This is a genomic window from Aeromicrobium panaciterrae (genome assembly GCF_039537165.1).
GTDB classification, from domain to species: Bacteria; Actinomycetota; Actinomycetes; order Propionibacteriales; family Nocardioidaceae; genus Aeromicrobium; species Aeromicrobium panaciterrae.
In genome coordinates, this window is record NZ_BAAAZZ010000002.1 from 2261778 (window position 1) to 2373081 (window position 111304).

Sequence of the window (111304 nt, forward strand, 5' to 3'; positions counted from 1 at the left end):
GCCGATTCGCGTCGTCAGCCGGCATCCGCAAGACGCATGCGCCGCGGACCGTGATGGGCATTGAGTTCCCCCATGCGTTCGGCCTGGCGGCTGGTTTCGACAAGAACGCGAAGGCCGTGCCCGGTCTCCTGGCGCTGGGCTTCGGTCACGTCGAGATCGGCACGGTGACCGCCCGCGCCCAACCCGGCAACCCCAGGCCGCGGCTCTTCCGGCTCGTCGACGACCGAGCGATCGTCAACCGCATGGGCTTCAACAACGACGGGGCCGCAGCCGTTGCCGCACGACTGCACCGGCTGCGCCGCAGGAAGGCCGGCCGGGGCGCCGTGATCGGCGTCAACATCGGCAAGACCAAGGCCACCGAGCCAGCCGACGCGATCGCCGACTACGTCGAGAGCGCTCGGCTGCTCGCCCCGTACGCCAGCTATCTCGTGGTCAACGTGTCATCGCCCAACACCCCGGGACTTCGTGACCTGCAGGCCACAGACGAGCTCCGGCCGCTCCTCGCCGCGGTCAAGGAGGTGAGCGATCGCGCCCACGGGGGCCGCGTACCCCTCGTGGTCAAGATCGCGCCCGACCTCGCCGACGCCGACATCGATGCCGTGGCCGACCTGGCGCTCGAGCTCGGGCTCGACGGCATCAGTGCGACCAACACGACGATCAGCCGCCCCGACTCCCTCAAGACATCGCGCCGGACGATCGAGGCCGCAGGGGCCGGTGGGCTCTCGGGTCCGGTGCTCAACGACCGCGCGACCGAGGTCCTCGTACGTCTGCGGCGACGAGTCGGTGACCGGCTCGCGATCATCTCGGTCGGCGGCGTGACGACGCCCGACGACGTACGTGCACGCCTCGATGCGGGGGCCGATCTGGTGCAGGGATACACCGGTTTCATCTACGAAGGACCGCTCTGGGCATCCCGTCTCGCAGCGGCGTCCAAACCCGCCTGAGGCAGGCGTGGACCCGATTTCGAAATAGGGCACCTCACCGTGTATCTTGGGACGTCGGCTTGCCCCTTTAGCTCAGTCGGTAGAGCGTTTCCATGGTAAGGAAAAGGTCTACGGTTCGATTCCGTAAAGGGGCTCTGGGACTCTGGCACCACGGAGTCCTGTGGACACGGGGCAACTCGTGCCCGCGGCTGGGTAGCTCAGTCGGTCAGAGCACACGACTCATAATCGTGGGGTCGCGGGTTCGAGTCCCGCCCCAGCTACCGCACGACACGCAAGACCCGCAGCATCATCGATCAAGAAGAGGCACCCTCGTGGCCAGCAAGAGCTCAGACGTTCGTCCCAAGATCACCTTGGCCTGCACCGAGTGCAAGGAACGCAACTACATCACCAAGAAGAACCGTCGCAACGATCCCGATCGTCTCGACCTCAACAAGTTCTGCCCGCGTTGCAAGACGCACCGGCTGCACCGCGAGACGCGCTGATCCTCCGCGCACGTACGCAGGCTCCCACGGCTCCGGCCGGAGGGAGCCTTCGTCGTTCTCGGGGCACTCGTGGCTGCTAGCGTCGCGCCCATGGACCTGGCCGACCTGACGACTCTGCGTCTCGGCGGGCCCGCCAAGGCGGTCCTCGACGCGACGACCGAGGCCGAGCTGATCGACGTCGTACGCATCACCGACGAGGCCGCCGATCCACTTCTCCTCGTCGCCGGAGGCTCCAACCTCGTGGTCGCCGACGAGGGGTTCAACGGCACGGTCGTACGTGTCCTCACCCGTGGCATCACGGTCGATGCCGATGCGTGCAGCGGCGCCATGGTCACGATCGCGGCGGGCGAGCCCTGGGACGGCGTCGTCTCGCGTGCCGTCGACGAGGGGTGGGTCGGCGTCGAGGCGCTGTCCGGAATCCCCGGCTCGACCGGTGCCACCCCGATCCAGAACGTCGGCGCCTACGGCCAAGAGGTCTCGCAGACCATCGCGTCGGTGCGCGCCTACGACAGGTTCGACCGAGCCGTGCGTACCTTCGCCGCGGCCGACTGTGGGTTCACCTACCGGTCGTCCCGGTTCAAGCGCGAGCCGCAGCGCCACGTCGTCCTCTCGGTCTCCTTCCAGCTCGCACTCGGCGACCTGAGTGAGCCCATCGCGTACGCCGAGCTGGCCCGATCTCTCGGCGTGGAGATCGGCCGACGCGCGCCGGCGAGGGACGTACGTGAAGCCGTGCTGGAGCTGCGGCGCGCCAAGGGCATGGTGCTCGACGAGGCCGATCACGACACGTGGAGCGCGGGGTCGTTCTTCACCAACCCGGTCCTGACCGCATCGGAGGCCGCGTCGTTGCCCGACGGTGCTCCGCAGTTCGCGCAGCCCGATGGCACGGTCAAGACCAGCGCGGCGTGGCTGATCGACCGCGCCGGCTTCGCCAAGGGCTACGGCACCGGCAACGCGACGCTGTCGACCAAGCACGCGCTGGCGCTCACCAACCGCGGCGGGGCCACGACGCAAGAGCTGCTCGCGCTGGCGCGCGAGATCCGCGATGGCGTGCGCGACACCTACGGCGTCACCCTGGTCAACGAGCCCGTGCTCGTCGGCTGCGAGCTCTAGAAGGCCCCGAGGATGCTGTAGTCGTCATAACCCTCGTCGAAGCCCTCGCGGAAGTCCGACGACGCGATGAAAAGGGTCACGAATCCGGCGATGACGATGATCCCGAGGATCAGCAGGACCGTCCCGATGATGCCCATGATCTTGCCGGCCTGTGCCTCGCCGCGTCCGTCGTACTGGCCCGGGTTGGCGTCGATCTCTTTCTGCGCCTTGGCACCGATCCACCAGGCGAACGGCGCGACGACCGCGGTGATGTAACACATCAGGCTCGTCAGGCCGATGATGCCGAGCACCATCGCGAGGGTCGCTTGTGGGTGCTTCGGGGCGGCGTAGACGGGCTGGTAGCCGTACTGGCCGGGCGGGTACTGGCCGGCGGGCTGGTAGCCGGGCGGCGGGTACTGGCCCGGCGGGTACTGCGGCGGAGGCGGCGGGGTGGCGCCGGGCGGCGGATAGGCGCCGGGAACCTGTCCGTAGTTGGGCTGCTCACCCTGCGGCGGTGTCTCCTGCGACTCGTCACTCATGGCGCACACACTCCCACAATCGGGGTCACTTGGAATAGCCACCCTCGAAGCCGAGCAGCAGCGCCATCGAGCCGAGCGCGAAGGCGCCGACGATCACGATGACCCCGAGCAGGGCGGAGCCGACGATCCCGCACACCATCCCGGTCGTCGCGTCGTTGCGGCCGTCCCACCGTCCCGGAGCGCGGTCGATCTCGCGGCGGGCCACGGCTCCGTAGTACCAGGCGAACGGGCACAGCAGCACGGGGACGACCAGGCAGAAGAGCCCCACCAGCCCGATCAGGCCAAGCGTCATCGACCTCTTGGCCAGTGGGTGCCGGGTCATGGGGGTTCCGTCGCGAGCCAGGTGTCGATCGCGGCGAGCGCCGGCTCGGCGATCTCGGGCGGCGCGTACGAGGCACGGATCGACATCCGCGCCAGCTCGGCGAGCTCCGCGTCGTCAAAGTCCTGGGCCGCGCGCAGCACGGCGTACTGACCCGCCAGGCGTGAGCCGAACAGCAAGGGGTCGTCGGCGCCGAGGGCGACGTCGATCCCCGCCGCGACGAGCCTGCGTACGGGCACCTCCTCCAGCGTGCTGAACACGCCGAGTGACACGTTGGACGTCGGGCACACCTCGAGGGCGACCCCGGACTCGGCGAGCCGACCGAGCAGCGCGTCGTCCTCGGCTGCGCGAACGCCATGACCGAGGCGGTTGGGGTGCAGGTGGTCGAGGCACTCGATGACGTGCTGGGGTCCGCGCAGCTCACCCGCGTGGGGGAGCAGGGCGAGTCCCGCGCGTTCTGCGATCGCGAACGCTCGGGCGAAGTCCGCGGTGTTGCCGCGGCGCTCGTCGTTGGACAGGCCGAATCCGAGCACGCCCCGGCCGGCGTACTGCGCTGAGAGTCGGGCGAGCGTACGCGCGTCGAGCGGGTGGCGGGTACGGTTGGCCGCCACGACGAGCCCCATGCCGATGCCGGCCTGCTGTGAGGCGTCCCGCACCGCGTCGATCACCAGATCGGTGAAGGCGGTGACGCCGCCGAACTTCGCGCCGTAGCCCGACGGATCGACCTGGATCTCGGTCCACACCGAGCCGTCGGCGGCATCGTCGAGAGCAGCCTCGAGGAGCAGTCGGCGTACGTCGTTCTCCGTGCGCAGCACCGAGCGGGCGAGGTCGTAGAGGCGCTGGAAGCGGAACCATCCCTTTTCGTCGGTCGCGACGAGCTCTGGTGGCCACTCCTCGACCAGCGACGCCGGCAGCCGTATGCCGTCGCGCTCGGCGAGCTCGAGCAGCGTCGAGTGCCGCATCGACCCGGTGAAGTGGAGGTGGAGATGGGCCTTGGGCAACGACGAGACAGCGCGAAAGCCCATATCCGCATGATGCCAGCATGCGCGGCCGACTCAGTTCGACTAGTGCCCGGACCACCCCGTACACTTGACCCACCGGTGAAATTTCACGCTAGATCGTCATGCCCTCAACTCGGTGTGGCCGACGCGTGAGATCGACCTAGGGCACTAGCTCAACTGGCAGAGCATCGGTCTCCAAAACCGAAGGTTGGGGGTTCAAGTCCCTCGTGCCCTGCAAGAAGCAACACCAACGAATGACGAAGGAGAACCGTGAGCGAACGGCATGAGGTGACCGGCAAGTCAGGCCGTACGTCGCCGACCACGTTCTACCGGCAGGTCATTGCCGAGCTCAAGAAGGTGGTGTGGCCGACCCGTCCGCAGGTCGTCAACTACTTCTGGGTCGTGCTCGTGTTCGTGCTCATCATGATGGCGATCGTTGCCGGACTCGACTTCGGGTTCGGCAAGGCCATGTTCTGGATTTTCGCGTAAAGGACTTTTTGTGACTCAAGGCACCAACCCGCAGACCAGCTCAGAGACCGACGAGGTCTCCGAGCTGGACTCCGTGACCCCCGAGGTCGAGGACGTCGTCGAGGACGCCCCGGTCGAGGACGCTCCCGCAGACGACATCGCCCCGTCAGAGGATGCCGTCGCCGAGGTCGACGGTGCTTCCGCCGAGGACGTCGTCGCTGAGGACGCTTCCACCGAGGACGCTGCTGACGCGACCGACGAGGCTCCGGCCGAGGGCTCCACCGACGAGGCAGCCGAGGTCGTCGAGGGAGACGAGCCGGTAGCCGACGCTCTCGCCGAGTTCCGCGAGCGCCTCCACAACCAGATCGGCGACTGGTACGTCGTGCACACCTACTCCGGCATGGAGAAGCGTGTGAAGGCCAACCTCGAGAACCGCACCACGTCGCTCAACGCCGAGGACTTCATCTTCGAGGTCGTCGTGCCGACCGAAGAGGTCGCCGAGATCAAGAACGGCCAGCGCAAGCTCGTCAAGCGCACCGTCCTCCCCGGCTACGTCCTGGTCCGCATGGACCTCACCGATGAGTCGTGGGGCGTCGTGCGCCACACGCCGTCCGTCACCGGATTCGTGGGCAACTCCCACCAGCCGGTGCCCCTCAGTCTTGCCGAGGTCGAGAGCATGCTCGCCCCGGCAGTGGAGGCAGAGGTTGCCACGGCAGCCGACGCCCCCGAGAAGCAGCAGGCCAAGGCCTCCAAGGTCGAGTTCACCGACTTCGTCGTCGGCGACTCGGTCATGGTCGTCGATGGACCGTTCGCCACGCTGCACGCGACCATCACCGAGATCAACATCGACGCACAGCGGGTCAAGGCCCTGGTCGAGATCTTCGGTCGCGAGACTCCGGTCGAGCTCAGCTTCACCCAGATCCAGAAGGTCTGAGCCAACCGGCACCCACCACGCAACAACCATTCACACAAGGACCCAAGAAATGCCTCCCAAGAAAAAAGTTGCAGCCATCGTCAAGGTGCAGCTGCAGGCCGGTATGGCCAACCCGGCGCCGCCCGTCGGCACCGCGCTCGGCCCCCACGGCGTCAACATCATGGAATTCTGCAAGGCCTACAACTCGGCCACGGAGTCCATGCGCGGCAACGTCGTACCGGTCGAGATCACGATCTACGAGGACCGCACCTTCAGCTTCATCACCAAGACGCCTCCGGCGGCTGAGCTGATCAAGAAGGCCGCCGGCCTGCAGAAGGGCTCGTCCGTCCCGCACAAGGACAAGGTCGGCAAGATCTCCAAGGACCAGATCCGCGAGATCGCCACGACCAAGATGCCTGACCTCAATGCCACCGACATCGACGCCGCCATGAAGATCGTCGAGGGCACTGCGCGCTCGATGGGCGTCACGACGGACTAGCAACAACCAACCCCAGAAGTAGTGGCAGGGCCGGCTGGGCCCGTTCAGACCACGACTGGTCAACACAAGAAGGAAGTACCAGAAGATGGCACAGCACTCCAAGGCATACCGCGCGGTTGCCGACAAGATCGACAAGAACAAGCTCCACACACCCCTCGAGGCCACCACGCTGGCCAAGGAGTCGGGCAGCAAGAAGTACGACTCGACCGTCGACGTGGCGATCGGCCTCGGCGTCGATCCCCGCAAGGCCGACCAGATGGTGCGCGGCACCGTCAACCTCCCGCACGGCACCGGCAAGACCTCCAGGGTCCTGGTCTTTGCCACCGGCGCGAACGCCGACGCTGCCCGTGAGGCCGGAGCCGACCACGTCGGAGCCGACGAGCTGGTCGACAAGGTCAACGAAGGATGGCTCGACTTCGACGCCGTCGTCGCGACACCCGACATGATGGGCAAGGTCGGTCGTCTCGGCCGCGTCCTCGGTCCGCGCAACCTGATGCCCAACCCCAAGACCGGCACCGTCACGACGGATGTCGCGAAGGCCGTTGGTGACATCAAGGGCGGCAAGATCGAGTTCCGCGTCGATCGTCACGCCAACCTGCAGTTCGTGATCGGCAAGGCGTCGTTCAGCGCCGAGCAGCTCGCCGAGAACTATGGCGCAGCGCTCGACGAGGTGTTGCGTCTCAAGCCGGCCAGCTCCAAGGGTCGCTACGTCAAGAAGATCACCGTCTCGACCACCAACGGTCCTGGCATCCCGGTCGACCCGGCGCGCACCAAGAACTACTCGGTCGACGAAGAGGCCTGAGCCTCAGTCGACATCGAGCTGGCCCCACATCGACATCGATGTGGGGCCAGTCTCGTCCGGGAAAGCCTGCGTACTCTCGTGCCTGCGTAGCGGGCGCCTGGCTGGTGTGGCGGTGCGCTCGGCCGCGTATTCTGCAGGCATGGCGATCACGCGCAAGCTCTTCTCCGTCGTTTCCGTCGTCCTGCTGGCCGTGCTGTCCCTGTCGGCGTGTGGCGACAAGGACTCTGCCGGCGACGCGCCCAGCTCGGCCGTGGGCGGTGCCACCACCCTCACCGCTGCCAACTTCGCCCAGGCGCTGACCGACTCGCAGGCCAAGGCCAGGTCCGCACACGTCACGATGGCGATCGGGGTGGCCGGACAGTCCATCAAGGCGACTGGTGATGTCGCGGTGGGTGAGACTCCCGCCGACAGCTCGTTGACGATGACGATGGACATGGGCTCGTCGATCAAGCTCGACATGCGGCTGGTGGACAAGGTGCTCTACATGAACATGGGCCAGATGACACAGGGCAAGTACCTCAAGATCGACCTGACCGATGCGGACAACCCGTTCGCCAAGCAGTACGGGCAGATCCTCGACCAGATGGATCCGGCCAAGCAGATGGCTGACCTCAAGGATGCGGTGACATCGTTCGAGAAGAAGGGCGCCCCGCAGACGATCGACGGCGTCGAGGCGCAGCCCTACGAGGTGAAGGTCGACACCAGCAAGATCAAGGCCTTCAGCGACCTGCCTGCCGAGGCGACCGCACAGTTTCCCAAGACCTTGGTCTACACGCTGTATGTCGGATCCGACAAGCTGATGCGCCGCATGGAGTTCGAGATCGCCGGGTCCACGTCGACGATCGACTACTCCAAGTGGGGGGAGCCGGTTGACATCAAGGCACCGTCCGCCGACGAGGTCTCCGACAAGGACCTCGGCGCTCTCATGGGGTCCGTGCCCTCAGTCTGACCGACGTGCCCGACTCCCGGCCGCTGGCGGCCTCTGATCTCGGCGGATTTTGCCGGACGGGGGGAGTGCCCTATCCTTGACGTACCGAAGACCGCAGGTTGGTGGCTCGAGAGAGTCGCCCGAAGTGCCCGAACGGGCGGCCCGCGCAGGTTGCGAATCGCAGTTAACTCAGCGTCCCGTGCCCTGCGCCGGGACGTTTTTTCGTGTCGGTTCCATGTCAGTCATGGGGTCGCAGTCCTCGTACGACCACTGGTGCTGGAAGGAGACACATGGCCAACGCGGAGAAGACAGCTGCGGTTGCCGAGCTTGCGACAAGTTTTCGCGAGTCCAACGGCGCCGTCCTGACCGAGTACCGCGGTCTCACCGTGAAGCAGCTGCAGGAACTGCGGCGCACACTCGGTGAGAACGTGAGCTATGCCGTCGCCAAGAACACGCTGACCAAGATTGCCGCCAAGGACGCGGGAGTTGACCTCGACACGAGTCTGCTCACCGGCCCCACGGCGATCGCCTTCATCACCGGTGATCCGGTGCTGGCGGCCAAGGGTCTGCGCGACTTTGCGAAGGACAACAAGCCCCTCATCATCAAGGGTGGCTTCCTTGACGGGAAGTCCATCACTGCTGCTGAGATCAACAAGCTGGCCGACCTCGAGTCGCGCGAGGTCCTCCTCGCCAAGCTCGCAGGTGGCATGAAGGCCAGCCTGTCGAACGCCGCATCGCTGTTCAACGCCCCGCTGTCGCAGGCCGCCCGAGTTCTCGGCGCCCTGCAGGCGAAGGCCGCCAGCGATCCGTCGATCCTGGCTGCGGGCCCCGAGCCTGTTGCCGCCCCCGCTGCCGAGGCCCCTGTGGCCGAGGAAGCACCTGCCGTCGAGGCCCCCGTGGCCGACGCGGCACCCGAAGCCGAGGCACCCGCTGAGGCCGCAGTCGAGGCGTCTGCCGACGCCGAGGCAACCGAGGGCTGAAAGCCCGATTCACATCGGGACCCCCTCGGGGTCTCCAACGAAAGGACGCCACCATGGCGAAGCTCAGCACCGGCGACCTGCTGGATGCATTCAAGGAAATGACCCTCATCGAGCTCTCTGAGTTCGTGAAGGAATTCGAAGACACCTTCGACGTCACCGCGGCCGCTCCGGCTGCCGTGGCTGCTGCACCGGCTGCTGCCGGTGGCGCTGCCGCCGGTGGCGACGCTGCGGGCGACCAGGATGAGTTCGATGTCATCCTCGAAGCCGCTGGTGACAAGAAGATCCAGGTCATCAAGGAAGTTCGTACGATCACCGGCCTGGGTCTCAAGGAGGCCAAGGACCTCGTCGAGGGCGCACCGAAGCCTGTCGTCGAGAAGGCCAACAAGGAAGCGGCTGACAAGGCCAAGGAGGCCCTCGAGGCCGCCGGCGCCACCGTCACGGTCAAGTGACGCTCAGCTGAACCCTGTCACAAGGCGTCCCCTCTTCGGAGGGGGCGCCTTGTGCCATGTCTGGGCGACCGGGACCCAAGATGATCGTCGCTATCTGTTGGTCTCGCTGTCACTCTGAGTTACCTTGGACCGGTTGCCCTGACTACTGGGCAGTAACGAGACGTTCATCTGGGGTCGCCCGCACGTAACCTCGGCTGCAATATCTCGTTAGGCAGTGTGTCTCAGATCACCGATCTAAGATGAATCAGTTTTCGCCGGAACATCCCGGCGAACCACGGGAACGAGGAGGGCCGTCCGTGGGCGTTGAAGTCGTCGTCGAAGGCTTGACCAAGAAGTTCGGCAGCCAGACCATCTGGGCAGATGTCTCACTGACCCTCCCAGCAGGTGAGATCTCCGTGATGCTCGGCCCGTCCGGAACCGGCAAGTCGGTCTTCCTCAAGACCCTGATCGGGCTGCTCAAGCCCAATTCGGGTCACGTGTTCATCGAGGGCACCGACATCGCCAACTGCTCCGAGAAGGATCTCTACGAGATCCGCAAGCTGTTCGGCGTGCTGTTCCAGGACGGCGCGATGTTCGGCTCGATGGACCTCTACGACAACGTCGCCTTCCCGCTGCGCGAGCACACCCGCAAGTCCGAGTCCGAGATCCGCACCATCGTGATGGACAAGATGGAGCTCACGGGTCTGGTCGGCGCGGAGAACAAGCTGCCCGGTGAGATCTCCGGCGGTATGCGCAAGCGCGCCGGTCTGGCCCGTGCCCTGGTCCTCGACCCTGAGATCCTGCTGATCGACGAGCCCGACTCGGGCCTCGACCCGGTCCGTACGTCCTACATCAACCAGCTCTTCATCGACCTCAACGCGCAGATCGACGCGACGTTCCTGATCGTGACCCACGACGTCAACACGGCTCGTACGGTGCCCGACAACATCGGCCTGCTCTACCACCGTCACCTGGCGATGTTCGGACCGCGCGAGATGCTGCTGACGTCCGACGAGCCGGTCGTCGCCCAGTTCCTCAACGCCCAGACGGTTGGTCCCATCGGGATGTCGGAGGAGAAGGACGCCGACGAGCTGGCTTCCGAGGTTGGCATCGAGATGCCCCCGCTCCCGCCAGTGCCGCTGCAGCTCGAGCCGTCGGACGGTCGTCCGCGACGCGCCCAGCGCGAGGCAGGCGCGTGGTGCCGCGAGAACGGTGTCATCGCCCCCGCTGGCTCCTTCGGTGAGAAGATGCCGATGGCGGCCGGCGGTGCTGCGTGACAGCAAGCCCGCGATCGAAAGCTGAGGTGACGGCATGAGTACCGCCGTCATCGCCGGACCTGCGAGAGTCGCCGGCAACCTTTTCGCCTTCATGCTCGACGTGATCGTCGCGTTGTTCCGACGGCCGTTCCAGCTGAAGGAGTTCCTCCTCCAGGCGTGGTTCATCGTCAAGGTCACGATCATCCCCACGGCGTTCGTGTCGATCCCGTTCGGTGCCGTCATCGCGCTGCAGGTCGGCGGACTGATCAAGCAGTTCGGCGCGCAGTCCTTCACCGGCTCCGCCGCGGTCCTCGCGGTCGTGCGCGAGGCCGGCCCCATCGCGTGTGCCCTGCTCATCGCAGGTGCCGCCGGCTCCGCCATCGCCGCAGACTTCGGAGCCCGCCGCATCCGTGAAGAGCTCGACGCCATGATGGTGCTCGGCATCGACCCGATCCAGCGCCTCGTCGTCCCGCGCGTCCTCGCCTGCATGCTGGTTGCGGTGTTCCTCAACGGCCTGGTCACGGTGGTCGGCGTCGCCGGCGGATATGTCTTCAACGTCGTCCTGCAGGACGGCACGCCGGGCGCCTATCTGGCGTCCTTCACGGCGCTCGCACAGCTGCCCGACATGTATCAAGGCATGGTCAAGGCCCTCATCTTCGGCTTCATCGCCGCGATCGTCGCGTCCTACAAGGGCATGAACGCCAAAGGCGGCCCGAAGGGTGTCGGCGACGCGGTCAACGAGGCCGTCGTCATCACGTTCACCCTGCTGTTCATCGTCAACTTCTTCATCTCGGCGATCTACATCCAGCTCGTCCCACCGAAGGGGATGTAGCCGATGTCTGACAGGACAACTCTGTCCGCAATCGCGGCAGTCCCGGGCAAGCTCAACGGAGCCATCGACGACCTCGGTCGCCAGATGCTCTTCTACATCCGCGTCGTCAAGTCGGTGCCTCGTACGATCGCCAACTACGGCAAGGAGATCATCCGACTCCTCGCCGAGGTCGCGCTCGGATCCGGGTCGCTCGCCGTCATCGGCGGCACGGTCGGCGTCATCGCAGCGATGTGCTTCTTCACCGGAACCGAGGTCGGCATCCAGGGCTATGCCGCGCTCGACCAGCTCGGTACGGCTGCGCTCACCGGATTCGTCTCCGCCTACTTCAACACCCGCGAGATCGCCCCCATCGTCGCCGGCATCGCACTCGCCGCAACCGTCGGCTGCGGCTTCACCGCGCAGCTCGGCGCCATGCGCATCAGCGAGGAGGTCGATGCCCTTGAGGTCATGGCGATCCCGTCGCTGCCGTTCCTGGTGACGACGCGCGTCATCGCCGGTCTCATCGCCGTCGTGCCCCTCTACATCGTCGGCCTGCTCTCGTCTTATTTCGCGACGAGGCTGACGATCACCAAGATCAACGGGCAAAGTGCGGGCACCTATGACCACTACTTCACGACGTTCTTGCCACCGCAAGACGTGCTGTGGTCATTCGCCAAGGTCCTGATCTTCGCGATCGTCGTGATCATGATCCACTGCTACTACGGCTACTACGCCAGCGGCGGGCCGGCCGGCGTGGGTGTGGCCGTGGGCCTTGCCGTACGTACCTCGATCGTGGCGATCAACGTCGTCGACCTCCTCGCCTCCATGGCGATCTGGGGCACCAACGTGACCGTCAGATTGGCGGGCTGACCCATGGCTCGCACACCCGTTCTCGAACGCTCGCTGTCGCTCAAGGTGCTCGGCGCCGCGTTCATCGCGATGCTCGTGTTCTTCCTGTGGATCACCTACGCGTTCTTCACCAAGGCGTTCGTCGACTACGACACCGTGACGCTCAAGACCGACACCACCGGAGTCAACCTGCCGCAGAACGCCGACATCAAGCTGCGTGGCGTGATCGTCGGCGAGGTGCGCAAGGTTGAGTCCGACGGTGGTGGGGTCAAGCTCGAGCTCGGTCTGAACCCCAAGCTGATCAAGGACATCCCCAAGGAAGTCTCGGCCCAGCTGATCCCCAAGACGTTGTTCGGTGAGAAGTACGTCGCGCTGATCCCCGACGCCAAGCTCAGCGGTCAGTCGCTCAAGGCCGGTGACACGATCACGAAGGCCGACGTGCCGATCGAGGTCGAGACGCTGCTCAACGACCTCTACCCGCTGCTCGACGCGGTCGACCCGGCCAACCTCTCCTACACGCTGTCGGCGGTCTCGTCGGCGCTCCAGGGGAGGGGCACCCAGCTCGGCGACACGCTCGTACAGGCCAACAGCCTCCTGCAGAAGACCAATCCCGACGTGCCGCAGCTGGTCGACGACCTGGTCAAGCTCGGCAGCGTCTCCGACGTCTACGCCGAGGCGATCCCCGAGCTCGGCGAGTTCCTCAAGAACACCGTCACGACCGGCAACACGATCGTCGCCAAGAAGTCGCAGCTGACGGCGTTCTTCGACGAGGGCACCAAGCTCTCCAACAGCCTGACGACCTTCACCAAGGCCAATGGCGAAAACCTCGCCACGCTGGCCAAGGAGGGTCGACCGATCCTTGAGACCGTTGGCACCTACTCCACGACGTTCCCCTGCTTCCTGAAGGGTATGAGCAAGCTGATCCCGCGCCTTGACAGCGCCTACCGCGAAGGCATGCTGCACATCAACGTCGAAGTCATCGCCCAGCCCGATGCCTACAAGCCGGGCGAAGAGCTGGTTGGTTCCAAGGAGAAGTTCGACGCCGCGTCGACCGGTAGCGCAGCCAAGAACGGCAAGGACGTGCGAGCCGACAACGCGGCCGTACCGACCTGCCTCGACCTCAACGAGATCAACGCGGGCAACGAGAAGCCGTTCTCCTCGCAAGAACACCCGTTCCAGGTTCCGGCGTCGGTCTACAAGCTGGTCGGCGTGAAGTCGGCACACGCCAAGTTCGGTGCTCCATCGGAGTTCAACCGTCCCGCACCGATGTCACTGCAGGAGCTCGTGCAGCCCAGCGTCGTCGGCATCGACTCGGCCAGTGAGCGGTCCGAGCTCAACGTCCTGCTCGGCGCGACCCTTGGCATGGACCCCTCCGACGTTCCCGACATCGGTTCCCTCCTCGTGGGACCCATGCTCCGCGGATCGGGGGTGTCGCTCTCATGAAGCAGATCGATCGCGAGTCCATGGGCGCCCTCGTCAAGCTCGGGTTCTTCTTCGCGTTCACTGGTATCTCCACGCTGATCCTCGCCTTGACCCTGAGCAACGGGTCGTTCGGTGACCGCAAGGAGTACAAGGCGATGTTCAGCGACGTGACGGGCATGGCCAAGGGCGACGACGTGCGCATCGCGGGCGTCGCCGTGGGCTCGGTCAAGAAGGTCGAGATCGTCGATCGCGACAAGGCACTCGTCACGTTCGGCGTCGACTCCAAGGTGCCGCTGACGGCCAACACCAACGCGACGATCAAGTTCCGCAACCTCGTCGGCCAGCGCTACATCGCGCTCAGCCAGGGGGCTGACGGCGCCAAGACGACGCTCAAGCCGGGAAGCACCATCCCGGAGGAGCGCACCCAGGAAGCCCTCGACCTCAACGTCCTGCTCAACGGGTTCAAGCCGGTGTTCCAGGCGCTGTCGCCGGGTGACACCAACAAGTTCGCCTACGAGATCGTCCAGACGTTCCAGGGCGAGGCCGGCAACGTCAGCAACCTGCTCGAGCGCACGTCGTCGTTGACCAACACGCTCGCCGGCCGTGACCAGCTCATCGGCGACGTCATCACCAACCTGAGCGAGGTGCTCGACACTGTCGGCAGCCGCGACCAGGAGCTCACCGACACGATCGACACGCTGCAGCAGTTCGTGACGGGTCTCAAGGACGACCGCGACTCGATCCTCAGCTCGATCGACTCGATCTCAGATCTCACCGACGAGACGTCCGACCTGTTGGTCCAGGGCCGCCCGGCGATCGTCGAGGACATCAAGCAGCTCAATGCGCTGACCAAGAACCTCAGCAGCAGCAAGAATCTCAGCACGATCGAGAACTCGATCAAGATCTTCCCGATCAAGATCTCCAAGATCGGCAACGCCGCGTCGTCGGGTGCTGAGTTCAACTTCTTCCTGTGCGAGGTCCAGGGAAGCATCACGCTCCCGGAGGTCAAGGTCGGCAACAACGTGCTGCTGCCGGAGACTCACCTCGACCTCACGGGTGACAGCGGTCTCGCCGTCGGTGGCGAACGATGCAACCAGCCGGGGTATCCCAAATGATCACTCCATTCCGTGAGCGCAACCCCGTGATCATCGGGGTCGTCGGCATCGCCGTCATCGCGTTGATGATGCTGGCCGCCTTCCGCGCCGACCGACTGCCGATCATCGGCAGCGGCGACACCTACCACGCCGAGTTCGCCGAGATCGGCGCGCTCAAGGCGGGCAACGAGGTACGCGTCGCCGGTGTCTCGATCGGCAAGGTCAAGGGCATCAAGCTCGAGGGCAACAAGGTGCTCGTCACCTTCAAGATCGACAAAGGCACCGACTTCGGCCTCGAGACGGGTGCCGACATCCGCGTACGCACCCTGCTGGGCGCCGAGTACCTTGCCCTTACTCCCAAGGGCAAGGGTCAGCTCCCCAAGGGCGCCACGATCCCCTTGGCGCGCACGATCGCCCCGTACGACGTGGTCCAGGCCTTCTCCGACCTCAGCAAGACGACCGATGCGCTCGACGTGCCGCAGCTCGCCCAAGCGCTGCAGACGCTGGGCGACATCGCCGCCGAGACTCCCGAGGAGTTCCGTGGAGCCATCAAGGGTGTCTCCGACCTGTCGGTCAATCTCGCGGCCCGCGACACCCAGATCAACACGCTGCTGGTCAGCCTCAAGAAGGTCACGGGTGTGCTCAACTCCCGCAACGACCAGCTCGTGACACTGTTCAAGGACTCCGACGTCCTGTTCAACGCGATCAGCGATCGTCGTGAGTCGATCCACCGCCTCCTGGTCTCGACGCAGGGGATCTCGGCTGAGCTCAGTGCTCTCGTCAAGGGCACCAAGGCCGACCTGAAGCCGGCGCTCGACCAGCTCAAGGTCGTGACCGACATGTTGCGCAAGAACGAAGCCAGCCTCGATGAGGCCCTGCGCCAGTTCCCCACCTTCCTGCGGCTGTTCTCCAACTCGCTCGGTACGGGTCCCTGGTTCGACACCTACCTCGGTGGCACCGCATCGGCTGCGGGCATCCGCAAGCAGCTCGAGGACGCGATTGCAGGTGCAGGCAAATGAGCATGATCACCGGAATCGCCCAGAAGTTCGCCGGCATCTCCAAGCTGCTGACGGCGTTCGTCGTGCTGGTGCTCCTGGCCGCGGCCGCGCTGCTGCTCAACAAGGGTGATGGCAAGCACTACCTCACGGTCGACTTCGAGCAGACCAACTCGGTCTACAAGGGCTCCGACGTCAAGATCCTGGGCGTCCCCGTCGGCCGGGTCGAGAAGCTCACTCCCCGCGGTGACGTCGTACGCGCCAAGATCTCCTACGACGGCGACGTCAAGCTGCCCAAAGACGTCAAGGCGGTCGTGGTGTCGCCGTCGATCGTCGGCGACCGTTTCATCCAGCTGGCACCCGCGTACGACGGCGGTGCCGTGCTCAAGGACGACGCGTTCCTCTCGGTCGATCGCACGGCGGTGCCGGTCGAGCTCGACGCGATCTACCAGTCGCTCGACGACCTCGCGGTGGCACTCGGCCCCAAGGGCGCCAACAAGGAGGGTGCGCTGAGCACGTTCCTGGGCGACTCCGCCAAGCAGCTCGACGGTCAGGGCGCCCAGCTCAACCAGACGATCCGCAACTTCGGCAAGCTCAGCACGACGCTCTCCAACAACAAGGACGAGCTGTTCGGCAGCCTCCGCGAGGTCGAGGACTTCGTGACGCTGCTGCGCACCAACGACTCAACGGTCCGGGCGTTCAACGACAGCACGGCCCGCGTCTCGACCGTCCTCGAAGGCGAGCGTGAAGACCTCGCCGGGACCCTCAAGGCTCTCAGCCTCGCCCTGGTCGACGTCAACTCCTTGATCAAGGAAAACCGCACCGCACTCAAGGGCAACATCGACAACATCGGATCGCTCGCCGCACTGCTCGCCAAGCACAAGGACGAGCTCGAGGAGATCACGATCAACGCCCCGACCGCGCTGACCAACGTGTCGCTGGCCTACAACGGCCCGTCCGGAACGCTCGACACCCGCGCCAACCTCACCGAGCTGCTGTTCGGCTCGATCCGCAACCCGGCCGGTCTCGTGTGCAACCTGTTGGGCGAAACCATCAACGGCGACGGATTGTGCTCGTCGCTGGCCGGGCTCCTGCCTGATGTCGACCTGCCGGCCCTGCCTCGTGCCGCAGCGGCGTCATCGACCGACAACTACAACTCGACCGTCGCAGAGATGTTGGCGGTGAACTGACATGGTGAAGCTCATGCGCATCGGCGTGCTCGCCTCGGTGTCAGCTCTCGTGCTCAGCGGCTGTGGCTTCTCGCCCTACAAGCTCCCGCTCCCGGGTGGCGCTGACCTCGGCGACAAGCCCTACACCGTCAAGGTCGAGTTCCGTGACGTCCTCGACCTGGTGCCGCAGAGCGCCGTACGTGTCAATGACATCGCCGTCGGCAAGGTGACCGACATCAAGCTCAACGGCTGGACCGCGCTGGTGACCGTCAAGGTCAACAAGGACACCAAGCTGCCGGACAACGCCGAGGCCACGATCCGCCAGACCAGCCTCCTGGGCGAGAAGTTCGTCTCGCTCGCTGCTCCCAAGACCGGCGCATCGGGCACGCTGAGCGACGGTGACGTCATCCCGCTCGACCGCGCCGGTCGCAACCCCGAGATCGAAGAGGTGCTCGGCGCTGCATCGTTGCTGTTCAACGGCGGTGGCCTCGAGAAGACCAACACGATCGTCAAGGAGCTCAACAACGCTCTCGATGGCAACGAGCCCGAGGTCAAGGAGCTCATCAACTCCACGTCACAGTTCATCGGCCAGCTCGACCGGAACAAAGCGGCACTGCTGACGTCGCTCGAGAAGGTCAACAACCTCGCAGTCGAGACCAACAAGCAGAAGGCTGCGATCACCGGGGCACTCGACGACCTCCCTGAGGCGCTGACGGTCATCAACAACCAGCGAGACGACCTCGTCAAGCTCCTCGACTCGCTGTCGAAGCTCGGCGACGTCGCGACCGACGTGATTCGCCGCTCCAAGGACGACGCGGTGGCCGATTTCAAGGCGCTGGTGCCGTCACTGACCAACCTTGCGAAGGCCGGCGACGACCTTGCGACGGCCACCAAGGCGCTGCTGAGCTACCCGTTCTCGGACGGCTTCGTCGGCAACACGTACGCGACGGCCACCGGACGATGCGTCGACGGCGGCGTCAAGGAAGGCGCGTGCTTCGGTGACTTCGCCAACCTCTCGCTGGGCCTCGACATCAGTGCCGTCCAGCTGACCAACATCCTCAACGGCTACGCACCGGAGGCCCCGATTCCCTCGCCGACGCAGCCACTGCAGGACGTCGTCGACCTCGTCACCGGACTGGTGCCCGGCGGCGTACAGATCCCGACCATCCCTGGTCTCCCCGGCAGCCAGCCGTCACCCACGTCGACTTCCGGGACCGACACGACGTCGGGCGGCCTCGGCCTGCCGAGCTTCTGCTCGCTGCTGGGGAAGTGCCGCGCCCCGGTCGTCAGCGACCGGGACAACGATCTCGTCCAGCTGATGGTGGCAACAGAGGTGACCTCATGATCTCCAGGCTGACCAAGATCCAGCTCATCATCTTCGCCATCGTGACGGTGCTCGGTGGAGCGTTCGTCGGCGGGCGCTACGCGCAGATCGACCGACTCTTCGTCGAACGCAGCTTTCCCGTGTCAGCCCAGTTCACTGACTCCGGCGGCATCTTCGCCGGCGCCCAGGTGACCTACCGCGGCATCCCGGTCGGCAAGGTCAGCAAGCTGCAGTTCAAGGACAATGGCGTACGCGCGACGCTCGAGATCGAGGACAGCGCCCCCAAGATCCCGGCAGACGTCCTGGCCGTCGTCGCCAACAAGTCGGCGATCGGTGAGCAGTTCGTCGACCTGCAGCCTCGCAGCAACTCGGGGCCCTACCTCGCCAAGGGCACGGCGATCACCGTCAAGAACACGCGCATTCCGATCGACACCACGACGTTGCTCGTCGACACCAACGACCTGGTGAAGTCTGTCAACACCGATGACCTGCGCACGGTTGTCGACGAGCTGGGCCAGGCGTTCGAGAGCACCGGCCCCGATCTCGCCACGATCCTCGACACCTCATCGGCCTTCATCAAGGAGGCCGACGACAACATCGACGTGACCAGGGCCCTCATCCGCGGCTCGGGCACCGTGCTGCAGACACAGATCGACAAGCAGGATTCAGTCCAGACCTTCTCCAAGAACCTGCGCCTGTTCTCCGACAGCTTTGCTGCGGCGGATCCCGACCTGCGCCGGTTGCTCGATGACGGCAGTGTTGCTGCAACGGCCCTGCGCGAGGTCGTCGACGAGAACTCCGCGACACTGGGCAAGGCCGTCAACGATCTCGTCACGGCCAACCGGCCGCTGTCGCAGAACGTGCTCGGCCTGCAGGCGATCTTCATCCTCTACCCCTACCTCGTCGAGGGCTCGTTCGGCGTGCTCGACCCGAAGACGGAGGGCGGCAAGACCGTCTACAACGCCACCTTCGGACTGGTCGCCACTGACCCCACCCCGGTCTGCAGCTACGCAGCAAACGGGGGACCGGCCTCGGGCTACCGTCAACAGCGTGAGGAAGCGGTCATCAGCGACCGGGCTTTCGATACCAACTTGGACTGTAAGGTCGAGAACAACCACATTGTGCGACAGCCGTCCAAGACTGTCCTCAAGCGCTCAGCCGTCATCAGCGACTCCGGGTCGTACGCGGCTGAGGGCCCGACGGCATCTGGAAAGGACTCCTGGAAGTGGCTTCTGCTCGGTCCGGCGACACGCTGACCTCTGACAATGCGACCACCTGGTCGAGCCGCCCGCGAGTCATACGAGTACTTGCCGTCCTCACAGCGACCGGGCTCGTGCTCGGGCTCCTCGGCGCGTTCCTCCCGAAGGCGTTCAGTGACGATGACACCTACGGTGGCGCGGAGCGAGAGAAGGTCATCTCGCGGGCCAAGGACTTCGCCACGGCCTACAACACCTACGACATCGCCAACCTGGCCGACTACCAAGAGCGCCTCAAGGGTGTGCTGACTCCCACGTACGACAAGGAGTTCGTCAAGGTGACAGATGCCGTGTTCGCCGCGCTGAAGGACAAGAAGCAGAAGAGTGGCGAGGCGAAGGTGCGCGGCGTCGCGATCGAGAGCATCGACGACGACTCGGCCGAGGCGATCGTGGCAGTCGACGCGACGATCACCAACACCGACAACAAGGCTGCGATCGTGCGCCATTTCCGCTGGAAGGTGTCGTTCACCAAGAGCGGCGACGACTGGCGCGTCAACAACTTCGAGAGCGTCGCCGCCGTGACGGCGACCGCGGGGGACCCGAGCACGACGGCGCCGTCCCCGACGCCCACGACGACCGAGGGGGCTGCCGAATGAGCGAGCCCAACGGCCCCGTCAACCGTCGCCGAATCGCCGGCGAGAGCACGCCCGCCGTCAAGAAGGCCACGGCCAAGAAGGCGCCGGCCAAGAAGACCACGGTCAAGAAGGCGGCAGCCAAGAAGGCGCCGGCCAAGACGAGCGCGGCCAAGGCGGCGCCCGTCGCGAAGGCCGTGCCACCCAGGAAGGTCGCGACTCCGGTCAAGAAGGCCGCACCGCCGACCCCGTCGGTCGCGAGCGGCGCGTCGGTCATTGCGAAGTCACGTCAGCCGGAGGCGTCAGGCTCGGCATCGACCCGAGGAGACGGTCCCTCGCGACGAGATCTCGGCTGGCTGATCCCGGCGTCGCTGCTGGCGATGGCATCGCTCGTGATTGGGGCGTTCCTCGCGTTCCAGGGTCTCAAGGACATCACGCAGGACGACGGCGAACGGGCCTCGAACGAGAAGGCGGCCTCGGCGGCGGCCTCCGCTGCGGCGGAGACGATCTTCTCCTACCAGTTCAACAAGCTGGACGAGCATCTCACGGCCTCCAAGAAGCTCATGACGACGTCGTTCGCCAAGGACTTCGAGAAGATCGCCCCCGCGCTCGACGAGGTCGCACCCCAGCGCCAGGTCCAGGTCCAGGCCGTCGGACGCAACGCAGCAGCTCTCAGCTGCGGCGACGAGTGCTCGCCCGGCACCGTCAACGTCCTGGTGTTCCTCGACCAGGCTCGGCTCGTCGACGGATCAAAGCAGCCCGACGTCATCGGCAACCGCATCACGATGAAGATGGTTCACCGCGACGGTCAATGGCTCGTCGACGACATTCGCGCTGTCTAGAACGTTCCGACGGAGCACGTACGGGCTCCAAATGCAACGAAAAAGCAAAACTTCCAGAACGAAAAGCCAAATAGCGTCCCCTACCGATTGGCGATTGTCAAGACCCGCCCTTGCTTTCGGGGTGTCGAGCGGGTTACTATTAACTTTCGCGTCCGCCTCGCTATGCCCTCCTTCAAATGCTGGTTGGAAGGCGCCCCTTGACCGGGGTCGATTGGCGTGCGCGGAGCACTCTCACTGAGCCACCCGCCTGCGAGCCCTTGGAAGGACCCCTCTTGGCCGCCTCGCGCACCACAGCACCTGTTCAGCCCCGCCGTATCTCGTTCGCCAAAATTGCAGAACCTCTCGAGGTCCCAGAGCTCCTGGCTCTGCAGACCGACAGCTTTGCATGGCTGATCGGCGACGACTCATGGAAGGCCGGAGTCGAGCAAGCGCTCGCCGCCGGTCGCACCGATGTCTCGACCAAGTCCGGACTCGAGGAGATCTTCGAGGAGATCTCGCCGATCGAGGACTTCTCCGAGACCATGAGCCTCTCGTTCCGTGATCACCGGTTCGAGCCGCCCAAGTACTCCGTCGAGGACTGCAAGGATCGCGACGTCACGTACGCCGCTCCGCTGTTCGTCACCGCGGAGTTCATGAACAACGAGACTGGCGAGATCAAGAGCCAGACCGTGTTCATGGGCGACTTCCCGCTGATGACCGACAAGGGCACGTTCATCATCAACGGCACCGAGCGTGTCGTCGTCTCCCAGCTCGTCCGCTCGCCGGGCGTCTACTTCGAGCGCACGCCCGACAAGACGTCCGACAAGGACATCTACACCGCCAAGGTCATCCCTTCGCGCGGTGCGTGGCTCGAGTTCGAGATCGACAAGCGTGACATGGTCGGTGTCCGCCTCGACCGCAAGCGCAAGCAGAGCGTCACCGTCCTGCTCAAGGCACTCGGCTGGTCCGAGGCGCAGATCCTCGAGGAGTTCGGCCAGTACGAGTCGATCCGCCTGACGCTGGAGAAGGACAACACCACCACGCAGGACGAGGCGCTCCTCGACATCTACCGCAAGCTGCGTCCGGGCGAACCGCCGAGCCGCGAGGCTGCGCAGACGCTGCTCGACAACTACTACTTCAACGCCAAGCGGTACGACACGGCCAAGGTCGGTCGCTACAAGATCAACAAGAAGCTCGGCGCTGACGAAGCATTCGACCAGCAGACGCTGACGATCGACGACATCGTGTCGACGATCAAGTACATCGTTGCCCTCCACAACGGCGACACCGAGCTGGACACCCCGGCCGGCAAGACCATCGTCGAGGCTGACGACATCGACCACTTCGGCAACCGTCGTATGCGCACCGTGGGCGAGCTGATCCAGAACCAGCTCCGCACGGGTCTCGCGCGCATGGAGCGCGTCGTACGCGAGCGGATGACGACCCAGGACGTCGAGGCCATCACGCCGCAGACCCTGATCAACATCCGTCCCGTGGTCGCTGCACTCAAGGAGTTCTTCGGAACGTCGCAGCTGTCGCAGTTCATGGACCAGAACAACCCGCTCGCGGGCCTGACACACAAGCGTCGTCTGTCGGCCCTCGGACCGGGTGGTCTGTCGCGTGAGCGTGCCGGCTACGAAGTCCGTGACGTCCACCCGTCGCACTACGGTCGTATGTGCCCGATCGAGACGCCTGAAGGCCCCAACATCGGTTTGATCGGCTCGCTCGCGTCCTACGGTCGCATCAACTCGTTCGGATTCGTCGAGACGCCTTACCGCAAGGTCGTCAAGGGCAAGGTCTCCGACGAGGTCGACTACCTCACGGCAACTGACGAGGACCGTTTCATCATCGCCCAGGCAAACTCGGCGCTGACGGACAAGTCCACGTTCGCCGAGGACATGGTGCTCGTGCGTCAGAAGGGTGGCGAGGCCGAGCTTCGTCCCGCCGCTGACGTCGACTACATGGACGTGTCGCCTCGCCAGATGGTGTCGGTCGCGACCGCGCTGATCCCGTTCCTCGAGCACGACGATGCCAACCGCGCCCTCATGGGCTCCAACATGCAGCGTCAGGCAGTCCCGCTGATCCGCAACGACGCGCCACTGGTCGGCACCGGCATGGAGTTCCGTGCCGCCGTCGACGCCGGCGACGTCACGGTGGCCAAGGCCTCGGGTGTCGTCAAGGAGGTCTCGGCCGACGCGATCGAGATCACCCAGGACGACGGCTCGGACTTCACCTACCGCCTGTCGAAGTTCAAGCGCTCCAACCAAGGCACGTGCACCAACCAGCGTCCGCTGGTCGTCGAAGGTCAGAAGGTCGTCGTGGGCACTCCGCTCGCCGACGGTCCCTGCACCGACGAGGGCGAGATGGCGCTCGGCACCAACCTGCTGGTGGCGTTCATGCCGTGGCAGGGGCACAACTACGAAGACGCGATCATCCTGTCGCAGCGTGTGGTCCAGGACGACCTGCTCACCTCGATCCACATCGAGGAGCACGAGGTCGATGCCCGTGACACCAAGCTCGGCCCCGAGGAGATCACCCGGGACATTCCCAACGTCTCCGAGGAGATGCTCGCCGATCTCGACGAGCGCGGCATCATCCGCATCGGTGCCGAGGTCGGCAACGGCGACATCCTCGTCGGCAAGGTCACGCCCAAGGGCGAGACCGAGCTGACCCCCGAGGAGCGCCTGCTCCGCGCGATCTTCGGTGAGAAGGCGCGCGAAGTGCGCGACACCTCGCTGAAGGTTCCGCACGGCGAGTCCGGCACCGTCATCGGCGTCCGCGTGTTCGACGCCGAGGAGGGCGACGAGCTGTCGCCCGGCGTCAACCAGCTCGTACGTGTCTACGTCGCGCAGAAGCGCAAGATCTCCAACGGTGACAAGCTTGCCGGCCGTCACGGCAACAAGGGCGTCATCTCCAAGATCCTGCCCGTCGAGGACATGCCGTTCCTCGAGGACGGCACCCCCGTCGACATCGTGCTCAACCCGCTCGGTGTCCCCGGCCGAATGAACGTCGGTCAGGTGCTGGAGACCCACCTCGGTTGGGTCGCCAAGACCGGTTGGCAGATTCCGGACGATGAGAAGGACGAGTGGGCCGAGCGCCTGCGCAAGATCGGTGCTGACAAGGCCGAGCCGGCGACCAACATCGCCACCCCGGTCTTCGACGGCGCTCGTGAGGACGAGATCCAGGGACTCCTGGCCTCGACCCTCGAGAACCGCGACGGCGCGCGCATGGTCAAGCGCGACGGCAAGGCGATGCTGTTCGACGGTCGTACCGGCGAGCAGTTCCCCGATCCCGTCTCGGTCGGCTACATGTACCTGCTGAAGCTGCACCACCTGGTCGACGACAAGATCCACGCACGCTCCACGGGTCCCTACTCGATGATCACCCAGCAGCCGCTCGGCGGTAAGGCCCAGTTCGGTGGCCAGCGCTTCGGTGAGATGGAAGTGTGGGCACTCGAGGCGTACGGCGCCGCATACGCGTTGCAGGAGCTTCTGACGATCAAGTCAGACGACATCCTCGGCCGCGTCAAGGTGTACGAAGCGATCGTCAAGGGCGAGAACGTACCCGAGCCGGGCATCCCGGAGTCGTTCAAGGTTCTCGTCAAGGAGATGCAGTCCCTGTGTCTCAACGTCGAGGTGCTCTCCAGCGACGGATCGCCTGTCGAGATGCGCGACGCCGAAGAGGATCTCTTCCGCGCCGCCGAAGAGCTCGGCATCGACCTGTCCCGGCGCGAGCCCTCCAGCGTGGAGGAGGTCTGAGCGTTCGACGCTCAGCCTCATCCACCACCCAGCTTGAAACTCTGAAAGGGAAAGAAGACCAACGTGCTTGACGTGAACTTCTTCGATCAAATCCGGATCGGTCTCGCGACCGCCGACGACATCCGCGGATGGTCGTTCGGCGAGGTCAAGAAGCCCGAGACGATCAACTACCGCACGCTCAAGCCCGAGCGTGACGGCCTCTTCTGCGAGAAGATCTTCGGTCCCACCCGGGACTGGGAGTGCTACTGCGGCAAGTACAAGCGGGTGCGCTTCAAGGGCATCATCTGTGAGCGCTGCGGCGTCGAGGTGACTCGTTCCAAGGTGCGTCGTGAGCGCATGGGCCACATCGAGCTCGCCGCTCCCGTCACGCACATCTGGTACTTCAAGGGTGTTCCGAGCCGTCTGGGCTACCTGCTCGACCTGGCACCGAAGGACCTCGAGAAGGTCATCTACTTCGCGGCCTACATGATCACCAAGGTCGACGAGGATGCTCGTCACAAGGACCTCTCGAGCCTCGAGACCAAGATCGACCTCGAGCGCAAGCAGCTCGAGAACCGTCGTGACAACGAGGTCAACGAGCGCATGCAGAAGCTCGAGGAGGACCTCAAGGCACTCGAGGACGAGGGCGCCAAGGCTGACGCCAAGCGCAAGGTCAAGGACGCCGCCGAGCGTGAGGCCAAGCAGCGTCGCGACCGCACCCAGCGTGAGATCGACCGTCTCGACGAGGTGTGGAACCGCTTCAAGGCACTCAAGGTCCAGGACCTCGAGGGTGACGAGCTGCTCTACCGCGAGATGACCTACCGCTTCGGCAAGTACTTCGAGGGCTACATGGGCGCCATGGCGATCCAGAAGCGCCTCCAGGACTTCGACCTCGACGCCGAGGCCGAGTCGCTGCGCGAGATCATCGCCACCGGCAAGGGACAGAAGAAGACCCGCGCGCTCAAGCGCCTCAAGGTCGTCTCCGCGTTCCTCGGCAGCAGCAACCACCCGTCAGGCATGGTCCTCGACGCGGTTCCGGTGATCCCGCCGGAGCTTCGTCCGATGGTCCAGCTCGACGGTGGCCGCTTCGCCACGTCGGACCTCAACGACCTCTATCGTCGCGTGATCAACCGCAACAACCGCCTCAAGCGCCTGCTTGACCTGGGTGCTCCGGAGATCATCGTCAACAACGAGAAGCGGATGCTCCAGGAGGCCGTCGACTCGCTGTTCGACAACGGCCGTCGTGGCCGTCCGGTCACCGGACCGGGCAACCGTCCGCTGAAGTCGATCTCCGACATGCTCAAGGGCAAGCAGGGTCGTTTCCGTCAGAACCTCCTCGGCAAGCGCGTCGACTACTCCGGCCGTTCGGTCATCATCGTCGGCCCGCAGCTCAAGCTGCACCAGTGTGGTCTGCCCAAGCAGATGGCGCTCGAGCTGTTCAAGCCGTTCGTGATGAAGCGTCTGGTTGACCTCAACCACGCGCAGAACATCAAGAGCGCCAAGCGCATGGTCGAGCGGGCCCGTCCCGTCGTCTGGGATGTCCTCGAAGAGGTCATCACGGAGCACCCGGTGCTGCTCAACCGCGCACCCACGCTGCACCGACTGGGCATCCAGGCGTTCGAGCCGCAGCTCATCGAGGGCAAGGCCATCCAGATCCACCCGCTCGTCTGCTCGGCGTTCAACGCCGACTTCGACGGTGACCAGATGGCGGTGCACCTGCCGCTGAGCGCCGAGGCCCAGGCCGAGGCTCGCGTGCTGATGCTGTCGACCAACAACATCCTGAAGCCGTCTGATGGGCGCCCGGTCACCATGCCGACCCAGGACATGATCATCGGCCTGTACTTCCTCACGCTCGAGCGTGAGGGGCACGTGGGTGAGGGCCGTGCGTTCAGCACGGTTCCCGAGGCGATCATGGCGTTCGAGCGCGACGAGATCTCGCTCCAGAGCCACGTCAAGGTCCGCATCGACGGCGAGATCCGGGAGACGACCCTCGGTCGTGCGATCTTCAACGAGGCGCTTCCGGCCGACTACCCGTACGTCAACCACCAGGTGGGCAAGAAGGAGCTGGGTGTGATCGTCAACGATCTCGCCGAGCGCTACTCCAAGGTCGACGTCGCCAACGCCCTCGACAACCTCAAGGACACCGGTTTCCACTGGGGCACCCGCTCCGGCGTCACCGTGTCGATCGAGGACGTCATCACGCCTCCCGGCAAGCAGGCCGTCCTCGACAAGCACGAGACCCTGGCCGCCAAGGTGCAGACGCAGTTCGACCGCGGTCTCATCACCGAGGACGAGCGTCGTCAGGAGCTCATCGAGATCTGGACCCAGGCGACTGCCGAGGTCTCGGGAGAGATGGAGAGCCTGTTCCGGGCCAACCCGGACAACCCCATCTGGATGATGGTCGACTCCGGCGCCCGAGGCAACATGATGCAGGTTCGCCAGATCGCCGCCATGCGTGGTCTTGTGGCCAACCCGAAGGGCGAGATCATTCCTCGTCCCATCAAGGCCAACTTCCGTGAGGGTCTGTCGGTCGTCGAATACTTCATCGCGACCCACGGTGCCCGCAAGGGACTCGCCGACACCGCGCTGCGTACGGCTGACTCCGGTTATCTGACGCGTCGTCTCGTCGACGTGAGCCAGGACGTCATCATCCGTGAGGACGACTGCGGAACCGAGCGCGGTCTGCGTCAGGTCATCGCGACCAAGCTCGACGACGGCCGTGTGGTCGCCGCCGAGAACGTCGAGACGTCGGCCTACTCGCGTACGGCGGCTGGTGACATCACCGACGCCAAGGGCAAGACGCTCCTGCCCAGCGGCAGCGACCTCGGCGACGTCGAGATCGAGCAGCTCATCGCTGCGGGTGTCGAGGAGATCAAGGTCCGCACCGTCTTGACCTGTGAGGCCAAGGCGGGCACCTGCGCCAAGTGCTACGGCCGTTCGCTCGCGACCGGCAAGCTCGTCGACATCGGCGAGGCCGTCGGTACCATCGCGGCCCAGTCGATCGGTGAGCCCGGCACGCAGCTGACCATGCGTACCTTCCACACCGGTGGTGTGGCCGGAGACGACATCACGCACGGCCTTCCGCGCGTCGTGGAGCTCTTCGAGGCACGCCAGCCCAAGGGTCGTGCGCCGATCACCGAGTCCGCAGGTCGCGTCGCGATCGACGACTCCGACAAGACGCGCAAGCTCGTCGTCACCCCCGACGACGGCTCCGAGGTCCTCGAGTACCCCGTCACGAAGCGTTCGCGCCTGCTGATCGAGGACGGCGACCATGTCGAGGTCGGGCAGCAGCTCACACACGGCACCCCGGATCCGCAGGAAGTCCTGCGCATCCTCGGTGTCCGCCGCGCGCAGGAGCACCTCGTGGACGAGGTCCAGGAGGTCTACCGCTCGCAGGGTGTGGCCATCCACGACAAGCACATCGAGATCATCGTGCGGCAAATGTTGCGGAGAGTCACCGTCATCGAGCAGGGTGCGTCCAACCTGATCCCGGGTGACTTGGTCGACCGTGCCAAGTTCGAGGAAGAGAACCGTCGCGTCGTCGCCGAGGGTGGCACCCCCGCCTCCGGTCGTCCGGTGCTGATGGGCATCACGAAGGCCTCGCTGGCCGTCGAGTCGTGGCTGTCGGCCGCCTCCTTCCAGGAGACGACCCGCGTCCTCACTGACGCTGCCATCCACGGCAAGTCGGACTCGCTGCGCGGCCTGAAGGAAAACATCATCATCGGAAAGCTCATCCCGGCTGGTACCGGTCTCGACCGTTACAAGAACATCCGGGTGGAGCCCACCGAGGCCGCACGTCAGGCCGCCTACGCCGTCACCGGCTACGGCGACTACGACTACGGATTCGGCGCCGCTGACGCCGCACCCGTGCAGCTCGATGACTTCGACTTCACGTCCTACGACAACTGAGCCAAGACACGAAAGAAGGGCCCCACCTCACGGTGGGGCCCTTCTTCTGTGCGCCAGTGAACCCGTAGGCTGCGCGTGCGCACCGTCTTGGCTTACGGGAGGGATCAGGGATGGACGTCGGATGGATTGTGACCGTGGTCGCCTTGATTGGCGTTGCCTTAATGGCTCCTGCGGCGATACGACGTGCATTCGCAACGCGTAGGGCGTTGCGTGGCAAGCCGGATGATCCGGCATGAGGTTCGATTCCTCTGGGATTCCTCTTGCGATCTTCTCCTTCGTCGGGGCGGCCATGCTCGTGATCTTCCGCGATCGGCTCATCGACCTGGACGACCGGATCGCCAAGCGGCACAGGACGGCGGAGGAGCGCGAAAAGTATCGACGACTGGCGCTGATCCCGGTCGCATTCTTGTTGCTATGGGGGCTCGCAGCCCTCGTCACACTTTCCTAGTTCGTCCCTGCCTAGAAGTCGTTGGCGCGGAGGATCTCGTCGAGCTGCTCGCCGGTCTGAGCCGCGTGCTCCGGTGTCTCGTAGAAGTGGCGGTGGGTGTCGGAGAGATGCCCTGAGTAGCCGCCGGGTGGCCAGTTGCAGATCTCGTCGGTCCTGGCGCAGAACGTGATCGCCTTGGGGCGGAGCGCCTTCGGGATCGGCGTGCCGGCGCCGAGCTTGCCCGGCCCGGGCGTGGATTCGTCATACAACCAGTAGGCGATCTTGTCGTCTGGGTTGCGCCGCGGGTCGGAGATCATCGCCACCAGCACGACGCGTTCGATCTGGCGAGGTGTCAGCTCGAGGGCGGTGCCGTGCACGATCTGCGCACCCTGGCTGAAGCCGACCAGGGCGAACCGGCTGGAGCGGCACTGCTTGCCGAGGCTGGTCAGCAGCTTGCGGGCAGAGGCGACACCGGTCAGGACATTGGCGGTGTAGGCCGGGCCGCTCGCTGCTGGATAGGGAATGCCGACCAACCGCACGGTGGTGTCGCTGCGTTGATGCAGCTTCTGAGCCATCGCGGTCACCGAGCGGCGTACCTCTGTTCCGGAGCCGAAGTTCTTGGTGGCCGACTGGTCGGAGCCACGGGCGCCAAGGACGATCAGGTCGGCGCATTTCTCGGAGGTCAGCGCCGGCTGGTCCTTGGGGGTGACGGTTGCCGTGGGAGCGGCGGGAGTGGGGGAGGCCGAGCACGCTGCCAGCAGCACGAGCGCGCCGCAGGCCACCAGGCGCCGGATCACGCCTTGTCGGCCTCTGCGGCGGCCTTCTTCTCCTCCGCCTCACGGAACAGTCCCTTGAGCCTCGGCTCGAAGATCGGCCGGAAGATCCGCGACACGGGCTTGGTCATCAGCAGGTTGGCCAGGATGAACGCGCCGAGGATGCAGGCGATGACGGCGTTGACACCGTACTGGTCGATCTTGTCGAACAAGTCGAACTGCAGGTCGAGGACCAGGATGAAGTAGCCGTGCAGCAAGTAGGCGTAGAACGTACGTCCGCCCAGCGCCGTGGTCCAGGACTTGGCCCTCGGCACCAGCGACAGCGCGGCGAACGTCAGGACGAAGCCGATCACGAGGAGCTCGGCGCGCTGGGTGATGCCCTCGAGGGCCGTGGCGCTGAGCGGGTCCTCGTCGTAGCGCTGCTTCCACAGCAGCCAGTCGGTGGTCCAGCTCTTGGAATAGATGTAGCAGACGACGAGCGCCGCGCCGAGCAGAGTTGCGGACGCGATGCGGACCGACGTCGCACCGAGGCGTTCGAAGATCTGACGGTTCATGTGCATGCCGACGACGTAGAACGGCAGGAAGCCGAGCACCTTGGGCAGGGCCAGCACATTGGGCACCTCGATCAGGCCGACAGCCAGCGAGATGATGATCGACGTCGTGATCGGATAGCGCAGGGCCCGCCAGATCGGCGTCGTCAGCCGCCAGATGAACAGGGCAGCCATGAACCACGCGAGCCACTGCGGCGACAGGATCATCAGCGGGTCGGGCTCGCCGGTGTAGTGGCGGGTGATCAGCTGCAGCGCGGTCTCGGTGATGAGGTACGGCACCACCAGCGTGCTGACGATGCGCCGGACCTGACGGGCATCGCCGACATAGTTGCGGGCGGTGTAGCCGGAGATCAGCACGAAGAACGGCATGTGGAACGAATAGATCCACACGTACACCCCCCGTGCCGAGTCCATCTCGGTGAACTGGGTGAGGACGTGGCCGATGACGACGAGCAGCATGACCCAGTAGCGGGCGTTGTCGAGGTAGGCCACCCGCTCCTTGGGAGGCGCGGTGGTCAGGGGCAACGGTTCGAGCGACGTCATGCCGGCACCACTTCAGGGAGGGTGCACGCTGGGGAGGTGCCAGCCTGACACCCATGCCTTTTGATGCTCTCGCTGCGCTCGTTCATGCCGCCGCCTCCGGAAGTCTCAACGGTTGGGAGGCGCCGGCATTGATGCTGTGCTTTTTGATGCTCTCGCTGCGCTCGTTCATGCCGCCGCCTCCGGAAGTCTCAACGGTTGGGAGGCGCCGGCATTGATGCTGTGCTTTTTGATGCTTTCGCTGCGCTCGTTCATGCCGCCGCCTCCGGAAGTCTCAACGGTTGGGAGGCGCCGGCATTGATGCTGTGCTTTTTGATGCTCTCGCTGCGCTCGTTCATTGTGATTGACTCTAATAGCCGCTGCTGAACTTCACCTGTGGAGGATTGAGTGCCCGACCCGACGCGTACGCAACGACTTGGGGCGTACGCCGTGGTCACCGATGGCGCGCAGATCCTGCTGACCCGCATCTCCGACGTGGGCCACCCGTCCGGCTGGTGGGCGCTCCCCGGAGGCGGCGTCGACCACGGCGAGTCACCGCATGCTGCGGTGCGACGTGAGCTGTACGAGGAGACCGGGCTGACCGCCAGGACCGCGGCACTGGTCGACGTGCACGACGTGCACATCGTCGAGGTCGGTCGCGGAGACATGTATGAGGACTACCACGGCGTTCACCTGCTCTATGCCGTCGACATCGAGCCCGGCACCGAGCCGCACGTCGTCGAGGTCGGCGGCACGACCAGCGAGGTCAGATGGGTCGACCTCGCGGACGTCGGATCAGCCGTGCAGCCGATCCTGCCGGTCGTGGCCTACGCGGTCGAGAACCTTCACTTCTTCACGGGCGCGGGATAGGAGAACAGCATCGTGTAGCTGCCCCGTGCCGAGAGCACGTTGGTCGCCCGCACGGTGGAGCCGTCCGCAGCGATCGCCGAGTAAGTCGTGTTGACCTCGTTGAGGTCCTCCGACACGTCCTTGGTGAACTGGCCCTTGACGCCGGCGTCGATCACGAACTGCTGGGCGATCTGGTCGCCCTCGGTGGCACGCTCGGTCGTCAGCATGACGAATCCGGGGTTGTAGCCGCTGAGGATGATCGTCGCCGCCTTGGGCGCGACCCACTTGCGAACCAGCGGGGTGTTGCTGGGCGCGTCCTCGTCCATGCGCGGGAAGATCAGCCCCGAGGTGTCGCCACCAGACTTCACGTCGGGGACGTTCTTGATCTCGTTGGACTCGCGCGTCAGCTGACCCGTACGCGGGTTGCCGACGTACTCGACCATCAACGTCATGATCGGCCGGGTCTGTGCAGCAGGCGGCGAGGTGCGGGTCGTGACGTTGCCCGGGTCGACCGTCATCGTCACCTGGATGTCACGTTCGTCGGTGGTGAGTCCACGCACCTGCAGGTGGCATCCGGTGATGCGCCGGTTGATGGCGGTGCAGTACTTCGCCAGGTTGGTCGTGGAGACCTCCGAGGCGGGGATCGCGGCGGAGATCTGCGCGAGCATCCGGCGTACGACATCGGTCGGCTTGCCGTCGATGCGCATCAGCGAGATCGTCGTGTCCGGCTTCGGCGGGTCCTCGATCGGCTTGAACGTGTCGTCGCTCGGCGGGGTGTCGATCTTGGGCACCTCGGACGGGAGGGGAGTGCCCTCACGCTCGGCCTGGTCGGCCTTGTCCTTGTCCTCCGCCTCGCGCTGGGCGATCGCGGCGTCGAGCTCCGGCTTGTAGGCAGCGATCAGGGCTGCGCTGCGAAAGCGCGCGAGCGGACCGATCTGCGTCGCGCCCTTGGGCACCTTGAAGCCGTACGTGATGGGACTGTCGGGACCGGCTTCGTGCTCCGACACGTCGGGCGGCGGTGTCGTCGAGGATGACGAGACCGGCGTCGTGGGAGTGTCGGACGTGTCCTTGTCGCAGCCGGCGAGGACGACGAGAACAGCGCACGTCACCGCCGTCAGTGTTGCTGTTCTGCTCATGGGGCCCCTTCAAGTCGCCCGCCCAGCCTAGAACACCCCTCCCAAGGCTCAGCCGCGGGAGACGTACGCCGTATTCTCTCCACTGTCGATCAAGGAGAGTCACGAGATGTCGTTCCGCCCCGATCAGCCCGAGACCGTCTTCACGTACGGCGCACCCGGCCTCAAGTTCGGGGTGGGCGCCCGCCACGAGATCGGCTTCGACCTCACCCAGCTCGGCGCGCGGCGCGTGCTCATCGTGACCGATCCGGGAGTCGCCGCGACAGGTGCGCCGGCGGAGATCGCCGAGACCCTCGAGGCGGCCGGCATCGAGTCGGTCGTGTTCGACCGGTCCCGGGTGGAGCCCACGGACGGCAGCATGATCGAGGCCATTGAGTTCGGCCGCTCCGAGGGGCCGTTCGACGCGATCGTCGCGGTCGGCGGCGGCAGCAGCATCGACACCGCCAAGGCCGTCAACCTCCTCACGACCAACGAGGGCGAGCTGATGGACTACATCAACGCACCGGTCGGCAAGGCCAAGCCGCCGACGGCGCCGCTCCTGCCCCTGATCGCCGTGCCCACCACGACCGGCACCGGCAGCGAGAGCACCACGATCTGCGTGCTCGACGTCGTCAGCCAGCACGTCAAGACCGGCATCTCGCATGCGCGACTCCGCCCCACCCTCGCGGTCGTCGACCCCGAGCTCACGCTGAGCCAGCCGTCCGGAGTCACCGCCGCCGCCGGGCTCGACATCCTGTGCCACGCCCTCGAGAGCTACACGGCTCGGCCCTACGAGTCATACGAGCACAAGACCGCCGCCCAGCGGGTGCCCTACTGCGGATCCAACCCGATCGCCGACATGTGGTCCGAGAAGGCTCTCAGCCTGATGGCGTCGTCGTTCCGTACGGCGGTGCACGACGGCAGCAACCTGGCGGCGCGCACCGAGGTGGCGATGGCCGCGACGTTCGCCGGGCTGGGCTTCGGCAACGCCGGCGTGCACATCCCGCACGCCAATGCCTACCCGATCGCCGGCCAGGTGCGCGACTTCCGACCTGACGACTACGACGCAGACCACGCGATGGTCCCGCACGGCATGGCGGTGTCGCTGACAGCGCCGGCGGCGTTCCGGTTCACGTTCGACGCCGCACCGGATCGCCACGTCCGCGCGGCCGAGCTGCTCGCTCCGGGTGCCACGCGCCCCGACAACGCTGCCGAGTTCCTGCCGCAGGTGCTCACCGAGCTGATGCGTGACGTCGGCATCCCCGCCGGCATCGGCGCTGTCGGGTTCGGTGAGGGCGACATCGGCTCGCTGGTCGAAGGCACCATGAAGCAGCAGCGGCTCCTGGCAACGGCGCCGGTCGAGGTCACCGAGGACGATGTCGCACGGATCCTCGACGACTCGATCGAGCTCTGGTGACGGCGGTCGACACCGCGACCCGTGACGTCGTGGCCGAGCTGCGGCGGCGCGGGATCGGGGACCTCGACGACTCGACGCTGACCCGCGCGCTCTACAGCACCGACGCGTCGCTCTATCGCGTCGTGCCGCAGGTCGTCGTACGTCCGCGCTCGGTCGACGAGGTGCTGGCGACGATCGAGGCCTGCCGGACGACCGGCACGCCGCTGACCTCCCGTGGCGCCGGCACCTCGATCGCGGGCAACGCGGTCGGCACGGGTGTCGTGCTCGACTTCTCCCGCCACCTCAACCGCGTGCACGAGATCGACGCCGAGGCCCGTACGGCGACCGTCGATCCGGGCACGGTGCACGCCGTGCTGCAGAAGGCCGCCATGGCGCGGGGCCTGCGCTTCGGGCCCGACCCGTCGACCCACACGCGGTGCACCGTCGGCGGGATGATCGGCAACAACGCCTGCGGCTCCCGCGCGCTGGCCTACGGTCGTACGTCTGACAACGTCGTACGACTCGACGCCGTGACGATGGCGGGGGAGCGGCTCTCCCTCGGCGGCGAGCAGGCTGCATCGTCGACGCTCGACCAGCTCAAGAGCATCGTGGCCGACGAGCTCGCCGTGATCCGTACCGAGTTCGGCACGTTCGGCCGGCAGGTCTCCGGCTACAGCCTCGAGCACCTCCTGCCCGAGAACGGTTTCGACGTCGCCACGTTCATGGCGGGCACCGAGGGCACGCTGGCGACGCTGACGTCGGCGACCGTACGGCTGGTCGAGGACCCGTCCCACCGGCTGATGCTCGTGCTGGGCTACGGGTCGATGGCCGAGGCGGCCGACGACGTGCCCGCGATCCTCGAGTTCTCGCCGACGGCGTGCGAGGGGCTCGACTCGCGGATCGTCAACGTCGTACGCGACCACGGCGGCACGGTGCCCGAGCTGCCGCGTGGGCAGGGCTGGCTGTTCGTCGAGATCTCCGGCGCCGACGCGGGAGAGATCGCCGACACCGTGCGAAAGGCAGCGGCAGCGGCGTCGGCCGTCGACAGCCGCATCGTGACCGATCCGCGCGAGCAGGCCGTGCTGTGGCGCATCCGCGAGGAAGGTGCCGGGCTCGCGACCCGCACCCTGCCCCGCAAGGCGTTGTCGGGGTGGGAGGACGCCGCCGTCCCGCCGGAGCGACTCGGCACCTATCTCCGCGAGCAGGACGTGTTGCTCGCCGAGTACGGGCTCGATGGCGTTCCCTACGGTCATTTCGGCGACGGCTGCGTACACATCCGCATCGACTTCCCGCTCGACGACCCGGGCGGACACGACCTGTTCCGCGGCTTCCTCGTGGAGGCGGCGACGCTGGTCTCGTCGCTCGGCGGCTCGCTGTCGGGCGAGCACGGCGACGGACGCGCGCGCTCCGAGCTCCTCCCGCTGATGTACTCCGACACCGCGATCGGCCTGTTCGGCAAGGTCAAGTCCGTCTTCGACCCCGACGACCTGCTCAACCCCGGAGTGCTCGTACGCCCCAGCGCGCTCGACGCCGACCTGCGCGGCCCCGAGTCGATGCACGCACGCCTCGGGTTGCGGCTCCTGCACGACGAGGGCGACTTCGGCAAGGCGGTGCACCGCTGCACGGGTGTCGGCAAGTGCCTCGCCGACAACAGCAGCTCCCACGGCGTCATGTGCCCGTCGTTCCAGGCGACCCGCAACGAGAAGGACTCGACCCGCGGCCGTGCCCGCGTGCTGCAGGAGATGGTCGACGGCCGGCTCGTCACCGGCGGGTGGCGCTCGCCTGAGGTGCACGAGGCACTCGATCTCTGTCTGTCCTGCAAGGGGTGCACCAGCGACTGCCCGACCGGCACCGACATGGCGACCTACAAGTCCGAGGTCCTGCACCAGGCATACAAGGGCCGGCTCCGCCCGCGCAGCCACTACCTCCTCGGCCAGCTGCCGCGCTGGGCACGGCTCACCTCGCCGTTCGCGCTCCTCGCCAACCTCGCACTCCGTACGCCGGGGGTCCGCTCGGTGATCCGCTGGGCGGCCGGCGTCGACCAACGGCGCAGCCTGCCGATGTTCGCGCGTGGCAGCTTCCGGCGCTGGGCCGGCAAGCGTCCCGTGGCACCACGCGACGACCGTCCGCCGGTGCTCATCTGGGTCGACTCGTTCACCGACTACTTCACCACGGCCGGCGGCAAGGCAGCGTTGTCGGTCCTCGAGTCGGCCGGCTACCGCGTCGAGGTGCTCGGCCGCCGGGCCTGCTGTGGTCTCACCTGGATCACGACCGGCCAGCTCGACCATGCCCGCGAGCTGATCGCCGAGACCGTCGCGACGCTGCACCCGTACGTCGCCGCCGGGACCCCCATCGTCGGGCTCGAGCCGTCGTGCCTCGCGGTCCTTCGGTCCGACGCCGTCGAGCTGACCGACGACCCCCGCGCCGTCGAGGTCGCCGGGGGAGTGTTCACGCTGGCGGAGCTCCTGCAACGTACGCCGGGGTGGGCCGCGCCAGACCTGACCGGCACCCACGTCGTCGTACAACCGCACTGCCACCAGGCGTCGGTGATGGGCTTCGACGCCGACATGGCGCTGCTCGAGTCGACCGGTGCGACGATCCAGCGGCTGTCGGGCTGCTGCGGCCTCGCCGGCAACTTCGGCGTCGAGAAGGGCCACCACGAGGTCTCCGTCGCGGTCGCCGAGCTCCAGCTGCTGCCTGCGCTTCGTAACGCGAGGGCCGACACGATCGTTCTCGCTGATGGGTTCTCGTGCAGGACCCAGCTGAAGGACCTGGCGGACCATTCCGCACTGCACCTCGCACAACTCCTCGATCACTAGCCCGGTCACAATCGCCGAAAGGGGCACGATGGATCACCTGCTCGAGCTCGGCGCCGGAATGTCGAGGTTCGCCGACCTCGCCGCCAAGGCGACAGGTGACGAACCCGTGCCTGGTTGTCCTGACTGGACGACCCGCGACCTGACCCATCACCTCGGCTCGATCCATCGCTGGGCGGCGGCCATCGTGCTGAGCGGTCAGCGCCTCGACATGCCCTCGCCGACATTCGGCGACTCGCTGGTCGAGTGGTACGCCGGCACGGCCACCGCCCTGCTGGCTGCCCTGCAGGCGGTCGACGTGGACGAGCCGGTACCCAACTTCTCGCGCATCAACGAGACTGCCGGGTTCTTCCATCGCCGTCAGATGCACGAGGTCTCGGTGCATGTCGTCGATGCCGCCCAGGCGCTCGGACTCCCGGAGGCGGAGTGGCAGGTCGAGAGTGCCCTTGCCGCTGACGGCGTGGAGGAGGTGCTGCACATCTTCTTCCCGCGGATGACGGCACGGGGCCAGGTGCCCGACGTACGCTCGCGCGTACGGCTCACCGCGACCGACACGGGCCAGAGCTGGATCATCGCCCCGCCCGGCGGCGAAGGACTCCCGCCGGTGCTCGTCCACTCGTCGCTCGACGCCGAGAGTCACGTCGAGGGAACGGCGTCCGATCTCTACCTCGCACTGTGGCACCGCGTACCGTCCGAACGACTCACGTTCGACAACGACGACGGCCGTGCGCTGTTCGCCGGCCCGACCACTCCCTGACCGCACCAACTCGGTTTGGAAGTTGCGTGGACTGCCCGGTAGTATTTAGGGCTGTGCCTGAACTCTTCAGGCCGATGCACGCATCCTGCCTGAATCTTGGTGGCGAGTGCATCACGACTCATGGCTCACACCAGTCAGAAGAAGGATGTTTGTAGTGCCCACGATCAACCAGCTGGTCCGCAAGGGCCGCCAGCGCAAGGTCGCCAAGACGACGACCCCCGCGCTCAAGGGTTCGCCTCAGCGCCGCGGTGTCTGCACCCGCGTCTACACGACCACCCCCAAGAAGCCCAACTCGGCGCTCCGCAAGGTGGCACGTGTGAAGCTGTCCAGCGGCACTGAAGTCACTGCTTACATCCCCGGCGAGGGCCACAACCTGCAGGAGCACTCGATCGTGCTCGTGCGTGGTGGTCGCGTCAAGGACCTTCCCGGTGTCCGTTACAAGATCGTTCGCGGCGCCCTCGACACGCAAGCTGTCAAGGGTCGCAAGCAGGCTCGCAGCCTTTATGGCGCGAAGAAGGAGAAGAGCTAATGCCTCGCAAGGGTCCCGCGCCCAAGCGCGTCGTCGAGACTGACCCCGTATACGGCAGCCAGCTCGTCACCTCACTGATCAACAAGGTGCTCGTCGACGGCAAGAAGCAGGTCGCCCAGCGCATCGTCTACACCGCCCTCGAAGGCACTCGTGAGAAGTCCGGCACCGATCCGGTCATCACCCTCAAGCGCGCGCTCGACAACGTCAAGCCGTCCATCGAGGTCAAGAGCCGTCGCGTCGGTGGCGCGACCTACCAGGTCCCGATCGAGGTTCGTGCCTCGCGTCAAAACACCCTCGCCCTGCGCTGGCTCGTGAGCTACGCCAGCCAGCGTCGCGAGAAGACCATGGCCGAGCGCCTCATGAACGAGGTCCTCGACGCATCCAACGGTCTCGGTGGCGCTGTCAAGAAGCGCGAAGACACCCACAAGATGGCCGACGCCAACAAGGCGTTCGCCCACTACCGCTGGTGACGAGGTCTCGCCTCCGTCTCGGTTAGTCCGAGGCGGGCGAGACTTCCAAGACTCACTCCAAGACTCATTTAGGAAAGCTACTCGTGGCTACAGAAATCACCACCGACCTCAAGCGGGTCCGCAACATCGGCATCATGGCGCACATCGACGCCGGCAAGACCACGACGACCGAGCGCATTCTGTTCTACACCGGCATCAACTACAAGATCGGTGAAGTCCACGACGGCGGCGCCACGATGGACTGGATGGAGCAGGAGCAGGAGCGCGGCATCACGATCACGTCGGCCGCGACGACCTGCTGGTGGAAAGACAACCAGATCAACATCATCGACACGCCGGGTCACGTCGACTTCACGGTCGAGGTCGAGCGCAACCTGCGCGTCCTCGACGGTGCCGTTGCCGTGTTCGACGGCGTTGCCGGTGTCGAGCCGCAGTCCGAGACCGTCTGGCGCCAGGCCGACAAGTACGGCGTCCCGCGCATGTGCTTCGTCAACAAGCTCGACCGTACGGGCGCGAGCTTCGACTACTGCGTCAAGACGATCCGTGAGCGTCTCGGAGCGACGGCCCTCGTGCTGCAGGTCCCGATCGGCGCCGAGGGCGACTTCATCGGCGTCGTCGACCTGGTCGGCAACCGCGCGCTCGTGTGGCGCGGCGAGACCGTGATCGGTGAGGACTACGAGGTCGAGGAGATCCCCGCCGACCTCGTCGACAAGGCCGCCGAGGCCCGCACCGAGATGATCGAGACGCTCGCCGACCACGACGACGAGTTCGCCGAGGCCTACCTCGACGGCGCCGAGATCACCCCTGAGCTGCTCAAGCCGGCCATCCGTCGCGCGACGCTGGCCGCCAAGCTCAACCCGGTCCTGTGTGGCACGGCGTTCAAGAACAAGGGCGTCCAGCCCCTGCTCGACGCCGTCATCGACTTCCTGCCCTCGCCGATCGACGTCGGAGCCATCACGGGCCTCGACCCGCGTGACGAGAGCAAGACCGACACGCGTGAGCCCAAGGAGACCGAGCCGTTCGCCGCGCTCGCGTTCAAGATCGCCTCGGACCCGCACCTCGGCAAGCTGACCTACCTCCGCATCTACTCGGGTCGCCTCGAGGCCGGCTCCACGGTCATCAACGTGACCAAGGGCCGCAAGGAGCGCATCGGCAAGATCTACCAGATGCACGCCAACAAGCGTGCCGAGATCGCCGCCGTCGGCGCCGGCCAGATCGTCGCCGTCATGGGTCTCAAGGACACCACGACCGGTGAGACGCTGGCCGATCCCAACAACCAGATCGTCCTCGAGTCGATGACGTTCCCGGCTCCGGTGATCCAGGTCGCGATCGAGCCCAAGACCAAGAGCGACCAGGAGAAGCTCGGCACCGCGATCCAGCGCCTCGCCGAGGAAGACCCGACGTTCCAGGTCCACACGGACGAGGAGACCGGTCAGACGATCATCGCCGGCATGGGCGAGCTGCACCTCGACATCCTGGTCGACCGCATGAAGCGCGAGTTCAACGTCGAGGCCAACGTCGGCAAGCCGCAGGTCGCCTACCGCGAGACGATCAAGCGCAAGGTCGAGAACGTCAGCTACACCCACAAGAAGCAGACGGGTGGCTCGGGCCAGTTCGCCAAGGTCATCATCAGCATCGAGCCCACCGGCGTCTCCGTCGGCGGCGAGGGTGGCTACGAGTTCGAGAACGCCGTCTCGGGTGGTCGTGTTCCTCGCGAATACATCCCCTCGGTCGACGCCGGTGCGCAGGACGCCATGCAGTTCGGTGTGCTCGCCGGCTACCAGATGGTCGACGTCAAGGTGACTCTGGAGGACGGCGCCTACCACGACGTCGACTCCTCGGAGCTCGCGTTCAAGCTGGCCGGCTCGATGGCTTTCAAGGAAGCCGCGCGCAAGGCCGATCCGGTGATTCTCGAGCCCGTTTTCGCGGTCGAGGTCACCACGCCCGAGGACTACATGGGCGACGTGATCGGTGACCTCAACTCTCGCCGTGGCCAGGTAAACGCCATGGAAGAGGGCATGGGGGGCGTCAAGATCGTCAAGGCGATCGTCCCCCTGTCCGAGATGTTCGGGTACGTCGGCGACCTGAGGTCCAAGACCTCGGGCCGTGCGTCATACTCGATGCAGTTCGACTCCTACGCGGAGGTTCCCAAGAACGTCGCGGAAGAGATCATCAAAAAGGCCCGCGGCGAGTAGCCACCGGACCATCTATAAGATGGCCTGAGGTTCTCGCGAGTTCGAGGCCAACGGCGTTCAATCAGCAACCAATTCTAAGAAGGAGCCCCAAGTGGCTAAGGCGAAGTTCGAGCGGACCAAGCCGCACATGAACATCGGCACCATCGGTCACATCGACCACGGCAAGACGACTCTTACCGCGGCGATCACCAAGGTGCTGCACGACAAGTACCCCGACCTCAACGAGGCCTCGGCCTTCGATCAGATCGACAAGGCGCCGGAAGAGAAGCAGCGCGGTATCACGATCTCGATCTCGCACGTGGAGTACCAGACGGAAAACCGTCACTACGCCCACGTCGACTGCCCGGGACACGCGGACTACGTCAAGAACATGATCACCGGTGCGGCTCAGATGGACGGCGCGATCCTCGTGGTCGCCGCCACCGACGGCCCCATGCCCCAGACGCGTGAGCACGTCCTGCTCGCTCGCCAGGTCGGCGTGCCCGCGATGGTCGTCGCGCTCAACAAGTGCGACATGGTCGACGACGAAGAGATCCTCGAGCTCGTCGAGCTCGAGGTCCGCGAGCTCCTGAGCGATCAGGAGTTCGACGGCGACAACGTTCCCGTCGTCAAGGTTGCCGCTCACCCGGCTCTCCAGGGCGACGCCAAGTGGGGCGAGTCGATCCTCGAGCTCATGCAGGCTGTGGATGACTACATCCCCATGCCGCAGCGTGACACCGACAAGCCGTTCCTCATGGCCATCGAGGATGTCTTCACGATCACCGGACGCGGCACCGTCGTCACCGGCAAGATCGAGCGCGGCATCATCAAGGTCAACGAGACGGTTGACATCGTCGGCATCCGCGAGGAGAAGCAGACCACGACCGTCACCGGTATCGAGATGTTCCGCAAGTTCCTCGACTCGGGTGAGGCTGGCGAGAACGTCGGCCTGCTGCTTCGTGGCACCAAGCGCGAAGACGTCGAGCGCGGCCAGGTCGTCATCGCTCCCGGCACCACGACTCCTCACACGGAGTTCGAGGGCCAGGCATACATCCTGTCCAAGGAGGAGGGTGGCCGTCACACGCCGTTCTTCAACAACTACCGCCCGCAGTTCTACGTGCGCACCACGGACGTCACCGGCGTCGTCACGCTGCCTGAGGGCACCGAGATGGTCATGCCCGGCGACAACACCGAGATGAGCGTCCAGCTGATCCAGCCGATCGCTCTCGAAGAGGGCCAGCGGTTCGCCATCCGTGAGGGTGGACGTACGGTTGGCGCCGGTCGCGTCACCAAGATCAACAAGTGAGCTTGCACCTCTGAGCTCTCTGACGAGCCCCGTCTGCTTCGGCAGGCGGGGCTTTGTCGTTCCCGTGGTGGAAGCGGTGAGTCTGCGTCCACATGAGCAAGGCGGCGGTGCGACAGCGTCCAGAGTCGACACCGAAGTGGACGCTCAGACACCGCCCACCGAGCTGTGACAGATCGATGTGGACGCCAGGTCACCGCCCACCTGACACTGGTTCCCATTGGCGTCCTTTTGCTGGACGACGGGTCGAGGTTTTCGCAACGGAGCCGTAGCCTTAATCCATGGGACATGACCATGCGCACGGGACCGGCGTACGCCATCGCGGACGCCTTGCGCTCGTCCTGGCGTTGACGGTCGGTGTTCTGGCGGTCGAGGCGATCGTCGCGTGGATCACCGGAAGCCTGGCGCTTCTCGCCGACGCCGGTCACCTGCTGGGTGACTCCTTCGGCATCGCGATGGCGCTGGCCGCGATCACGGTCGCGCAGCACGGTGGCGGTCCCGGATCTCGTCGAACCTTCGGCTACCTGCGTACTGAGGTCATCGCGGCCGGCCTCAACGGCCTGATCCTCCTCGGGCTTGCAGGCTGGGTCGTCTACAGCGCTGTTCGACGGCTCGGTGACTCACCCGAGCTCGAGGCGACTCCGATCCTGGTTGCCGGCGCGATCGGCCTGGTCGTCAACGTCATCGGCTTGATGTTGTTGCGCGGGGGAGCGCAGGAGAGCCTCAACGTACGAGGCGCCTATCTCGAGGTGCTCGGCGACGCACTCGGATCGGTCGCCGTACTCGTCTCTGCCGTGGTCATCCTGGCGACCGGATGGGATGCGGCCGACGCTGTGGCCTCGCTCGTCATCGCGGTGATGATCGTGCCGCGAGCGATCTCGCTGCTGCGTGAGGTGGGCGAGGTGCTCCTGGAGTCGACACCACGCGACGTCGACCTCGACGAGCTGCGCTCACACATACTCGGCGTCCACGGCGTACGCGAGGTTCACGACCTGCACGTCTGGACGATCACCTCTGGCATGCCGGTCATGAGTGCTCACATCGTCGTGGAGGACTCGGTGACCGCCATGGACGACGCCCACAGCGTCCTCGACAAGCTCCGTGGCTGCCTGTCTGAGCACTTCGACGTCGAGCATTCCACGTTCCAGATCGAGCCTGCTGGCCACGCCGACTCCGAGCAGCACCTGCATCACTGAAGTGCACCTAGCACTCAGCGGCCTCGATTTGTATTAGGCGGGGCAGGTCTGTCAGAATAGTTCGGTTGCTCCGGCTCGATCGCTGGGGCGCCGAACGTCCGGCCTCTCACGCCGATCATGACGCCGGCGCCGAACCTGAGATCGGGCTTGTCCCGCGCGGTGTTGTTTCAACAGTATCTGCGGGTCCAACCACCTAACTCGAGAAGTGTGTGACGTACGCGCCTGATGCGCTCGCGACACGCCCGACCTCGGGGGTCGGGGGGAGGATGAGTTTCTCCCTCGAACCCGGGGCGAGACCAAGCGAAGCGGAACGAAGAGAAGGACGAGCGAGAGCATGGCGGGACAAAAAATCCGTATCCGGCTCAAGGCCTACGATCACGAGGTCATTGACTCCTCGGCGCGCAAGATCGTCGACACGGTGACGCGCACGGGCGCCAAGGTCGCAGGACCGGTGCCGCTGCCGACCGAAAAGAACGTGTTCTGTGTGATCCGTTCGCCTCACAAGTACAAAGACAGCCGCGAGCACTTCGAGATGCGTACGCACAAGCGGCTCATCGACATCATTGACCCGACGCCCAAGACAGTCGACTCGCTCATGCGCCTCGACCTGCCGGCCGGCGTCGACATCGAGATCAAGCTCTGAGGAGGCCAGCGACCATGAGCACCAACAGCACAGCAACCGCACGCGGCCTTCTTGGCCGCAAGCTCGGCATGACCCAGGTCTGGGATGCCGACAACAAGATCATCCCCGTCACCGTGATCGCTGCTGACACCAACGTCGTCACGCAGATCCGTACGCGCGAGACCGACGGCTACTCCGCCGTCCAGATCGGCTTCGGCGAGATCGACGGACGCAAGGTCAACAAGCCCGTCGCAGGTCACTTCGCCAAGGCAGGTGTGACCCCGCGCCGCCACATGGTCGAGATCCGCACCGAGCTCGTCGCCGACTACACGTTGGGCCAGGAGATCTCCCCGGAGATCTTCGCCGCCGGCGACGTCATCGACGTCACCGCGACCAGCAAGGGCAAGGGCTTCGCCGGCGTCATGAAGCGTCACGGCTTCCACGGCGTGAGCGCCTCGCACGGTGCACACCGCAACCACCGCAAGCCCGGATCGATCGGCGCCTGCGCCACCCCGGGTCGCGTCTTCAAGGGTCTGCGCATGGCCGGTCACATGGGCGCCGAGCAGGTCACCACGCAGAACCTCAAGGTTCACGCGGTCGACACTGCCAAGGGCGTCATCCTCGTCAAGGGCGCCGTACCCGGCCCCAAGGGCGCACTCGTCGTCCTCCGCTCCGCAGCGAAGGGAGCCTGAACTCATGGCCAAGACCATCGATGCTCAGCTGCCCGTCGACATCTTCGACGTCCAGACCAACATCCCCCTGATCCACCAGGTCGTCGTGGCCCAGCTGGCCGCGGCTCGCCAGGGCACGCACAGCACCAAGTCGCGTGGCGAGGTGTCCGGCGGTGGCAAGAAGCCTTACCGCCAGAAGGGCACCGGTCGCGCTCGTCAGGGCTCGATCCGCGCACCTCAGTACAACGGTGGTGGCATCGTCCACGGCCCCAAGCCGCGTGACTACGAACAGCGCACCCCCAAGAAGATGAAGGCCGCCGCCCTGCGCGGTGCCCTGTCCGACCGGGCTCGCACTGGTCGTCTGCACGTCGTCGACAGCTTCGTCGACGGTGACAAGCCGTCGACCAAGACCGCCATCGCGACGCTCGCCGGTCTCACGACCCGCGCACGCGTGCTCGTGGTCGTCGACCACAACGACACCGTCACGGGCCTGAGCCTGCGCAACGTCCCGGGCCTCGTCGTCCTGACGTTCGACCAGCTCAACACCTACGACGTGCTGCTGAGCGACGACGTCGTCTTCACCCAGGCTGCGTTCGACGCGTTCGTGTCGGCTCGCTCCGCCGAGGGCGCCAAGACGATCGCGATCAGCAAGGCCGCCACCGACCCGGACGAGAAGCCGGCCAAGGCTCCCGCCAAGAAGGCCGCGGCCAAGAAGGCTCCGGCCAAGAAGGCCGCCGCTGAGGAGGCCGCTCCGGCGGCCAAGGCAGCGACGGTGGTCGACGCTCCGGCCAAGAAGGCGCCCGCGGCCAAGAAGGCCCCCGCCAAGAAGGCCGCTGCCAAGGCCGACGGCCCGACAGTTCCCGACAACGCGACGGCCACCCAGCCGTACGGTCCCGGATCCAAGGCGCCCCTCAAGAGCGGCAACGCTCCCAAGGGCTTCCCGGTCAAGGGCAACGCAGACTCGGGCCTCTACCACCTCGAGGACGGGCAGTGGTACGAAGCCACCGTCGCCGAGGTCTGGTTCGACACCGCTGAGTCCGCTGAAGCCGCTGGCTTCAAGCAGGCTGGAGGAGACGCATGAGCACGATCCACAAGGACCACCGCGACGTCTTGATCGCTCCGGTTGTCAGCGAGAAGAGCTACGGCCTGCTCGACGACAACAAGTACACCTTCGTGGTGCACCCGGACGCCAACAAGACCGAGATCAAGATTGCCGTCGAGAAGATCTTCGGCGTCAAGGTCACCGCTGTTAACACGCTCAACCGCAAGGGCAAGACCCGTCGCACCAAGACGGGCCTTGGCAAGCGCAAGGACACCAAGCGAGCAATCGTGAGCGTGGCCGCCGGTCAGAGCATCGACATCTTCTCGACGCCGAGCGCCTGAGGACTGAGGACATATGGCTATTCGCAAGTACAAGCCGACAACGCCGGGCCGTCGTGGCTCCAGCGTCGCCGACTTCGCCGAGATCACGCGTACGACTTCCGAGAAGTCGCTGACGGAGCCGCTGCCCAAGAAGGGCGGCCGCAACAACCAGGGACGCATCACCACGCGTCACCAGGGTGGCGGCCACAAGCGTGCCTACCGCATCATCGACTTCCGTCGCTATGACAAGGACGGCGTGCCGGCCAAGGTCGCTCACATCGAGTACGACCCCAACCGCACCGCTCGCATCGCGCTGCTCCACTACGCCGATGGCGAGAAGCGCTACATCATCGCTCCCGAAGGCCTCAAGCAGGGCATGGCCGTCGAGGCCGGTGTCGGCTCCGACATCAAGGTCGGCAACAACCTCCCGCTGCGCAACATCCCGGTCGGCACGCTGCTCCACTGCATCGAGCTCCGTCCGGGTGGTGGCGCCAAGATGGGTCGCTCTGCCGGCGTCAAGGTCCAGCTCGTCGCCAAGGAAGGCGCCAAGGCTCAGCTGCGTCTGCCTTCCGGCGAGATGCGCTACGTCGACGTACGCTGCCGCGCCACGATCGGCGAGGTCGGCAACGCCGAGCAGTCCAACATCAACTGGGGCAAGGCCGGACGCAACCGCTGGAAGGGCAAGCGCCCGACCGTCCGCGGTGTCGCGATGAACCCGGTCGATCACCCGCACGGTGGTGGTGAGGGCAAGACGTCCGGTGGACGTCACCCCGTCTCCCCGTGGGGCAAGCCGGAAGGCCGTACGCGCAAGCGCAAGGCCAGCGACTCGCAAATCGTCCGCCGCCGCAAGTCCGGCCGCTGAGAAGGATTGGTTCACACATGCCACGCAGTTTGAAGAAGGGCCCGTTCGTTGACGGGCACCTCGAGAAGAAGGTCGACGCGCAGAACGCTGCCGAGACCCACAACGTGATCAAGACCTGGTCGCGCCGCTCGATGATCCTGCCGTCCTTCATCGGACACACGATCGCCGTGCACGACGGCCGCAAGCACGTACCCGTGTTCGTCACGGACTCGATGGTGGGTCACAAGCTGGGCGAGTTCGCCCCGACCCGTACGTTCCGCGGTCACGAGAAGGACGACCGGAAGGCGAAGAGGCGATGAGTGCAGCTACCCGCGAAAACGTGAGCGCGCGCCGCGAGCGCCTGCTCGGTGACGAGCCCGGCGCCTTCGCCGTCGCACGCTTCGTGCGTGTCACGGCGCAGAAGTCGCGCCGTGTGGGCGACCTGATCCGCGGCGAGTCCGTGGACAACGCCCTGGCGATCCTGCAGTTCGCACCGCAGGCCGTCGCACAGAACTTCTACAAGCTCGTCGACAGCGCTGCCGCCAACGCCGAGACCGTTGAGGGTCTTGACCGTTCGCAGCTCGTCATCACCACCGTCCACGTCGACGAGGGCCCGACGATGAAGCGTTGGCGTCCGCGCGCCAAGGGTGCGGCCAACCGCATCCTCAAGCGCAGCAGCCACCTGACCGTGGTCGTACAGCCCCGCGAGGTCGTTCAGGCCAAGCTGGACGCGGCCAACACCAAGAACTCCAAGAAGAAGGGCGGGAACCGATAGTGGGACAGAAGATCAACCCGCACGGGTTCCGACTGGGCATCTCGACGGATCACAAGAGCCGTTGGTACGCCGACAAGCTCTACAAGAGCTACGTCGGTGAAGACGTGCAGATCCGCAAGATGCTCACCAAGGGCATGGACCGCGCCGGCATCAGCCGCGTGGAGATCGAGCGCACGCGTGACCGCGTACGCGTCGACATCCACACCGCGCGTCCCGGCATCGTCATCGGCCGCCGTGGCGCCGAGGCTGACCGCATCCGCGGTGACCTCGAGAAGCTCACGGGCAAGCAGGTTCAGCTCAACATCCTCGAGGTCAAGAACCCCGAGATGGACGCTCAGCTTGTCGCCCAGGGCGTTGCCGAGCAGCTGTCGGGTCGAGTCCAGTTCCGCCGTGCCATGCGCAAGGCGATGCAGACCACGATGCGCAGCGGTGCCAAGGGCATTCGTATCCAGTGCTCGGGCCGCCTCGGCGGTGCGGAGATGAGCCGCTCGGAGTTCTACCGCGAGGGCCGCGTGCCCCTGCACACGCTCCGCGCTGACGTCGACTACGGCTTCTACGAGGCCAAGACGACGTTCGGTCGCATCGGCGTCAAGGTCTGGATCTACAAGGGCGAGGTCGCCGGCACCCGCGCCGAGCGCGAGGCCGAGGCGGCCAAGCGTGCGGCTGCACCCGGCTCCAACCGCCGTCCCCCGGCACGTGGTGGCGCTGGCGCCCCGCGTCGCCCCGCACGTGATGACGCCGCTCCTGCGGCCGAGACCGCTGCAGCTCCCGCCACCGAGGCTCCTGCAGCCGAGGCTGTCGCCGCTGCCGCACCCGAAGGAGGGCAGAGCTGATGCTGATGCCACGTAGGGTCAAGTACCGCAAGCAGCACCACCCCACCCGTCGCGGTGCCGCCAAGGGCGGCACGACGCTGGCGTTCGGTGACTACGGCATCCAGGCCCTCACGCCTGCCTATGTCACCAACCGTCAGATCGAGTCCGCTCGTATCGCCATGACGCGTCACATCAAGCGTGGCGGCAAGGTCTGGATCAACATCTACCCGGACCGTCCGCTGACCAAGAAGCCTGCCGAGACCCGCATGGGTTCAGGCAAGGGCTCGCCCGAGTGGTGGGTCGCCAACGTCAAGCCCGGACGCGTCATGTTCGAGCTCTCCGGCGTCGACGAGCACACCGCCCGCGAGGCCATGCGCCGCGCGATCCACAAGCTGCCCATGAAGGCACGCTTCATCACCCGAGAGACAGGTGAGCTGTGATGCCGCAGTCGACAGCCGCAGAGCTGCGTACGGTTGGCGCCGACGACCTGGCGCTCAAGCTTGCAGAAGCCAAGGAAGAGCTCTTCAACCTGCGTTTCCAGAACGCCACCGGACAGCTCGACAACACCGCCCGACTTCGGGCAGTGCGCAAGGACATCGCCCGGATCTACACCGTCATGCGTGAGCGCGAGCTCGGCATCGTCGAGGAGGTTCAGGCATGACCGACAAGAAGACGAAGGACGAAGCAGTGACCGAGCGCACCACGCGCAAGACCCGCGAGGGACTTGTCGTCAGCGACAAGATGGACAAGACCGTCGTGGTCAACGTCGAAGAGCGTGTCAAGCACGCGCTCTACGGCAAGGTGCTGCGTCGCAACATCAAGCTCAAGGCTCACGACGAAGCGAACGACGCTGGCATCGGCGACCGGGTTCTCATCATGGAGACCCGTCCGCTGTCCGCCACCAAGCGTTGGCGCATCGTCGAGATCCTCGAGAAGGCCAAGTAGGAGACGACAGATGATTCAGCAAGAGTCGCGACTCAAGGTCGCCGACAACACCGGTGCCAAGGAGATCCTTTGCATCCGTGTCCTCGGTGGCTCGGGTCGGCGCTATGCCGGCATCGGTGACACCATCGTCGCCACTGTCAAGGACGCGATCCCCGGCGGAAACGTCAAGAAGGGTGAAGTCGTCAAGGCTGTCGTCGTGCGTACCGTCAAGGAGCGCCGTCGTCCGGATGGTTCCTACATCAAGTTCGACGAGAACGCAGCCGTCATTCTCAAGGCCGATGGCGACCCGCGCGGTACGCGCATCTTCGGTCCCGTTGGGCGCGAGCTTCGCGACAAGAAGTTCATGCGCATCATTTCTCTCGCACCGGAGGTGCTCTGAGATGGCCCGCAACGCAGGTTCCATCAGCATCAAGAAGGGTGACCAGGTCAAGGTCATCGCTGGCAAGGACAAGGGTGTGACTGGTTCGGTGATCGAAGTGATCAGCGAGCAGAACCGCATCATCGTCGAAGGCGTCAACCGCGTGAAGCGTCACACCAAGGCCGGCCAGGCCGGTGGCGGTAGCACGGGAGGCATCATCACCAGCGAGGCGCCGATCCACATCTCCAACGTGATGCTGCTCGTCGACGGCAAGGGTGGCAAGACCACCACGCGTATCGGCTTCCGCCGTGACGAGGTCACCAAGTCCCGTCCCGACGGTTCCACCTACTCCGCGCACCGCAGCGTGCGCATCGCCAAGAAGACCGGAAAGGAGATCTGACATGGCTGACACATCTACGGCACCCCGCCTCAAGGCGCGTTACCGCGAAGAGATCCTTCCGGCCCTCCGCGAGGAGTTCAACTACGCCAACGTCATGCAGGTTCCAGGCCTCACCAAGATCGTCGTCAACATGGGCGTCGGCGAGGCTGCTCGCGATGGCAAGCTGATCGAGGGTGCCATCAAGGACCTCACTGCCATCACGGGCCAGAAGCCCCAGGTCACCAAGGCTCGCAAGTCCATCGCGCAGTTCAAGCTGCGTGAGGGCATGCCGATCGGTGCGCACGTCACACTGCGCGGCGACCGTATGTGGGAGTTCCTCGATCGTCTGCTGACGCTCGCGCTTCCTCGCATCCGCGACTTCCGTGGGCTCTCGCCCAAGCAGTTCGACGGTCGTGGCAACTACACGTTCGGTCTGACCGAGCAGGTCATGTTCCACGAGATCGATCAGGACAAGATCGACCGCTCGCGCGGCATGGACATCACGATCGTCACCACGGCGACCAACGACGACGAGGGACGCGCGCTGCTCAAGCTGCTCGGGTTCCCTTACAAGGAGAACTGACATGGCGAAGACTGGACTGAAGGTCAAGGCCGCTCGCAAGCCCAAGTTCGCTGTCCGCGGCTACACCCGCTGCCAGCGTTGTGGACGCCCGCGCTCGGTCTACAAGAAGTTCGGCCTCTGCCGCATCTGCCTTCGCGAGATGGCACACCGCGGCGAGCTGCCCGGCATCACCAAGAGCTCCTGGTAACACTCAAACCACTGAAAGCCGCAGGTCCTCATCCGCCGGATGACGGAAACCACGGCAGGAATGGAACACACGAACTATGACAATGACCGATCCGATCGCCGACATGCTGACGCGTGTCCGCAACGGCAATCAGGCATACCACGACAGCGTGACGATGCCCTACTCCAAGCTGAAGGCCGGCGTCGCCGAGATCCTGAAGCAGGAGGGCTACATCACCTCGATCGAGGTGACCGAGCCCAAGGAGGGTGAGGTGAGCAAGACGCTCACGATCACGCTCAAGTACGGCCCGCACCGCGAGCGCTCGATCGCCGGCATCCGCCGCATCAGCAAGCCCGGCCTCCGCGTCTACGCGAAGTCCACCGGCCTGCCCAAGGTGCTCGGCGGACTCGGCGTCGCCATCATTTCCACCAGCCAGGGCCTCCTCACGGATCGCCAGGCCAACCAGAAGGGCGTAGGCGGAGAAGTCCTCGCCTACGTCTGGTAAGGGAGGTACGACATGTCACGCATCGGCAAGATGCCCGTCGCCGTACCGTCCGGTGTCGAGGTGACGATCGATGGCCAGGACGTTCGCGTCAAGGGTCCCAAGGGCGAGCTGACGCACACCGTCGCCGAGCCCATCACGGTCACCAAGGCTGAAGATGGCACGCTCGCCGTCGAGCGCCCCAACGACGAGCGCCGCAGCAAGGCTCTCCACGGTCTCTCACGCACGCTGATCAGCAACATGGTCGTCGGTGTCACCGAGGGCTACGAGAAGAAGCTCGAGATCGTCGGCGTCGGCTACCGTGTCCAGGCCAAGGGCCCCTCGGACCTCGAGTTCGCGCTCGGGTTCAGCCACCCGGTCCCGGTCAAGGCTCCCGAGGGCATCACGTTCTCGGTCGAGTCACCCACCAAGTTCGCCGTGCACGGCATCGACAAGCAGGCCGTCGGTGAAGTCGCAGCCAACATCCGCAAGATCCGCAAGCCCGAGCCCTACAAGGGCAAGGGTGTGCGCTACGCCGGCGAGCACGTTCGTCGCAAGGTCGGAAAGGCCGGTAAGTAAATGGCAATCTCGATCAAGCACGCCAAGCACACAGCGCCTCGCACCGCGTCGCGTCTGCGTCGCCAGGTGCGCGGACGCAAGAAGATCGAAGGCTCGGCCGATCGGCCGCGTCTGGTCGTCACGCGCTCGAGCAAGCACATCGTCGCCCAGGTCGTCAACGATCTCGAGGGCCGCACGCTGGTCTCCGCGTCGACGATGGAGGCCGACCTGCGTGGTCTCGACGGCGACAAGTCCGCCAAGGCCAAGCGCGTCGGTGAGCTCGTGGCTGACCGCGCCAAGAAGGCCGGCATCTCGACCGTCGTCTTCGACCGGGCCGGCAACAAGTACGCAGGACGCGTCGCGGCACTCGCCGACGGCGCCCGTGAAGCAGGACTGGAGTTCTGATGAGCACCCAACAGCGCCGCGGAGGCGGAGCGGGCGGACGGGGTCGCGGCAATGATCGCGGCGCCGAGAAGTCCCAGTACATCGAAAAGGTCGTCACGATCAACCGTGTCGCCAAGGTCGTCAAGGGTGGTCGTCGCTTCAGCTTCACCGCCCTGGTGATCGTCGGCGACGGCGACGGACAGGTCGGCGTCGGCTACGGCAAGGCCAAGGAAGTTCCCACCGCGATCGCCAAGGGCGTCGAAGAGGCCAAGAAGTCCTTCTTCCGCGTCCCGCGCATCCAGGGCACCATCCCGCACCCGGTGCAGGGCGAGAAGGCGGCTGGCGTCGTCTTCCTGCGTCCCGCATCGCCCGGTACCGGCGTCATCGCCGGTGGCCCGGTGCGTGCAGTGCTCGAGGCTGCTGGCATCCACGACGTCCTGTCGAAGTCGCTGGGTTCGTCCAACGCGATCAACATCGTCCACGCGACCGTCGAGGCCCTCAAGCTTCTCGAGTCGCCGGAGATGGTTGCCTCGCGTCGTGGCCTCACGGTCGAGCAGGTCGCCCCGGCGGCCCTGCTGCGTGCCGGCAAGGAAGGCATCGCCGAGGCGAAGGCCAAGGCTGAAGCCGGAGTGGGTGTCTGATGGCCAAGAAGCTTCAGGTGACCCAGCTCCGTTCGGCCATCGGCCGCAAGCCCAAGCAGCGTGAGACCTTGCGTTCGCTGGGTCTCAAGCGCATCGGCGACGTCGTCGTCAAGGAAGACCGTCCCGAGATCCGTGGCATGGCTGAGTCCATCCCGCACCTCGTGGACCTCAAGGAGGTTGACTGACATGGCGCTCAAGCTCCATCACTTGCGCCCGGCTCCCGGAGCCAAGACCGCCAAGACCCGTGTGGGTCGCGGTGAGGGCTCCAAGGGCAAGACCGCCGGTCGAGGCACCAAGGGAACCAAGGCTCGTTACCAGGTTCCCGTGGGCTTCGAGGGTGGCCAGGTCCCGATCCACATGCGCCTCCCCAAGCTGAAGGGGTTCAAGAACCCGTTCCGCGAGGAGTACCAGGTCGTCAACCTCGACCGCATCGAGGAGCTCTTCCCCAAGGGTGGCTCCATCGACGTCGAGGCTCTGGTTGCCAACGGCGCAGTCCGCAAGGGCCGCCCCGTCAAGGTGCTCGGACAGGGCGAGATCACCGTCAAGGTGCAGGTCACGGCCAACAAGTTCTCCGGATCGGCCAAGACCAAGATCGAGGCAGCCGGCGGGTCCGTCACCGTACTCGGCTGATGCTCGCCGGGGCAGGACACCTGTCCTGCTCCGGCGAACTTCTTCACTGTTAGAGTCTTACCGCGGGCGAAAGCCCGCTTTTGTCCGTGACATATGCACTTCTGGTGCACGAGGAGGCACGCGGTGCTCAGCGCCTTCGTCCACGCGTTCAGGACGCCCGACCTGAGGAAGAAGATTCTCTTCGTCCTCTTCATCATCGTCCTGTTCCGTCTGGGCTCGACCACTCCGGCTCCGGGCATCAACGTCCAGAACGTGCAGGATGCCGTCAACGCCGCATCCGAAGGGTCCAACAGCGGGCTGTTCTCCCTCATCAACGTCTTCTCCGGCGGCGCACTGCTGCAGCTGACGGTCTTCGCGCTGGGCATCATGCCCTACATCACCGCGAGCATCATCCTGCAGCTGCTCGTCGTGGTGATCCCGCGTCTGGAGGCCCTCAAGAAGGAGGGTCAGTCCGGGCAGACCAAGATCACGCAATACACCCGCTACCTCACGCTGGGCCTCGCGATCCTGCAGGCGACCGGCATCGTGGCGCTGGCCCGCAGCGGCAACCTGTTCGGCGGCGCCGACAGCGGCAAGCCCCTGCTCTACAACAACGACAGCATCTGGTCGTTCCTGCTCATCGTGCTCACCATGGTCGCCGGCACCGCCGTCATCATGTGGCTGGGCGAGCTGATCACCGACCGCGGCATCGGCAACGGCATGTCGATCCTCATCTTCACCCAGGTCACGGCGACATTCCCCGGCGCGATGTGGGGCATCCAGCAGCAGAAGGGCTGGGGCGTCTTCGGACTCGTCATCCTGGTCGGCCTGGTGGTCGTGGCCGCCGTCATCTTCATCGAGCAGGCGCAGCGCCGCATCCCGGTGCAGTACGCCAAGCGGATGGTAGGCCGCCGGATGTTCGGTGGCTCGTCGACCTACATCCCGCTCAAGGTCAACCAGGCCGGCATCATCCCGGTCATCTTCGCCTCGAGCCTGATGTACCTCCCCGCTCTGCTGTCGCAGTTCAACCAGGACGCGCCGTGGGCCTCATGGGTCCAGGCGCACTTCGTCAAGGGTGACCACCCGATCTACATGGCGACGTTCTTCCTGCTGATCGTCTTCTTCACGTACTTCTACGTGTCGATCACGTTCAACCCCGACGAGGTCGCCGACAACATGAAGAAGTACGGCGGCTTCATCCCGGGCATCCGCGCCGGGCGTCCGACCCGCGACTACCTCGCGTACGTGCTGAGCCGCATCACGCTGCCGGGTGCTCTCTACCTCGGCCTGATCGCGCTCATCCCGTCGATCGCGATCGCGCTGCTCAACGCCAACCAGAACTTCCCGTTCGGTGGCACGACGATCCTGATCATCGTCGGTGTCGGTCTCGACACCGTCAAGCAGATCGAGAGCCAGCTGCAGCAGCGCAACTACGAAGGCTTCCTGAAGTAATGCGGCTGCTGATCATGGGACCCCCCGGCGCGGGCAAGGGCACCCAGGCGGTCGGGCTCGCGGAGCGGCTCGGTGGTGCCCACATCTCGACGGGTGACATCTTCCGTGCCAACGTCTCGCAGCAGACTGAGCTGGGCCAGGCGGCGCAGCGCTACATGGATGCCGGTGAGTACGTTCCCGACGAGATCACCAACGCCATGGTCAAGGACCGTCTGGCACAGGACGACGCGCGCGACGCGTTCATCCTCGATGGCTACCCGCGTACGGTCGACCAGGTGTCGACCCTCGACGGGATCCTCGATTCGCTCGGCACCAAGCTCGACGGCGTCATCGAGCTCGTCGTCGATCCCGAGGAGCTCATCCAGCGCCTCCTCAAGCGTGCCGAGACGAGTGGCCGCGCCGATGACACCGAAGAGGTCATCCGGCACCGCCAGGAGGTCTACACCCACGAGACGGCACCGCTGCTCGAGGTCTACGGAAGCCGCGGCCTCCTGATCGAGGTCGACGGCATGGGCGACGCCGATGAGGTCGGCCGACGGATCGTCGACTCACTCCCCGGCTGATGTTCGATCGCGGCGTCGAGATCAAGACCCCGGCTCAGATCGAGTCGATGAGGGCCGCCGGTCTCGTCGTCGCCTCGACCCTCGAGCTGCTCCGCGAGACGGTCAAGGCCGGTATGACCACCGCCGAGCTCGACGTGATCGCCCACGACCACATCCGGTCGCGGGGTGCGACGTCCAACTTCCTCGGCTACCACGGGTTCACGGGCGTCATCTGCACCTCGGTCAACGACGAGGTCGTCCACGGCATCCCGGGCACCCGCGTGCTGCAGGACGGCGACATCATCTCGATCGACTGCGGGGCGATCGTCGACGGCTGGCACGGTGACGCGGCGATCACGGTCGCGATCGGCGATGTGCCCGACGAGGTCGCCGAGCTGATGCGAGTCACCGAGGAATCGTTGTGGTCAGGCATCGCCGCGGCCCGGCTCGGCGGGCGGGTCTCCGACATCAGTCACGCCGTCGAGACCTCCGTACGTGCTGCCGGCCCCTACGGCATCGTCGAGGGTTTCACGGGTCACGGCATCGGCTCGGCGATGCACCAGCCGCCCAACGTGCCCAACGTCGGGCGGGCGGGACGGGGGGCAAAGCTCGTCACGGGACTCGCGCTCGCGGTCGAGCCGATGGTCACCCTCGACTCGCCCAACACCCTCACGCTCGAGGACGACTGGACCGTCGTGACGACCGACGGCTCGTGGGCTGCGCACTACGAGCACACGTTCACGCTCACCGACACCGGCGCGTGGGTTCTCACTGCTGCCGACGGCGGCAAGGCCCGCCTCGAGGCGCTCGGCGTCCCCTACGGCGGCGACTGACGGTGCGGGTCGCCGCTGCGACGTGCCTCCTGCTCCTGCTGGCCGGGTGCGGGGGATCGGAGGAGCCGACGGCCAAACCCGCGTCACCGACGCCCTCCGAGACTGCCAAGCCCCCATCACTCAAGCTCTCCGAGACCGAGCAGGTCGTCCGGACACTGTGGCAGGCGGTTGAGCGTGGCGACTGCGACGCCGTGAAGCAGGTCGTCGTCACACCTTCGGCGATCGACTGCGCGCAGCTCAACGAAGCGGCCGGGATGTTCGTCGCGGAGGGAATCGACCTGGAGAAGGCGCGCTACGAGGACGGCGAGATGGCCGGGGACAGCGCCACCGTGACGATCACCTGGAACGACACCCTGCCGAAGGAGTCGATGGACGTGCAGCGCGTCGACGGCACATGGCTCGTCGTGTTCGACTCGAGCCCTTAGGGTCTAGGCCGTGTCTGGCAAACCCCCGCGCCGCCCGGACGCCCCCGCATCCCGGCTACCTGCGTTCTCGGTCCTCGCGAGACAACCCCGGTATGGCTTCGGCCCTCGGCCTTGGTATCCGGGCGCGGATGACGCCCGGTCGACTGCGCGGACTTGCCAGACACGACCTAGCGGTGCATCTCCATGGTGCAGCACTTCACGCTGCCGCCTGACTTCAGGAACTCGCTGAGGTCGACCGGCACGGGGTTGTAGCCGCGTTCGCGAAGCTGCGAGGAGAAATGGGTCGCCGCAGACGGGACGATGACGTTGTGTCCGTCGCTGACCGAGTTGAGGCCGAGCACCAGGGCGTCGGCCTCTGAGCAGATGATCGCTGCCGGGAACAGGTCGCGCAGGGTGCGCTGGCTGTGCCGGCTGAACGCACCGGGGAAGTAGGCGATCTCGGCCGGCGCGTCGCCGTGGCCGTCGTCGAGGATCGCGATGGCGGTGTCGAGGTGGTAGAACCGCGGGTCGACGAGCTCGAGCGAGACGACGGGCCGGTCGAGCGCGTTGGCGGCCTCGATGTGCGCCTCGAGCGACGTACGGAAACCGGTCCCGGCAAGGATCATCTTCTTGAGCGCCAGGAAGTCCCCCTCGCCCTCGTTGACCTGCGCCGGCTCGACGACGTCGATGCCGAGCTCACGGAGCCACTCGGCGTACGCGACACCCTCGGCAGCACGCTCGGGGAAGCGGAACTTCGCACCGTAGGCCCGCTCGCCCACGACGAGACCGCCGTTGGCTGCGAAGACCATGTCGGGCTGGCCTGCCAGCGGCTCGATCAGCTCGACCTTGTGGCCGAGGCTGAGGTAGGTGTTGCGCAGGACTTCCCACTGGACGTGGGCACGTTCGACATCGACGGGGACCTGGGTGTTCATCCACGGATTGATCGCGTAGGTGACCTCGAAATGCTGCGGTGGGCACATGAGGTAGTGCCGTGTGCGCGCGGTCCGCTCCGCTGCGGGACGGGTCCGAGTGTCGATAACGGTCAACGTGGCCTCCGAGGGGTGCGATCTCCTGCAATGAATCAATGTTAGTCGGGCGACTGGGCCACTGGCGAAGTCGAAACTGTGCACCAGCCCGGCGATTTGTTGTGTCATTCATGATCTTGCGACGTTTTCTTGCAAAGATGGAGTGCATGGACAACATCGACCGTCAGCTCATCGGTTGCCTGCTCGAGGATGGCCGCGCCAGCTACGCCGCGATCGGCGACAAGATCGGATTGTCGGCGCCGGCGGTCAAGCGGCGTACGGATCGTCTGCTCGCCGACGGCGTGATCAGCGGGTTCACCGCAGTACTCGATCCCGACCTGGTCGGCTGGAGCACGGAGGCGTACGTCGCGGTGCACTGCAAGGGTGCGATCTCGCCCGAAGAGCTCCGCAAGGCGTTCTCGCGCGTTCCCGAGGTCCACTCGGCGGCGACGATCTCCGGCCAGGCCGACGCCATGCTGCGCATCGTCGCCAAGGACGTGCGCGATCTGGAGCGCGCGCTGGAGCGCGTACGTACCGAGACGTCCCAGGTCGACCACACCGAGACCTCGATCGTGCTTTCGAGGCTGATCGAACGTCACGGTCTCTCGGCGCGCGGCGAGCTCGACGCTCAATCCTGAGACGGTTCACAGGCTCGTACGAAGCTCACATCCACCGCACAGCAAGCACGGAGGCCGGCCACAAGCTGGATTCATAACGTCACGTGCATGGTGACGTCATGGACGTTCTGGGTGGTCGGCCTCGTGATGAGTGGCGCCGTCGCATCGTCAGCCATCGCGGCGGATACCCAGGACTCACAGGCTGCGGCGCCGGTCACGGCCACGTCGACGGCGCCAGCCACCACGTCGACGTCCAACACTCTCGATCTCTCGTCGCTCGCCGACATCGACGGGACCTTCTCGGTCGCTGTCCGCGACGTTGCAACGGGGGAGAGCGTTTCGTACGGGACCGGTTCGTACGACACCGCGAGCATCGTCAAGGTCGACATCGTCGCGGCGCTGCTCCACCAGGCGCAGGAGCAGGGGCGGACCCTCACGACACGCGAACGAACGCTCGCTGAGGCCGCGATCGAGCGCAGTGACAACGCTTCAGCGACGGCGTTGTTCCAGCTCATCGGGGGAGAGGCCGGGCTCGAGGAGTTCAACCGGCTGATCGGCCTCACGGACACTGACGTCGGCTCGAACGGCAACTGGGGCCTGACGCAGACCACGGCGGTCGACCAGATCCGCCTGCTGCAGGTCGTGTTCGGCGGCGACTCGGTGCTGACGAGTGAGTCGCAGGCGTACGAGCAGTCATTGATGGCGGACGTCATCGACACTCAACGCTTCGGCGTCTCTGCGGCCGCCGATGACGCCGCGGCCGCGGCGCTCAAGGTGGGTTACCTGCAGCGCTCCGCAACCGGGCTGTGGGACGTCACCAGCATCGGAGAGATCGAGGCGGGCGGCTCGACGTACCTCGTGGCAGTGCTGTCGGAGGGCAACCCTTCGTACGACGCCGGAGTCGAGCTGGTGAACGAGGTGGCGCGGGTGGCGGTGGATGCGGTTACGTAGTCGAGTGCGCTCACGAGGTTTCACAGTGGCGGCTTCGCCGCGGCACGCTCAACCTGCCTCGACGCGCCCCCTACTCGCTCCGCATCGTGGGGGGACCCCCAGTCGCCAGGGCTCCTCGGTCTCGCGAATTTGAGTCTGGCGGCCGTGTGGGCGTAGAATTGGGAGTCGGCCTTTTCGGGTCCGCAATTCCCATGCCACGGCAACCGTTTCGGCGGTGTGGTTGGGGTGCGCCCGACGAGACCGGCACCGGTAGTCAAGCAGACCAAAGAAGAGGTTATGGCGAAAAAAGAAGGCGTCATCGAGATGGAAGGCGCTGTTGTCGAGGCGCTGCCCAACGCGATGTTCCGCGTCGAGCTCGCCAACGGGCACAAGGTTCTCGCCCACATCAGCGGCAAGATGCGCCAGCACTACATCCGAATCCTCCCCGAGGACCGGGTCGTGGTGGAGCTCTCGCCGTACGACCTCTCCCGCGGCCGCATCGTCTACCGCTACAAGTAAACAGCAACACCTACACACGTTCAGATCCCAAAGAGAGAATCTCGATGAAGGTCAACCCGAGCGTGAAGAAGATCTGTGACAAGTGCAAGGTGATTCGTCGCCACGGCCGCGTCATGGTGATCTGCGAAAACCCGCGTCACAAGCAACGCCAGGGCTGAGCAACTTCTTCACAGCACACGCAACACGCAACATCTGATCGCTCCCGTCACAGCACGATCGTGGCGGGTCACCCCCGGAAGCGTAGGCCGGGGCCCGACTCAGAACCGCCGAAGGTTCTGGAGGCAGTCGGGATGCATCAGGTGGCCATACCTCGCCGAACGGAAGGAACTGCCTACATGGCACGCCTCGTTGGAGTAGATCTCCCGCGCGAAAAGCGCATCGAGATCGCACTCACGTACGTATTCGGGATCGGTCGCACCCGCGCCGCCCAGACACTCGCAGCCACCGGCATCAGCCCGGACAAGCGCGTCCACGAGCTCGACGACACTGATCTCGTCGCACTCCGCGATCACATCGAAGCGAACTACCAGACCGAGGGCGACCTGCGTCGCGAGGTCACGGCAGACATTCGTCGCAAGATGGAGATCGGCAGCTACCAGGGCCGTCGCCACCGTGCGCACCTGCCCGTGCGTGGCCAGCGGACCAAGACCAACGCGCGTACCCGCAAGGGCCCCAAGCGCACCGTTGCCGGAAAGAAGAAGTGATAGCGCATGCCTCCTAAGACAGCCGGCAAGAAGACTCGCCGCAAGGAGAAGAAGAACGTTGCTGCGGGCGAAGCCCACATCAAGAGCACGTTCAACAACACACACGTGACGATCACGGACCCCTCGGGTGCCGTCATCTCGTGGGCCTCCGGCGGGACCGTCGGATTCAAGGGCTCGCGCAAGTCCACCCCCTTCGCCGCAGGTATGGCCGCAGAGTCGGCCGGACGCCAGGCGATGGAGCATGGGATGAAGAAGGTCGACGTCTTCGTGAAGGGCCCCGGTTCGGGCCGCGAGACGGCGATCCGGTCGCTGAGCGGAGTCGGCCTCGAGGTCGGCACCATCTCCGACGTGACACCCAGCCCGCACAACGGCTGCCGTCCCCCCAAGCACCGTCGTCTCTGACGCCGTTACCTTCCTAGGAGTTATCAATCATGGCCCGTTACACCGGACCTCTCACCAAGAAGTCGCGCCGCCTCGGCATCGACCTCGTCGGTGGTGACGCTGCATTCGAAAAGCGTCCTTACCCTCCCGGCCAGCACGGCCGCGCCCGGGTCAAGGAGTCGGAGTACCGCAACCAGCTGCTCGAGAAGCAGAAGGCGCGTTACACCTACGGAGTGCTCGAGAAGCAGTTCCGCAAGTACTACGAGCTCGCATCGCGTCGTCCCGGCAAGACCGGTGACAACCTGCTGCAGATCCTCGAGTCCCGCCTCGACAACGTCGTCTACCGTGCAGGCTTCGCCCGTACGCGTCGTCACGCCCGTCAGCTTGTCAACCACGGGCACTTCATCGTCAATGGCGTCAAGACCGACATCCCGTCGTTCCAGGTGAGCAAGCACGACATCATCGACGTCAAGCCGAAGTCGCTGGAGACCACGCCGTTCATCGTTGCGCGTGAGACCCACGACCAGGACACGGTTCCCGGCTGGCTCGACGTTGCGCCCGATCGCGGTCGCATCCTCGTCCACTCACAGCCCGTTCGCGAGCAGATCACCGTTCCGATCCAGGAACAGCTGATCGTGGAGTTCTACTCCAAGATCTGATCCCCCATTCGTCTCTGGACCCAGAGAACAACCCGGACCTTCAAATAACGGTTGGTTCGGAAAGGAAGAAACAATGCTCATTGCTCAGCGCCCCGCCCTGTCAGAAGAGGTTGTCGACGAGTTCCGTTCGCGGTTCGTCATCGAGCCTCTCGAGCCCGGCTTCGGCTACACCCTCGGCAACTCGATCCGCCGTACGCTGCTCTCGTCCATCCCGGGCGCGGCAGTCACCTCGATCAAGATCGACGGTGTCCTGCACGAGTTCTCGACGATCCCCGGTGTCACCGAGGACGTCACCGAGATCATCCTGAACCTCAAGGAGCTCGTGGTCTCCTCGACGATCGACGAGCCTGTCGTGATGTATGTCCGCAAGGACGGCGCAGGCGCGGTCACGGCCGCCGACATCCAGCCGCCGGCCGGCGTCGAGGTCCACAACCCGGAGCTGCACATCGCGACGCTCAACGCCAAGGGCAAGATCGAGATCGAGCTCGTCGTCGAGCGTGGCCGCGGCTACGTCTCGGCCGTGCAGAACAAGTCCGGTGACGAAGAGATCGGCCGTATGCCGGTCGACTCGATCTACTCGCCGGTCCTCAAGGTGACCTACAAGGTCGAGGCGACCCGAGTCGAGCAGCGTACGGACTTCGACAAGCTCGTGATCGACGTCGAGACCAAGAAGTCGATCCTGCCGCGCGACGCGATCGCGTCGGCCGGTTCGACCCTGGTCGAGCTCTTCGGCCTGGCCCGCGAGCTCAACGTCGAGGCCGAGGGCATCGACATCGGCCCGAGCCCGGTCGACGAGCAGCTCGCTGCCGACCTGGCCCTGCCGATCGAGGACCTCAACTTCACGGTCCGGTCCTACAACTGCCTCAAGCGCGAGGGCGTCCACACCGTGGGCGAGCTCATCACGCGCTCGGAGCAGGACCTGCTCGACATCCGCAACTTCGGTTCGAAGTCGATCGACGAGGTCAAGGCCAAGCTCGCCGAGATGGGTCTTGCACTCAAGGACAGCCCGGCTGGTTTCGACCCGACGGCCGTCATCGACGCCTATGACGACGACGCAAGCTTCGCCGAGGACGAGCAGTACTAACTGCTCGCCTGACTGATCTGAAACTGGAGAAATCATGCCTACGCCCACCAAGGGACCCCGCCTCGGCGGCAGCCCGGCCCACCAGCGGCTGATCCTTGCCAACCTTGCCCAGAACCTGTTCGAGCACGGCAAGATCACCACGACGGAGGCCAAGGCGCGTCGTCTGCGTCCGTACGCCGAGCAGCTCATCTCGAAGGCCAAGAACGACACGGTGGCCAACCGCCGCCAGGTCGTGAAGGTCATCCGCGACAAGAGCATCCTGCACACGCTGTTCACCGAGATCGGTCCCGCCATGGCGACCCGTCCCGGCGGCTACACGCGCATCACGAAGGTCGCGCCGCGCAAGGGCGACAACGCCCCCATGGCCGTCATCGAGATCGTCGAGGCCAAGACGTTCGCCGCTCAGAACCAGGCTCCCAAGCGGCCGAAGCCTGAGCCCAAGGTTGAGGCTCCGGCCGAAGAGGCTGAGGTCGTCGAGGCTGACGTCGTCGACGAGGCACCTGTCGAAGAGGTCGCCGCTGAGGCTCCGGCCGAGGTCGAGGCTGCTGCTGACGAGGTTGTCGCCGAGGAGGCTCCCGTTGAGGAAGCCGCCGAGGACGACACCAAGTAGGCATCGCACGTTCAGCAGGCCCGTCACCGCACGGTGACGGGCCTTGCTGCGTTGCCGAATGGTGAAAGTCTTGCAAACGCCGGTCAGATGACCCTCCCTGTTGGTAGCGTTCTGCAACCACGTGCGTTCGTGCACAGGTGGTTCTCTTAACCCAGCGGGGGAAATCTCATGTCATTCGTCAGCCGTACTTTGACCCTTGTGGTCACCACCTCTGTGGTCCTGGGCGGTCTCTCGCTCAGCGCCTCAGCCGCAGACCACACTAGAGGCGGCGATGTAGCGTCGAAACCGAAAAGTTTCAGCGTCTCTCGCGGCCTGATCGTCAAGACCACGACGGCCGAGCCCGGCGCCGCGGTGCTGAAGGCAGCGGACGCCGCGCTCGACGCGGATGCCAAGGTCGTCGGCTCTGACCCGATCAGTGGGAAGGTCTCGACGATCGACTTCAGCGAGCTCGTCACGACCAAGGAGGCCAGTGAGGCTGCCGCCGAGATCGCCAAGCGCTCTGACGTCGTGTGGGCAGCGCCCAACTCGCTGCGCCGTGCCGCGGGCAACCCTCCGATCAACAAGAACGACTCCTACTACACGCAGCAGAACAACCTCTGGAACCGGTCCTACACGACACCGGTGGGTGGCTACAGCCTCAAGGCTCCCTATCTGTGGCGTGCGACGGAGGGCAAGCCGAGCGTGGTCGTCGCCGTCCTCGACTCCGGCATCCTTGACGAGGGCACCGCTGCCCACCCCGATCTGATGGGACAGACTGTCGCCGGCTACGACATGATCGGCGAAGACCGCAATCTTGATGAAACGACCAGCTTCGGAACGTTCAAGATGGCTGGCGACAACGACGGTCGGGACGACGACCCGACAGATCCCGGCGACTGGACCAGCGACACCGTCTGTAGTCCGATTGGCTGGGAGGAGGGCTTTTCCCCTAGTTCGTGGCACGGCACGTCCATCGCGGGCATCATTGCTGCGAAGTCCAACAACGCCTCCGGAATCGCTGGAATCGCGCCGAAGGTCAAGATCCAGCCGGTCCGTGTCCTGGGTCATTGCGGCGGGTGGGACTCTGACATCATCGCTGGTATCGAATGGGCCTCTGGCGGGACAGTCGGGAGCATCCCTGTCAACACGACGCCAGCCAAGATCATCAATCTTTCGCTCTCGGGTTATGACGATGTCGACTACGCGGGCACCTGCTCGATGTACAGCGAAGCGGCCGGACACGCCAACGGTCGCGGTTCGGTTCTCATCGCTGCTGCGGGCAACGACGGCGACTTCGGTGAGTTTGCGAATGAGGTGATCCCAGCGTCCTGTGCGGGATTCGTGTCTGTTGGCGCCTCAAGTATGCGCGGATTCGGCTCCACCTACTCCAACTATGGGTCGTCCGTGGATCTCGTCGCACCAGGCGGTGACTCGCGAAAAGAAGGCACGACTGACGTGATCCGTTCGGTCTCCAATCAGGGCACTACCACTGCGACGGGGCCGACGACCAAGGCGATGGAGGGCACCAGCATGTCGGCCGCCGAGGTCTCTGCAGCGGCTGCACTCATGGCATCCATCAACGGCGATATCACTCCGGCACAACTCGAGAACGCGATCGTTCACAGCGTGTCGCCGTTCAGGTCCTACGTCGCCAACTACGGCGGTCTCAACTGCGTTGGCACGGACTGGTGTGGCTCGGGAATCCTGGACTTCGGCAAGATCCAGGCCCCGATCAGCGGCGCCAAGATCACCGGCGAGGCCGTCGCCGGCGAGACCCTGACGGCGACACCTGGCACGTGGAACTCCAACCCGACGTTCACCTACACGTGGATCCGCGGCACAACGCCTGTCGGCAGCGGAACGACCTACGTCGTCCAGGAAGCCGACAAGGGCTCGGCGCTGACTCTCAAGGTCGCTCCGGCCAACCCGGCGTTCTCGGCCCTTGACTCGCGGGTCACGACCGACGTGGTGCCCAACGGTCCGGTTGTCACATTGGCGCCCGTCACTGGCGCGTCCAAGTTCGGCGAGGTCGGGTCTACGTCAGTGACGCTCTCCAACAGTGCGGCAGGCCGGGTGGAGATTCGCCGCGGCACAACGGTGCTTGCCAGCGGTGATGTCGTCGCCGACACTCCGCTCAACCTGTTGATCCCAGGTACGGCATGGACCGGCGGCGCGAACGCCATTCGCGCGGCGTACGTCGGGCCGGCCGGCAAGGCGTTCTCGGCAAGCCAGACGATCAACATCGCCAAGGTGACCCCGTCGATTCCGTGGTACCTGCCGAGCGCGGTCGCGAAGGGCAAGACCACGCAGATCACGGTTCGGGTCAAGCCGCCGGCGAGCACGCCGGTCATCCCGGACAGCGCCGCCACCGGCACGATCAAGGTCTATGACGGGTCGAGGTTGATCCTGACCTTCCCGATCTACGGCTACCACAACGGGCAGCGCACCTGGGGCCTGAAGTTCTCGACGAGGGGCACGCACAAGATCAAGGTCGTCTACGGCGGCAACGGTGGGCTCAACGGCGTGACCACGGCGTACAAGTCGATCAGGGTCTACTAGGCCGCGAGACCTGCAGGATCCGGAAACCCTTGAGGCTGGCCAACCGAACGGTTGGCCAGCCTTGAGCATTCAGCCACGTCTGCAAGGAGTCGGCGCCGAGGTTCTTGGCGACCACCATGCGAGCGGTGCCGTCGGGGGCGAGCCGGGGGAGCCACTGGAGCAGCAGCTCGTGCAGTGCGGCCTTGCCGATGCGGATCGGCGGGTTGGACCAGATCTCGTCGAGCACCAGATCTGCGGGTACGTCCTCGGGCAGCACCGCGTGGACGTCAGCGCCCAGCGCGATCGCGTTCGTACGGGTCAGGTCAAGGGCTCGTTCGTTGGTGTCGACCGCCCATACGTCGGCTTCTGGCACCATCGTGGCGATGGCGCAGGCGATGGGCCCCCAACCACAGCCGAGGTCGAGGATCGTACCGCCTGAGGGCGGCGTGCTGTGCTGCAGGAACACCGCAGTGGCCTTGTCGAGCCCGTCGGTGGCGAACACCCCGCTGGACGTCGTGAACATCATCTCGCGGTCCCAGATGCGGGTGGTGATCTCGCGACGTCGATCGGGCGTCGACGGCACGGCATCGAAGTAGTGGTTGGTCGCCTCGTCCGCCATGCACACAGTGTTTCAGGGTTCAGAGCAGGAAGAGGACGAGGCCGGCTGTGACGGCGACGACGGCTGCTCCGGCCAGCTGCTTGGGCCAGGTCCATCGCGGCGTGGGCGCATCGCCGCCGAACACCGAGAGGATCTCGAGCGCTGCGCCAGGGATCGCCAGCAGGACGAAGCCCTGGCGGATTGCCGTGAGCTGGTCGTCGCTGCCGCGCGAATCGACGAGGTGGGCAATCGCCGAGCCGAGCAGTACGAGGGGAGTCTAGGGACAAGTCGGCTGCGGCATCGGCTTTCAGCAGGTTCGGTAGACGTAGCCCGGTTCGCCACTCGGGACGACATCCCGGTCGCGCCTCACGATCGAGAGCTCGCCGCCGCGTTCGGCGCAGGAGCGGCTGAACGGCGCGTCAGCGTATTCGATCTCGATGACGTGGCTGCCGTACGTCTCGGTGTAGGCCCCGCACTCGTCGAATACCTCGCACTCCTCGGCGACCGCGAAGTCGAAGCCGATGTCCTTGCCCGCCCACTCCGCGGTGTTCTTCTGGGCGATCGCCAGGCCGGAGGCGTGCGCCCGGTCGACGAGCAGCGAGGCGAAGGCGAGCGCGTCGGACTCGGTGATCAGGCCTTTCGAACGCGTCCACGAGTCGAGGTTGTCGGGTTCGATGGCGTCGTAACCGTCCTTGACGCAACCGTCGAACCACGTGCCGACCACGTCCGCTGCCTCGCTGCGCTTGGCGGCGGTGCTGAGGTCCAGGATCACCTCGTCGGGCCATCCGTGGTCGACCAGCAGCTCACCGTCGTGGTGCAGCAGGAGCGACGGGTGCCTGGACTGCCAGAAGTCGAGCTCGCCGGGCTGGGTCTGGAACGCGTTGACGTAGCAGATGTTGTAGCGCCCGGGAACCGGCTCGTCCGTACGGTCCCGGGTCACGATCTGCACGCTGGCCGCCGGTTCGTACGCGCCACCGAGCTGATAGTCCGCGACACCGGCGGCCGGCGGAAGGGCAACCCCGCCGCCCACCGCGGCAAGGATCATCGCGATGAGCTTCGAGATCAGGGCTGCCAGCACGCCATGAGCATGTCAGAGCAGGAACAGGACCAGACAGGCCGTCACCACGACGACGGCCGCACCGGCCAGCTGCTTGGGCCAGGTCCACTGGGGTTTCGGGGTCTCGCCGCCGAACACCGAAAGGATCTCCAGGGCTGCTGCCGGGATCGTGAGGAGGACGAAGCCTTGCCTGATGGCGGTCAGCTCATCGTCGCTGCCGTGGGCGTCGACGAAATAGGCGATTGCCGCCCCGACACCCACCAGCACGAGGATCTGAACCACGCCACGGGGAGCCGCCGAGGCGATCGCCCGTATGTCAGGGATGCTTCCCTCGAGGAGCTGCATGACTTGGGGGATCGCGAAGATCGCGACACCGACCCAGAGCTGCCAGCAGCTGCCCAGGAACGCACCCGCGAAGAACGCAAGGAGTCCGGCCCGGAGCAGCAGGCCTCGCACCTGCTGGACTGTCGTCGGCGCGGGGAGCTCGTCGACCTCTTGTACGGCGTGCAGGCGCCGGGGGTAGAGCACGGCGGTCGCTTCCTCGAGAAGGAACCTGCCGACCACGGCGGCAATCGTCAGCAGCGCGAGCCCGTCTGCGTGAGACGTGATTGCCAGGTCGCGGCCGGTCAGGTCGCCGAGTCCGCCGACGATGCCCTGCACCGCCCAGCCGCTGATCAGTGCGGCGATGACCGTGTCACCGAAGCGGTCCCAGGAGTAGACGTGCTCGGGCTCGGCCACACGGCGTAGCGGCCGGGCTGCGGCCGCCACGAGAGGAGCGACGAACCAGAGCGCTGCCAGACCCATCAAGCCGCGTACGCCTTCATCGAGGTCCAGTCCCTCGGCGGTGAGTCCGCCACGTGCCAGGGTCACCACCGTGAATGCCGTGACCGCGGCGATGCCCGCGAACGCGTCGAGCACGGCGAGGACGAGCAGGACGGCAACGAGTCCAAGTGCGGGTGGGAGCGGAGCGGCCCCGCCGCTGGTTGCCGCGACCAGTCCGAGGATCAATCCGGCCGCTGGCAACAACGTCCACAGCACACCGAGCGCAGCACGCAGGTAGGTGGGATCAGCTGCGATACGGGCGACGAGCGGGAGCCGCGGCGCCAGACGCACCGGCACCGTGCGACTCAGGGAATCCAGTCGTGGCCAACCCGGGAAGCGCCAGGTCACCGACCTGTCGCCCCAGGCATCGCCGAACGGTCGAGCGCGACCGGCGTCGTCCCCCGCGCCATCAAGTCCCCCGGCGCCCAGGCCGGCGATGACGGCCACCGTGGCGTCGCGCGTGGCTGGTTCGGCGAGGTGCTGCGGGGCCGATCCGGATGCGCCCACCGGGGCCTCGACCAGTCGTCGGGGCCAGCCCATCCCTCGGGCACCGTTCATCGCCATGACCGTGAGCGCGACGATCGCGAGGATCAGGATGCGGAGCACATCGTCGTCATCGACTGGCGCGCTCGGCGGGGCAGCCGTGGTGGTCTCCGGATCTTCGGCCACGGGGCCATCGGGGATGGCTTCCTCTGGCTCACCGAGGTCGGGAAGCGGTGCCAGCGGGATGGTCTGGAACGGTGTGGTGACCAGCTCGTCGGTCGTCTCGCCGCCCCCGCCGCCTGGAGGTGCGTTCGGCGGCGTTGGATCGTCCCCGCCGACGGTGAAGTTGAACGAGATGGAGTTGATCACTTGGTCCTCGAACATCTCATTCAGCGTCGCGGTGTACTGCCCGAGCGGAAGCACCGCAGGGAGCGCGAGTCCCGCATTGCTCGCCGACGAGATTCCTTGCGCCACACCGTCGCTCGTCTCGTTCGAGTCGTAGGTGCAGACGAACTGTTCGCTCTCGTTCGGATCGCCCACGGCACCGCAGACGCGCGGGACGTCGAACAACGACTCCTGGTTGTACGTGAGGTCCCACTCAACGCTGATGGAGCCGCCCAGCTCGCGCGTCCCAGCGAACTCAATGATGTCTCCGGGCGGCAGCCTGTCGGGAATCGATGGAAGGGAGAACTTGGACGGCAAGAACGGGACAGCCACCGTGGTGCCTGGAGACTGGACCCCTTGAGGGTCGATCACGTAGACCGTCACCTCGACCGAGTTCTCTCGGTCCGTGTCGGGGTTGTGCAGGGCAATCGGGCTGATCACGCACTGCCAGGGACCCACGTCGGCGCCGTCCCAGACCGGGATGATGATCGGGCCACCCTCGCAGCGCAATGGATCGCCGCTCGCAGTCGCTTCGACCTGGATCCTGCCTCCGAATTGGCCGTGGCCGGTTATCGGGACGCTGTTGTGGAATGTCACCGGCTCCACCGCGTCGACAGTCGGCGCCGGCGGTGGCTCTTCAGCCGAGCCCGCGGTTGGCCAGAACATGACGGCTGCCAACAGGACAAGCGTCAGCAACGCGGAGGCACGTGGGAGTAGGGCGCGCACCGGACAAGTCTAGGAGCGATTGCGGCTCGCCGTACGGCTAAGCGTTGCGCTGTTTTCGACTCTTCGCCGGGGCCGCGAGGTGCCAGGCATCGTCCAGCAGCTCAGGCAATTGGGCGGGATCGACGAGATCGAGGTTCACCAGGACGTAGGCGTAGCCGTCGTAGTGCGGGGTCGTGAAGTAGGCCGGGTCGTCGCTCGCGACGAGTGCTTCCTTCTCCGACGTCTTGAGGGCGAGGGATCCGTCAGAGTCGTTACGCAGCCGTCCCATCAACTTGCCGGCGACCTTGAGCGCAGGTGTGCCGTATGACGTCGTGACCTCGACCTCGGGCAGCGCCGTCGCCAGAGCCACCACGTCGTCCCAGGTCACCATGTCGTCAGTGTGGCACCGAGGTGTGACCGACGTCCTTGGCGAAGATCAGCTGGCGGCCCCAACGCGGGTGGATGCGGTCGGGGGCGGCGACGAACGCGGCTGCGGCGACGACGGCGATCGAGGCGGTGTTGAGCGGGTTGATCGCGGCGATGACGCGCGACACGGTGGGCTCGCGTTCGCCGCGCTCGACGAGCAGCCGGGTCGCTGCGACGGCAATGCCCTGGCGCCGGTGAGCCTCGAGCACGGTGTAGCCGAGCTCGACCTCACCATCGGCTGGGGCGCCCTTGAATCCGGCGTTGCCGACGATGACGCCGTCACGGACGATCGCGTTCATGGTCCACCCGACGTTGGCCGGATCGCTCCGCAGGCCGCTCATGTAGGTCCACACGTCATGGGCCGCGAGGAAGTCGGGCGGGATGTCGAGGCCCAACTGGTCTCTCGCGGTCTCCGCGTCCCCGTCGCGCAGGGCTTCGAACACATGAAGCGGGATGTCGACCAGACGGACGTTCATTCGTCCCTCCGCCGACGGGCCTCCTCAGCCCTGGTCGCGAGTCCTTCGGCGTCCGGGTAGATGACCTCCTCGAGCACCAGCCCGTGCGGTGGCAGCACCGTGACGCGCGCGTTGCGTTCGCGGTGCGCCAGCACCTCGCCGGCCCAGGACGGCTCGAACCGGCCCTCGCCGACCGCCACGAGCGCACCCATCAGCGAGCGCACCATCGAGTGGCAGAACGCGTCGGCTCGCACCGTCGTCTCGACCAGCGATCCGCGGCGGACGGTGTGGAGGTCGAGCAGCGTACGGATCGTCGTCGCCCCCTTGCGCTTCTTGCAGAACGACGCGAAGTCGTGGTGACCCAGCAGGTGTGTCGCGGCGGAGTTCATGGCGTCGACGTCGAGATGGCGCTGCCACCGTACGACCGAGCCGCGCTCGAGCGGGTCGGGTCCGGTCGTCGAGTCGGTCATCCGGTAGATGTAGCGCCGCTCCAGCGCCGCGAACCGAGCATCGAAGCCATCGGGCGCAACCGTCAGTGACAGGAGGCTGATGTCGTCGGGCAGCAGGCGACGGAGCCGACGTTCGAGGGCGACAGGGTCGACCTTGTCGAGGTCGACGTGGGCGACCTGGCCGCGGGCGTGCACTCCGGCGTCGGTGCGCCCGGCACAGGTCAGAGACGGGTTGTCGCCGAGCCGCAGGATCGTGGCGATCGCCGTCTCGATGGTCCCCTGGACGGTGCGGAGGCCGGGTTGGACGGCCCAGCCCCTGAAGTTGGCGCCGTCGTACGAGAGGTCGAGCCGCAGACGCATACGACCCACGCTATCGGGCGGGATCGGTGACGATTCAACCGTATGGACCGTCATACGGTTGACGTTGCACCGCCCAACCCAACGCTCAGCTCCAGCGCTGCTCGGCGGGCACGAACTTGAGCTGGCGGTCGCCGGTGTAGATCTGCTTGGGCCGGGCGATCTTCTGCTCCTTGTCGTCCACCAGCTCAAGCCACTGGGCGAGCCAGCCGGCCGTACGCGGGATGGCGAACAGGACCGTGAACATCTCCGGCGGGAACTGCAGCGCCTCGTAGATCAGGCCGGAGTAGAAGTCGACGTTGGGGTAGAGCTTGCGACTGATGAAGTAGTCGTCCTCGAGCGCAATGCGCTCCAGCTCCTGCGCGATCTCCAGCAGCGGGTTGACTCCGGTGACCTCGAAGACGTCGTCGACGGCCTTCTTGATGATCGTGGCGCGCGGGTCGAAGTTCTTGTAGACCCGGTGACCGAAGCCCATGAGCTTCTCGTCACCCTTCTTGACGCCCTCGATGAACGCCGGGATCTTGTCGGGGGTGCCGATGCGCTTGAGCATCTTGAGGACGGCCTCGTTGGCGCCACCGTGCAGCGGGCCGTAGAGGGCGGCAACTCCGGCGCTGACGGCGGAGTAGGGGTCGACCTGCGAGGAGCCGACCGAACGTACGGCGTTGGTCGAGCAGTTCTGCTCGTGGTCGGCATGCAGGATGAAGAGCACCTCGAGTGCCTTGGCCAGGCGCGGGTCGGGGTTGTACTTCTGCTCGCTCATCTTGAACAGCATCGACAGGAAGTTCTCGGTGTAGGAGAGGTCGTTGTCGGGATAGACGTACGGCTTGCCCTGCGCGTGACGGAACGACCAGGCGCCCAGCGTCGGCATCTTGGCGATGAGGCGTACGACCTGGTCATGGCGCACCTGCGGGTCGTGGATGTTGCGAGCCTCGGGGTAGAACGTCGACAGCGCGCCGACGCTCGACAGCAGCATGCCCATGGGGTGCGCGTCGTAGCGGAAGCCCTGCAGCTGCGACTTGAGGTTCTCGTGGACGAACGTGTGGAACGTGATCTCGTGCACCCACTGCTCGTGCTGCTCCTTGGTGGGCAGCTCGCCGTGGATCAGCAGGTAGGCCACCTCGAGGAACGTCGAGCTCTCGGCGAGCTGCTCGATGGGGTAGCCGCGGTATTCGAGGATGCCCTTGTCGCCGTCGATGAAGGTGACCGCACTGCGCGTGGAGGCGGTGTTGAGGAAGCCGGGGTCGTAGACCGCCAGGCCCGGCGTGTCCTCGCCCTTGCCGATCTTGTTGAAGTCGGCTGCGCGTACGGTGCCGTCGACGAGCGGGAGCTCGTACTCCTCGCCCGTGCGGTTGTCGCGTACGGTCAGCGTCTGGTTTTCGGTCACGATGGGTCTCCTGTGACGTGTGCTCTGTATTTCAAGAGAGAATTACGGCGTCGCGGGGTAGTGCAACGCTTAACCAACTTAGTGCCGTTGGTGAAATCAGCCTCCCGTGGGGTGCGAGAGGCCGCCCGTTTTGACCCGGGGAGGGCTCGGCAGTTAACCTTGGGTGTTGTGTCTCCGCAGGTTCACGCCGCGGGAACGACCGTCGAAACACCGAATCAAGACTCAATCCAAGAACGAGAAGGTCACGCCGTGCGCACGTTCAGCCCCAAGCCGTCTGACATCACCCGTCAGTGGCACGTCATCGACGCCGAGGACATCGTCCTGGGTCGTCTCGCCGTCCAGGCTGCGACGCTGCTCCGCGGCAAGCACAAGCCGACCTTCGCCCCTCACGTCGACGGCGGCGACTTCGTCATCATCGTCAACGCCGAGAAGGTGGCCCTGTCGGGCAACAAGCGCACCGACAAGCTCGCCTACCGCCACAGCGGTTACCCGGGTGGACTCAAGTCCATCGCCTACGGTGACCTGCTCGAGAAGGATGCCCGCAAGGCGATCGAGAAGTCGGTCCGCGGCATGCTCCCCAAGAACCGTCTGGGTGATCAGCTGATCACGAAGCTCAAGGTCTACTCCGGCCCCGAGCACCCGCACAGCGCCCAGAAGCCCCAGCCGTTCGAGATCACGCAGATCTCCCAGTAAAGAAGAGACCCAAGGCGCATCGTGACTGAGACCACCGCAGCAGTGACCGAGAACGACACCGTAGACTTCGTGCCCAACGAGGACGGCGTCGCCTACACCTCCGAGACCGCCGGTTCGTCGGCCACGCCCGACAAGCCCGCGACGATCGCTCCGGGTGCGGCCACGGGTCGCCGCAAGGAAGCCGTCGCGCGCGTACGCATCGTCCCCGGCACCGGCGTCTGGACCGTCAACGGCAAGCCGCTCGAGGAGTACCTCCCCAACAAGCTGCACCAGCAGATTGCCAAGGAAGCCTTCGCCGAGACCGGTCTGCAGGACCGCTTCGACGTCATCGCTCGTGTCACCGGTGGTGGCATGACCGGCCAGGCCGGCGCCCTGCGTCTCGGTGTTGCTCGTTCGCTCAACGCGATCGACGAAGAGGCCAACCGTCCCGTGCTCAAGAAGGCTGGACTCCTGACGCGCGACTCGCGCATCAAGGAGCGCAAGAAGGCCGGACTCAAGAAGGCTCGTAAGGCTCCGCAGTACAGCAAGCGCTGATCCCTGGTGGGCCGCATCTTTGGCACCGATGGCGTTCGCGGACTCGCGAATCGTGATCTGACTGCCGAGCTCGCCGTCGACCTCGCGGTCGCAGCGGCCCACATCCTCGGCGAGGTCGGCGCCTTCGCCGACCAGCGCCCCACAGCAGTCGTGGCCCGCGATCCCCGCGCCTCAGGAGAGTTCCTCGAGGCAGCGGTGGTCGCGGGTCTCGCGTCTGCCGGAGTCGACGTCCACCGCCTCGGTGTCGTGCCGACCCCCGGCGCGGCCTACCTGACGGCGTTCCTCGAGGCCGACATGGGCGTCATGATCTCCGCGAGCCACAACGCGATGCCCGACAACGGCATCAAGTTCCTCGCCCGCGGCGGCCTCAAGCTCGACGACGACCTCGAGATCCAGATCGAGAAGCGTCTCGAGGAGCCGTGGGATCGCCCGATCGGCGCCGACGTCGGCCGCATCGGCGACAGCCACGCCGGACTCGGCGCCTACATCAAGCACCTCGTGGAGTCATCGCCCGGACGCCTCGACGGGCTCACCATCGTGCTCGACTGCGCCAACGGTGCCGCGTACGAGACCGGGCCCAGGGTGTTCGAGCAGCTCGGTGCCACGGTCATCGCGATCCATGCCGAGCCCGACGGGCTCAACATCAACCACAACTGCGGCTCGACCCACATCCAGGACCTGCAGAAGGCCGTCGTCCTGCACGGCGCCGACGCCGGCTTCGCCTTCGATGGAGACGCCGATCGGTGCCTCGCGGTCGACGCGAACGGCGACGTCGTCGACGGCGACCAGATCCTCGCGATCCTGGCGCTGGCCGCGCGTGACGCCGGTCGGCTCACCGACAACACCGTCGTCGCGACCGTCATGAGCAACCTCGGCTTCGTCCAGGCGCTCAGCGCCGCCGAGATCACCGTCATCCAGACGTCGGTCGGCGACCGCTACGTCCTCGAGGCCATGCGCAGCGGCTCCTACAACCTCGGCGGCGAGCAGTCGGGCCACGTCATCATGAGCGACTTCGCAACGACGGGTGACGGCGTGCTGGCGGCACTCCACGTGGCCGCCCGGATGATCGAGACCGGCGAGTCGCTCGAGTCGCTGGCCTCGGTCATGAAGCGCCTCCCGCAGGTGCTCATCAATGTCCCCGACGTCGACAAGGCCCGCGCCGACACCGACCCCGTGCTCCGCGGCGAGGTCGCGATCGCGTCGGCCAAGCTCGGCAACACCGGACGGGTGCTGCTGCGCCAGTCCGGCACGGAGCCGCTCGTACGCGTGATGGTCGAGGCCGCGACGCACGACGAAGCGGCCAGCGTTGCCGAGCACCTCGCCGAGGTCGTCCGCGTCAACCTGGCGCTCTGACCCGCAGCACACACGCCCAGCTCGGTGCCGCCCGGCCCGCACTAAACTCGGCGGGTGACCAGCGCGGAGCCCTTCGACCCGACCGACGCGGCGACCTTCGCGACGTTCCACGACGCGTACGCTCGCGCGTTCAACCGCGACTTCGACCTGCCCTACTCCGCCGCCGAGCTGGCGGTCGACATGGTGGCCGACGCTTACAACGACGTCATCGCGTTCCTGGGCCGCGATCGCGAGGGTGCCGTGGTCGGCGGTGCGTGGGCTGAGCTGCCGCAGAAGGACAACCGAGACTTCGGCTTCGGCGAGGTGTTCGTGGTGCCGGAGCGTCGCCGTGAGGGACACGGCACGGCGCTCGTGGATGCGTTGGCCGCGGCCTGCCGCGCGGCCGGCCGTTCCACCCTGATGTGCGAAGGCGCCTGGGCCGTCGACGACGAGGTATCGGGGCCGAAGCGGTTCGCCGAGCACGCCGGCTTCGAGCTCGACATCCTCGATGCCCAGCGCGAGCTCATGCTGCCGGCGAAGCTTCCTGACCTCGTGATCGACCCCGCGTACGAGCTGCGTTCGTGGCGGGGAGCCTGCCCCGACGAGCTGGTCGACGGCTATGCCGACGTACGCCGGCTCATGGTGCAGGAGGCGCCCAGCGGCGACTCCGGGCTCGAGAACGAGCACTGGGACGCGGCCCGCGTGCGCACCGAGGAAGCCAAGTGGGAGAAGTCGGGCCGCGTGCCGCAGGTCAGCGTCGCGATCGCCGGGGACGGCTCGGTGGTGGGGCACACGCAGCTCGTGTTCCCGAGCGAGGGTGTGGAGGTCTACCAGTGGGACACCCTCGTCCTGCCGTCACACCGCGGCCACGGACTCGGGATGGCGCTGAAGGTGTACACGATGCACGAGTCGGCCGACCTGCTCGACGGGCGCCGCCGCATCCACACGTTCAACGCCGCCAGCAATGCGCCGATGATCGGCGTCAACGAGGCGATGGGATTCAGGCAGACCGCCTGGCTGGCTGAGTACGTCCTGGCTCTTTAGAGCTTGCGGAGGCGCACCCAGTCGACCTGGTGGTCGGGGCCCTTGCGCAACACCAGTGACGCGCGACCGCGGGTCGTCTGGATGTTCTCGCGGAGGTTGGGCCAATTGATCGTGTTCCACAGCTCGGTGGCACGGTCGACGGCTTCGTCGTCGGTCAGTGCGCTGTAGCGGTGGAAGTAGGACGCCGGGTCGGCGAAGGCCGTCTTGCGCAGCGTCAGGAACCGTTCGACGTACCACCGCCGGATGTCCTTGCTCGACGCGTCGACATAGATCGAGAAGTCGAAGAAGTCGCTGATCGCGAGACCGGGGGAGCCATCGCCGCGGGTGCGTGCGGGTGCGAGGACGTTGAGGCCCTCGACGATCACGATGTCCGGCGCCTTGAGGGTGACGACGTCATCCGTACGGTCGTACGTCAGGTGCGAGTAGACCGGGGCGGTGACCACCTCGACGCCCGACTTCACGTCGATGATGAACCGGAGCAGCGCCTTGCGGTCGTAGGACTCCGGGAAACCCTTGCGGTCGAGGATGCCGCGGCGCTCGAGCTCGGCGTTGGGGAACAGGTAGCCGTCGGTCGTCACGAGTGCGACCTCGGGACGATCTGGCGCGCTTGCCAGCAGCTCACGGATCAGCCGCGCCGTCGTCGACTTGCCCACGGCGACGGATCCGGCGATGCCGATGACGAACGGCGTGCGCTTCGGCTGGGGTCGACCGAGGAACTTGTCAGTGGCCCGGTGCAGACCGGCGGCGGCCCGGATGCGGAGGCTGATCAGCTGCGTGAGGGGGAGGTAGACCTGGCGCACCTCTTCGAGATCGAGCTCGTCGCCGAGTCCGCGTACGCGCTCGATCTCCTCGTGGCCGAGGGGTTGCGGGGCGTCGCCCGCGAGCTCGGCCCACGCGGCGCGTTCGAGCTCGACATACGGGGACAGGTCGCGCGTCATGCCGCCATTCTCCCGTCTGACGGTTGGCCACTATCCTTGACCCCATGTGCGGAATCGTTGGGTATGCCGGAGAGCGCTCCGCCGAAGAGGTTGTCATAGGTGGATTGCGTCGCCTCGAGTACCGCGGATATGACTCCGCCGGCGTCGCCCTCGTGGTCGACGGCACGATCGTCTCGGCCAAGAAGGCCGGCAAGCTGACCAACCTCGATGCCGTGCTCGAGGCCAGCCCGTTGCCGGTCGCCACCACCGGCATCGGCCACACCCGGTGGGCCACGCACGGTGCCCCCAACGACGTCAACGCCCACCCCCACCTTGACGAGTCCGGCCGGGTCGCGGTCGTCCACAACGGGATCATCGAGAACTTCGCGACGCTGCGCACCGAGCTCGAGGGCCTCGGCCACGAGATGGTCTCCGAGACCGACACCGAGATCGTGGCGCACCTGCTCCAGGAGCAGCTCACGACCACCGACGACCTGCCGGACGCCGTACGCGCCGTGTGTCGCCGGCTCGAGGGTGCGTTCACCCTGGTGATCTGCGATGCCCGCCACCCCGACGTCGTCGTGGGCGCCCGCCGCAACTCACCGCTGGTGGTCGGCCGTGGCACGGGCGAGAACTTCCTGGGCTCCGACGTCGCCGCGTTCATCGAATACACCCGCGACGCGATCGAGCTCGGGCAGGACCAAGTTGTCACGATCACGCCCGACGACATCGTCGTCACCGACTTCGACGGCAATCCGGCGGAGACCAAGGACTACCACGTCGACTGGGACGTGTCGGCCGCCGAGAAGGGCGGCTTCGAGTGGTTCATGCTCAAGGAGATCGACGAGCAGCCGCAGGCCGTCGCCGACACCCTCCTGGGCCGCCACTCACCGGACGGCCGCCTGCAGCTCGACGAGATGCGCCTGTCGGACGACGAGCTGCGCGAGGTCGACAAGATCATCGTCATCGCCTGCGGCACGTCGTTCTATGCCGCGATGGTCGCGAAGTACGCCATCGAGCATTGGACCCGGGTGCCGTGCGAGGTCGAGCTCGCCTCGGAGTTCCGATATCGCGACCCGATCCTCGACAAGAGCACGCTGGTCGTCACGATCAGCCAGTCCGGCGAGACGATGGACACGCTCATGGCGATCCGGTACGCCCGCCAGCAGCGTGCGCGGGTGCTCTCGATCTGCAACACCAACGGTTCGACGATTCCGCGCGAGTCCGACGCCGTGCTCTACACCCATGCCGGCCCGGAGATCGCGGTCGCGTCCACCAAGGGATTCCTCGCGCAGGTCGTCGCGTGCTATCTCTTCGCGCTCTACTTCGCACAGGTCAAGGGCACCAAGTACGGCGACGAGATCGCTGCGATCCTCGACGAGATCCACAAGATCCCGGCCGGCATCCAGCGGATGCTCGACGAGGGCGACACCGTACGCAAGCTCGCCACCGAGCTCGCGGGTTCGCGCTCGATCCTGTTCCTCGGCCGCCACGTCGGCTATCCCGTCGCCCTCGAGGGTGCGCTCAAGCTCAAGGAGCTGGCCTACATCCACGCCGAGGGGTTCGCGGCCGGCGAGCTCAAGCACGGCCCGATCGCGGTGGTCGAGGAGGGCTTGCCGGTGTTCGTCATCGTGCCTCCCAAGGGTCGCGACCAGCTGCAGGAGAAGACGGTCAGCAGCATCCAGGAAGTACGCGCCCGCGGCGCCCGAACCATCGTGCTGGCTGAGGACGGCGACGAGGATGTCGTGCCCTACGCCGACCACCTGATTCGCCTGCCCAAGGTGCCCACCCTGCTGCAGCCGCTCGTCGCGACGGTGCCGCTGCAGATCTTCGCCTGCGAGTTCGCCACGCAGCTCGGTCACGATGTCGACCAGCCGCGCAACCTCGCCAAGTCGGTCACGGTCGAGTAGATGGCGATCCTGGGCATTGGAGTCGACGTCGTCGATCTGAAACGGTTCCACGAGACGATCGAGCGCACCCCTGAGCTGCGCACCCGACTGTTCACCGAGGCCGAACGTGACCTGCCGGTCGAGTCGCTGGCCGGCCGCTTCGCCGCCAAGGAGGCGCTCGCCAAGGCCATGGGAGCGCCGTCCGGGCTGTCCTGGCAGGACTTCGAGATCGTCAACGACTCGCACGGTGCACCCTCGTTCAAGCTTCACGGTGCGGCGCCCGAACGCCTCGCCGCCCTGGGCATCGAGACGGTGCACCTGTCGATCTCGCACGACACCAGCGTCGCGACTGCGTTCGTCGTGACAGAGCGCTGAGGCTGCAGCGTGCTCAGGGCACACCTCGTCGCTGACATTCGCGCGGCCGAGGAAGCGCTTGCGGCGACGCTCCCTGACGGAGAGCTGATGCGCCGGGCATCGGAGGGTCTTGCCGAGCGCATCGACTTCATCCCACCCGGTGAGCTCGTCGTGATGTTGATCGGTCCCGGCAACAACGGCGGTGACGCCCTGTACGCCGCGGTTCACCTGCTGGATCGCGGCGTTCGCGTCGACCTGTGCCTGCTCGACGAGCACACGGTGCACGCCGACGGCCTCGCGGCTGCGCTGGCGGCTGGGGCGCAGATCGTTGACGAGCCGGGGGGCCAGCGGTGGTGCCTCGACGCGATGTTCGGCATCGGCGCTCGTCCCGGGCTCGAGGGAAAGGCGGCCGAGTGGGCGCGGTGGATCGATGATGAAGGGCCCTTCGTCATCGCCGTCGACACGCCGTCGGGCATCGACGTCGACGGTGGGACGCTGCCCGAGTCGTACGTGGATGCTCATCTGACGATCACGTTCGGCACCTTCAAGAACGGCCTGCTCGTCACACCCGCGACCCGTGCGGCCGGAGACACCGACAGCCTGGTCAGCGACCTGGTCGACATCGGCCTCGGACCTCATCTCGGCGCTCCGTCGCTCGAGGCGATCGAAGCACGTGATGGCCATCGGCTCCGGGACATCTTCGAGTGGATCGCTGAGCCGGCGAGTCACAAGTACTCGCGCGGTGTGGTCGGGATCGCCGCCGGCTCGGAGCAGTACGCAGGTGCAGCCCACCTCTGTGTCGCGGGCGCGCAAGCGGGCATGGCGGGGATGGTCCGTTTCGCCGGTTCGGAGGCGCTGTCCGCGCGCGTCGTCGACCGCGCACCAGAGGTCGTTGCGGCGCCCGGGCGTGTACAAGCCTGGGTCGTAGGTCCGGGCGGTGGCGACGACGTCGGTGCGCTCATCACGGCTGCGCTCGCTGACGGTGTGCCCGTCGTCCTCGACGCGGCAGCTCTAGAGGTCGAGCATCTGCCGGAGTCGTTCGACGTACCCGCGCTCCTCACGCCTCATGCCGGTGAGCTGGCCCGGCTGCTCGACACGGACCGTGAGGACGTCGAGGCGGATCCTCTCGGCCACGTCACCAAGGCGGCCGAACGGTGGAACGCCACCGTTCTGCTCAAGGGTCCGCGCACGCTGATTGCCACTCCCGGACGTCCCACCCGCGTGAACATGTCCGGGTCGACCTGGTTGGCGACCGCAGGCGCAGGCGATGTCCTGGCCGGCCTCGCCGGCTCGATGGTGGCTGCCGGCGCCGACCCGCACGATGCCGGATCGTACGCCGCGTTCCTCCACGGAGCCGCGAGCGTCGGAGCCAACTTCGGTGGCCCCGTCACGGCGTCTGACGTCGCCGCTGAGCTTCCCCGAACCATTGCCGCGTTCCACAACGAGACGTTGGATGACGACCTGTTCGACTGGAGGGACTGACGTGGCCCCGCAGGCTGAAGCGATCGTCGACCTCGACGCCTACCGCTCCAACATCGAGACCCTGGCGTCGTGTGCCCCAGGCTCCGCGCTGATGGCGGTGGTGAAGGCCGATGCGTACGGACATGGGATGCTGCAGTGCGGGCGCGCCGCACGTGAGGCCGGAGCCGACTGGCTCGGCGTCGCCACGATCGCCGAGGCGCTGGCGCTGCGCAAGGGCGGCGACACCGGCAACCTGCTGTGCTGGCTCGCCAGCCCCGGTGCAGACTTCGCGTCTGCGATCGCCGCCGACGTGGAGGTCACGGCGTCCTCCGCCGAGCAGCTCGCCGAGATCCTTGCCGCCGCCGAGCGGCCGAAGGTGCAGCTCAAGGTCGACACCGGGCTCTCCCGCAACGGCGCACACGGCGAGCAGTGGACCGCGCTCGTTGCTGCCGCCGCGCAGGCCCAGGACGTTGGCAAGGCCGAGATCACCGGCGTCTGGTCGCACTTCGCCTGCGCCGACGAGCCGGCGCATCCTGCCAACGACGAGCAGGAGAGTGTGTTCCTCAAGGCGGTCGACGAGCTTGCGGCCGCAGGCGTCACGCCCGCGCTGCGTCATCTCAGCAACTCCGCAGCGACCCTCACGCGACCCTCGGCGCACCTCGACCTGGTGCGCGTCGGCATCGCGTCCTACGGCATCAATCCCGATCGCGCCCTCGAGCACGACGCCACGCTGGTGCCGGTGATGACGCTGCAGGCACGGCTCGCAGCGGTCAAGCGGGTCACGGCCGGCACCAGCGTGTCGTACGGGCACACGTGGACCGCCGAGCGTGACACGACGCTCGGACTGGTGCCGATCGGCTACGGCGAGGGCATCCTCCGCACCGCCTCCAACCGCGGCGAGGTCGCACACGGCGACCGCCGTGCACCCGTGGCGGGGACCATCTGCATGGACCAGTTCGTCGTCGACCTCGGCGACAGCGACGCCAGCCGCGGCGACGTGGTCACGGTGTTCGGCCCCGGCGGACCCAGCGCCGACGACTGGGCCGTCGCCGCCGGCACGATCGCGTACGAGGTCGTCACTCGTCTCGGCGGCCGCATCGAGCGCACCTACCGGGGCTCGCGATGAACAAGTCCACCCGGGTCGCCACGACCGCCGGCGCTTTCGTCATCGCCGGCGTCACCGCGACCTTGCTCAACGGCCGCCAGCGTCACAAGCGGCGGCTGCGACGCGGAGAAGAGATCGAGTTCGGCTCGGTCCACAGCGCCAAGCTCACGGTCACGGCGTCCGACGGCGTACGCATCCATGCCGAGGTCGACGAAGGACCACGCAAGACCCCGACCGTGGTGTTCGTCCACGGCTGGGTCGAGACGCTCGACGTCTGGCACTACCAACGACTCGCACTGCGCGACAAGGTTCGCATGGTGTTCGTCGACCAGCGCTCCCACGGGCTCTCGGGCCGCGCCCACGCCAACAGCTCATCGATCGAGCAGCTGGCCGACGACCTGCACGTCGTCATCAACCAGCTCGCGCCCAAGGGGCCGTTGGTGCTCGTCGGGCACTCGCTCGGCGGCATGGCGATCATGCAGCTCGCGGCAGACCACCCCGAGCTGTTCGGCACGCGGGTCAAGGGGGTCGCGCTGGTGGCGACCAGCAGCGGCAAGCTGGCGCGGTCGAGCCCGGCCCTGCGCCGCGTCGCCCCGCTCGTACGCGTCGCGTCACCCGTGCTCGACTGGGGCCGCGCGTTCAACTCCTACTCGGTGATCCGCCGGTGGGGCCTTGGCCCGAACGCGCTCGAACGGCACGTGGACATGGCCAACGAGATGATCCTGCAGGCGCCGACGCACGTGCTCATGGACTTCTACCCGATCTTCCTCGAGCTCGACCTCCGTCGGGCACTCAAGACCGTGGGCAAGGCGCACACCGTCGTGATCGGCGGCACGCACGACCAGCTGACCCCGCTCAAGCACAGCCGCTACCTCGCCGACCACATCCCCAACGCCAAGCTGATCGCCGTCGAGGAGTCGGGCCACATGATCCCGTTCGAGGCCCACGAGACCGTCAGCGACGCGATCGAGTCACTGGTGGAGGAGGCGACATGACAGCGCTCAACGTCATCGAGGCGGGCCCGGAGCACGCCAAGCAGGTCGTCGAGATCATCCACCGCTCCTTCGGCGCACGCCCCACGCTCGACCCGCCGTCGACGGCCCTCGACGAGACCGAGGAGTCGGTGGCAGCCGTGCTCGCAGGTCCCGGCGGCCTGCTCGTCGAACGCCGAGGGCTGCCGATGGGGGCGCTGCTGTTCGACGAGTCCCGGCCCGGACTCCTGGGGCTGAAGCGGGTCGCGGTCGACCCCGACCTGCAAGCCCGAGGCGTGGCCTCGGCGATGGTCGGCGTCGCCGAGGACACCGCGGAGGAACGCGGCAAGGACGGCATCTGGCTGCACGTGCGCGAAGAGCTCCCCGAGACAGTGCAGTTCTGGACCCGGCGCCTCTATCATCCGCGCACGCAGGAGGGCTCGACGATCGAGTTCGGCAAGACCCTGTGGCTGTCACGGGAGATCCCGACCGCCGACGACATGAAGGCCTTCGCCGGTCGACTCTCCACGCTGTTGAGCGCTGGCGACCTGTTGGTGCTGTCGGGGGAGCTCGGAGCCGGCAAGACGACGTTCACGCAGGGGCTTGGCGACGGGCTCGGCGTACGCGGTCCGGTGACCTCGCCGACGTTCGTCATCGCCCGTACGCACCCGTCGCTGGTCGACGGCCCGCCCCTGGTGCACGTGGACGCCTACCGACTGGGCGACGCTGCCGAGATCGACGACATCGACCTCGATGCGACGACCGATGACGCGGTCACGGTCGTGGAGTGGGGCGACGGCGTCGCCGAGCAGCTCAGCGACAGCTGGCTGCATGTCCGCATCGAGGTGCGCCGCGCCCACGAGAACGATCCGCTCGGCACCGCGGTCGACGCCGACAGCGACGAGACCCGGGTCATCACGGTCAAGCCACACGGCCCCCGCTGGGTCGGTGTACCCCTCCGGTCGACGTTGCTCGGGACATCAACCGTCTAAGGTCGACTCGTGCTTCTCCTTGCGTTCGACACGGCCACGCCCGCGATCACGGTGGCGGTCCACGACGGCTCGGCCGTCGTCGGTGAGGCATCCGGCCACGGCGCGATGGCCCACGGCGAGCTGCTGGCCCCCGCGATCCGCGATGCCATGAAGCAGGCCGGTGCCGCGATGGCCGATCTCACCGACGTCGCCGTTGGCGTCGGGCCAGGACCGTTCACGGGACTGCGGGTCGGCGTCGTCACCGCCCTCACCCTCGGCTCGACACTGGGACTCACGCAGCACGGAGTCTGCTCGCTCGACATCGTCGCGGCGGACGTTCGGGCCGAGGCGGAGTTCCTGGTCGCCACGGATGCGCGCCGCAAGGAGGTCTACTGGGCGCGCTACGACGCCGACGGTGCACGACTCGACGGTCCGCACGTGTCACTGCCGGCAGACCTGGCGCACCAGCACCCCGACCTGCCGACGTACGGGCGCGGAGGAGAGCTGTACGACGGCGTGCTCCGGCCTGCAGGAGATGCCGTGGACCCGCGCGCTGCTGCGCTCGCCGAGGCGGTCGTCGCCGGACGGGTCATCGAGCTGCCGCTCGAGCCGCTCTACCTGCGCCGCCCCGATGCGGTGCCGCAGATCGTCAACAACCGCGCATGATCCGCGGAGCCACCGATCGGGATGTCGCCGCGATCGTCACGATCGAGGCCGAGTGCTTCGGGTCGGATGCGTGGAGCGAGCAGCTCGTACGTGAGCAGCTCGCCGCAGAGCATCGCATCGTCCTGGTCGACGACCCCGTCGCGTACGGCGTCGTCTCGGTGCTGGGTGATGTCGCCGACCTCGACCGCATCGCCGTGCTGCCGTTCGCCCGCCGTCGTGGAGTCGCCGGGGGGCTGCTCGAGCAGCTCATCGAGGCCGCGGGCGGGCACGGGGCCGAGCGCCTGCTGCTCGAGGTCGCGGCGGACAACGACGCGGCGATCGGGCTGTACGAGTCGTTCGGATTCACCACGATCAACACCCGCAAGGGCTACTACCCGCGCGGCGTCGACGCGCTCGTCATGGAGAGGGAGATCGCATGAGGGAGAACTTTGCATCTGGTTCGCCGTGGGAGGACGCGGTGGGCTATTCACGCGTCGTCACGGTCGGCGACTCGGCATGGGTCGCCGGCACGACGGCAACGGTCGACGGAGAAGTTGTCGGCGTCGGAGATGTGTACGAGCAGGCGCGCGTGGCGTTCGGCATAGCCGTCGAGGGCCTTCGTGCCGCAGGATTCGCCGCGGCTGACGTCGTCCGCACTCGGATGTTCGTGACCGACATCGCACTGTTCGACGAGGTCGGCCGGGCGCACAGCGAGTTCTTCGACTCCGTGCGGCCTGTCGCCACGATGGTCGAGGTCTCGGGCCTCGCACTGCCCGAGCACCTGATCGAGATCGAGATAGACGCCCAGCGCTCTCGTGACACCCGTGGCACCCTGAAGGCATGACCGAGACACCTGAAGGCCTGCCCGACGAGTCCGACAACCTTGACCAGCTCCAGCCTGACGACACCCTGATCGACCGGGGCGTCGACGACGTGCTCGACGAGGGCTATTCGCCGTCGGAGAAGTGGTCAGCGGGTGAGGGCTTCGGCTCCACTGCCGACGAGGCGCTCCAGGGCGAGAACCTCGACCAGCGCCTCGCCCAGGAGGAACCCGACGTCGACCCGTACGCCGAGGACGACGGTGAAGATCTCGACGACGGTGAAGTCGGCAGCGAACGCGCCGGCCGACTCGTCGATCCCGACCAGGGACTCGGCGAGGACGTCGACTCCGAGCTGGTGGGCGAGGACGTCGGCATCGACGGTGCGGGTGCCAGTGCCGAAGAGGCCGCCGTACATGTCGTGGACGACGAGTAAGCCGCGACAGCCATTAGGCTCACCTGATGCGAGACATCACGTACCCGCCGGTCATCCTCACCGCCAAGGCATTGTTCAAGGTGCTGGGCATGAAGTTCCAGATGTCCGGGACGGAAAACATCCCGCGCACGGGCGGCGCGATCCTCGCGGCCAACCACATCGGGTATGTCGACTTCATCTTCGACGGCTTCGCGGCGCACCCCAACAAGCGCCTGGTGCGCTTCATGGCCAAGAAGGACGCGTTTGACAACAAGATCTCCGGCCCGATCATGCGATCGCTGCATCACATCTCGGTCGACCGTGAGCACGGCGTCGAGTCCTACAACCAGGCCGTCGAGTACGCCCGCAACGGTGAGATCGTCGGCATCTTCCCCGAGGCCACCATCAGCCGCTCCTTCGAGATCAAGGAGCTCAAGACGGGTGCCGTACGCATGGCCGCCGAGGCCGGCGTACCGCTGATCCCGATGGTCACCTGGGGCACCCAGCTGCTCAAGACCAAGGACCACGACTCCGACCTCACGGGTCGCGGCAAGACGATCGGCCTGCACGTCGGTGAGCCGCTCGAGGTCACGGGCGAGGATCCGGTCGCCGAGACCGAGATGCTGCGCCAGGCCATGAGCGCTCTGCTCGACAAGGCCATCGCCGACTACCCGATCCGCCCCGAGGGGCAGTGGTGGGCGCCAGCGCGTCATGGCGGGACGGCTCCCACGCCCGAGCAGGCCAAGAAGCTCGATGAGGAAGAACAGATCGCTCGCGCAGCGAAGCGAGCCGCCAGGACCGATTAGTCGCCGACTGTGCCGTCGGCCATCTCGCGCAGCAGGTCGAGATGGCCGTTGTGCCGGGCAGTCTCCTCGATGAGGTGCAGGACGACCCAGCGCACGTTGGGGTGGAAGTCCTTGAGCACCTTGTCGGCCTCGGCGTCGAGATCGAGATCGGCGAGCAGCGAACGCGTGAGCTGCACCTGCTCGGAGTAGCCGTCGATGACCTCCTGCAACGGCACCGTGAGCCCGGCTTCGAGCTCTCCATCGGGGTGCTCCTCGCTCCAGGGTGCGCGATCGTCACGGCCAAGGAGCACGACCTCGACCCAGTAGTGCTCGTTCCAGCGCAGGTGGTTGAGCAGCGACGCGGGGTTGGTCAGCGGCGACGTGGAGACCGGGGCCGTACGGGCCAGCTCCTGCGACAGGCCGCGCACCTTGAACAACGCGGTCTGCTGGACGTACTCCAGCATCTGCATCAGGACGGAGCGCTCATCGCCGGCGGGGGGAGTGTCGGTGCGGACCATCCGTCCACCCTGACACACTCCGCCTGTCAGAATGACTCGGTGAGCACAGAGCCCCTGGTACTCGGAATCGAGTCGTCGTGTGACGAGACCGGTGTCGGCATCGTCCGTGGCACGGAGCTGCTCGCGCACGCGCTCTCGTCGAGCATGGAGGAGCACGTACGGTTCGGTGGCATCGTGCCGGAGGTGGCCAGCCGCGCCCACCTCGAGGCGATGGTCCCGACGTTGGAGCAGGCCTATGCGGAGTCCGGCGTACGCATCCAGGACGTCGACGCGATCGCCGTCACCAGCGGGCCGGGACTCACGGGTGCGCTGCTGGTCGGCGTGGCCGCCGCCAAGGCTCTGGCACTCGCCCACGACAAGCCCCTTTACGGCGTCAACCACCTCGCCGCGCATGTTGCGGTCGACCAGCTCGAGCACGGTCGCTTCGACGGCCGGATGGCGGCGATGCTGGTCAGCGGCGGCCATACCGAGATCCTGCTCGTCGACGACATCGCCACCGACATCACGCTGCTCGGCCAGACGATCGACGATGCCGCGGGGGAGGCATTCGACAAGGTCGCCCGTCTCCTGGGACTGCCCTATCCCGGCGGGCCCCACATCGACCGGGTCGCCCGTGAGGGTGACGGCACCGCGTACGACTTCCCGCGGGCGCTGACCACCGGCCGCGACGTCGAGAAGTACAAGTACGACTTCTCGTTCTCCGGGCTCAAGAGCGCCGTCGCACGACTCGTCCAGCACGAGGAGCGCATGGGTCGTACGTTCAACGTCGCCGATGTCGCGGCGGCGTTCCAGGACTCGGTGTGCGACGTGCTGACTAAGAAGACCATCGCGGCCTGCAAGGACCACGACGTCGACACCCTGATCATCGGTGGCGGCGTGGCCGCCAATGCGCGTCTGCGTCACTTCGCTGAGGCGCGGGCCGCCAAGGCCGGCATCACGGTACGCGTGCCGCGTCTCGGCCTGTGCACCGACAACGGCGCCATGGTGGCGGCACTGGGCGCCGAGATCGTGCGCCGTGGACTCCCGCCGTCGTCGCTGGATCTCCTGGTCGACTCGAGCATGCCGGTCACGCAGGTCCTGGCCGCCTGACCATGCATGGTGCACGGGGCAAGCTCCCCGTCGACGGGCTGAAGGCCGAAGAGTGCTGACGACGCTGGCGGTCGACAACTACCGATCGATCCGCAGCCTCCGGCTCGAGCTCGACGCGCTCAACGTGGTGACAGGTGCGAACGGTGTCGGCAAGTCGAGCCTCTACCGCGCGTTGCGGCTGCTCGCGTCCTGCGCCAGCGGCGGGGTCGTGGCTGCCCTGGCGACCGAGGGCGGGCTGGCATCGACGCTGTGGGCCGGTCCGGAGATGATCAGCGATGCCATGCGGCGCGGCGACGTACCCGTGCAGGGCACGCGTCGTACCGAATCGGTGGCCCTGCGACTCGGGTTCATGACCGACGAGTTCGGCTACTCGATCGATCTCGGCTATCCGCCCCCGGCGCGGACAGCGTTCGGCCGCGACCCGGAGATCAAGGCCGAGTCGATCTGGCATGCGCCGCAGCTTCGACCGTCGACCCTGCTGTCGGAGCGCAAGAACGCCGCCGTACGCCTCCGGGAGCCGGACGGATCGTGGCGCCAGCTCCTCAAGCCCCTCGATCCCGGCGACTCGATGCTGTCGCAGGTCGCCGATCCTGTCGCTGCACCCGACGTGCTGATGGTGCGCGAACAGGTACGCCGGTGGCGGTTCTACGACCACGTGCGCACCGACGTCGATGCGCCCGCCAGGCAGTCGCGGCTCGGCACGCGTACGCCCGTGATGAGCGCCGACGGGTCCGACATCGCCGCCGCGCTGCAGACCATCATCGAGGTCGGCGACCGCGGCGCCCTGGACGCCATCGTCGACCGGGCGTTCCCGGGCAGCTCGGTCCGGGTTGAGGTCGCCGAGGACGGTCGCTTCGAGGTCCGGCTCAGCCAGCCCGGCATGCTCCGGCCGCTCGGCACCACCGAGCTGTCCGACGGCACGCTGCGCTTCCTGCTGTGGGCGGCCGCGCTGCTCACCCCGAGGGCGCCTGAGCTCATGGTGCTCAACGAGCCCGAGACCAGCCTGCACCCCGATCTGCTCCCGGCCCTGGGTGAGCTGATCGTCAACGCGTCCGAGCACAGCCAGGTCATCGTCGTGACACATGCGGCGGCCCTGTCGGCGATTGCCGACAAGGCGGGCGCACGTGCGATCGAGCTGGTCAAGGACACCGGCGAGACGCTGGTGGCGGGCCAGGGCAGGTTCGACGGTCCGAGCTGGTCCTGGCCCAAACGCTAGGGCGTGACGAAGGGTGGCGCGCGAAGAGCGATTCCGAGGTCGGTCCTCGCTACGATCGAAGCCTCCTGCAGAAACGGTGGTGGCCATGAAGCGCTCCCTGCGACTCGCCGCAGCGACGATCGTGATGGCGGCGGCACTCAGCGCCTGTGGTGACGACGAACCTGCCGCGCCGGTGGAGGTCACGTCAGCACCCACGCCGACCTCGACCGCGACGCTGACAGGCGCATCGACCGACGAGGTCAACGAGGCGTCCGACCTGTTCGGCCAGCTCGTGGGAGTCAGGGTGGGGGACCACCCGGGCTTCGACCGGGTCGTGCTCGAGTTCGCCAAGGACGTGCCCGGCTACTCCATCAAGTACGTCGAGTTGCCCGTCACCGAGGACGGCTCTGGTGAGCCCGTCGACCTCCCCGGAGCGGACTTCGCCGTACAGATCGTCATGACCCCCGCGTCGGGCTTCGACATGGAGGCCGGCAAGGCGACCTACACGGGACCCAAGACCGTCTCCAGCGACAAGACAGCTGAGATCACCGGAGTCGTCGACTCGGGAGACTTCGAGTCGCTGCTCAGCTGGGCCGTCGGGCTGCGCCACGAGGTGCCGTTCAAGGTCACCAAGCTGAGCAATCCCGCGCGCCTGGTCGTCGACTTCCAGACCAGCTAGCTCAGTCGCGCGATCTGGGCAGTCACAAGATTCCCAGCAGGACCTCGGTTCCTGTCACTCCTGCCACGTTGCAACAGGGGTGAGGTGCCAGTTTTCTGGCTCCTGCTGGGAATCTTGTGACTGCTGATCGCTACTTCAGGAAGTTGTCCAGCGCTTCGCTGATCAGGGTCACGGGGCTCACACCGCGTTCCTTGGCCGCCGTCGTGATGCGCGACTCGAGGGCCGTCGTCATGAGCGCCGGCTCTCCGGTCGGCCGGTCGCGGTCGAACACCTTCATCGCGGCGATCACGACCGTACCGAGCACGTCGAGGATCCCGACGACGCCGAAGGTCCGCCAAAAGCCGTCGCCGAGATCTGCGCCGTCCACGATCGCGAGGGAGATCATGGCGGCGACGACGGTGATCGACACGAGCGTGGCCACCAGCAGCCAGCTGAGCCGGCCGCGCTCGGCGATCGCCAGCATCAGACATGACTGGGCGATCGAGGCGGCGATCGTGATGCCGACACCGAACGTGTCCCACACGGGTTGGTCGCCGTCGTAGCCACCCCAGGTCAGGGCCAGGGCGAGGACGAACGGGACCAGCGACACGAGCCCGCCGACGATTCCGACGATCGCGGTCGGCTTGCCGGCGACGGCGAGGTAGCACAGCACGGCGATCGACTCGGCGCCCACGATCACGGTGGTGAGCAGCACCTGCCCTTCGGTCTCGCCGAAGTCACCGCCGCCGAGCAGGGCGATGATCCCCATCAGCGCCGCGATGGAGAACGAGCCGATGACGAGCCAGACGACGAGCTTGCGCAGATCCTTCATGCGCTGCATCCTCGCGCAAGGTGCCGGGGCATGTCTCCACTTGTGTCAAGAACGCGCGACGGCGCGGGTGAAGCGGACCGTCCGTCCCGGCACCGCCTGCGCGAGCTGATCGGTGTGCCGGTCGAGCACGACCGCGATCACGGGGTAGCCGCCGGTGACGGGGTGATCCGGGCCGAGCACGATCGGCCGGCCCTCTGCTGTCACCTGGATGCTGCCGCGGACACAGGGCTCGCTCGGCAGCTCGTCGGTGCGTGATCGCTCCAGGGCCGGCCCGGTCAGTCGTACGCCCACCCGGTCGGACGAGGTGTCGACGTGCCACGAGGACTCGAGCAGCAGGCGTACGGCTGCCACGGTGAACCAGTCGTCGCGCGGGCCGATCGCCACCTCGAGCGTCAGGTCGCCGGTACGTCCCAGCGGTGGCACGTCCTCCAGGTCGGGCCGGGGGCTCGGCGGTCCGAGCTCGAGACGGTCGCCGACCGCCAACGCCGCAGGTCCGAGACCTGCCAGGGTGTCGGTCGAACGTGAGCCGAGCTCCTCGGCAATCAGGAGGCCACCTGACACCCCGACGTACGACCGCAGGCCCGACCGGGACGCTCCCACGGCGAGTCGCTGACCCGACTGCAGGGGCACCGCGCGCCCGTACGCCGCCGGGTCGCCGTCGATCGTGATCGAGCCCGCTCCGCCGGTCACCGCAACGTTGACGGACCGCTCTGCACGAAGGACGAGTCCTCCGCCCAGCAGCTCGATGGCCGCGCAGCCGGGATGGTTGCCGAGCAGGGCGTTCACCTGGCGCAACGCGGTGCGGTCGAACGCGCCGGACCGGCTCACGCCGAGGTGCCCCAGGCCCGGGCGCCCGAGGTCCTGCACGAGGCTGAGCAGGCCAGGGGACTCGACGACGAGAGTCATCGCGCGACGAACCTGACAGCCATCCCGGCGACCAGCAGCGCGGGTGGCTCGCGGCCGGTGTCCCACATCGCCAGCTCGGTGTGGCCGACGAGCTGCCAGCCGCCCGGCGACTGCCGGGGATAGACACCGCTGAACTCACCGGCCACCCCCACCGATCCGGCCGGCACCCGGGCTCGCGGTGACTCGCGGCGCGGGACGTGGAGGCGAGGATCGCCGCCGACGAGGTAGGAGAACCCGGGAGCGAATCCTCCGAACGCGACGGTCCACGGAGTGCCCGTGTGTGCTTCGACGACCTCGTCGACGCTCAGTCCGGTGAGGCGCGCCACGTCGCCCAGGTCGGCACCGTCGTACGTGACCGGCACCTCGATCTCCGGCTGGCCGGGCAACGCCACCGAGTCCGCCGGCCTGGTCTGGTCGACGAGGGACCACAGCGTGCCGGGATCTCCGCGCAGCAGCACGGTACGAGCCCCGAGCACCGCCTCAGCCTGGTCGTGCAGCGCGGCAAACCAGCTCTGCGCCTCGTCGAGCGACTCGCAGTCGAGCAGCAGGGCGGTGTCGCCGTACGGCCTGAGGTTCACGCGGTGACGCTCATCAGCTCGGTCCCCGCCGACTCCAGGGCTGCCCGCACCGAACGTGCCAGATCGACCGCGCCGGGGCTGTCGCTGTGCACGCACACCGACGAGACGGTGCTCATCAGGCGCACGGCCTGCGCTGCCACGGCGTCAGGGTCGTCGAGCACGGCACCCGCCTGGCTGCGGGGTACGAGCCTGCCGTCGGAGGTGTAGGCGCGATCGGCGAAGCCTTCGCGGATGACCGGTAGGCCGGAGCTCTCCGCGATCGCCAGTGACGTCGATCCGGGGAGCCCGAGCAGGGGCAGCGACACATCGAGGGCCAGGAGCGCATCCACCACGGCCTGCGCCTGGACGTCGTCGTCCACGATCGTGTTGTAGAGCGCGCCGTGAGGCTTGACGTACGAGACCGAGCTGCCGGCCGCCCTGGCGATCTCGTCGAGCAGCCCGATCTGGCCGAGCAGCTGGTCGGTGAGCTCGGCTGGACGGATGTCGACGCGGATCCGGCCGAAGTTCGCACGGTCCGGATAGCCGACCTGCGCGCCGATGGCGACCCCGCGGTCGATGGCGGCGTCGCAGGTCGCGCGCATCAGATCCGCGTCACCGGCATACGCCCCGCAGCACACGTTGGCGCTCGTGACGACGTCGAGAAGGGCGATGTCCTCGCCCGACGTCCACCGGGGCCACGACTCGCCCAGGTCGGCATTGAGGTCGATCCGCATACCGCGAGCGTAGGCCGTGTCTGGTCGCTCAGAGTCGATCAACGAGGAATGCCCTGCCCTCGCCGCGCACCCGCGTCATGATCACGGTCGCCGGGTTGGGGCCCTTGAGCTTGAGCCGCTTCACGAGCTCCTCGGGCACGATGTCGACGCCGCGCTTCTTGACCGTCAGCGTGCCGATACGGCGCACCTGGAGCGCCGCCTTGAGTGGCTTCTCCCGGTACGGCAGCTCGTCGATCACCCGGAAGCCCCGCGCCAACGGCGTGCTCGCGGCCCGGTCGGAGGTCACGTACGCGATCTTGGCGTCCATCAGCCAGCCGCCGATGTCGGCGGCGAGCTCGCCGACCAGACCCGAGCGGATGACGGCGTCGTCGGGCTCGTAGATGTATGCACCCGGCTGACCCAACGCAGCCAGCTCGCCGACTGCGACGAGACCGTGGCCGGACGGGAGCACCGTGGCGCGGCGGGTGGCGGTCGCAAACGGCGCACCCCACAGGCACGCCTCGACCAGGTCGCCGCCGTCGCTGACCCATTCGGCCTCGACGCCGTCCGGTACGGCGTCGTGCGCCAGGCCCGGCATGACCTTCGCGACGGCTCGACGTTCCAGCAGGTGGCGCACCCAGTCCCACGGAGGCTGCAGGTCGGCGGTGGAGAACGTACGACCGCGGCCGTCACGTCGTGCAGGATCGACGAACGCAACCTCGTCCGGAGCCACCTCGACGCCGCGTACGTCCCCGGTGACCACCTCACCGTCGAGCTCGAGGGCCCGCAGGTTGGCGGCCGCGATGGCGGCGCGTACGGGATCCAGCTCGACACCGCGTACGCGGAGCCCTGCGCGGGCCATCGCGACCAGGTCGCCGCCGATGCCGCACCCGAGGTCGACGACGGCGGAGGCGCCCGTCGACGCGATGCGCGTGGCACGGTGCGTCGCGACGCGCTGCCTCGTCGACTGCTCCAGCGCGTCGTGCGTGAAGTACATCCGCCCTGCGTCGTCACCGAACTTGGCGGCCGCCTTGCCGCGCAGGTGGTGCTGCGTCACGGCGGCGGCGACGAGGCCCGAGGCGTACGTCTTGCGGAGGCGGGTGCCGAGCGCGAGATCGCTCTGCGTACCAGCGCTCTGGGACACCTCGTCGAGCAGCAGCTGGCCCGCAGGAGAGAGCAGCTTCTCGAACGTGGCCAGGTCCATGACGGAAGTCTGCCGTGTGACCGGAGCTTCGAGTTCAGCGGAGCGCGAACACCCTTAGCACTCTGAAGGGGAGAGTGCTAGGTTTCGTATTGGCGCTCTCGTATTGAGAGTGCCAGCAACGGTGGTGCATGACCCCCGCGACGGCGTGCCCACCAGCGTCCAGAGTTCCACCGCCTGAAAGGGGAGGTCGACACGTGTCGGTCACCATCAAGCCGCTCGAAGACCGTCTGGTCATCCAGGCTGTCGAAGCCGAGCAGACCACCAAGTCGGGACTGGTCATTCCAGAAACCGCCAAAGAGAAGCCGCAGGAAGGTCTTGTCGTCGCAGTAGGCCCCGGTCGGGTCGACGACAACGGCAACCGCGTTCCGATCGACGTCGCCGTTGGCGACAAGGTCATTTTCAGCAAGTACGGCGGAACCGAGGTCAAGTACGACGGAGACGAGTACCTCATCCTCTCCGCTCGCGACGTCCTCGCCGTCGTTTCGTGATGTGACGCCCCGGCACCCCTCAGGGTGCCGGGGCATCCCACGCCCTGAGCAACAGAGTCACCCCACAACTTTCGAAAGAAGTCACCTCCATGCCCAAGATCCTCGAATTTGACGAGAACGCCCGCCGCGCGCTCGAGCGTGGCGTCGACAAGCTCGCTGACACCGTCAAGGTCACGCTCGGCCCCAAGGGTCGCTACGTCGTGCTCGACAAGAAGTGGGGAGCTCCCACGATCACCAACGACGGCGTGACCGTCGCCCGTGAGGTCGAGCTCGACGACCCCTTCGAGAACCTCGGCGCCCAGCTCGCCAAGGAAGTCGCCACCAAGACCAACGACGTCGCCGGTGACGGTACGACCACCGCGACCGTGCTCGCCCAGGCGATGGTCCACGAGGGCCTCCGCGCCGTCGCGGCCGGCTCCAACCCGATGGGCCTCAAGAAGGGCATCGAGGCTGCGGTCGCCGCCGTCGTCGAGCAGCTCCACAAGCTCGCCCGCCCGGTCGACGACGTCAAGGACATGACCGACGTCGCCACCGTCTCGTCGCGCGACTCGCACATCGGTGAGCTCATCGCCGAGGCGTTCGACAAGGTCGGCAAGGACGGTGTCATCACGGTCGAGGAGTCCAACACGATGGGCACCGAGCTCGAGTTCACCGAGGGCATGCAGTTCGACAAGGGCTACCTGTCGCCCTACATGGTCACCGACACCGAGCGCATGGAAGCCGTGCTCGACGATCCCTACATCCTCGTCAACCAGGGCAAGATCTCCTCGGTCAGCGACATCCTCCCGCTGCTGGAGAAGGTCGTCGCGGCCGGCAAGACGCTGTTCATCATCGCCGAGGATGTCGACGGTGAGGCGCTCTCGACGATCGTCGTCAACAAGATCCGTGGCACGTTCACCTCGGTCGCCGTCAAGGCTCCCGCGTTCGGCGACCGCCGCAAGGCCATGCTGCAGGACATCGCCTCGCTGACCGGCGCAACCGTCGTGACGCCTGACGTCGGGCTCAAGCTCGACCAGGTCGGCCTCGAGGTGCTCGGCACGGCTCGCCGTGTCGTCGTCACCAAGGACGCCACCACGATCATCGACGGCGGCGGCGACAAGGCCGAGGTCGAGGGCCGCGTCAACCAGATCAAGGCCGAGATCGAGCTGTCCGACTCCGACTGGGACAAGGAGAAGCTCCAGGAGCGTCTCGCCAAGCTGGCCGGCGGCGTCTGCGTCGTCAAGGTCGGCGCGGCCACCGAGGTCGAGCTCAAGGAGAAGAAGCACCGCATCGAGGATGCCGTCTCGGCGACTCGTGCAGCGATCGAGGAGGGCATCGTCGCCGGCGGCGGTTCTGCTCTCGTCCATGCCGTCTCAGTGCTGTCCGACAACCTCGGTCTCACCGGCGACGAGGCGATCGGTGTCCGCATCGTGCGCATCGGTGCCGACGCCCCGCTGGAGTGGATCGCCCGCAACGGCGGCGTCTCCGGTGAGGTCGTCGTCAACAAGGTGCGCGAGAGCGGCGAGGGCTACAACGCCGCCACCGGTGAGTACGGCGACCTGGTGGCCCAGGGCGTCCTCGACCCGGTCAAGGTGACGCGTTCTGCGCTCGCCAACGCCGCGTCGATCACGGCCATGCTGCTGACGACAGAGACGCTGATCGTCGAGAAGCCCGCCGAAGAGGCTCCGGACGCGCACGCCGGTCACAACCACTGACACCCGCAACTCAAGCGGGCTCCACTCTCACGAGCGGAGCCCGCTTTTGCGTGCGGATAGATTCGTCGGCGTGAGCCCTCCCCACCACGACTTTGAAGGCGTACGCGCGGAGTTCGAGCTCCCTCCGGCCGCCGACACCGACCGGTTCCCAGCTGGCGTACTCGCCGAGGCCGCCACGATCGCCGATGCGGCTCGTGCCGATCTCGAGGACGCGACGGCGATCCCGTTCGTGACGATCGACCCGCCCGGTGCCAAGGACCTCGACCAGGCGATGTTCCTGGAGCGATCGGGTGACGGGTTCACGGTGCACTACGCGATCGCCGACCTCGGAGCAGTCATCCCGCCCAACGGTGCGGTCGACACCGAGGCTCGCCGCCGCGGCCAGACGATCTACCTGCCCGATGGACGCGTACCGCTCCACCCGCCGATCCTGTCCGAGGGTGCGCTGAGCCTGCTCGCCGATCAGGTACGTGGCGCCGCCGTGTGGACGATCGAGGTCGGCGCCAACGGCGAGCTGGGCGAGGTGTCCGTACGCCGCGCGCTCGTGAAGTCGGTCGCCCAGCTCGACTACGACGGCGTACAGAAGTCGTTCGACGCCGGCTCTCCGCACTCGTCGCTCGAGCCGCTTGCCGACCTGGGCCGGTTGCGGCAGCAGGTGCGTGTCGACCGCGGCGCGATCGAGCTGGCGCTGCCGGAGCAGGAGGTCTATAGAGTCCCCCGCAAGCGGGAGGTGCCCCCGGGCGACGACTGGCGGGTCGCGATGCGCGTCCGCACCGAGGTCGATGGCTGGAACGCCGAGGTCTCGCTGTTGACCGGCATGGCGGCCGCCCAGCTGATGCTCCGCGAGGAGGTCGGCCTGCTCCGTACGCTTCCGCCCGCTGACGAGAGAGCCACGAGATCGTTCCTGGCAACTGCGAAGACCCTGGGCGTCACGGTTCCCGAGGGTGCCACCCCGGCGCACGTGCTGCTGGCGCTCGACACCTCACGTCCGGCATCCCTCGCGCTCATGACAGAGGCCACCCGGCTCCTGCGCGGCGCGGGCTACGAAGCGTTCGACGGTTCGCGTCCGGTGCTGGTCGACCATGCCGGTGTCGGCGGGCCGTACGCGCACGTGACGGCGCCCTTGAGGCGGTTGGCCGACCGATTCGGCACCGAGGTCTGCCTGGCGATCTGTGAGGGGCGAGCCGTGCCCGAGTGGGTGCGCGAGGCCCTGCCGACGCTGCCCGAGATCATGCGTACGACGGACCAGCTCGCACACAAGGTGGACCGCACGTGCATCGACCAGGCGGAGGTCTGGTCGTTGGCGAAGCGCGTCGGCGAGTCGTTCACGGCGGTCGTGACCCACGTCGATCAATCTGGCGCAGAGGTCGTGCTGTACGAGCCGCCGGTGATCGCCAGGTGCACGGGCAGGGGCATGCGTGAAGGGGCGGAGATCGCGGTCCGCCTCGCGACGGTCGACGAACGACGACGCGAGGTCGCGTTCACGTACGAGGGGTAGCCGCAGACGTTCCAGTCACTTAGGTTAGGCTGGCCTTATGAAAATGCGACTCCCCGCGGCCATCGCCGCGCTAGCCCTGACCCTCGCCGCGTGTGGCTCGTCCGACGACGACAGCGCGTCCGGACCCTGGACCTTCACCGACGACCTTGGCAATTCGATCAAGCTCGACGCTGCGCCCGAACGACTCCTCGTGCAGTCGTCGATGGCCGCAGCGCTGACCGATCTGGGTCTCGGCGACGAGATCGTCGGTACGTTCGGCCCGCTCAAGAACGCCGCCGGCGAACCCGACTCCCAGGTTGCCGGCCTCGACGTCGATGACGTCACCGACGTCACCGCCGCCGGTGAGTACGGTGCGATCGACCTCGAGAAGGCTGCGACGCTCAAGCCCGACCTCGTGGTCACGAGCGCCTACCTCGACGACGATCTCTGGTACGTCAACGACGCCACCGCCAAGGACCTCGTGAAGCTCGCACCGATCGCGGTCGTCAGCTTCGACGGCAAGACCCTGCCGGAGCTGCTCGACGGCACCGAACGGGCAGCCAAGGCGCTGGGCGCCGACCTGGGCGACGATGACGTGAAGGAAGCGCACGACGCGTTCGACGCAGCGGCGAAGAGGGTCAAGGACGCGGGCACCAAGCTCGGAGACCGCAAGATCCTCGCCGGATCACCGTCCAAGGAGCTGTTCTACGCCTCCAACCCTGACATCAGCCCCGACCTGAGCTACTGGCGCAAGGAGCTCGGACTGCCCCTCGTCGTACCCGACAACCCCGACCCGGGCGGCTACTTCGAGAGCCTGAGCTGGGAGAAGGCCGACAAGTACCCGGCCGACATCTTCCTGTACGACGACCGCACCGGCGAGGCCGGCCTGAAGCTGCTCGACGACCAGCCGGTCTTCCAGACCTTGGCAGCGGCCAAGAACAAGGCTTACATCCCGTGGACGTCGGTGGCCCCGCCGAGCTACCAGGCGTACGCCGACCTGATGAACCGTCTCGCCGACGACCTCGCCAAGGTGAGCTAGGGCAGGGGTGCTCGAACTCACCAGATGAGGGGACAAACCGTCTGCTCCATGACCCGTACAATTGGTTCATGGAGCAGACGGGCATCCCAGACAAGTTCGCGGCCCTCGGGCTGACCTATGACGACGTGCTCCTCCTGCCGGGACTGTCCGACCTCAACCCGTCCGAGATCGACACCACGGCGCGACTGACCCGTGGCATCAACCTGAAGGTGCCGCTCATCAGTGCGGCGATGGACACCGTGACCGAGTCGCGCATGGCCATCGCGATGGCCCGCGAGGGCGGCATCGGGGTGCTGCACCGCAACCTCTCGCTCGAGGACCAGGCCTACCAGGTCGACCTGGTCAAGCGGACCCAGACCGGCATCATCTCCAACCCCGTGACGATCGGCCCCGACGCGACGCTGGAGGACCTCGACCGTACGTGTGGCGAGTACCGCGTCTCCGGACTCCCGGTCGTCGACACCGACAACCGGCTGCTCGGCATCATCACCAACCGCGACCTGCGCTTCACGCCCGTCGCCGAGTGGGCCTCGACCAAGGTCGACGAGGTCATGACCCCGATGCCCCTCATCACCGGCCACGAGGGCATCTCCCGCGAGGACGCCACGCTGCTGTTGCGCAAGCACAAGCGTGAGCGCCTGCCCCTGGTCGACGACTCCGGTCGCCTCGCCGGCCTGATCACGGTCAAGGACTTCGTGAAGTCCGAGCAGTTCCCCGATGCGTCCAAGGACGCCGACGGCCGGCTGATGGTAGGCGCCGCGATCGGTTACTTCGGCGATGCCTGGCAGCGCGCGACGACGCTGATCGAGGCCGGCGTCGACGTGCTCGTCGCCGACACGGCCCACGGCCACGTACGCATGCTGCTCGAGATCGTCGAGCGGCTCAAGACCGACCCTGCGACCAAGCACGTCCAGGTCATCGGCGGCAACGTCGCGACCCGCGAGGGCGCTCAGGCATTCGTCGACGCCGGCGCCGACGCCGTCAAGGTCGGTTTCGGTCCCGGCTCGATCTGCACCACCCGCGTCGTCACGGGTTGCGGCGTTCCGCAGATCACGGCGGTCTACGAGGCGTCGCTGGCGTGCAAGCCCGCCGGCGTACCCGTCATCGCCGACGGCGGCCTCCAGCAGTCCGGTGACATCGCCAAGGCACTGGTCGCCGGCGCCGACACCGTGATGATCGGTTCGATGCTGGCTGGCGTCGAGGAGTCGCCCGGCGAGGTCGTGTTCGTCAACGGCAAGCAGTTCAAGGCCTACCGCGGCATGGGGTCACTCGGCGCGATGAGCAGCCGCGGCAAGAAGTCCTACTCCAAGGACCGCTACTTCCAGGCCGAGGTCACCAGCGACGACAAGATCGTGCCCGAGGGCGTCGAGGGCCAGGTCGCGTTCCGCGGCCCGCTCTCCGCCGTCGCGCACCAGCTCATCGGTGGTCTCAACCAGTCGATGTTCTACGTCGGCGCACGTACGATCCCCGAGCTGCAGGACAAGGGCCGCTTCGTACGCATCACATCGGCGTCGCTCAAGGAGAGCCACCCCCACGACATCCAGATGACCGCCGAAGCACCCAACTATTCGTCCCGATGACTCGCTCCAGCGAATCACTCGGGATGAACGTTGGCGAAGCGCGAGCGTCCCACGCCGAAGGCGTCAGCCGCGAAACGTGGCGACCCGAAAGACTGAGGTAGCGATCCGGTGGCCACTCGCAACGTTGCCGTCTTCATCGACGCCGAGAACCTGTTCAAGGGCTACGGCAAGCTCGACATCCCCGATGTGTCGATGGACGACATCCTCGACCAGCTCGAGAAGGCAGCGTCGCGCGAAGCCGGTTCCGGCAGCATCGCGCTCTCGCGGGCGTACGCCGACTGGGGGCGTATCGGCCTGGAGGACTATCGCCGCGACGTGGTCCGCAGCGGGGTCGAGACAGTCCAGGTGTTCTCGGTCGGCAAGGCCGAGAAGAACGCCGCCGACATCGTCCTGGTCGTCGACTGCCTGCGGGCAGCCGCTGACCTCGACCAGCTCGAGGTCTTCATCCTCGTCTCTGCTGACGGAGACTTCGTGCCGCTGGTCCGTCGTCTCCACGAGCTCAACAAGTACGTCATCGGCGCGACGCTCGCCAACCACCCGGTCAACTCGGTGCTGGAGAAGGAAGTCGACCAGTACGTCGCCCTCAAGGTGAAGCCGGTGCCGCCGGCCGCGGCCTTGAAGCCGGTGTTCTCTGCAGACCCTGGCAAGCCGGCAGCAGCAGCGCCCAAGAAGGCACCGGCCAAGAAGGCAGCTCCCAAGAAGGCAGCGCCGGCCAGGAAGGCTGTCGACAAGGCACCTGCCGAGAAGCCGAAGGTCGAAGCTCCGCCGGCCAAGAAGAAGCAGCAACCACCCGCCCCGAAGCAGCAACCTGCCGCCAAGGCCAACTGGCATGACATGGCCCGCGAGATCGCCGTCGTCCACAAGGGCCCCGCGACATCGCCCGAGGACTACAAGGCGATCATCAAGAAGGTGCTGAACGACTCGAAGGTGCGCAGCTTCTGCGACAAGCTCGCCAACCAGGGCGGCACGCTCCCGATCCTCGCGATGGCGCTCAAGGCTGCTGCGCCGAGACTCAGCCCGTCGGACGCCAAGGTCAGCTCGCTGTCGCGCGCGCTGCGATTCGCCCTCGCCGACACGCAGTACGCGCTGGCCCGGGAGAGCGACGACGTACAACCGGTGCTCGTCCGCCGCCAGAGCAACCCGGCAGGCATGCTGCCCGACCTCACCCTCGACGACATCGCTCGAGGCGTTCAGTAGCCCACTAGGCTAGGCCGCATGGACATCGAGATCGGCACCGCCAAGCGCGGTCGGCGGGCCTATTCGTTCGACGACATCGCGATCGTGCCGAGCCGCCGTACGCGTGACCCGCAAGAAGTCTCGACCGCCTGGCAGATCGACGCCTACCGCTTCGAGCTGCCGCTGATCGCCGCGCCGATGGACTCCGTCATGAGCCCCGACACCGCGATCGCCCTCGGCAAGCACGGTGGGCTCGGCGTGCTCGACCTCGAGGGCCTGTGGACCCGGTACGAAGACCCCGAGAAGCTCCTCGACGAGCTTGCCAACGGACCGGCCGACACCAAGCGTCTCCAGGAGATCTACGCCGAGCCGATCAAGGCCGAGCTGATCAGCGCGCGCCTCCAGCAGGTACGCGACGCGGGTGTGACGGTCGCCGGCGCTCTCTCGCCCCAGCGCACCAAGCAGTTCGCCTCCGCAGTCGTCGACGCCGGTGTCGACCTGTTCGTGATCCGCGGGACCACGGTCTCGGCCGAGCACGTCTCCGGCAGCGCCGAACCCCTCAACCTCAAGGAGTTCATCTACGAGCTCGACGTCCCCGTGATCGTGGGTGGCTGTGCGACCTACCAGGCGGCGCTGCACCTGATGCGTACCGGTGCTGCGGGAGTGCTCGTCGGCTTTGGCGGCGGTGCGGCGCACACGACCCGCGAGGTGCTCGGCGTCGCCGTCCCCATGGCGTCGGCGGTCGCCGACGTTGCAGCGGCTCGCCGCGACTACCTCGACGAGTCCGGCGGACGCTACGTCCACGTCATCGCCGACGGCTCGATCGGCCGCAGCGGCGACATCGCCAAGGCCATCGCCTGCGGCGCCGACGCCGTCATGATCGGCTCGCCGTTCGCCCGTGCCGTCGAGGCCCCGGGTCGTGGCGTGCACTGGGGCGCCGAGGCCTGGCACCCTGAGCTGCCCCGTGGCGAGCGGGTCGAGATCGGCACGGTCGGCGACCTGGAGTCGGTGCTGTTCGGCCCGTCATCGGTGCCCGACGGCACCATGAACCTCATCGGCGCGCTGCGTCGTGCCATGGCGACGACGGGCTACAGCGATCTCAAGGAGTTCCAGCGGGTCGAGGTCGTCGTCGGTTGATCACGATCGACCGGGTCGGCTGGGACGACGCGGACGCCGTACGCCTGCGCGACGCCATGACCGCAGAGATCCGCGAGATGTACTCCGACGACCCGACGTCGCAGAACCGGGACGGCCGCCTCGACATCGACCCGGTATCGATCGTGCTGACAGTGCTGCTGCGAGACGACGAGCGGCCGGTCGGGCACGTCGCCCTTCGCCGGATGGGGGAGGACCTCGAGATCAAGCGGATGTACGTCGTGCCCGAACGGCGGGGCGGGGACCTCGCCGACCAACTGCTCGCCGCGGTCGAGCACGAGGCCCGTACGCTCGCCGCCCCGCGCCTCATCCTCCACACGGGAGACCGGCAGCGCGCGGCACTGGCGTTCTACTCCCGGCACGGCTACACACCGATCGACGTCTACCCGCCGTACGAGCAGCTCGCCTACTCCCAATGCTTCGAGAAGGTGCTCGGATGAAGGTCGAGTCGGTCCACGTCTATCCCGTCAAGGCGACGGCACCCACGTCGTTGGCTGCCGCGCAGGTCGAGTTCGGAGGACTTCGGGGGGACCGGCGCTGGATGGTCATCGATGAGGCGGGTGACTGGGTCACTGCCTCCAGGTCCGACGCGCTGCTCGGCGTCACGGCTGAGCTCGGCGACCGCCGCCTGCGGCTCACCGCCGAAGGCCGGCCTGAGATCACTGTCGACGAACCCGTGGCCGGTCGCGTGGTACCGGTGGCGATCTCCAGGTTGGAGACGGCAGTCGACGCCGGAGATACCGCGGCCGAATGGTTCAGTGCGATCGTCGGGGAGCCCGTACGTCTCGTGTGGCAGGACGATCCCGCCAAGCGTGAGGTGGGGGAGAAGCACGGTGGCCACCCCGACGACCGCGTCAGCCTCGCCGACGTGGCACCCCTGCTGCTGACGACCACGGCATCGCTCGACCAGCTCAACCGCTGGATCGCCGAGGACCACGAGCCGGAGACCGTCGTGATGCGCCAGTTCCGGCCCAATGTCGTCGTCGACGGTGACATCGCCTTTGCCGAGGACGACTGGCGAAACATCCGCATCGGCGACGTCGCCTACCGGTTCGCCGAGCACTGCGACCGCTGCGTCGTCACGACGATCGACCCCCAGACGCTGCACCACAGCAAGGAGCCGATCCGCTCGATGGCCCGGCACCGCAAGTGGGACGGCAAGACGTGGTTCGGCATCCGGATCATCCCGCTCAGCACGGGCACGCTCTCGGTCGGTGACACCGTCATCGTCGAATGACGTGCCAGGACCCGACTCCACAAGGAGCCGGGTCCTGAAAGGTGCACGGCGTCAGGCGACGACGGGGCGCTGCTCGCGGCGCTTTGCTCCGACCCGGCGACCGAGCGCCACCAGGCCGAATCCGACTGCGAAGATCGCTGCGGCCACGAGTCCGTACGAGACCGGGACTGTGTCGGGATCCTTCGGGAATGCCGAGGTGTCACCACCGACCCACTCCCGGATGAGCGCGACGCCTTGGTAGGTGAAGGCCCAGAGGTACGCGATCGCGTACGCCACGTTGGCGTTGAGGTGAGAGCGGACGAAGAAGCCGAGCGGGAACGCGAGCAGGACCGTGACGACGGCGATCATGACCGGATCTCCGTCTGGGTGGCGGGACGCTTCGACGCCGAGAACATCAGCACGACGATGACGACTGTCAGCACGACCCCCAGGGCCGAGATCGCCTTGATCTCTGCCGGCACGTCCACGAAGAACGCCGGCAGCGAGGTCAGGGTGATGACGATGATGCTTGCAGCTGTCAGACGTGCCGCGGGACGGCTGCGTTGGCGCCAGGCAACGATGCCGCCCACGGCGGCGACAACTCCCAGCACCGAGCAGACAATCAAGATGGCCAGCGGGGGTCCGTCCTCGCCGTCGCCGGTCGGGACCAGGAAGCTGGGGATGTTGGTGATGCCGTAGAAGATGGCCAGGCCGAGGCCGACCTTGTTCTTGGTGCTCCACGGTGTGGTGAGTGTGCTCATGGTGGCTCCTTGAATGGGTGGTGAGACCACAGTCGCCCGCGGACGCACTCCCCGGCATCGGTCGATACTCCCGATTCTCCGGGAGATCTCCCGACAGGCATAGGTGTCTGATCCCGGGTCATCGGACCCTGGAAGCGGGACAATCGACCCATGGCTCCCATCCGCGTGCTGCTCGCCGACGACCACCCGGTGGTCCGCAGCGGGCTCCGCGCGTTGCTCGAGTCACTGCCGGACTACGAAGTCGTGGCGGAGTCCCCGGACGGTGAAAGCGCCATCCGCGAGGCTCAGCTGGTTCGGCCCGATGTCGTGCTCATGGACATCCGGATGCCGGGGATCGATGGCATCGAGGCCACCCGTCGACTGCGAGCAGCCGTGCCCGAGACGGCGATCCTGGTGCTGACGATGTTCGACGACGACGACACGGTGTTCGCAGCGATGCGGGCCGGAGCGCAGGGATACCTGCTGAAGGGCGCCGAACAGGTCGAGATCGACCGGGGCATACGTGCGGTGGTGGCCGGCGAGGCGATCTTCAGCCCAGGCGTGGCGCAGCGCGTCCTTGGCTACTTCGCAGCATCGCCGGCCGCCGGGTCCGAGCCGTTTCCGGAGCTCACCACGCGTGAGCGGGAGGTCCTGGATCTCGTGGCCGCTGGTCGACGCAACCAGGCGATCGCCGAGGAGCTGTTCTTGTCGCCGAAGACCGTCGCGAACCACATCTCCTCGATCTTCGTGAAGCTGGCCGTGGCCGACCGGTCCGAGGCGATCGTGCGCGCCCGCCAGGGTGGACTCGGTGGGTCGTGACGCCCGAGTTGGCGGCTGCGATCGTGTTCGGCGTCTCCGCTGCGGGCGCCGGGTGGTTCGTGCTCCAGGGCACGATGGCGCGGACCTCCGGCGCAGCGCTCCTACTCGGTGGGATCGCGACACTCGCCGGGTCCGCCGCCATCGAGCTGGAGCTCGACAACACCGGTGCAACCTTGTTGCGCTCCGCCGGGTGCTTGCTGATACCGGCAGCGCTGGTGCTCTTTCCGAGACGTCGATGGAACGAGCCGGTCGGCTTCGTGCTGACGATTGTGGTGCTGGCCTCCGGTGGCATCGGCGTCGTGTGGCCGGGCGCCATCTACCCCCTGGGGTTCGTGATCGTGACGACGCTGCTGTTCGCCGTGTGGTGGGGTCTGGAACGGGGTGACGAGCACGAGCGTCGGGCGCTGACGTGGAGCTCCCTGGTCTGGATCGTTGGCGGACTGCTCGCCCTCCTCGTCGGGTTCGTGCGAGAGTCGGCGGGCGCGGGTGACGCGTTCAACATCGCGGCCCTCGTCGTCTCACTCGCCGCCTTGGGTCCGCCGGCCATGGTGGTCGGCGTGCTCCGCCCTGAGCTGGTCGACGTGCGTGGACTGGTGACGCGGGCGATCGTGGCGGCGACTGTGCTGTTCACCTTCCTCGCCGTGGCAGTCGGCGCGATCTCCGTCGTCGAGGACCTGTGCGGGCGACCACTCGAGGCGCCGCCGGTCGTCGTCCTCTGTGCGCTGTTGGCGTTCGGCGTGCGACCGCTGGAGGTCCTGCTGCGAGGTGTCGTCGACCAACTGCTGTTCGGGGACCGCCCCGACGCGCTCACCGCTGCGACGAGCCTGGCGGACCGCATCGGGGACGATCCCGTGCTCGCGCTGGACGCCATTCGTGAAGCGCTGGTCCTGCCGTACGCCAGCTTGCGTGTCGCGGGCAAGTCGCTCGCCACCTCTGGATCCGAGGTCACTCACACCCGCGTCCTGCCACTGCGCCTCGGCAACGATCTGTGGGGAGAGGTCGTCGTCGGTCTTCGTCCCGGCGACCTGGGATTGTCGCCCGCCGACGAGGACGTGCTGCGGATCGTTGCGCCACTGCTCGCGCAGACACTGCGGGCGCGGGCATTGGCAAGCGATCTCAAGGAGTCGCGAGGTGCCGCGATCACTGCCATCGAGGACGAACGCCGTCGCCTGCGACGTGACATTCACGATGGTCTGGGTCCGACCTTGAGCGGTGTCGCGTTCTCGGCGGATGCCGCTCGCAACCAGGTCCGCAGTGCGCCAGAGCGCGCTGAGGAGCTACTGCTCGATCTGCGGGCCGACACCGCCGGGGCCATCCTGGAGATCCGACGGCTGGTCGAAGGGCTCCGTCCTCCTGCGCTCGACGAGCTCGGCCTCGTCGGTGCCGTACGCCAGCACGCGGCAGCACTTCACACTGACGGGGGAGCGCTGGTGCAGGTGGAGGTGACGACGCCTGACGACCTCCCCGAGGTGTCGGCGGCTGTCGAGGTCGCTGCCTACCGCATCGTGGTCGAGGCGCTCACGAACGTCGCAAGGCACGCCCACGCCACTCGTGCGTGGGTCGACATCACCCATCGCGACGAGCACCTCCATGTGGAGGTACGCGACGACGGACACTCGACCGGATCGTGGACGTCCGGAGTCGGTGTGAAATCGATGCGGGAGCGAGCTGAGCAAGTAGGTGGAACCCTTTCAGCCGGTCCGGCAGGCGACGGCGGACTCGTCGAGGCCACGATCCCGCTCTAGCGCCAGCGAGTCGACAACGTCACACGCCACCTCGTGGCCGCCGTGGTCAGGCATCCCTTACGATGGTGAGGCTTGCCTTACTGTCAGCGAGCCCTGATCCAAAAGGAATCCGCTCCATGAAGTTCTCCCTCCCCGTGGTCGGCGCCATGACGTTCGCCGCCCTGAGCCTCACGGCCTGCGCGTCGGACGACGCCGCCTCCGGTGACCTCACGGTCAAGGCGTCCGACTCGTCGTGCAAGATCTCGTCGACCAAGCTCGATGCCGGCCCTTCGACCTTCAAGGTCACCAACGGCGGCAGCAAGGTCACCGAGTTCTATGTGTACGCCGACGGCGACCGCATCATGGGCGAGGTCGAGAACATCGGTCCCGGGCTGTCGCGCAACCTCGTCGTCGACCTGCCCAAGGGCACGTACGAGGGCGCCTGCAAGCCCGGCATGATCGGCGACGGCATCCGCGAGACCATCACGGTCTCCGGTGACCCCGCCAAGAAGCTGTCGGACTCCGAGGAGCTCAAGGCTGCCGCCGACAGCTACGCCCGCTACGTGAAGTCGCAGTCGGACGCGTTGATCGTCAAGACCGAGGAGTTCGTCACGGCCGTCAAGGCCGGCAACGTCGACGAGGCCAAGAAGCTCTTCCCGATCGCTCGTACCTACTGGGAGCGGATCGAGCCCGTCGCCGAGAAGTTCGGTGACCTCGACCCGATCACCGACGGCCGTGAGCCCGATGCGATCGCCGAGGGCGTCGACTTCACCGGCTGGCACCGCATCGAGAAGCAGCTCTGGGTCTCCAACAACACCGAGGGCATGGACAAGTACGCCGACCAGCTCCTGACCAACGTCAAGGAGATCGTCAAGCTGGGCCAGGACGCCCCGCTGACGGCGCTCGAGCTCGCCCAGGGCTCGAAGGGACTGCTCGACGAGGTTGCGACCGGCAAGATCACCGGCGAGGAGGACGAGTTCAGCCACACCGACCTGTGGGACTTCAAGGCCAACATCGAGGGCTCGCAAGCCGCCATCGCGTCGCTGCGCCCGGTCCTCGAGGCCCAGGACCCCGCGCTCGTCAAGGAGCTGGACACCAAGTTCAAGGCGCTCGACGCCGAGCTCAACCAGTACCAGGACACGTCGACCGGCGACTGGAAGTTCTACGACGAGCTGTCGAAGGACCAGGTCAAGGCGCTCTCGGATGCCGTGGCAGCCGTGAGCGAGCCGATCAGCAAGGTGGCGGCGGTCGTCGCCGCCTCTGCCTGAGACACTGGACGAGTGAGCTCAGACGGTACGTCCACCGAGTCCGGAGTCTCCCGCAGGAAGCTGCTGGGAGCTGCCGGACTCGGCGCGTTGGCTGCTGGTGCAGTGGGTGCCGGCGCGGGCTACGCAGCCGGTGACAAGCCGGTCGAGGTCAAGCCCGACCCCGATGCGCTACCGGTCCCGTTCGAGGGCAAGCACCAGGCGGGCATCGTCACGCCGGCCCAGGACCGTCTCTACTTCGCGGCCCTTGACCTCACCACGGAGAGTCGCGGGGACGTGATCCTGCTCCTCAAGGAGTGGACCGATGCGGCGCGCAAGATGACACAGGGCAATGACGTCGGCGAGTTCGGTGCCGTTGCCGGTTCGCCGTTCGCGCCGCCGGAGGACACCGGCGAGGCGCTCGGCCTTCCGCCGTCGGGACTCACGATCACGGTCGGCTTCGGGCGCGGGATGTTCGTCGACGACCAGGGCAAGCCGCGCTTCGGCCTCGACGGAAAGCTGCCCGAACGGCTCAAGCCGCTCCCGGCATTCTCGGGTGACCGCCTCGATCCGGCGGTCAGCGGCGGCGACCTCGCCATCCAGGCCTGCGCCAACGACCCGCAGGTCGCGGTCCACGCGGTGCGCAACCTCGTACGGATCGCATTCGGGCGCGCCTCGGTGCGCTACTCCCAGATGGGCTTCGGCCGTACGTCGTCGACCTCGTCGGCGCAGGTCACGGCCCGCAACCTGCTGGGCTTCAAGGACGGCACGGCCAACATCAAGGTCGAGGACAAGAAGGATGTCGAGGACTTCGTCTGGGTCCACCCCGATGACGGGCCCGACTGGATGGTCGGCGGCTCCTATCTCGTGACTCGCAAGATCGACATGCGCATCGAGATCTGGGACCGCGAGCCGTTGGAGGGCCAGGAGGCGATCATCGGCCGCACCAAGGGCTCGGGCGGTCCACTCTCGGGCGGCGACGAGTTCGCCGAGATCGACTTCACCAAGAAGCGTGAGGACGGCAAGCCGCTGATCGACATGAAGTCGCACGTACGCCTGGCGCACCCCGACTTCAACAAGGGCGCCAAGCTGTTGCGTCGCGGTTACAACTTCGTCGACGGCTCGAACGGCCTGGGCCAGCTCTCGGCGGGCCTGTTCTTCATCGCCTACCAGCGTGATCCCGAGAAGCAGTTCGTCCAGGTGCAGCGGTCGTTGGCGGGTTTGCAGAACGACACGCTCAACGAATACATCGTGCACGTCGGCTCGGGCCTGTTCGCCTGCCCTCCCGGTGTCGGCAAGAGTGGCTACTGGGGCGAGAAGCTGTTTGCCTGAGGTCGAGGCCGCCCGCGGCCGAGCGCCGAAGGCAGGTTGAACGTCCCGCGGCGAAGCCGCCACCGTGAAACCTCGTGAGGAGACCCGCAACCTCACCGCTGGGGCCATACCAGCGGTATGCTCGTCCTTATGTCTGTTGCTGAAGCCGCACCCAGGACCACGTCGACGCTCGTCACCGCCGAGCGAGTCGCCGAGCTCACCGCGCTGATCCGCACCACGACCGGAGAGACCCGCACGACCCTCTCGCCGCTCAACGGCGAGCCGGTCGCCGAGGTCCCGGTCTCGAGCATCGACGACGTCGATGCGGCCTTCGCCGCCGCGCGTACGGCCCAGCAGGCATGGTCCAAGACGTCGCTGCGCGAGCGCAAGAAGGCGCTGCTGCGCCTGCACGACCTCGTGCTCGAGCACCAGGAAGAGCTGCTCGACCTGATCCAGATCGAGTCGGGCAAGAGTCGCAAGAACGCCTTCGACGAGGTGGCGCACGTCGCCCTGACGGCCCGCTACTACGCGCGCCGGCTCAACAAGCAGCTCAAGCCGCAGCGCCGCAACGGCGCACTGCCGCTGCTCACCAGCATCACGGTGACGCCGCAGCCCAAGGGCGTCGTTGGGCTGATCAGCCCCTGGAACTACCCCCTGACCATGGCGGTCTCGGACGGCATCCCGGCGATCGCCGCCGGCAACGCGATCGTGCACAAGCCCGACAGCCAGAGTCCGCTGATCGCCCTGGCCGGCATCGAGCTGATGCGCAAGGCGGGATTCCCGGCCGACCTCTGGCAGGTCGTCAGCGGTGCCGGGTCCGTCGTCGGCACGGCCATCATCGAGCGCGCCGACTACATCTGCTTCACCGGTTCGACCGCCACCGGCAAGCTCATCGCCCAGCAGGCCGCGGCACGCCTGGTCAGCTGTTCACTCGAGCTCGGCGGCAAGAACCCGATGATCGTGCTGTCCAGC

123 protein-coding genes and 3 tRNA genes (2 of these 126 only partly in view) are annotated in these 111304 nt (G+C 66.6%); 103 read left to right on the forward strand and 23 right to left on the reverse strand.

Annotation, left to right across the window (positions count from 1 at the left end):
• The 5 genes from ABD683_RS11905 to ABD683_RS11925 form a co-directional block, all read left to right on the forward strand.
• Nucleotides 1-944: the 3' portion of a quinone-dependent dihydroorotate dehydrogenase gene (locus ABD683_RS11905; RefSeq protein WP_344770179.1), read on the forward strand. Its footprint begins 88 nt before the window's first position; only the last 944 of its 1032 coding nucleotides appear in the window; its start codon lies off the left edge, out of view; the stop codon is at nucleotides 942-944.
• 61 nt (nucleotides 945-1005) lie between these two features.
• Nucleotides 1006-1078: transfer RNA gene (locus ABD683_RS11910), tRNA-Thr, on the forward strand.
• 52 nt (nucleotides 1079-1130) lie between these two features.
• Nucleotides 1131-1204: transfer RNA gene (locus ABD683_RS11915), tRNA-Met, on the forward strand.
• A 51-nt stretch (nucleotides 1205-1255) separates the two neighbouring features.
• On the forward strand, nucleotides 1256-1426 hold the full coding sequence (gene rpmG / locus ABD683_RS11920; protein WP_344770180.1) for a 50S ribosomal protein L33: 171 nt from the start codon (nucleotides 1256-1258) through the stop codon (nucleotides 1424-1426).
• Nucleotides 1427-1516: 90 nt separating this feature from the next.
• A complete protein-coding gene (locus ABD683_RS11925; RefSeq protein WP_344770181.1) occupies nucleotides 1517-2536 on the forward strand; it encodes a UDP-N-acetylmuramate dehydrogenase in 1020 nt (339 codons plus the stop codon).
• Here ABD683_RS11925 and ABD683_RS11930 read toward each other — a convergent pair.
• Genes ABD683_RS11930 through ABD683_RS11940 form a run of 3 tightly spaced genes read right to left on the reverse strand, consistent with a single transcriptional unit; the run spans nucleotide 2533 to nucleotide 4398 of the window.
• Entirely contained in the window at nucleotides 2533-3054 is a 522-nt protein-coding gene (locus tag ABD683_RS11930; protein WP_344770182.1) for a DUF4190 domain-containing protein, read from the reverse strand. The two genes, ABD683_RS11925 and ABD683_RS11930, sit on opposite strands and share 4 nt — an antisense overlap.
• Before the next feature lie 25 nt (nucleotides 3055-3079).
• On the reverse strand, nucleotides 3080-3376 hold the full coding sequence (locus tag ABD683_RS11935) for a hypothetical protein (protein ID WP_344770183.1): 297 nt from the start codon (nucleotides 3374-3376) through the stop codon (nucleotides 3080-3082).
• Nucleotides 3373-4398: an adenosine deaminase gene (locus ABD683_RS11940; RefSeq protein WP_344770184.1), complete on the reverse strand. Its 1026-nt coding sequence runs from the start codon at nucleotides 4396-4398 to the stop codon at nucleotides 3373-3375. The genes ABD683_RS11935 and ABD683_RS11940 overlap by 4 nt, the downstream gene beginning before the upstream one ends.
• Before the next feature lie 138 nt (nucleotides 4399-4536).
• Between ABD683_RS11940 and ABD683_RS11945 the strand changes: the two genes are divergently transcribed.
• The 22 genes from ABD683_RS11945 (at nucleotide 4537) to ABD683_RS12050 (ending at nucleotide 29055) form a co-directional block, all read left to right on the forward strand.
• Nucleotides 4537-4609 (forward strand) — tRNA-Trp (locus tag ABD683_RS11945).
• Between the two features lie 35 nt (nucleotides 4610-4644).
• Complete coding sequence (secE, locus tag ABD683_RS11950) at nucleotides 4645-4863, forward strand: preprotein translocase subunit SecE (RefSeq protein WP_344770185.1); 219 nt, start codon at nucleotides 4645-4647, stop codon at nucleotides 4861-4863.
• 10 nt (nucleotides 4864-4873) lie between these two features.
• Nucleotides 4874-5776: a transcription termination/antitermination protein NusG gene (nusG, locus tag ABD683_RS11955; protein ID WP_344770186.1), complete on the forward strand. Its 903-nt coding sequence runs from the start codon at nucleotides 4874-4876 to the stop codon at nucleotides 5774-5776.
• 49 nt (nucleotides 5777-5825) lie between these two features.
• Nucleotides 5826-6254 (forward strand): 50S ribosomal protein L11, encoded by a 429-nt coding sequence (gene rplK / locus ABD683_RS11960; protein ID WP_344770187.1) that lies wholly within the window; start codon nucleotides 5826-5828, stop codon nucleotides 6252-6254.
• An 85-nt stretch (nucleotides 6255-6339) separates the two neighbouring features.
• Complete coding sequence (gene rplA, locus ABD683_RS11965; RefSeq protein ID WP_344770188.1) at nucleotides 6340-7056, forward strand: 50S ribosomal protein L1; 717 nt, start codon at nucleotides 6340-6342, stop codon at nucleotides 7054-7056.
• A 139-nt stretch (nucleotides 7057-7195) separates the two neighbouring features.
• Nucleotides 7196-8005, forward strand: coding sequence for an SCO4651 family lipoprotein (locus ABD683_RS11970; RefSeq protein WP_344770189.1), 810 nt, complete (start codon nucleotides 7196-7198; stop codon nucleotides 8003-8005).
• A gap of 269 nt (nucleotides 8006-8274) precedes the next feature.
• Nucleotides 8275-8964 carry a 50S ribosomal protein L10 gene (rplJ, locus tag ABD683_RS11975; protein ID WP_344770190.1) on the forward strand — a complete coding sequence of 230 codons (690 nt, stop codon included), beginning with the start codon at nucleotides 8275-8277 and terminating at the stop codon, nucleotides 8962-8964.
• 53 nt (nucleotides 8965-9017) lie between these two features.
• Entirely contained in the window at nucleotides 9018-9413 is a 396-nt protein-coding gene (gene rplL / locus ABD683_RS11980) for a 50S ribosomal protein L7/L12 (RefSeq protein WP_344770191.1), read from the forward strand.
• Between the two features lie 296 nt (nucleotides 9414-9709).
• Nucleotides 9710-10669, forward strand: coding sequence for an ABC transporter ATP-binding protein (locus tag ABD683_RS11985; protein ID WP_344770192.1), 960 nt, complete (start codon nucleotides 9710-9712; stop codon nucleotides 10667-10669).
• 34 nt (nucleotides 10670-10703) lie between these two features.
• Complete coding sequence (locus ABD683_RS11990; protein ID WP_344770193.1) at nucleotides 10704-11480, forward strand: MlaE family ABC transporter permease; 777 nt, start codon at nucleotides 10704-10706, stop codon at nucleotides 11478-11480.
• A 3-nt stretch (nucleotides 11481-11483) separates the two neighbouring features.
• Nucleotides 11484-12329, forward strand: coding sequence for an MlaE family ABC transporter permease (locus ABD683_RS11995; protein ID WP_425548504.1), 846 nt, complete (start codon nucleotides 11484-11486; stop codon nucleotides 12327-12329).
• 3 nt (nucleotides 12330-12332) lie between these two features.
• Complete coding sequence (locus tag ABD683_RS12000; protein ID WP_344770194.1) at nucleotides 12333-13751, forward strand: MCE family protein; 1419 nt, start codon at nucleotides 12333-12335, stop codon at nucleotides 13749-13751.
• Nucleotides 13748-14845, forward strand: coding sequence for an MCE family protein (locus ABD683_RS12005; protein ID WP_344770195.1), 1098 nt, complete (start codon nucleotides 13748-13750; stop codon nucleotides 14843-14845). The genes ABD683_RS12000 and ABD683_RS12005 overlap by 4 nt, the downstream gene beginning before the upstream one ends.
• Nucleotides 14842-15843, forward strand: coding sequence for an MCE family protein (locus tag ABD683_RS12010; protein WP_344770196.1), 1002 nt, complete (start codon nucleotides 14842-14844; stop codon nucleotides 15841-15843). The genes ABD683_RS12005 and ABD683_RS12010 overlap by 4 nt, the downstream gene beginning before the upstream one ends.
• Nucleotides 15840-17009: an MCE family protein gene (locus ABD683_RS12015; RefSeq protein ID WP_344770197.1), complete on the forward strand. Its 1170-nt coding sequence runs from the start codon at nucleotides 15840-15842 to the stop codon at nucleotides 17007-17009. The genes ABD683_RS12010 and ABD683_RS12015 overlap by 4 nt, the downstream gene beginning before the upstream one ends.
• A 1-nt stretch (nucleotide 17010) precedes the next feature.
• On the forward strand, nucleotides 17011-18333 hold the full coding sequence (locus tag ABD683_RS12020; RefSeq protein ID WP_344770198.1) for an MCE family protein: 1323 nt from the start codon (nucleotides 17011-17013) through the stop codon (nucleotides 18331-18333).
• Entirely contained in the window at nucleotides 18330-19568 is a 1239-nt protein-coding gene (locus ABD683_RS12025; protein WP_344770199.1) for an MCE family protein, read from the forward strand. Before ABD683_RS12020 ends, ABD683_RS12025 begins: the two co-directional genes overlap by 4 nt.
• Nucleotides 19538-20164, forward strand: coding sequence for a hypothetical protein (locus tag ABD683_RS12030; RefSeq protein WP_344770200.1), 627 nt, complete (start codon nucleotides 19538-19540; stop codon nucleotides 20162-20164). The genes ABD683_RS12025 and ABD683_RS12030 overlap by 31 nt, the downstream gene beginning before the upstream one ends.
• Nucleotides 20161-20982: a hypothetical protein gene (locus ABD683_RS12035; RefSeq protein ID WP_344770201.1), complete on the forward strand. Its 822-nt coding sequence runs from the start codon at nucleotides 20161-20163 to the stop codon at nucleotides 20980-20982. Before ABD683_RS12030 ends, ABD683_RS12035 begins: the two co-directional genes overlap by 4 nt.
• 272 nt (nucleotides 20983-21254) lie before the next feature.
• Entirely contained in the window at nucleotides 21255-24719 is a 3465-nt protein-coding gene (gene rpoB, locus ABD683_RS12040) for a DNA-directed RNA polymerase subunit beta (RefSeq protein ID WP_344770202.1), read from the forward strand.
• A gap of 63 nt (nucleotides 24720-24782) precedes the next feature.
• Nucleotides 24783-28607: a DNA-directed RNA polymerase subunit beta' gene (locus tag ABD683_RS12045; protein ID WP_344770203.1), complete on the forward strand. Its 3825-nt coding sequence runs from the start codon at nucleotides 24783-24785 to the stop codon at nucleotides 28605-28607.
• A 232-nt stretch (nucleotides 28608-28839) separates the two neighbouring features.
• A complete protein-coding gene (locus ABD683_RS12050) occupies nucleotides 28840-29055 on the forward strand; it encodes a hypothetical protein (protein WP_344770204.1) in 216 nt (71 codons plus the stop codon).
• Nucleotides 29056-29066: 11 nt separating this feature from the next.
• Here ABD683_RS12050 and ABD683_RS12055 read toward each other — a convergent pair whose 3' ends face one another.
• Nucleotides 29067-29831, reverse strand: a complete 765-nt coding sequence (locus ABD683_RS12055; protein ID WP_344770205.1) for a cutinase family protein — start codon at nucleotides 29829-29831, stop codon at nucleotides 29067-29069.
• Complete coding sequence (locus ABD683_RS12060; protein WP_344770206.1) at nucleotides 29828-30901, reverse strand: acyltransferase family protein; 1074 nt, start codon at nucleotides 30899-30901, stop codon at nucleotides 29828-29830. Before ABD683_RS12060 ends, ABD683_RS12055 begins: the two co-directional genes overlap by 4 nt.
• Before the next feature lie 384 nt (nucleotides 30902-31285).
• On the opposite strand from ABD683_RS12060, the gene ABD683_RS12065 reads away from it, so the two are divergent.
• Nucleotides 31286-31747 (forward strand): NUDIX hydrolase, encoded by a 462-nt coding sequence (locus tag ABD683_RS12065; protein WP_344770207.1) that lies wholly within the window; start codon nucleotides 31286-31288, stop codon nucleotides 31745-31747.
• Here ABD683_RS12065 and ABD683_RS12070 read toward each other — a convergent pair.
• Nucleotides 31723-32862: a hypothetical protein gene (locus ABD683_RS12070; RefSeq protein ID WP_344770208.1), complete on the reverse strand. Its 1140-nt coding sequence runs from the start codon at nucleotides 32860-32862 to the stop codon at nucleotides 31723-31725. The genes ABD683_RS12065 and ABD683_RS12070 overlap by 25 nt on opposite strands.
• A gap of 106 nt (nucleotides 32863-32968) precedes the next feature.
• Here ABD683_RS12070 and ABD683_RS12075 point away from each other — a divergent pair, with 106 nt between their 5' ends.
• From ABD683_RS12075 to ABD683_RS12235, 33 genes are all read left to right on the forward strand, one after another.
• Nucleotides 32969-34255, forward strand: coding sequence for a hydroxyacid-oxoacid transhydrogenase (locus tag ABD683_RS12075; RefSeq protein ID WP_344770209.1), 1287 nt, complete (start codon nucleotides 32969-32971; stop codon nucleotides 34253-34255).
• Nucleotides 34252-37053, forward strand: coding sequence for an FAD-binding and (Fe-S)-binding domain-containing protein (locus tag ABD683_RS12080; protein ID WP_344770210.1), 2802 nt, complete (start codon nucleotides 34252-34254; stop codon nucleotides 37051-37053). The genes ABD683_RS12075 and ABD683_RS12080 overlap by 4 nt, the downstream gene beginning before the upstream one ends.
• A gap of 28 nt (nucleotides 37054-37081) precedes the next feature.
• Nucleotides 37082-37807: a maleylpyruvate isomerase family mycothiol-dependent enzyme gene (locus tag ABD683_RS12085; RefSeq protein ID WP_344770211.1), complete on the forward strand. Its 726-nt coding sequence runs from the start codon at nucleotides 37082-37084 to the stop codon at nucleotides 37805-37807.
• A gap of 154 nt (nucleotides 37808-37961) precedes the next feature.
• Nucleotides 37962-38336 carry a 30S ribosomal protein S12 gene (gene rpsL, locus ABD683_RS12090; protein WP_344770212.1) on the forward strand — a complete coding sequence of 125 codons (375 nt, stop codon included), beginning with the start codon at nucleotides 37962-37964 and terminating at the stop codon, nucleotides 38334-38336.
• On the forward strand, nucleotides 38336-38806 hold the full coding sequence (gene rpsG / locus ABD683_RS12095) for a 30S ribosomal protein S7 (protein ID WP_344770213.1): 471 nt from the start codon (nucleotides 38336-38338) through the stop codon (nucleotides 38804-38806). The genes rpsL and rpsG overlap by 1 nt, the downstream gene beginning before the upstream one ends.
• 83 nt (nucleotides 38807-38889) lie before the next feature.
• The gene (gene fusA, locus ABD683_RS12100; protein WP_344770214.1) at nucleotides 38890-41001 is read left to right on the forward strand and encodes an elongation factor G; all 2112 of its coding nucleotides are present in this window, start codon (nucleotides 38890-38892) and stop codon (nucleotides 40999-41001) included.
• A 91-nt stretch (nucleotides 41002-41092) separates the two neighbouring features.
• Nucleotides 41093-42286, forward strand: a complete 1194-nt coding sequence (tuf, locus tag ABD683_RS12105) for an elongation factor Tu (protein WP_344770215.1) — start codon at nucleotides 41093-41095, stop codon at nucleotides 42284-42286.
• A gap of 278 nt (nucleotides 42287-42564) precedes the next feature.
• Nucleotides 42565-43479, forward strand: coding sequence for a cation diffusion facilitator family transporter (locus tag ABD683_RS12110; protein WP_344770216.1), 915 nt, complete (start codon nucleotides 42565-42567; stop codon nucleotides 43477-43479).
• 334 nt (nucleotides 43480-43813) lie between these two features.
• Complete coding sequence (gene rpsJ, locus ABD683_RS12115) at nucleotides 43814-44122, forward strand: 30S ribosomal protein S10 (RefSeq protein WP_012923688.1); 309 nt, start codon at nucleotides 43814-43816, stop codon at nucleotides 44120-44122.
• Nucleotides 44123-44136: 14 nt separating this feature from the next.
• The gene (gene rplC, locus ABD683_RS12120) at nucleotides 44137-44793 is read left to right on the forward strand and encodes a 50S ribosomal protein L3 (protein ID WP_344770217.1); all 657 of its coding nucleotides are present in this window, start codon (nucleotides 44137-44139) and stop codon (nucleotides 44791-44793) included.
• 4 nt (nucleotides 44794-44797) lie between these two features.
• Nucleotides 44798-45853 (forward strand): 50S ribosomal protein L4, sunset domain variant, encoded by a 1056-nt coding sequence (rplD, locus tag ABD683_RS12125; RefSeq protein WP_344770218.1) that lies wholly within the window; start codon nucleotides 44798-44800, stop codon nucleotides 45851-45853.
• Nucleotides 45850-46155, forward strand: a complete 306-nt coding sequence (gene rplW, locus ABD683_RS12130; RefSeq protein ID WP_332643410.1) for a 50S ribosomal protein L23 — start codon at nucleotides 45850-45852, stop codon at nucleotides 46153-46155. The genes rplD and rplW overlap by 4 nt, the downstream gene beginning before the upstream one ends.
• A gap of 13 nt (nucleotides 46156-46168) precedes the next feature.
• Entirely contained in the window at nucleotides 46169-46996 is an 828-nt protein-coding gene (gene rplB / locus ABD683_RS12135) for a 50S ribosomal protein L2 (RefSeq protein ID WP_344770219.1), read from the forward strand.
• Between the two features lie 17 nt (nucleotides 46997-47013).
• Nucleotides 47014-47295, forward strand: a complete 282-nt coding sequence (gene rpsS, locus ABD683_RS12140; protein ID WP_309971840.1) for a 30S ribosomal protein S19 — start codon at nucleotides 47014-47016, stop codon at nucleotides 47293-47295.
• On the forward strand, nucleotides 47292-47750 hold the full coding sequence (rplV, locus tag ABD683_RS12145; protein WP_344770220.1) for a 50S ribosomal protein L22: 459 nt from the start codon (nucleotides 47292-47294) through the stop codon (nucleotides 47748-47750). Before rpsS ends, rplV begins: the two co-directional genes overlap by 4 nt.
• Nucleotides 47750-48583 (forward strand): 30S ribosomal protein S3, encoded by an 834-nt coding sequence (gene rpsC, locus ABD683_RS12150; RefSeq protein ID WP_344770221.1) that lies wholly within the window; start codon nucleotides 47750-47752, stop codon nucleotides 48581-48583. Before rplV ends, rpsC begins: the two co-directional genes overlap by 1 nt.
• On the forward strand, nucleotides 48583-49002 hold the full coding sequence (rplP, locus tag ABD683_RS12155; protein WP_344770222.1) for a 50S ribosomal protein L16: 420 nt from the start codon (nucleotides 48583-48585) through the stop codon (nucleotides 49000-49002). Before rpsC ends, rplP begins: the two co-directional genes overlap by 1 nt.
• The gene (gene rpmC / locus ABD683_RS12160; protein WP_425548505.1) at nucleotides 49002-49223 is read left to right on the forward strand and encodes a 50S ribosomal protein L29; all 222 of its coding nucleotides are present in this window, start codon (nucleotides 49002-49004) and stop codon (nucleotides 49221-49223) included. The genes rplP and rpmC overlap by 1 nt, the downstream gene beginning before the upstream one ends.
• Nucleotides 49220-49507, forward strand: coding sequence for a 30S ribosomal protein S17 (gene rpsQ / locus ABD683_RS12165; protein WP_344770224.1), 288 nt, complete (start codon nucleotides 49220-49222; stop codon nucleotides 49505-49507). Before rpmC ends, rpsQ begins: the two co-directional genes overlap by 4 nt.
• 10 nt (nucleotides 49508-49517) lie before the next feature.
• Complete coding sequence (gene rplN / locus ABD683_RS12170) at nucleotides 49518-49886, forward strand: 50S ribosomal protein L14 (RefSeq protein ID WP_007078626.1); 369 nt, start codon at nucleotides 49518-49520, stop codon at nucleotides 49884-49886.
• 1 nt (nucleotide 49887) lies between these two features.
• Complete coding sequence (gene rplX, locus ABD683_RS12175) at nucleotides 49888-50265, forward strand: 50S ribosomal protein L24 (RefSeq protein WP_309971826.1); 378 nt, start codon at nucleotides 49888-49890, stop codon at nucleotides 50263-50265.
• A 1-nt stretch (nucleotide 50266) separates the two neighbouring features.
• A complete protein-coding gene (gene rplE, locus ABD683_RS12180) occupies nucleotides 50267-50827 on the forward strand; it encodes a 50S ribosomal protein L5 (protein WP_344770225.1) in 561 nt (186 codons plus the stop codon).
• A 1-nt stretch (nucleotide 50828) separates the two neighbouring features.
• Nucleotides 50829-51014: a type Z 30S ribosomal protein S14 gene (locus ABD683_RS12185; RefSeq protein ID WP_056209415.1), complete on the forward strand. Its 186-nt coding sequence runs from the start codon at nucleotides 50829-50831 to the stop codon at nucleotides 51012-51014.
• A 76-nt stretch (nucleotides 51015-51090) separates the two neighbouring features.
• Nucleotides 51091-51498, forward strand: coding sequence for a 30S ribosomal protein S8 (gene rpsH / locus ABD683_RS12190; RefSeq protein ID WP_344770226.1), 408 nt, complete (start codon nucleotides 51091-51093; stop codon nucleotides 51496-51498).
• Between the two features lie 12 nt (nucleotides 51499-51510).
• Nucleotides 51511-52053, forward strand: coding sequence for a 50S ribosomal protein L6 (gene rplF, locus ABD683_RS12195; RefSeq protein WP_344770227.1), 543 nt, complete (start codon nucleotides 51511-51513; stop codon nucleotides 52051-52053).
• Nucleotides 52054-52437, forward strand: coding sequence for a 50S ribosomal protein L18 (rplR, locus tag ABD683_RS12200; protein ID WP_332643301.1), 384 nt, complete (start codon nucleotides 52054-52056; stop codon nucleotides 52435-52437).
• Nucleotides 52437-53057: a 30S ribosomal protein S5 gene (gene rpsE / locus ABD683_RS12205; RefSeq protein WP_344770228.1), complete on the forward strand. Its 621-nt coding sequence runs from the start codon at nucleotides 52437-52439 to the stop codon at nucleotides 53055-53057. Before rplR ends, rpsE begins: the two co-directional genes overlap by 1 nt.
• On the forward strand, nucleotides 53057-53242 hold the full coding sequence (rpmD, locus tag ABD683_RS12210; RefSeq protein WP_309971814.1) for a 50S ribosomal protein L30: 186 nt from the start codon (nucleotides 53057-53059) through the stop codon (nucleotides 53240-53242). Before rpsE ends, rpmD begins: the two co-directional genes overlap by 1 nt.
• Nucleotide 53243: 1 nt before the next feature.
• Nucleotides 53244-53687, forward strand: a complete 444-nt coding sequence (rplO, locus tag ABD683_RS12215; RefSeq protein ID WP_309971812.1) for a 50S ribosomal protein L15 — start codon at nucleotides 53244-53246, stop codon at nucleotides 53685-53687.
• Between the two features lie 123 nt (nucleotides 53688-53810).
• Entirely contained in the window at nucleotides 53811-55118 is a 1308-nt protein-coding gene (gene secY, locus ABD683_RS12220) for a preprotein translocase subunit SecY (RefSeq protein WP_344770229.1), read from the forward strand.
• Nucleotides 55118-55681 (forward strand): adenylate kinase, encoded by a 564-nt coding sequence (locus ABD683_RS12225; protein WP_344770230.1) that lies wholly within the window; start codon nucleotides 55118-55120, stop codon nucleotides 55679-55681. Before secY ends, ABD683_RS12225 begins: the two co-directional genes overlap by 1 nt.
• The gene (gene map, locus ABD683_RS12230) at nucleotides 55681-56493 is read left to right on the forward strand and encodes a type I methionyl aminopeptidase (RefSeq protein WP_344770231.1); all 813 of its coding nucleotides are present in this window, start codon (nucleotides 55681-55683) and stop codon (nucleotides 56491-56493) included. Before ABD683_RS12225 ends, map begins: the two co-directional genes overlap by 1 nt.
• Nucleotides 56494-56495: 2 nt before the next feature.
• Nucleotides 56496-56918, forward strand: a complete 423-nt coding sequence (locus ABD683_RS12235; RefSeq protein WP_344770232.1) for a hypothetical protein — start codon at nucleotides 56496-56498, stop codon at nucleotides 56916-56918.
• Nucleotides 56919-57085: 167 nt separating this feature from the next.
• Here the strand turns inward: ABD683_RS12235 and ddaH are convergent, their stop codons facing one another.
• The gene (gene ddaH / locus ABD683_RS12240) at nucleotides 57086-57982 is read right to left on the reverse strand and encodes a dimethylargininase (protein WP_425548533.1); all 897 of its coding nucleotides are present in this window, start codon (nucleotides 57980-57982) and stop codon (nucleotides 57086-57088) included.
• A 107-nt stretch (nucleotides 57983-58089) separates the two neighbouring features.
• Between ddaH and ABD683_RS12245 the strand changes: the two genes are divergently transcribed.
• The 10 genes from ABD683_RS12245 to ABD683_RS12290 all read left to right on the forward strand — a co-directional run bounded on the left by ABD683_RS12245 (nucleotide 58090) and on the right by ABD683_RS12290 (nucleotide 65964).
• Nucleotides 58090-58560: an Lrp/AsnC family transcriptional regulator gene (locus ABD683_RS12245; protein WP_344770234.1), complete on the forward strand. Its 471-nt coding sequence runs from the start codon at nucleotides 58090-58092 to the stop codon at nucleotides 58558-58560.
• A gap of 87 nt (nucleotides 58561-58647) precedes the next feature.
• Entirely contained in the window at nucleotides 58648-59490 is an 843-nt protein-coding gene (locus ABD683_RS12250) for a serine hydrolase (RefSeq protein ID WP_344770235.1), read from the forward strand.
• Nucleotides 59491-59766: 276 nt separating this feature from the next.
• Nucleotides 59767-59988, forward strand: a complete 222-nt coding sequence (gene infA / locus ABD683_RS12255) for a translation initiation factor IF-1 (RefSeq protein ID WP_007078610.1) — start codon at nucleotides 59767-59769, stop codon at nucleotides 59986-59988.
• Between the two features lie 44 nt (nucleotides 59989-60032).
• Nucleotides 60033-60146: a 50S ribosomal protein L36 gene (rpmJ, locus tag ABD683_RS12260; protein WP_008361054.1), complete on the forward strand. Its 114-nt coding sequence runs from the start codon at nucleotides 60033-60035 to the stop codon at nucleotides 60144-60146.
• Between the two features lie 177 nt (nucleotides 60147-60323).
• The gene (gene rpsM / locus ABD683_RS12265) at nucleotides 60324-60692 is read left to right on the forward strand and encodes a 30S ribosomal protein S13 (protein WP_344770236.1); all 369 of its coding nucleotides are present in this window, start codon (nucleotides 60324-60326) and stop codon (nucleotides 60690-60692) included.
• Between the two features lie 6 nt (nucleotides 60693-60698).
• A complete protein-coding gene (gene rpsK, locus ABD683_RS12270; RefSeq protein WP_344770237.1) occupies nucleotides 60699-61094 on the forward strand; it encodes a 30S ribosomal protein S11 in 396 nt (131 codons plus the stop codon).
• Between the two features lie 29 nt (nucleotides 61095-61123).
• Nucleotides 61124-61732: a 30S ribosomal protein S4 gene (gene rpsD / locus ABD683_RS12275; protein ID WP_344770238.1), complete on the forward strand. Its 609-nt coding sequence runs from the start codon at nucleotides 61124-61126 to the stop codon at nucleotides 61730-61732.
• A gap of 73 nt (nucleotides 61733-61805) precedes the next feature.
• Entirely contained in the window at nucleotides 61806-62816 is a 1011-nt protein-coding gene (locus ABD683_RS12280) for a DNA-directed RNA polymerase subunit alpha (protein WP_344770239.1), read from the forward strand.
• 34 nt (nucleotides 62817-62850) lie between these two features.
• Nucleotides 62851-63426 carry a 50S ribosomal protein L17 gene (rplQ, locus tag ABD683_RS12285; protein ID WP_344770240.1) on the forward strand — a complete coding sequence of 192 codons (576 nt, stop codon included), beginning with the start codon at nucleotides 62851-62853 and terminating at the stop codon, nucleotides 63424-63426.
• Nucleotides 63427-63624: 198 nt separating this feature from the next.
• Nucleotides 63625-65964 (forward strand): S8 family serine peptidase, encoded by a 2340-nt coding sequence (locus ABD683_RS12290; protein ID WP_344770241.1) that lies wholly within the window; start codon nucleotides 63625-63627, stop codon nucleotides 65962-65964.
• Here ABD683_RS12290 and ABD683_RS12295 read toward each other — a convergent pair.
• The 7 genes from ABD683_RS12295 to ABD683_RS12325 form a co-directional block, all read right to left on the reverse strand.
• A complete protein-coding gene (locus tag ABD683_RS12295) occupies nucleotides 65951-66562 on the reverse strand; it encodes a class I SAM-dependent methyltransferase (protein ID WP_344770242.1) in 612 nt (203 codons plus the stop codon). The two genes, ABD683_RS12290 and ABD683_RS12295, sit on opposite strands and share 14 nt — an antisense overlap.
• Nucleotides 66563-66848: 286 nt before the next feature.
• Complete coding sequence (locus ABD683_RS12300) at nucleotides 66849-67619, reverse strand: endo alpha-1,4 polygalactosaminidase (protein WP_344770243.1); 771 nt, start codon at nucleotides 67617-67619, stop codon at nucleotides 66849-66851.
• Between the two features lie 12 nt (nucleotides 67620-67631).
• Nucleotides 67632-70013 carry a hypothetical protein gene (locus tag ABD683_RS12305; RefSeq protein WP_344770244.1) on the reverse strand — a complete coding sequence of 794 codons (2382 nt, stop codon included), beginning with the start codon at nucleotides 70011-70013 and terminating at the stop codon, nucleotides 67632-67634.
• Between the two features lie 37 nt (nucleotides 70014-70050).
• Complete coding sequence (locus ABD683_RS12310; RefSeq protein ID WP_344770245.1) at nucleotides 70051-70383, reverse strand: MmcQ/YjbR family DNA-binding protein; 333 nt, start codon at nucleotides 70381-70383, stop codon at nucleotides 70051-70053.
• Between the two features lie 4 nt (nucleotides 70384-70387).
• On the reverse strand, nucleotides 70388-70894 hold the full coding sequence (locus ABD683_RS12315) for a GNAT family N-acetyltransferase (RefSeq protein WP_344770246.1): 507 nt from the start codon (nucleotides 70892-70894) through the stop codon (nucleotides 70388-70390).
• Nucleotides 70891-71682, reverse strand: a complete 792-nt coding sequence (truA, locus tag ABD683_RS12320; RefSeq protein ID WP_344770247.1) for a tRNA pseudouridine(38-40) synthase TruA — start codon at nucleotides 71680-71682, stop codon at nucleotides 70891-70893. The genes ABD683_RS12315 and truA overlap by 4 nt, the downstream gene beginning before the upstream one ends.
• A gap of 85 nt (nucleotides 71683-71767) precedes the next feature.
• Nucleotides 71768-73063, reverse strand: coding sequence for a citrate synthase (locus ABD683_RS12325; protein ID WP_344770248.1), 1296 nt, complete (start codon nucleotides 73061-73063; stop codon nucleotides 71768-71770).
• 249 nt (nucleotides 73064-73312) lie between these two features.
• Here ABD683_RS12325 and rplM point away from each other — a divergent pair, with 249 nt between their 5' ends.
• Genes rplM through ABD683_RS12345 form a run of 4 tightly spaced genes read left to right on the forward strand, consistent with a single transcriptional unit; the run spans nucleotide 73313 to nucleotide 76666 of the window.
• Complete coding sequence (gene rplM, locus ABD683_RS12330) at nucleotides 73313-73756, forward strand: 50S ribosomal protein L13 (protein ID WP_344770249.1); 444 nt, start codon at nucleotides 73313-73315, stop codon at nucleotides 73754-73756.
• A gap of 21 nt (nucleotides 73757-73777) precedes the next feature.
• Nucleotides 73778-74290: a 30S ribosomal protein S9 gene (gene rpsI / locus ABD683_RS12335; protein ID WP_425548506.1), complete on the forward strand. Its 513-nt coding sequence runs from the start codon at nucleotides 73778-73780 to the stop codon at nucleotides 74288-74290.
• 6 nt (nucleotides 74291-74296) lie between these two features.
• Nucleotides 74297-75643, forward strand: coding sequence for a phosphoglucosamine mutase (gene glmM / locus ABD683_RS12340; RefSeq protein WP_344770250.1), 1347 nt, complete (start codon nucleotides 74297-74299; stop codon nucleotides 75641-75643).
• 54 nt (nucleotides 75644-75697) lie between these two features.
• Nucleotides 75698-76666, forward strand: a complete 969-nt coding sequence (locus tag ABD683_RS12345; RefSeq protein ID WP_344770251.1) for a GNAT family N-acetyltransferase — start codon at nucleotides 75698-75700, stop codon at nucleotides 76664-76666.
• Here ABD683_RS12345 and coaA read toward each other — a convergent pair.
• Nucleotides 76663-77604 carry a type I pantothenate kinase gene (coaA, locus tag ABD683_RS12350; protein ID WP_344770252.1) on the reverse strand — a complete coding sequence of 314 codons (942 nt, stop codon included), beginning with the start codon at nucleotides 77602-77604 and terminating at the stop codon, nucleotides 76663-76665. The genes ABD683_RS12345 and coaA overlap by 4 nt on opposite strands.
• A 44-nt stretch (nucleotides 77605-77648) precedes the next feature.
• Between coaA and glmS the strand changes: the two genes are divergently transcribed.
• From glmS to ABD683_RS12405, 11 genes are read left to right on the forward strand one after another with little or no spacing between them, the layout of a single operon-like run.
• Nucleotides 77649-79493: a glutamine--fructose-6-phosphate transaminase (isomerizing) gene (gene glmS, locus ABD683_RS12355; RefSeq protein ID WP_344770253.1), complete on the forward strand. Its 1845-nt coding sequence runs from the start codon at nucleotides 77649-77651 to the stop codon at nucleotides 79491-79493.
• Nucleotides 79494-79847 carry a holo-ACP synthase gene (locus ABD683_RS12360; RefSeq protein WP_344770254.1) on the forward strand — a complete coding sequence of 118 codons (354 nt, stop codon included), beginning with the start codon at nucleotides 79494-79496 and terminating at the stop codon, nucleotides 79845-79847.
• 9 nt (nucleotides 79848-79856) lie between these two features.
• The gene (locus tag ABD683_RS12365) at nucleotides 79857-81308 is read left to right on the forward strand and encodes an NAD(P)H-hydrate dehydratase (protein ID WP_344770255.1); all 1452 of its coding nucleotides are present in this window, start codon (nucleotides 79857-79859) and stop codon (nucleotides 81306-81308) included.
• Nucleotide 81309: 1 nt separating this feature from the next.
• Nucleotides 81310-82413, forward strand: a complete 1104-nt coding sequence (gene alr / locus ABD683_RS12370; RefSeq protein ID WP_344770256.1) for an alanine racemase — start codon at nucleotides 81310-81312, stop codon at nucleotides 82411-82413.
• Nucleotides 82410-83387, forward strand: coding sequence for an alpha/beta fold hydrolase (locus tag ABD683_RS12375; RefSeq protein WP_344770257.1), 978 nt, complete (start codon nucleotides 82410-82412; stop codon nucleotides 83385-83387). The genes alr and ABD683_RS12375 overlap by 4 nt, the downstream gene beginning before the upstream one ends.
• Nucleotides 83384-84355: a tRNA (adenosine(37)-N6)-threonylcarbamoyltransferase complex ATPase subunit type 1 TsaE gene (gene tsaE / locus ABD683_RS12380; protein WP_344770258.1), complete on the forward strand. Its 972-nt coding sequence runs from the start codon at nucleotides 83384-83386 to the stop codon at nucleotides 84353-84355. Before ABD683_RS12375 ends, tsaE begins: the two co-directional genes overlap by 4 nt.
• A 9-nt stretch (nucleotides 84356-84364) precedes the next feature.
• The gene (tsaB, locus tag ABD683_RS12385) at nucleotides 84365-85000 is read left to right on the forward strand and encodes a tRNA (adenosine(37)-N6)-threonylcarbamoyltransferase complex dimerization subunit type 1 TsaB (protein WP_344770259.1); all 636 of its coding nucleotides are present in this window, start codon (nucleotides 84365-84367) and stop codon (nucleotides 84998-85000) included.
• Nucleotides 84997-85419: a ribosomal protein S18-alanine N-acetyltransferase gene (rimI, locus tag ABD683_RS12390; protein ID WP_344770260.1), complete on the forward strand. Its 423-nt coding sequence runs from the start codon at nucleotides 84997-84999 to the stop codon at nucleotides 85417-85419. Before tsaB ends, rimI begins: the two co-directional genes overlap by 4 nt.
• The gene (locus ABD683_RS12395; RefSeq protein ID WP_344770261.1) at nucleotides 85416-85823 is read left to right on the forward strand and encodes a RidA family protein; all 408 of its coding nucleotides are present in this window, start codon (nucleotides 85416-85418) and stop codon (nucleotides 85821-85823) included. The genes rimI and ABD683_RS12395 overlap by 4 nt, the downstream gene beginning before the upstream one ends.
• Nucleotides 85820-86233 carry a DUF5709 domain-containing protein gene (locus ABD683_RS12400; RefSeq protein ID WP_344770262.1) on the forward strand — a complete coding sequence of 138 codons (414 nt, stop codon included), beginning with the start codon at nucleotides 85820-85822 and terminating at the stop codon, nucleotides 86231-86233. The genes ABD683_RS12395 and ABD683_RS12400 overlap by 4 nt, the downstream gene beginning before the upstream one ends.
• A gap of 26 nt (nucleotides 86234-86259) precedes the next feature.
• On the forward strand, nucleotides 86260-87018 hold the full coding sequence (locus ABD683_RS12405; protein ID WP_344770263.1) for a lysophospholipid acyltransferase family protein: 759 nt from the start codon (nucleotides 86260-86262) through the stop codon (nucleotides 87016-87018).
• Here the strand turns inward: ABD683_RS12405 and ABD683_RS12410 are convergent.
• Nucleotides 87015-87515, reverse strand: a complete 501-nt coding sequence (locus ABD683_RS12410) for a mycothiol transferase (RefSeq protein WP_344770264.1) — start codon at nucleotides 87513-87515, stop codon at nucleotides 87015-87017. The genes ABD683_RS12405 and ABD683_RS12410 overlap by 4 nt on opposite strands.
• A gap of 39 nt (nucleotides 87516-87554) precedes the next feature.
• On the opposite strand from ABD683_RS12410, the gene tsaD reads away from it, so the two are divergent.
• The 3 genes from tsaD to ABD683_RS12425 all read left to right on the forward strand — a co-directional run bounded on the left by tsaD (nucleotide 87555) and on the right by ABD683_RS12425 (nucleotide 90478).
• Nucleotides 87555-88604, forward strand: a complete 1050-nt coding sequence (gene tsaD / locus ABD683_RS12415; protein WP_344770265.1) for a tRNA (adenosine(37)-N6)-threonylcarbamoyltransferase complex transferase subunit TsaD — start codon at nucleotides 87555-87557, stop codon at nucleotides 88602-88604.
• A 52-nt stretch (nucleotides 88605-88656) separates the two neighbouring features.
• A complete protein-coding gene (locus ABD683_RS12420; RefSeq protein WP_344770266.1) occupies nucleotides 88657-89820 on the forward strand; it encodes an AAA family ATPase in 1164 nt (387 codons plus the stop codon).
• A gap of 85 nt (nucleotides 89821-89905) precedes the next feature.
• The gene (locus tag ABD683_RS12425; RefSeq protein ID WP_344770267.1) at nucleotides 89906-90478 is read left to right on the forward strand and encodes an AMIN-like domain-containing (lipo)protein; all 573 of its coding nucleotides are present in this window, start codon (nucleotides 89906-89908) and stop codon (nucleotides 90476-90478) included.
• Nucleotides 90479-90608: 130 nt separating this feature from the next.
• On the opposite strand, the gene ABD683_RS12430 is transcribed toward ABD683_RS12425, so the two are convergent.
• From ABD683_RS12430 to ABD683_RS12450, 5 genes are read right to left on the reverse strand one after another with little or no spacing between them, the layout of a single operon-like run.
• Nucleotides 90609-91289 (reverse strand): hypothetical protein, encoded by a 681-nt coding sequence (locus ABD683_RS12430; protein WP_344770268.1) that lies wholly within the window; start codon nucleotides 91287-91289, stop codon nucleotides 90609-90611.
• A gap of 45 nt (nucleotides 91290-91334) precedes the next feature.
• The gene (locus ABD683_RS12435; protein ID WP_344770269.1) at nucleotides 91335-92195 is read right to left on the reverse strand and encodes a 5-oxoprolinase subunit C family protein; all 861 of its coding nucleotides are present in this window, start codon (nucleotides 92193-92195) and stop codon (nucleotides 91335-91337) included.
• Nucleotides 92192-92773: a 5-oxoprolinase subunit B family protein gene (locus ABD683_RS12440; RefSeq protein ID WP_344770270.1), complete on the reverse strand. Its 582-nt coding sequence runs from the start codon at nucleotides 92771-92773 to the stop codon at nucleotides 92192-92194. The genes ABD683_RS12435 and ABD683_RS12440 overlap by 4 nt, the downstream gene beginning before the upstream one ends.
• Nucleotides 92770-93486: a LamB/YcsF family protein gene (locus tag ABD683_RS12445; protein ID WP_344770271.1), complete on the reverse strand. Its 717-nt coding sequence runs from the start codon at nucleotides 93484-93486 to the stop codon at nucleotides 92770-92772. The genes ABD683_RS12440 and ABD683_RS12445 overlap by 4 nt, the downstream gene beginning before the upstream one ends.
• Before the next feature lie 28 nt (nucleotides 93487-93514).
• Nucleotides 93515-94669 (reverse strand): class I SAM-dependent methyltransferase, encoded by a 1155-nt coding sequence (locus tag ABD683_RS12450; protein ID WP_344770272.1) that lies wholly within the window; start codon nucleotides 94667-94669, stop codon nucleotides 93515-93517.
• A 194-nt stretch (nucleotides 94670-94863) separates the two neighbouring features.
• On the opposite strand from ABD683_RS12450, the gene groES reads away from it, so the two are divergent.
• The 9 genes from groES to ABD683_RS12495 all read left to right on the forward strand — a co-directional run bounded on the left by groES (nucleotide 94864) and on the right by ABD683_RS12495 (nucleotide 104515).
• Entirely contained in the window at nucleotides 94864-95157 is a 294-nt protein-coding gene (groES, locus tag ABD683_RS12455; protein WP_332643623.1) for a co-chaperone GroES, read from the forward strand.
• A gap of 89 nt (nucleotides 95158-95246) precedes the next feature.
• Nucleotides 95247-96851 (forward strand): chaperonin GroEL, encoded by a 1605-nt coding sequence (gene groL / locus ABD683_RS12460; RefSeq protein WP_344770273.1) that lies wholly within the window; start codon nucleotides 95247-95249, stop codon nucleotides 96849-96851.
• 70 nt (nucleotides 96852-96921) lie between these two features.
• Nucleotides 96922-98349: an RNB domain-containing ribonuclease gene (locus ABD683_RS12465; RefSeq protein ID WP_344770274.1), complete on the forward strand. Its 1428-nt coding sequence runs from the start codon at nucleotides 96922-96924 to the stop codon at nucleotides 98347-98349.
• Between the two features lie 37 nt (nucleotides 98350-98386).
• The gene (locus ABD683_RS12470; RefSeq protein WP_344770275.1) at nucleotides 98387-99367 is read left to right on the forward strand and encodes an ABC transporter substrate-binding protein; all 981 of its coding nucleotides are present in this window, start codon (nucleotides 98387-98389) and stop codon (nucleotides 99365-99367) included.
• Nucleotides 99368-99435: 68 nt separating this feature from the next.
• Nucleotides 99436-100947 (forward strand): IMP dehydrogenase, encoded by a 1512-nt coding sequence (gene guaB, locus ABD683_RS12475; protein WP_344770276.1) that lies wholly within the window; start codon nucleotides 99436-99438, stop codon nucleotides 100945-100947.
• A 108-nt stretch (nucleotides 100948-101055) separates the two neighbouring features.
• The gene (locus tag ABD683_RS12480; RefSeq protein WP_344770277.1) at nucleotides 101056-102144 is read left to right on the forward strand and encodes an NYN domain-containing protein; all 1089 of its coding nucleotides are present in this window, start codon (nucleotides 101056-101058) and stop codon (nucleotides 102142-102144) included.
• An 18-nt stretch (nucleotides 102145-102162) separates the two neighbouring features.
• Nucleotides 102163-103260, forward strand: coding sequence for a GuaB3 family IMP dehydrogenase-related protein (locus tag ABD683_RS12485; RefSeq protein WP_344770278.1), 1098 nt, complete (start codon nucleotides 102163-102165; stop codon nucleotides 103258-103260).
• Entirely contained in the window at nucleotides 103257-103718 is a 462-nt protein-coding gene (locus ABD683_RS12490; protein WP_344770279.1) for a GNAT family N-acetyltransferase, read from the forward strand. The genes ABD683_RS12485 and ABD683_RS12490 overlap by 4 nt, the downstream gene beginning before the upstream one ends.
• Nucleotides 103715-104515 carry an MOSC domain-containing protein gene (locus ABD683_RS12495; RefSeq protein ID WP_344770280.1) on the forward strand — a complete coding sequence of 267 codons (801 nt, stop codon included), beginning with the start codon at nucleotides 103715-103717 and terminating at the stop codon, nucleotides 104513-104515. The genes ABD683_RS12490 and ABD683_RS12495 overlap by 4 nt, the downstream gene beginning before the upstream one ends.
• 51 nt (nucleotides 104516-104566) lie before the next feature.
• Here ABD683_RS12495 and ABD683_RS12500 read toward each other — a convergent pair whose 3' ends face one another.
• Complete coding sequence (locus ABD683_RS12500) at nucleotides 104567-104863, reverse strand: hypothetical protein (RefSeq protein ID WP_344770281.1); 297 nt, start codon at nucleotides 104861-104863, stop codon at nucleotides 104567-104569.
• Nucleotides 104860-105255, reverse strand: a complete 396-nt coding sequence (locus tag ABD683_RS12505; RefSeq protein WP_344770282.1) for a hypothetical protein — start codon at nucleotides 105253-105255, stop codon at nucleotides 104860-104862. Before ABD683_RS12505 ends, ABD683_RS12500 begins: the two co-directional genes overlap by 4 nt.
• A 150-nt stretch (nucleotides 105256-105405) precedes the next feature.
• Here ABD683_RS12505 and ABD683_RS12510 point away from each other — a divergent pair, with 150 nt between their 5' ends.
• The 5 genes from ABD683_RS12510 to ABD683_RS12530 form a co-directional block, all read left to right on the forward strand.
• Nucleotides 105406-106053: a response regulator gene (locus ABD683_RS12510; protein ID WP_344770283.1), complete on the forward strand. Its 648-nt coding sequence runs from the start codon at nucleotides 105406-105408 to the stop codon at nucleotides 106051-106053.
• On the forward strand, nucleotides 106050-107798 hold the full coding sequence (locus ABD683_RS12515) for a sensor histidine kinase (protein WP_344770284.1): 1749 nt from the start codon (nucleotides 106050-106052) through the stop codon (nucleotides 107796-107798). Before ABD683_RS12510 ends, ABD683_RS12515 begins: the two co-directional genes overlap by 4 nt.
• A 116-nt stretch (nucleotides 107799-107914) precedes the next feature.
• Nucleotides 107915-109045, forward strand: a complete 1131-nt coding sequence (gene efeO / locus ABD683_RS12520; RefSeq protein WP_344770285.1) for an iron uptake system protein EfeO — start codon at nucleotides 107915-107917, stop codon at nucleotides 109043-109045.
• A 12-nt stretch (nucleotides 109046-109057) separates the two neighbouring features.
• Nucleotides 109058-110353, forward strand: coding sequence for an iron uptake transporter deferrochelatase/peroxidase subunit (gene efeB, locus ABD683_RS12525; RefSeq protein WP_344770286.1), 1296 nt, complete (start codon nucleotides 109058-109060; stop codon nucleotides 110351-110353).
• Nucleotides 110354-110482: 129 nt separating this feature from the next.
• Nucleotides 110483-111304, forward strand: partial view of a succinic semialdehyde dehydrogenase gene (locus ABD683_RS12530; RefSeq protein ID WP_344770287.1) — the 5' portion only. It continues 753 nt past the right edge of the window; the window shows 822 of its 1575 coding nt (coding positions 1-822); its start codon is at nucleotides 110483-110485; the stop codon falls past the right edge of the window.

What these genes read in the sequence shown, in the direction of transcription:
- ABD683_RS12375 (WP_344770257.1), top strand. Translation starts at nt 82,410, where the DNA reads ATGAACAAGTCCACCCGGGTCGCCACGACCGCCGGCGCTTTCGTCATC.
- rpmD (WP_309971814.1), top strand. Translation starts at nt 53,057, where the DNA reads ATGGCCAAGAAGCTTCAGGTGACCCAGCTCCGTTCGGCCATCGGCCGC.
- ABD683_RS11930 (WP_344770182.1), bottom strand. Translation starts at nt 3,054, where the DNA reads ATGAGTGACGAGTCGCAGGAGACACCGCCGCAGGGTGAGCAGCCCAAC.
- rpsD (WP_344770238.1), top strand. Translation starts at nt 61,124, where the DNA reads ATGGCCCGTTACACCGGACCTCTCACCAAGAAGTCGCGCCGCCTCGGC.
- ABD683_RS12310 (WP_344770245.1), bottom strand. Translation starts at nt 70,383, where the DNA reads ATGGTGACCTGGGACGACGTGGTGGCTCTGGCGACGGCGCTGCCCGAG.
- ABD683_RS11970 (WP_344770189.1), top strand. Translation starts at nt 7,196, where the DNA reads ATGGCGATCACGCGCAAGCTCTTCTCCGTCGTTTCCGTCGTCCTGCTG.
- groL (WP_344770273.1), top strand. Translation starts at nt 95,247, where the DNA reads ATGCCCAAGATCCTCGAATTTGACGAGAACGCCCGCCGCGCGCTCGAG.
- ABD683_RS12315 (WP_344770246.1), bottom strand. Translation starts at nt 70,894, where the DNA reads ATGAACGTCCGTCTGGTCGACATCCCGCTTCATGTGTTCGAAGCCCTG.
- rplL (WP_344770191.1), top strand. Translation starts at nt 9,018, where the DNA reads ATGGCGAAGCTCAGCACCGGCGACCTGCTGGATGCATTCAAGGAAATG.
- rplE (WP_344770225.1), top strand. Translation starts at nt 50,267, where the DNA reads ATGGCTGACACATCTACGGCACCCCGCCTCAAGGCGCGTTACCGCGAA.
- ABD683_RS12425 (WP_344770267.1), top strand. Translation starts at nt 89,906, where the DNA reads ATGAAGCGCTCCCTGCGACTCGCCGCAGCGACGATCGTGATGGCGGCG.
- guaB (WP_344770276.1), top strand. Translation starts at nt 99,436, where the DNA reads ATGGAGCAGACGGGCATCCCAGACAAGTTCGCGGCCCTCGGGCTGACC.
- rpsQ (WP_344770224.1), top strand. Translation starts at nt 49,220, where the DNA reads ATGACCGACAAGAAGACGAAGGACGAAGCAGTGACCGAGCGCACCACG.
- rpsK (WP_344770237.1), top strand. Translation starts at nt 60,699, where the DNA reads ATGCCTCCTAAGACAGCCGGCAAGAAGACTCGCCGCAAGGAGAAGAAG.
- ABD683_RS12225 (WP_344770230.1), top strand. Translation starts at nt 55,118, where the DNA reads ATGCGGCTGCTGATCATGGGACCCCCCGGCGCGGGCAAGGGCACCCAG.
- ABD683_RS12015 (WP_344770197.1), top strand. Translation starts at nt 15,840, where the DNA reads ATGAGCATGATCACCGGAATCGCCCAGAAGTTCGCCGGCATCTCCAAG.
- rplC (WP_344770217.1), top strand. Translation starts at nt 44,137, where the DNA reads ATGAGCACCAACAGCACAGCAACCGCACGCGGCCTTCTTGGCCGCAAG.
- ABD683_RS12430 (WP_344770268.1), bottom strand. Translation starts at nt 91,289, where the DNA reads ATGAAGGATCTGCGCAAGCTCGTCGTCTGGCTCGTCATCGGCTCGTTC.
- ABD683_RS12110 (WP_344770216.1), top strand. Translation starts at nt 42,565, where the DNA reads ATGGGACATGACCATGCGCACGGGACCGGCGTACGCCATCGCGGACGC.
- infA (WP_007078610.1), top strand. Translation starts at nt 59,767, where the DNA reads ATGGCGAAAAAAGAAGGCGTCATCGAGATGGAAGGCGCTGTTGTCGAG.
- rimI (WP_344770260.1), top strand. Translation starts at nt 84,997, where the DNA reads ATGATCCGCGGAGCCACCGATCGGGATGTCGCCGCGATCGTCACGATC.
- efeO (WP_344770285.1), top strand. Translation starts at nt 107,915, where the DNA reads ATGAAGTTCTCCCTCCCCGTGGTCGGCGCCATGACGTTCGCCGCCCTG.
- ABD683_RS12450 (WP_344770272.1), bottom strand. Translation starts at nt 94,669, where the DNA reads ATGGACCTGGCCACGTTCGAGAAGCTGCTCTCTCCTGCGGGCCAGCTG.
- rpsE (WP_344770228.1), top strand. Translation starts at nt 52,437, where the DNA reads ATGAGCACCCAACAGCGCCGCGGAGGCGGAGCGGGCGGACGGGGTCGC.
- rplV (WP_344770220.1), top strand. Translation starts at nt 47,292, where the DNA reads ATGAGTGCAGCTACCCGCGAAAACGTGAGCGCGCGCCGCGAGCGCCTG.
- map (WP_344770231.1), top strand. Translation starts at nt 55,681, where the DNA reads ATGTTCGATCGCGGCGTCGAGATCAAGACCCCGGCTCAGATCGAGTCG.
- rpmC (WP_425548505.1), top strand. Translation starts at nt 49,002, where the DNA reads ATGCCGCAGTCGACAGCCGCAGAGCTGCGTACGGTTGGCGCCGACGAC.
- rpsS (WP_309971840.1), top strand. Translation starts at nt 47,014, where the DNA reads ATGCCACGCAGTTTGAAGAAGGGCCCGTTCGTTGACGGGCACCTCGAG.
- rplN (WP_007078626.1), top strand. Translation starts at nt 49,518, where the DNA reads ATGATTCAGCAAGAGTCGCGACTCAAGGTCGCCGACAACACCGGTGCC.
- rplR (WP_332643301.1), top strand. Translation starts at nt 52,054, where the DNA reads ATGGCAATCTCGATCAAGCACGCCAAGCACACAGCGCCTCGCACCGCG.
- ABD683_RS12250 (WP_344770235.1), top strand. Translation starts at nt 58,648, where the DNA reads ATGGTGACGTCATGGACGTTCTGGGTGGTCGGCCTCGTGATGAGTGGC.
- ABD683_RS12000 (WP_344770194.1), top strand. Translation starts at nt 12,333, where the DNA reads ATGGCTCGCACACCCGTTCTCGAACGCTCGCTGTCGCTCAAGGTGCTC.
- ABD683_RS12280 (WP_344770239.1), top strand. Translation starts at nt 61,806, where the DNA reads ATGCTCATTGCTCAGCGCCCCGCCCTGTCAGAAGAGGTTGTCGACGAG.
- ABD683_RS12245 (WP_344770234.1), top strand. Translation starts at nt 58,090, where the DNA reads ATGGACAACATCGACCGTCAGCTCATCGGTTGCCTGCTCGAGGATGGC.
- rpsG (WP_344770213.1), top strand. Translation starts at nt 38,336, where the DNA reads ATGCCTCGCAAGGGTCCCGCGCCCAAGCGCGTCGTCGAGACTGACCCC.
- ABD683_RS12395 (WP_344770261.1), top strand. Translation starts at nt 85,416, where the DNA reads ATGAGGGAGAACTTTGCATCTGGTTCGCCGTGGGAGGACGCGGTGGGC.
- ABD683_RS12400 (WP_344770262.1), top strand. Translation starts at nt 85,820, where the DNA reads ATGACCGAGACACCTGAAGGCCTGCCCGACGAGTCCGACAACCTTGAC.
- ABD683_RS12500 (WP_344770281.1), bottom strand. Translation starts at nt 104,863, where the DNA reads ATGATCGCCGTCGTCACGGTCCTGCTCGCGTTCCCGCTCGGCTTCTTC.
- ABD683_RS12470 (WP_344770275.1), top strand. Translation starts at nt 98,387, where the DNA reads ATGAAAATGCGACTCCCCGCGGCCATCGCCGCGCTAGCCCTGACCCTC.
- rpsH (WP_344770226.1), top strand. Translation starts at nt 51,091, where the DNA reads ATGACAATGACCGATCCGATCGCCGACATGCTGACGCGTGTCCGCAAC.
- ABD683_RS12085 (WP_344770211.1), top strand. Translation starts at nt 37,082, where the DNA reads ATGGATCACCTGCTCGAGCTCGGCGCCGGAATGTCGAGGTTCGCCGAC.
- ABD683_RS12060 (WP_344770206.1), bottom strand. Translation starts at nt 30,901, where the DNA reads ATGACGTCGCTCGAACCGTTGCCCCTGACCACCGCGCCTCCCAAGGAG.
- ABD683_RS12485 (WP_344770278.1), top strand. Translation starts at nt 102,163, where the DNA reads ATGGACATCGAGATCGGCACCGCCAAGCGCGGTCGGCGGGCCTATTCG.
- glmS (WP_344770253.1), top strand. Translation starts at nt 77,649, where the DNA reads ATGTGCGGAATCGTTGGGTATGCCGGAGAGCGCTCCGCCGAAGAGGTT.
- rplF (WP_344770227.1), top strand. Translation starts at nt 51,511, where the DNA reads ATGTCACGCATCGGCAAGATGCCCGTCGCCGTACCGTCCGGTGTCGAG.
- ABD683_RS12035 (WP_344770201.1), top strand. Translation starts at nt 20,161, where the DNA reads ATGAGCGAGCCCAACGGCCCCGTCAACCGTCGCCGAATCGCCGGCGAG.
- ABD683_RS12435 (WP_344770269.1), bottom strand. Translation starts at nt 92,195, where the DNA reads ATGACTCTCGTCGTCGAGTCCCCTGGCCTGCTCAGCCTCGTGCAGGAC.
- ABD683_RS11990 (WP_344770193.1), top strand. Translation starts at nt 10,704, where the DNA reads ATGAGTACCGCCGTCATCGCCGGACCTGCGAGAGTCGCCGGCAACCTT.
- ABD683_RS12025 (WP_344770199.1), top strand. Translation starts at nt 18,330, where the DNA reads ATGATCTCCAGGCTGACCAAGATCCAGCTCATCATCTTCGCCATCGTG.
- ABD683_RS12505 (WP_344770282.1), bottom strand. Translation starts at nt 105,255, where the DNA reads ATGAGCACACTCACCACACCGTGGAGCACCAAGAACAAGGTCGGCCTC.
- tsaE (WP_344770258.1), top strand. Translation starts at nt 83,384, where the DNA reads ATGACAGCGCTCAACGTCATCGAGGCGGGCCCGGAGCACGCCAAGCAG.
- truA (WP_344770247.1), bottom strand. Translation starts at nt 71,682, where the DNA reads ATGCGTCTGCGGCTCGACCTCTCGTACGACGGCGCCAACTTCAGGGGC.
- ABD683_RS12075 (WP_344770209.1), top strand. Translation starts at nt 32,969, where the DNA reads ATGTCGTTCCGCCCCGATCAGCCCGAGACCGTCTTCACGTACGGCGCA.
- rplO (WP_309971812.1), top strand. Translation starts at nt 53,244, where the DNA reads ATGGCGCTCAAGCTCCATCACTTGCGCCCGGCTCCCGGAGCCAAGACC.
- rplP (WP_344770222.1), top strand. Translation starts at nt 48,583, where the DNA reads ATGCTGATGCCACGTAGGGTCAAGTACCGCAAGCAGCACCACCCCACC.
- ABD683_RS12360 (WP_344770254.1), top strand. Translation starts at nt 79,494, where the DNA reads ATGGCGATCCTGGGCATTGGAGTCGACGTCGTCGATCTGAAACGGTTC.
- ABD683_RS11940 (WP_344770184.1), bottom strand. Translation starts at nt 4,398, where the DNA reads ATGGGCTTTCGCGCTGTCTCGTCGTTGCCCAAGGCCCATCTCCACCTC.
- ABD683_RS11935 (WP_344770183.1), bottom strand. Translation starts at nt 3,376, where the DNA reads ATGACCCGGCACCCACTGGCCAAGAGGTCGATGACGCTTGGCCTGATC.
- rplA (WP_344770188.1), top strand. Translation starts at nt 6,340, where the DNA reads ATGGCACAGCACTCCAAGGCATACCGCGCGGTTGCCGACAAGATCGAC.
- ABD683_RS12020 (WP_344770198.1), top strand. Translation starts at nt 17,011, where the DNA reads ATGGTGAAGCTCATGCGCATCGGCGTGCTCGCCTCGGTGTCAGCTCTC.
- coaA (WP_344770252.1), bottom strand. Translation starts at nt 77,604, where the DNA reads ATGACGCGCGACCTGTCCCCGTATGTCGAGCTCGAACGCGCCGCGTGG.
- ABD683_RS12405 (WP_344770263.1), top strand. Translation starts at nt 86,260, where the DNA reads ATGCGAGACATCACGTACCCGCCGGTCATCCTCACCGCCAAGGCATTG.
- ABD683_RS12445 (WP_344770271.1), bottom strand. Translation starts at nt 93,486, where the DNA reads ATGCGGATCGACCTCAATGCCGACCTGGGCGAGTCGTGGCCCCGGTGG.
- ABD683_RS12010 (WP_344770196.1), top strand. Translation starts at nt 14,842, where the DNA reads ATGATCACTCCATTCCGTGAGCGCAACCCCGTGATCATCGGGGTCGTC.
- ABD683_RS11995 (WP_425548504.1), top strand. Translation starts at nt 11,484, where the DNA reads ATGTCTGACAGGACAACTCTGTCCGCAATCGCGGCAGTCCCGGGCAAG.
- ABD683_RS12050 (WP_344770204.1), top strand. Translation starts at nt 28,840, where the DNA reads ATGAGGTTCGATTCCTCTGGGATTCCTCTTGCGATCTTCTCCTTCGTC.
- rpmJ (WP_008361054.1), top strand. Translation starts at nt 60,033, where the DNA reads ATGAAGGTCAACCCGAGCGTGAAGAAGATCTGTGACAAGTGCAAGGTG.
- rpsJ (WP_012923688.1), top strand. Translation starts at nt 43,814, where the DNA reads ATGGCGGGACAAAAAATCCGTATCCGGCTCAAGGCCTACGATCACGAG.
- ABD683_RS12185 (WP_056209415.1), top strand. Translation starts at nt 50,829, where the DNA reads ATGGCGAAGACTGGACTGAAGGTCAAGGCCGCTCGCAAGCCCAAGTTC.
- ABD683_RS12295 (WP_344770242.1), bottom strand. Translation starts at nt 66,562, where the DNA reads ATGGCGGACGAGGCGACCAACCACTACTTCGATGCCGTGCCGTCGACG.
- rplX (WP_309971826.1), top strand. Translation starts at nt 49,888, where the DNA reads ATGGCCCGCAACGCAGGTTCCATCAGCATCAAGAAGGGTGACCAGGTC.
- rplQ (WP_344770240.1), top strand. Translation starts at nt 62,851, where the DNA reads ATGCCTACGCCCACCAAGGGACCCCGCCTCGGCGGCAGCCCGGCCCAC.
- ABD683_RS12070 (WP_344770208.1), bottom strand. Translation starts at nt 32,862, where the DNA reads ATGAGCAGAACAGCAACACTGACGGCGGTGACGTGCGCTGTTCTCGTC.
- rplW (WP_332643410.1), top strand. Translation starts at nt 45,850, where the DNA reads ATGAGCACGATCCACAAGGACCACCGCGACGTCTTGATCGCTCCGGTT.
- rplK (WP_344770187.1), top strand. Translation starts at nt 5,826, where the DNA reads ATGCCTCCCAAGAAAAAAGTTGCAGCCATCGTCAAGGTGCAGCTGCAG.
- rplD (WP_344770218.1), top strand. Translation starts at nt 44,798, where the DNA reads ATGGCCAAGACCATCGATGCTCAGCTGCCCGTCGACATCTTCGACGTC.
- ABD683_RS12495 (WP_344770280.1), top strand. Translation starts at nt 103,715, where the DNA reads ATGAAGGTCGAGTCGGTCCACGTCTATCCCGTCAAGGCGACGGCACCC.
- ABD683_RS11925 (WP_344770181.1), top strand. Translation starts at nt 1,517, where the DNA reads ATGGACCTGGCCGACCTGACGACTCTGCGTCTCGGCGGGCCCGCCAAG.
- rplJ (WP_344770190.1), top strand. Translation starts at nt 8,275, where the DNA reads ATGGCCAACGCGGAGAAGACAGCTGCGGTTGCCGAGCTTGCGACAAGT.
- rplB (WP_344770219.1), top strand. Translation starts at nt 46,169, where the DNA reads ATGGCTATTCGCAAGTACAAGCCGACAACGCCGGGCCGTCGTGGCTCC.
- ABD683_RS12410 (WP_344770264.1), bottom strand. Translation starts at nt 87,515, where the DNA reads ATGGTCCGCACCGACACTCCCCCCGCCGGCGATGAGCGCTCCGTCCTG.
- ABD683_RS12005 (WP_344770195.1), top strand. Translation starts at nt 13,748, where the DNA reads ATGAAGCAGATCGATCGCGAGTCCATGGGCGCCCTCGTCAAGCTCGGG.
- ABD683_RS12510 (WP_344770283.1), top strand. Translation starts at nt 105,406, where the DNA reads ATGGCTCCCATCCGCGTGCTGCTCGCCGACGACCACCCGGTGGTCCGC.
- rpsM (WP_344770236.1), top strand. Translation starts at nt 60,324, where the DNA reads ATGGCACGCCTCGTTGGAGTAGATCTCCCGCGCGAAAAGCGCATCGAG.